At 73.3% G+C, this 105256-nt stretch carries 91 protein-coding genes, 2 tRNA genes and 1 riboswitch; of the genes, 37 read left to right on the top strand and 56 right to left on the bottom strand.

Features of this window, described 5'->3' with window-relative positions; genetic code table 11:
• Nucleotides 1-69: 69 nt before the first annotated feature.
• From ACFV4N_RS04435 to gltX, 4 genes are all read right to left on the bottom strand, one after another.
• Nucleotides 70-142 (bottom strand) — tRNA-Glu (locus tag ACFV4N_RS04435).
• A 105-nt stretch (nt 143-247) separates the two neighbouring features.
• Nucleotides 248-319 (bottom strand) — tRNA-Gln (locus tag ACFV4N_RS04430).
• Between the two features lie 117 nt (nt 320-436).
• Nucleotides 437-1120 (bottom strand): HAD family hydrolase, encoded by a 684-nt coding sequence (locus ACFV4N_RS04425; RefSeq protein ID WP_499671083.1) that lies wholly within the window; start codon nt 1118-1120, stop codon nt 437-439.
• Nucleotides 1121-1278: 158 nt separating this feature from the next.
• Complete coding sequence (gltX, locus tag ACFV4N_RS04420) at nt 1279-2784, bottom strand: glutamate--tRNA ligase (RefSeq protein WP_499671082.1); 1506 nt, start codon at nt 2782-2784, stop codon at nt 1279-1281.
• A gap of 83 nt (nt 2785-2867) precedes the next feature.
• On the opposite strand from gltX, the gene ACFV4N_RS04415 reads away from it, so the two are divergent.
• Entirely contained in the window at nt 2868-4121 is a 1254-nt protein-coding gene (locus tag ACFV4N_RS04415) for an FAD-dependent oxidoreductase (protein ID WP_499671081.1), read from the top strand.
• Between the two features lie 13 nt (nt 4122-4134).
• Here ACFV4N_RS04415 and ACFV4N_RS04410 read toward each other — a convergent pair whose 3' ends face one another.
• Nucleotides 4135-4905 (bottom strand): fumarylacetoacetate hydrolase family protein, encoded by a 771-nt coding sequence (locus ACFV4N_RS04410; protein WP_499671080.1) that lies wholly within the window; start codon nt 4903-4905, stop codon nt 4135-4137.
• Nucleotides 4906-4961: 56 nt separating this feature from the next.
• Between ACFV4N_RS04410 and ACFV4N_RS04405 the strand changes: the two genes are divergently transcribed.
• Nucleotides 4962-5582 carry a S1 family peptidase gene (locus tag ACFV4N_RS04405; protein ID WP_499671079.1) on the top strand — a complete coding sequence of 207 codons (621 nt, stop codon included), beginning with the start codon at nt 4962-4964 and terminating at the stop codon, nt 5580-5582.
• Here ACFV4N_RS04405 and cimA read toward each other — a convergent pair.
• From cimA to ACFV4N_RS04350, 11 genes are all read right to left on the bottom strand, one after another.
• On the bottom strand, nt 5563-7158 hold the full coding sequence (cimA, locus tag ACFV4N_RS04400; RefSeq protein WP_499671078.1) for a citramalate synthase: 1596 nt from the start codon (nt 7156-7158) through the stop codon (nt 5563-5565). The two genes, ACFV4N_RS04405 and cimA, sit on opposite strands and share 20 nt — an antisense overlap.
• Before the next feature lie 198 nt (nt 7159-7356).
• Nucleotides 7357-8337 (bottom strand): ABC transporter substrate-binding protein, encoded by a 981-nt coding sequence (locus ACFV4N_RS04395; RefSeq protein WP_499671077.1) that lies wholly within the window; start codon nt 8335-8337, stop codon nt 7357-7359.
• Nucleotides 8331-9083 carry an ABC transporter ATP-binding protein gene (locus ACFV4N_RS04390; protein ID WP_499671076.1) on the bottom strand — a complete coding sequence of 251 codons (753 nt, stop codon included), beginning with the start codon at nt 9081-9083 and terminating at the stop codon, nt 8331-8333. The genes ACFV4N_RS04395 and ACFV4N_RS04390 overlap by 7 nt, the downstream gene beginning before the upstream one ends.
• Nucleotides 9083-10150, bottom strand: a complete 1068-nt coding sequence (locus ACFV4N_RS04385) for a FecCD family ABC transporter permease (protein WP_499671075.1) — start codon at nt 10148-10150, stop codon at nt 9083-9085. The genes ACFV4N_RS04390 and ACFV4N_RS04385 overlap by 1 nt, the downstream gene beginning before the upstream one ends.
• Before the next feature lie 93 nt (nt 10151-10243).
• Nucleotides 10244-10359: riboswitch (cobalamin riboswitch) on the bottom strand.
• A gap of 76 nt (nt 10360-10435) precedes the next feature.
• A complete protein-coding gene (locus ACFV4N_RS04380; RefSeq protein ID WP_033431525.1) occupies nt 10436-11476 on the bottom strand; it encodes a 3-isopropylmalate dehydrogenase in 1041 nt (346 codons plus the stop codon).
• Between the two features lie 228 nt (nt 11477-11704).
• Nucleotides 11705-15031, bottom strand: coding sequence for a S8 family peptidase (locus ACFV4N_RS04375; RefSeq protein ID WP_499671074.1), 3327 nt, complete (start codon nt 15029-15031; stop codon nt 11705-11707).
• Nucleotides 15032-15310: 279 nt separating this feature from the next.
• Nucleotides 15311-16900: a phosphoglycerate dehydrogenase gene (gene serA, locus ACFV4N_RS04370; protein ID WP_499671073.1), complete on the bottom strand. Its 1590-nt coding sequence runs from the start codon at nt 16898-16900 to the stop codon at nt 15311-15313.
• Nucleotides 16901-17355: 455 nt separating this feature from the next.
• Nucleotides 17356-17631: a DUF397 domain-containing protein gene (locus ACFV4N_RS04365; RefSeq protein ID WP_499671072.1), complete on the bottom strand. Its 276-nt coding sequence runs from the start codon at nt 17629-17631 to the stop codon at nt 17356-17358.
• Nucleotides 17632-17694: 63 nt separating this feature from the next.
• On the bottom strand, nt 17695-18708 hold the full coding sequence (ilvC, locus tag ACFV4N_RS04360; protein WP_499671071.1) for a ketol-acid reductoisomerase: 1014 nt from the start codon (nt 18706-18708) through the stop codon (nt 17695-17697).
• A 30-nt stretch (nt 18709-18738) separates the two neighbouring features.
• Complete coding sequence (gene ilvN / locus ACFV4N_RS04355; protein ID WP_499671070.1) at nt 18739-19245, bottom strand: acetolactate synthase small subunit; 507 nt, start codon at nt 19243-19245, stop codon at nt 18739-18741.
• A 54-nt stretch (nt 19246-19299) separates the two neighbouring features.
• A complete protein-coding gene (locus tag ACFV4N_RS04350) occupies nt 19300-21141 on the bottom strand; it encodes an acetolactate synthase large subunit (RefSeq protein WP_499671069.1) in 1842 nt (613 codons plus the stop codon).
• 302 nt (nt 21142-21443) lie between these two features.
• Between ACFV4N_RS04350 and ACFV4N_RS04345 the strand changes: the two genes are divergently transcribed.
• The 3 genes from ACFV4N_RS04345 (at nt 21444) to ilvD (ending at nt 24288) form a co-directional block, all read left to right on the top strand.
• Nucleotides 21444-21923 carry a PH domain-containing protein gene (locus ACFV4N_RS04345; RefSeq protein ID WP_499671068.1) on the top strand — a complete coding sequence of 160 codons (480 nt, stop codon included), beginning with the start codon at nt 21444-21446 and terminating at the stop codon, nt 21921-21923.
• Complete coding sequence (locus ACFV4N_RS04340; RefSeq protein ID WP_499671067.1) at nt 21920-22366, top strand: vitamin K epoxide reductase family protein; 447 nt, start codon at nt 21920-21922, stop codon at nt 22364-22366. Before ACFV4N_RS04345 ends, ACFV4N_RS04340 begins: the two co-directional genes overlap by 4 nt.
• Nucleotides 22367-22443: 77 nt before the next feature.
• On the top strand, nt 22444-24288 hold the full coding sequence (ilvD, locus tag ACFV4N_RS04335) for a dihydroxy-acid dehydratase (protein ID WP_499671066.1): 1845 nt from the start codon (nt 22444-22446) through the stop codon (nt 24286-24288).
• A 102-nt stretch (nt 24289-24390) separates the two neighbouring features.
• Here the strand turns inward: ilvD and ACFV4N_RS04330 are convergent, their stop codons facing one another.
• The gene (locus ACFV4N_RS04330) at nt 24391-25167 is read right to left on the bottom strand and encodes a DoxX family protein (RefSeq protein WP_499671065.1); all 777 of its coding nucleotides are present in this window, start codon (nt 25165-25167) and stop codon (nt 24391-24393) included.
• Between the two features lie 72 nt (nt 25168-25239).
• Nucleotides 25240-26181, bottom strand: a complete 942-nt coding sequence (locus tag ACFV4N_RS04325; protein ID WP_499671064.1) for a 2-hydroxyacid dehydrogenase — start codon at nt 26179-26181, stop codon at nt 25240-25242.
• 197 nt (nt 26182-26378) lie between these two features.
• Between ACFV4N_RS04325 and ACFV4N_RS04320 the strand changes: the two genes are divergently transcribed.
• A complete protein-coding gene (locus ACFV4N_RS04320; RefSeq protein ID WP_499671063.1) occupies nt 26379-27563 on the top strand; it encodes a PQQ-dependent sugar dehydrogenase in 1185 nt (394 codons plus the stop codon).
• A 327-nt stretch (nt 27564-27890) separates the two neighbouring features.
• Here the strand turns inward: ACFV4N_RS04320 and ACFV4N_RS04315 are convergent, their stop codons facing one another.
• The 7 genes from ACFV4N_RS04315 to gatC form a co-directional block, all read right to left on the bottom strand.
• Nucleotides 27891-30365: a M14 family zinc carboxypeptidase gene (locus tag ACFV4N_RS04315; protein ID WP_499671062.1), complete on the bottom strand. Its 2475-nt coding sequence runs from the start codon at nt 30363-30365 to the stop codon at nt 27891-27893.
• Between the two features lie 217 nt (nt 30366-30582).
• Entirely contained in the window at nt 30583-33084 is a 2502-nt protein-coding gene (locus ACFV4N_RS04310; protein WP_499671061.1) for a CHAT domain-containing protein, read from the bottom strand.
• A 219-nt stretch (nt 33085-33303) separates the two neighbouring features.
• Nucleotides 33304-33675, bottom strand: a complete 372-nt coding sequence (locus ACFV4N_RS04305) for a hypothetical protein (RefSeq protein WP_499671060.1) — start codon at nt 33673-33675, stop codon at nt 33304-33306.
• Between the two features lie 383 nt (nt 33676-34058).
• Entirely contained in the window at nt 34059-35561 is a 1503-nt protein-coding gene (gatB, locus tag ACFV4N_RS04300) for an Asp-tRNA(Asn)/Glu-tRNA(Gln) amidotransferase subunit GatB (RefSeq protein WP_499671059.1), read from the bottom strand.
• A complete protein-coding gene (locus tag ACFV4N_RS04295) occupies nt 35558-35749 on the bottom strand; it encodes a hypothetical protein (RefSeq protein ID WP_499671058.1) in 192 nt (63 codons plus the stop codon). Before ACFV4N_RS04295 ends, gatB begins: the two co-directional genes overlap by 4 nt.
• The gene (gatA, locus tag ACFV4N_RS04290; protein ID WP_499671057.1) at nt 35746-37260 is read right to left on the bottom strand and encodes an Asp-tRNA(Asn)/Glu-tRNA(Gln) amidotransferase subunit GatA; all 1515 of its coding nucleotides are present in this window, start codon (nt 37258-37260) and stop codon (nt 35746-35748) included. The genes ACFV4N_RS04295 and gatA overlap by 4 nt, the downstream gene beginning before the upstream one ends.
• Nucleotides 37257-37556, bottom strand: coding sequence for an Asp-tRNA(Asn)/Glu-tRNA(Gln) amidotransferase subunit GatC (gatC, locus tag ACFV4N_RS04285; RefSeq protein WP_015804727.1), 300 nt, complete (start codon nt 37554-37556; stop codon nt 37257-37259). Before gatC ends, gatA begins: the two co-directional genes overlap by 4 nt.
• Before the next feature lie 210 nt (nt 37557-37766).
• Here gatC and ACFV4N_RS04280 point away from each other — a divergent pair, with 210 nt between their 5' ends.
• On the top strand, nt 37767-38420 hold the full coding sequence (locus ACFV4N_RS04280) for an ACT domain-containing protein (RefSeq protein WP_499671056.1): 654 nt from the start codon (nt 37767-37769) through the stop codon (nt 38418-38420).
• Nucleotides 38421-38534: 114 nt separating this feature from the next.
• Here ACFV4N_RS04280 and ACFV4N_RS04275 read toward each other — a convergent pair whose 3' ends face one another.
• The gene (locus ACFV4N_RS04275; protein WP_499671055.1) at nt 38535-39173 is read right to left on the bottom strand and encodes a LysE family translocator; all 639 of its coding nucleotides are present in this window, start codon (nt 39171-39173) and stop codon (nt 38535-38537) included.
• A 19-nt stretch (nt 39174-39192) separates the two neighbouring features.
• Nucleotides 39193-39924: a 3-keto-5-aminohexanoate cleavage protein gene (locus tag ACFV4N_RS04270; protein ID WP_499671054.1), complete on the bottom strand. Its 732-nt coding sequence runs from the start codon at nt 39922-39924 to the stop codon at nt 39193-39195.
• A 26-nt stretch (nt 39925-39950) separates the two neighbouring features.
• Here ACFV4N_RS04270 and ACFV4N_RS04265 point away from each other — a divergent pair, with 26 nt between their 5' ends.
• A complete protein-coding gene (locus ACFV4N_RS04265; protein WP_499671053.1) occupies nt 39951-40361 on the top strand; it encodes an SWIM zinc finger family protein in 411 nt (136 codons plus the stop codon).
• Here the strand turns inward: ACFV4N_RS04265 and ACFV4N_RS04260 are convergent.
• Nucleotides 40342-40848 carry a GNAT family N-acetyltransferase gene (locus tag ACFV4N_RS04260; protein WP_499671052.1) on the bottom strand — a complete coding sequence of 169 codons (507 nt, stop codon included), beginning with the start codon at nt 40846-40848 and terminating at the stop codon, nt 40342-40344. The genes ACFV4N_RS04265 and ACFV4N_RS04260 overlap by 20 nt on opposite strands.
• Before the next feature lie 272 nt (nt 40849-41120).
• On the opposite strand from ACFV4N_RS04260, the gene ACFV4N_RS04255 reads away from it, so the two are divergent.
• Nucleotides 41121-41543: a protein-tyrosine phosphatase family protein gene (locus ACFV4N_RS04255; protein ID WP_499671051.1), complete on the top strand. Its 423-nt coding sequence runs from the start codon at nt 41121-41123 to the stop codon at nt 41541-41543.
• A gap of 132 nt (nt 41544-41675) precedes the next feature.
• Nucleotides 41676-43766: a GTP-binding protein gene (locus tag ACFV4N_RS04250; protein ID WP_499671050.1), complete on the top strand. Its 2091-nt coding sequence runs from the start codon at nt 41676-41678 to the stop codon at nt 43764-43766.
• Between the two features lie 558 nt (nt 43767-44324).
• Here ACFV4N_RS04250 and ligA read toward each other — a convergent pair.
• The 5 genes from ligA to ACFV4N_RS04225 are packed head-to-tail and all read right to left on the bottom strand — an operon-like array spanning nt 44325 to nt 50466.
• A complete protein-coding gene (gene ligA / locus ACFV4N_RS04245) occupies nt 44325-46478 on the bottom strand; it encodes an NAD-dependent DNA ligase LigA (protein WP_499671049.1) in 2154 nt (717 codons plus the stop codon).
• A gap of 31 nt (nt 46479-46509) precedes the next feature.
• Nucleotides 46510-47160 carry a hypothetical protein gene (locus ACFV4N_RS04240; RefSeq protein WP_499671048.1) on the bottom strand — a complete coding sequence of 217 codons (651 nt, stop codon included), beginning with the start codon at nt 47158-47160 and terminating at the stop codon, nt 46510-46512.
• Nucleotides 47161-47172: 12 nt separating this feature from the next.
• On the bottom strand, nt 47173-47919 hold the full coding sequence (locus tag ACFV4N_RS04235; protein ID WP_499671047.1) for a succinate dehydrogenase/fumarate reductase iron-sulfur subunit: 747 nt from the start codon (nt 47917-47919) through the stop codon (nt 47173-47175).
• Nucleotides 47916-49835: a fumarate reductase/succinate dehydrogenase flavoprotein subunit gene (locus ACFV4N_RS04230; protein ID WP_499671046.1), complete on the bottom strand. Its 1920-nt coding sequence runs from the start codon at nt 49833-49835 to the stop codon at nt 47916-47918. The genes ACFV4N_RS04235 and ACFV4N_RS04230 overlap by 4 nt, the downstream gene beginning before the upstream one ends.
• A 1-nt stretch (nt 49836) precedes the next feature.
• Complete coding sequence (locus ACFV4N_RS04225; RefSeq protein ID WP_499671045.1) at nt 49837-50466, bottom strand: succinate dehydrogenase cytochrome b subunit; 630 nt, start codon at nt 50464-50466, stop codon at nt 49837-49839.
• 72 nt (nt 50467-50538) lie between these two features.
• Between ACFV4N_RS04225 and ACFV4N_RS04220 the strand changes: the two genes are divergently transcribed.
• Nucleotides 50539-51444, top strand: a complete 906-nt coding sequence (locus ACFV4N_RS04220; protein WP_499671044.1) for a LysR family transcriptional regulator — start codon at nt 50539-50541, stop codon at nt 51442-51444.
• A 103-nt stretch (nt 51445-51547) separates the two neighbouring features.
• A complete protein-coding gene (locus ACFV4N_RS04215; protein WP_499671043.1) occupies nt 51548-52051 on the top strand; it encodes a GNAT family N-acetyltransferase in 504 nt (167 codons plus the stop codon).
• A gap of 138 nt (nt 52052-52189) precedes the next feature.
• Here the strand turns inward: ACFV4N_RS04215 and ACFV4N_RS04210 are convergent, their stop codons facing one another.
• Nucleotides 52190-53200: a methionine synthase gene (locus ACFV4N_RS04210; protein ID WP_499671042.1), complete on the bottom strand. Its 1011-nt coding sequence runs from the start codon at nt 53198-53200 to the stop codon at nt 52190-52192.
• 205 nt (nt 53201-53405) lie between these two features.
• On the opposite strand from ACFV4N_RS04210, the gene ACFV4N_RS04205 reads away from it, so the two are divergent.
• Nucleotides 53406-54782: a cellulose binding domain-containing protein gene (locus tag ACFV4N_RS04205; protein ID WP_499671041.1), complete on the top strand. Its 1377-nt coding sequence runs from the start codon at nt 53406-53408 to the stop codon at nt 54780-54782.
• On the opposite strand, the gene ACFV4N_RS04200 is transcribed toward ACFV4N_RS04205, so the two are convergent.
• The 3 genes from ACFV4N_RS04200 to ACFV4N_RS04190 all read right to left on the bottom strand — a co-directional run bounded on the left by ACFV4N_RS04200 (nt 54779) and on the right by ACFV4N_RS04190 (nt 57056).
• A complete protein-coding gene (locus ACFV4N_RS04200; RefSeq protein ID WP_499671040.1) occupies nt 54779-55315 on the bottom strand; it encodes a cadmium resistance transporter in 537 nt (178 codons plus the stop codon). The two genes, ACFV4N_RS04205 and ACFV4N_RS04200, sit on opposite strands and share 4 nt — an antisense overlap.
• Before the next feature lie 124 nt (nt 55316-55439).
• Nucleotides 55440-55817, bottom strand: coding sequence for a hypothetical protein (locus tag ACFV4N_RS04195; RefSeq protein ID WP_499671039.1), 378 nt, complete (start codon nt 55815-55817; stop codon nt 55440-55442).
• A 66-nt stretch (nt 55818-55883) separates the two neighbouring features.
• Complete coding sequence (locus ACFV4N_RS04190) at nt 55884-57056, bottom strand: hypothetical protein (protein WP_499671038.1); 1173 nt, start codon at nt 57054-57056, stop codon at nt 55884-55886.
• 41 nt (nt 57057-57097) lie between these two features.
• Between ACFV4N_RS04190 and ACFV4N_RS04185 the strand changes: the two genes are divergently transcribed.
• Together ACFV4N_RS04185 and ACFV4N_RS04180 are read left to right on the top strand one after the other, a co-directional pair.
• Nucleotides 57098-57604 (top strand): DUF6584 family protein, encoded by a 507-nt coding sequence (locus ACFV4N_RS04185; RefSeq protein WP_499671037.1) that lies wholly within the window; start codon nt 57098-57100, stop codon nt 57602-57604.
• Nucleotides 57605-57619: 15 nt separating this feature from the next.
• Nucleotides 57620-58534, top strand: coding sequence for a serine/threonine dehydratase (locus ACFV4N_RS04180; protein ID WP_499671036.1), 915 nt, complete (start codon nt 57620-57622; stop codon nt 58532-58534).
• 31 nt (nt 58535-58565) lie between these two features.
• On the opposite strand, the gene ACFV4N_RS04175 is transcribed toward ACFV4N_RS04180, so the two are convergent.
• Genes ACFV4N_RS04175 through ACFV4N_RS04160 form a run of 4 tightly spaced genes read right to left on the bottom strand, consistent with a single transcriptional unit; the run spans nt 58566 to nt 62599 of the window.
• Nucleotides 58566-58925, bottom strand: coding sequence for a hypothetical protein (locus tag ACFV4N_RS04175; RefSeq protein ID WP_499671035.1), 360 nt, complete (start codon nt 58923-58925; stop codon nt 58566-58568).
• A gap of 37 nt (nt 58926-58962) precedes the next feature.
• A complete protein-coding gene (gene mnmA, locus ACFV4N_RS04170; protein ID WP_499671034.1) occupies nt 58963-60048 on the bottom strand; it encodes a tRNA 2-thiouridine(34) synthase MnmA in 1086 nt (361 codons plus the stop codon).
• Between the two features lie 5 nt (nt 60049-60053).
• Nucleotides 60054-61229, bottom strand: a complete 1176-nt coding sequence (locus tag ACFV4N_RS04165) for a cysteine desulfurase family protein (protein ID WP_499671033.1) — start codon at nt 61227-61229, stop codon at nt 60054-60056.
• Nucleotides 61229-62599 carry an MFS transporter gene (locus tag ACFV4N_RS04160; RefSeq protein WP_499671032.1) on the bottom strand — a complete coding sequence of 457 codons (1371 nt, stop codon included), beginning with the start codon at nt 62597-62599 and terminating at the stop codon, nt 61229-61231. The genes ACFV4N_RS04165 and ACFV4N_RS04160 overlap by 1 nt, the downstream gene beginning before the upstream one ends.
• Nucleotides 62600-62691: 92 nt before the next feature.
• On the opposite strand from ACFV4N_RS04160, the gene ACFV4N_RS04155 reads away from it, so the two are divergent.
• The 3 genes from ACFV4N_RS04155 to ACFV4N_RS04145 all read left to right on the top strand — a co-directional run bounded on the left by ACFV4N_RS04155 (nt 62692) and on the right by ACFV4N_RS04145 (nt 65311).
• The gene (locus ACFV4N_RS04155) at nt 62692-63423 is read left to right on the top strand and encodes a class I SAM-dependent methyltransferase (protein ID WP_499671031.1); all 732 of its coding nucleotides are present in this window, start codon (nt 62692-62694) and stop codon (nt 63421-63423) included.
• Entirely contained in the window at nt 63390-64055 is a 666-nt protein-coding gene (locus ACFV4N_RS04150; protein WP_499671030.1) for an N-acetyltransferase, read from the top strand. Before ACFV4N_RS04155 ends, ACFV4N_RS04150 begins: the two co-directional genes overlap by 34 nt.
• 125 nt (nt 64056-64180) lie before the next feature.
• A complete protein-coding gene (locus tag ACFV4N_RS04145; protein ID WP_499671029.1) occupies nt 64181-65311 on the top strand; it encodes a glycosyltransferase in 1131 nt (376 codons plus the stop codon).
• 22 nt (nt 65312-65333) lie between these two features.
• On the opposite strand, the gene ACFV4N_RS04140 is transcribed toward ACFV4N_RS04145, so the two are convergent.
• From ACFV4N_RS04140 to ACFV4N_RS04125, 4 genes are all read right to left on the bottom strand, one after another.
• Nucleotides 65334-66191, bottom strand: a complete 858-nt coding sequence (locus tag ACFV4N_RS04140; RefSeq protein ID WP_499671028.1) for a lysophospholipid acyltransferase family protein — start codon at nt 66189-66191, stop codon at nt 65334-65336.
• A complete protein-coding gene (locus ACFV4N_RS04135) occupies nt 66188-66958 on the bottom strand; it encodes a GNAT family N-acetyltransferase (RefSeq protein WP_499671027.1) in 771 nt (256 codons plus the stop codon). Before ACFV4N_RS04135 ends, ACFV4N_RS04140 begins: the two co-directional genes overlap by 4 nt.
• A gap of 150 nt (nt 66959-67108) precedes the next feature.
• Nucleotides 67109-68068 carry an electron transfer flavoprotein subunit alpha/FixB family protein gene (locus ACFV4N_RS04130; protein ID WP_499671026.1) on the bottom strand — a complete coding sequence of 320 codons (960 nt, stop codon included), beginning with the start codon at nt 68066-68068 and terminating at the stop codon, nt 67109-67111.
• Nucleotides 68069-68082: 14 nt separating this feature from the next.
• Nucleotides 68083-68865 carry an electron transfer flavoprotein subunit beta/FixA family protein gene (locus ACFV4N_RS04125; RefSeq protein WP_499671025.1) on the bottom strand — a complete coding sequence of 261 codons (783 nt, stop codon included), beginning with the start codon at nt 68863-68865 and terminating at the stop codon, nt 68083-68085.
• Nucleotides 68866-69151: 286 nt separating this feature from the next.
• Here ACFV4N_RS04125 and ACFV4N_RS04120 point away from each other — a divergent pair, with 286 nt between their 5' ends.
• Together ACFV4N_RS04120 and ACFV4N_RS04115 are read left to right on the top strand one after the other, a co-directional pair.
• Nucleotides 69152-69994 (top strand): DegV family protein, encoded by an 843-nt coding sequence (locus ACFV4N_RS04120; RefSeq protein WP_499671024.1) that lies wholly within the window; start codon nt 69152-69154, stop codon nt 69992-69994.
• Between the two features lie 89 nt (nt 69995-70083).
• Nucleotides 70084-70227 (top strand): hypothetical protein, encoded by a 144-nt coding sequence (locus ACFV4N_RS04115; protein ID WP_499671023.1) that lies wholly within the window; start codon nt 70084-70086, stop codon nt 70225-70227.
• A gap of 91 nt (nt 70228-70318) precedes the next feature.
• Here ACFV4N_RS04115 and ACFV4N_RS04110 read toward each other — a convergent pair whose 3' ends face one another.
• Nucleotides 70319-70906 carry a hypothetical protein gene (locus ACFV4N_RS04110; protein ID WP_499671022.1) on the bottom strand — a complete coding sequence of 196 codons (588 nt, stop codon included), beginning with the start codon at nt 70904-70906 and terminating at the stop codon, nt 70319-70321.
• Nucleotides 70907-71060: 154 nt separating this feature from the next.
• Nucleotides 71061-72161: a hypothetical protein gene (locus tag ACFV4N_RS04105; protein WP_499671021.1), complete on the bottom strand. Its 1101-nt coding sequence runs from the start codon at nt 72159-72161 to the stop codon at nt 71061-71063.
• Nucleotides 72162-72479: 318 nt separating this feature from the next.
• On the opposite strand from ACFV4N_RS04105, the gene ACFV4N_RS04100 reads away from it, so the two are divergent.
• Genes ACFV4N_RS04100 through ACFV4N_RS04090 form a run of 3 tightly spaced genes read left to right on the top strand, consistent with a single transcriptional unit; the run spans nt 72480 to nt 75963 of the window.
• Nucleotides 72480-73226, top strand: coding sequence for a class I SAM-dependent methyltransferase (locus ACFV4N_RS04100; RefSeq protein ID WP_499671020.1), 747 nt, complete (start codon nt 72480-72482; stop codon nt 73224-73226).
• A complete protein-coding gene (locus ACFV4N_RS04095; protein WP_499671019.1) occupies nt 73223-74722 on the top strand; it encodes a 1,4-alpha-glucan branching protein domain-containing protein in 1500 nt (499 codons plus the stop codon). Before ACFV4N_RS04100 ends, ACFV4N_RS04095 begins: the two co-directional genes overlap by 4 nt.
• Entirely contained in the window at nt 74710-75963 is a 1254-nt protein-coding gene (locus ACFV4N_RS04090; RefSeq protein ID WP_499671018.1) for a glycosyltransferase family 4 protein, read from the top strand. The genes ACFV4N_RS04095 and ACFV4N_RS04090 overlap by 13 nt, the downstream gene beginning before the upstream one ends.
• A gap of 96 nt (nt 75964-76059) precedes the next feature.
• Here ACFV4N_RS04090 and ACFV4N_RS04085 read toward each other — a convergent pair whose 3' ends face one another.
• A complete protein-coding gene (locus ACFV4N_RS04085) occupies nt 76060-76365 on the bottom strand; it encodes a hypothetical protein (protein WP_499671017.1) in 306 nt (101 codons plus the stop codon).
• Between the two features lie 55 nt (nt 76366-76420).
• Nucleotides 76421-77314 carry an SDR family NAD(P)-dependent oxidoreductase gene (locus ACFV4N_RS04080; RefSeq protein ID WP_499671016.1) on the bottom strand — a complete coding sequence of 298 codons (894 nt, stop codon included), beginning with the start codon at nt 77312-77314 and terminating at the stop codon, nt 76421-76423.
• Nucleotides 77315-77405: 91 nt separating this feature from the next.
• Between ACFV4N_RS04080 and ACFV4N_RS04075 the strand changes: the two genes are divergently transcribed.
• The 3 genes from ACFV4N_RS04075 to ACFV4N_RS04065 all read left to right on the top strand — a co-directional run bounded on the left by ACFV4N_RS04075 (nt 77406) and on the right by ACFV4N_RS04065 (nt 79813).
• Nucleotides 77406-77999 carry a TetR/AcrR family transcriptional regulator gene (locus ACFV4N_RS04075; protein ID WP_499671015.1) on the top strand — a complete coding sequence of 198 codons (594 nt, stop codon included), beginning with the start codon at nt 77406-77408 and terminating at the stop codon, nt 77997-77999.
• Nucleotides 78000-78182: 183 nt separating this feature from the next.
• Nucleotides 78183-78983, top strand: coding sequence for an IclR family transcriptional regulator (locus ACFV4N_RS04070; RefSeq protein ID WP_499671014.1), 801 nt, complete (start codon nt 78183-78185; stop codon nt 78981-78983).
• 2 nt (nt 78984-78985) lie between these two features.
• Nucleotides 78986-79813 (top strand): hypothetical protein, encoded by an 828-nt coding sequence (locus ACFV4N_RS04065; protein ID WP_499671013.1) that lies wholly within the window; start codon nt 78986-78988, stop codon nt 79811-79813.
• A gap of 15 nt (nt 79814-79828) precedes the next feature.
• Here ACFV4N_RS04065 and ACFV4N_RS04060 read toward each other — a convergent pair whose 3' ends face one another.
• Nucleotides 79829-80578: an acyltransferase gene (locus ACFV4N_RS04060; protein ID WP_499671012.1), complete on the bottom strand. Its 750-nt coding sequence runs from the start codon at nt 80576-80578 to the stop codon at nt 79829-79831.
• A 9-nt stretch (nt 80579-80587) separates the two neighbouring features.
• On the bottom strand, nt 80588-81043 hold the full coding sequence (locus ACFV4N_RS04055) for a GNAT family N-acetyltransferase (protein ID WP_499671011.1): 456 nt from the start codon (nt 81041-81043) through the stop codon (nt 80588-80590).
• On the opposite strand from ACFV4N_RS04055, the gene ACFV4N_RS04050 reads away from it, so the two are divergent.
• Nucleotides 81035-81988 (top strand): nucleoside hydrolase, encoded by a 954-nt coding sequence (locus ACFV4N_RS04050; RefSeq protein ID WP_499671010.1) that lies wholly within the window; start codon nt 81035-81037, stop codon nt 81986-81988. The two genes, ACFV4N_RS04055 and ACFV4N_RS04050, sit on opposite strands and share 9 nt — an antisense overlap.
• A 60-nt stretch (nt 81989-82048) precedes the next feature.
• Nucleotides 82049-85204 (top strand): NACHT domain-containing protein, encoded by a 3156-nt coding sequence (locus ACFV4N_RS04045; RefSeq protein ID WP_499671009.1) that lies wholly within the window; start codon nt 82049-82051, stop codon nt 85202-85204.
• On the opposite strand, the gene ACFV4N_RS04040 is transcribed toward ACFV4N_RS04045, so the two are convergent.
• From ACFV4N_RS04040 to ACFV4N_RS04025, 4 genes are all read right to left on the bottom strand, one after another.
• Nucleotides 85119-86270: a THUMP-like domain-containing protein gene (locus ACFV4N_RS04040; RefSeq protein ID WP_499671008.1), complete on the bottom strand. Its 1152-nt coding sequence runs from the start codon at nt 86268-86270 to the stop codon at nt 85119-85121. The two genes, ACFV4N_RS04045 and ACFV4N_RS04040, sit on opposite strands and share 86 nt — an antisense overlap.
• On the bottom strand, nt 86270-87232 hold the full coding sequence (locus ACFV4N_RS04035) for a class I SAM-dependent methyltransferase (RefSeq protein WP_499671007.1): 963 nt from the start codon (nt 87230-87232) through the stop codon (nt 86270-86272). Before ACFV4N_RS04035 ends, ACFV4N_RS04040 begins: the two co-directional genes overlap by 1 nt.
• Nucleotides 87222-88001 (bottom strand): enoyl-CoA hydratase/isomerase family protein, encoded by a 780-nt coding sequence (locus ACFV4N_RS04030; protein ID WP_499671006.1) that lies wholly within the window; start codon nt 87999-88001, stop codon nt 87222-87224. Before ACFV4N_RS04030 ends, ACFV4N_RS04035 begins: the two co-directional genes overlap by 11 nt.
• A gap of 72 nt (nt 88002-88073) precedes the next feature.
• Nucleotides 88074-88844: an ABC transporter ATP-binding protein gene (locus ACFV4N_RS04025; RefSeq protein WP_499671084.1), complete on the bottom strand. Its 771-nt coding sequence runs from the start codon at nt 88842-88844 to the stop codon at nt 88074-88076.
• A 175-nt stretch (nt 88845-89019) separates the two neighbouring features.
• Between ACFV4N_RS04025 and glgX the strand changes: the two genes are divergently transcribed.
• From glgX to ACFV4N_RS04005, 4 genes are all read left to right on the top strand, one after another.
• Nucleotides 89020-91128: a glycogen debranching protein GlgX gene (gene glgX, locus ACFV4N_RS04020; RefSeq protein WP_499671005.1), complete on the top strand. Its 2109-nt coding sequence runs from the start codon at nt 89020-89022 to the stop codon at nt 91126-91128.
• Nucleotides 91129-91444: 316 nt separating this feature from the next.
• The gene (locus ACFV4N_RS04015; protein WP_499671004.1) at nt 91445-92023 is read left to right on the top strand and encodes a cysteine dioxygenase; all 579 of its coding nucleotides are present in this window, start codon (nt 91445-91447) and stop codon (nt 92021-92023) included.
• Nucleotides 92020-92406: a rhodanese-like domain-containing protein gene (locus ACFV4N_RS04010; protein ID WP_499671003.1), complete on the top strand. Its 387-nt coding sequence runs from the start codon at nt 92020-92022 to the stop codon at nt 92404-92406. The genes ACFV4N_RS04015 and ACFV4N_RS04010 overlap by 4 nt, the downstream gene beginning before the upstream one ends.
• Before the next feature lie 379 nt (nt 92407-92785).
• Entirely contained in the window at nt 92786-93919 is a 1134-nt protein-coding gene (locus ACFV4N_RS04005) for a hypothetical protein (RefSeq protein ID WP_499671002.1), read from the top strand.
• Between the two features lie 72 nt (nt 93920-93991).
• On the opposite strand, the gene glgP is transcribed toward ACFV4N_RS04005, so the two are convergent.
• Nucleotides 93992-96547 carry an alpha-glucan family phosphorylase gene (gene glgP / locus ACFV4N_RS04000; protein WP_499671001.1) on the bottom strand — a complete coding sequence of 852 codons (2556 nt, stop codon included), beginning with the start codon at nt 96545-96547 and terminating at the stop codon, nt 93992-93994.
• A gap of 379 nt (nt 96548-96926) precedes the next feature.
• Here glgP and ACFV4N_RS03995 point away from each other — a divergent pair, with 379 nt between their 5' ends.
• The 5 genes from ACFV4N_RS03995 to ACFV4N_RS03975 all read left to right on the top strand — a co-directional run bounded on the left by ACFV4N_RS03995 (nt 96927) and on the right by ACFV4N_RS03975 (nt 105228).
• Complete coding sequence (locus ACFV4N_RS03995) at nt 96927-98909, top strand: alpha-1,4-glucan--maltose-1-phosphate maltosyltransferase (protein WP_499671000.1); 1983 nt, start codon at nt 96927-96929, stop codon at nt 98907-98909.
• Nucleotides 98910-99035: 126 nt separating this feature from the next.
• Complete coding sequence (treS, locus tag ACFV4N_RS03990) at nt 99036-100844, top strand: maltose alpha-D-glucosyltransferase (protein ID WP_499670999.1); 1809 nt, start codon at nt 99036-99038, stop codon at nt 100842-100844.
• Nucleotides 100845-100849: 5 nt separating this feature from the next.
• Nucleotides 100850-102190, top strand: coding sequence for a maltokinase N-terminal cap-like domain-containing protein (locus ACFV4N_RS03985; RefSeq protein ID WP_499670998.1), 1341 nt, complete (start codon nt 100850-100852; stop codon nt 102188-102190).
• A complete protein-coding gene (glgB, locus tag ACFV4N_RS03980; protein ID WP_499670997.1) occupies nt 102187-104361 on the top strand; it encodes a 1,4-alpha-glucan branching protein GlgB in 2175 nt (724 codons plus the stop codon). The genes ACFV4N_RS03985 and glgB overlap by 4 nt, the downstream gene beginning before the upstream one ends.
• Before the next feature lie 303 nt (nt 104362-104664).
• Nucleotides 104665-105228 carry a snapalysin family zinc-dependent metalloprotease gene (locus tag ACFV4N_RS03975; RefSeq protein ID WP_499670996.1) on the top strand — a complete coding sequence of 188 codons (564 nt, stop codon included), beginning with the start codon at nt 104665-104667 and terminating at the stop codon, nt 105226-105228.
• Nucleotides 105229-105256 lie beyond the last annotated feature (28 nt).

Below are 105256 nucleotides of genomic sequence, written 5' to 3'. Positions count from 1 at the left end.
TTGCACCCCCGGGTGTAAATGCGAAAGATCCCCGTTCTGCGTAAGCAGAACGGGGATCTCCCGGATCTGTAGCCCCGAAGGGATTCGAACCCTCGCTACCGCCTTGAGAGGGCGGCGTCCTAGGCCGCTAGACGACGGGGCCCTAGTGACTTGCCTTGTTCAGTTTAGCAGGTCTTCGGATTCTTGCAAAATCCGCTTTCCTGTCCTGCGCCGGTAGCCTAGCACGTCTTTCTTCCTACCGTTGCAGCTGGGGTACCAGGACTCGAACCTAGACTAACTGAACCAGAATCAGTCGTGCTGCCAATTACACCATACCCCATTGGTTTCCCGGCTAGCTTACCCGTCCTCCCGGGATCTTGTCCTCGGGGTTTCGGGGGCTCTCCGTTCCGCCGGGGAGAATACTAGACCACGCCCCCGGCGGAACGGAAATCGGGGGTCACGCGGAGGTGGCCGCCAGCTCGCAGACCAGGAGTTCGGGCAGCTCAGACAGGCTGCTGATGGCCGCGACGCCCGCCGGCAGCGCGCCTTCCCGCGGGCCCTGGCGGTTCAGCCACACGCCCTTCATGCCCGCGTCCCGGGCGCCGATCGCGTCGGCGTGCAGGCGGTCCCCGACGTGGACCGCGTCCTCGACGTCCACGCCCAGGTCGGCGCACGCGGTGTCGAAGATCACCCGGTCCGGTTTCGCGGCGCCGACCTCGCCCGCGATGAGGACCGTGTCGAAGTACTGCGCCAGGCCGAGCATGGAGATCTTCGCCCGCTGGTGGCGGCCTGAGGCGTTGCTCACAGCGGCCAGGGGCAGGCCGGCGGCCCGCAGCCACTCCAGGCACGGCACCACGTCGGGGAACAGCCGCCACCCCGAGGCCAGGACCTCCTGGCGCCGCAGTTCCCTGCGGGTCGCCTCCTCCTGGTCCAGGTCCTCCCCCAGCGCCGCGAAGAAGGCGCGCGTGCGGATGTTGCGCATGGTCTCGTACTCGAGCTCGCCGGCGAGGAGGCGGGCGCAGTGCTCGTCGGTGATGCGCTGCCACAGCGGCCAGGCGTCGGCGTTGCCGACCATCGCGGCCAGGGCGGCCCGGGACGAGGTGCTGTAGTCGACGAGGGTGTCGTCCACGTCGAGGCACACGGCCCGGATTTCGCCGGTTCTCCGAGGGGTAAAAGTCGGGGCTGCGGTTGTCACCCTGAGAGGCTAGGTGCGCCCACCCCTCGTCCGACTCAGCCAGAGAGGTGATATCTGGGGGTTCTTGCACGGTCAAGCACCGCAGAACCCCCCGATAGCACCACTCACATTGCCCCGAGCGCGCGACGCAATCGCCCGATCGAGCGACTCCGGCCCACGAGTTCCATGGATTCGTACAGAGGTGGCGAGACGGTACGGCCCGTCACGGCGACCCGCACCGGGGCGTACGCCTTGCGCGGCTTGAGGCCCATTCCGTCCACAAGCGACACCTTCAGGGCTTCCTCGATCGCGCCGGCCGTCCACTCCGGAAGCGACTCCAGGGCGTTGACGCTCGCCTCCAGCACCGGCCGCGCGTCCTCGCCCAGGGCCTTGGCCGCGGAGTCCTCCTCCGGGGCGAAGTCCTCTTCAGGCACGAACAGGAACCGGACCATCCCGGACGCTTCGGACAGCACGACCAGGCGCTCCTGCACCAGCGGCGCGACGCCCGACAGCAGCGCCAGCTGCTCCTCGGTCGGCTCGGGCGGCAGCACGCCGTCCTTGACCAGGTGGGGCAGCACGCGCCGGACGAACTCGTCCACCGGCAGCGCGCGCAGGTGCGTGGCGTTGATCGCCTCGGCCTTCTTCAGGTCGAAGCGGGCCGGGTTGGCGCTGACCCTGCTCAGCTCGAACGCCTCGAACATCTCGGCCATCGAGAAGATGTCGCGGTCGTCGGCGATGGACCAGCCCAGCAGCGCCAGGTAGTTCAGCAGGCCCTCGGGCAGGAAGCCGCGGTCGCGGTAGAGGAACAGGTTCGACTGCGGGTCGCGCTTGGAGAGCTTCTTGTTGCCCTCGCCCGTCACGTACGGCAGGTGGCCGAACTCCGGCGTGAAGCCGGCCACGCCGATGCGGGTCAGCGCCTGGTACAGGGCGATCTGGCGGGGCGTCGACGGGAGCAGGTCCTCGCCGCGCAGCACGTGCGTGATGCCCATGAGCGCGTCGTCGACCGGGTTCACGAACGGGTACAGCGGGTCGCCGTTGGCGCGCACCAGCACCGGGTCGGGCGTGCTGCCCGCCTTGAACGTGACCTCGCCGCGCACCAGGTCCACCCAGGAGATGTCCTCGTCGGGCATCCGCAGCCGCAGCACGGGGGCGCGGCCCTCGGCGCGGAAGGCGGCCTTCTGCTCGTCGGTGAGGTCGCGGTCGTAGCCGTCGTAGCCGAGCTTCGGGTCCTGCCCGGCGGCCTTGCGGCGGGCCTCGACCTCCTCCGGGGTGGAGAAGGACTCGTACAGCTCGCCCGCCTCGAACAGGCGCTTGGCCACGTCGTCGTAGAGGTCGCGCCGCAGGCTCTGCCGGTACGGCGCGTGCGGGCCGCCGACCTCGGGCCCCTCGTCCCAGTCGAGGCCGAGCCAGCGCATGGCCTCCAGCAGCGAGAGGTACGACTCCTCGGAGTCCCGGGCCGCGTCGGTGTCCTCGATGCGGAACACCACCTTGCCGCCCGCGTGGCGGGCGAACGCCCAGTTGAACAGGGCGGTGCGGATGAGCCCCACGTGGGGCGTGCCGGTCGGCGACGGGGAGAACCTGACGCGGACCCCGGTGCCGGCCGCTTCTGGAGTGGCTGCTGATGCGCTCATGACCCGATCAGCCTATCCGCCTTGACCAACGGGTTCCCCGGGAGCATCCTGAACTTATTCAACTCATGTTGAAAAGGGGAGGGATGACCGTGGAACGGACGAGCGTCGCCGTCGTCGGCGGCGGACCGGCGGGCATGGTGTGCGCGTTGCTGCTGGCCAGGGCCGGTGTCGAGGTGACGGTGCTGGAGAAGCACGGCGATTTCCTGCGGGACTTCCGCGGCGACACGGTGCACGCGTCCACGCTGACGCTGCTGGACGAGCTGGGCCTGGGGCCGTCGTTCGCCGAGGTGCCGCACCAGCTCGTCGACCGGGTGCAGGTGATGCTGGACAGCGGGCTGCAGACGATGGGCGACCTGTCGCGGCTCCCCGGTCCGCACAAGCACATCGCGTTCGTGCCCCAGTGGGACTTCCTGGACCTGCTGGCCGACGCGGGCAGGCGCGAGCCCTCGTTCACCCTGCGGATGGACACCGAGGTCGTCGGCCTGCTCCGGGAGGGCGGCAGGGTCACCGGCGTCCGCTACCGCACGGCGGGCGGCGACACCGGCGAGCTGGCGGCCGACCTCGTGGTCGCGGCCGACGGCCGGCACTCGCTGGTGCGCGCCCAGGCCGGGCTGCCGGTGCGCGCGTTCGGCGCGCCGATGGACGTGTGGTGGTTCCGCCTGCCGCGCAACCCGGACGAGCTGAACGGGGCGACCGGCCGGTTCAGCCGGGGCAACGCGCTGGTGCTGATCAACCGGGGCGACTACTTCCAGACCGCCTACCTGATCCGCAAGGGCACCGACCGGGAGCTGCGGCGGGAGGGCGTCGAGGCGTTCCGGGAGCGCGTCGTGGGGCTGGTGCCGTGGCTGGCGGACCGCGTCGACGCGATCGGGTCGCTGGACGAGGTGAAGCTGCTGGACGTCAAGCTCGACCGGCTGCGGCGCTGGCACGCCGACGGGCTGCTGTGCATCGGCGACGCGGCGCACGCCATGTCGCCCATCGGCGGGGTCGGCATCAACCTGGCCGTGCAGGACGCGGTGGCCGCCGCGCGCATCGTCGCGGCACCGCTGCGGCGCGGCGAGCTGACCCCGCGGGTGCTGGCGAGGGTGCGGCGCCGCCGGTGGCTGCCGACCGCGGTGACGCAGGCGGTCCAGCGGCGCATCCAGGACTCGTTCCTCGAGCCGACCCTGGTGGGCGCCCCGGGCGCGGACCCCGGGAAGCCGCCGCGGCCGGTCCGGCTGATGCGGCGCTTCCCGGTGCTCCAGGCGGTGCCCGCCTACCTGGTGGGGGTCGGGCTGCTGCCCGAGCACGCGCCGGCGTTCGCCCGCCGCGCGCCCGAGCGGATCGAGCGGAGCTGAGGGAGGTCCCCGGTCAGCGGTTGCCGACCGCGTTGGTGAGCGTGCCCAGGCCCTCCACGGTCACCGACACGGTCTGCCCGGCGGCCAGCGGGCCGACGCCGGCGGGCGTGCCGGTCAGGATCACGTCCAGCGGGCGCAGGGTCATCACCGAGGAGATGTGCTCGATCAGCTCGGGGATGCCGTGGATCAGCAGCGAGGTCCGCGAGTCCTGCTTCACCACCCCGTCCACCTCGGTGCGGATGGCCACGTCGGAGGGGTCGAACTCGGTCTCCACCCACGGGCCCAGCGGGCAGAACGTGTCGAAGCCCTTGGCCCGCGTCCACTGCCCGTCGGTCTTCTGGAGGTCCCGCGCGGTCACGTCGTTGGCGATCGTGTAGCCCAGGATCGACTGCCTCGCGCGGGACGCGGGGATGTCCCGGCCGCCGACGCCGACGACGACGGCCAGCTCGCCCTCGAAGTCGACCCGCTCGGACACCGCGGGCAGCTTGATCTCGGCGTTCGGGCCGATCACCGCCGTGTTCGGCTTGAGGAACATCAGCGGTTCGCCGGGGACCTCGTTGCCCAGCTCGGCGGCGTGCTCGGCGTAGTTGCGGCCGATCGCCACGATCTTGGGCGGCAGGAACGGTGCGAGCAGGCGGACGTCGGCCAGCGGCCAGCGCCTGCCGGTGAACGTCGGGTTCGCGAAGGGGTCGTCGGCGATCTCGACCGCGGTCAGGTCGTCGCCGTCGCCTTCGATGGCGGCGAAGGCGAGGCCGTCTGGCTGGGCGATACGGGCAATGCGCACGGAGTTCACCCTAACCGGCGGCTTGAAAGCGCACGTGGCGTGCCTAGCGTCGAAGGATGCGAACCCTGTTCTTCGCGCTCCTCCTGTTGCTGGGCGCGGCCGCCCCCGCCGCCGCCGCCCCGGTGCCCCTGGAAGCGGGCACCCTCCTGAGCACGCCCTCCGCGCCGTACCGGTGCGTCAACGGCTACAACGTCCGCGGGCACCTGCTGGTCGCGCCGAACTGCGGCGCCGTCGGCACGGTCGTGCGCGGCCCCGGCGGCGCCGACGTCGGCCCGATCGTGGCCGTCCGCCAGACCTACGCGGTGGTGCGGATCACCAACACCGCCGCGTGGGTCCAGCGGCCGACCATCGTCGGCCACCCCGGGGTCATCACCGGCTCCACCGAATCACCCGTTGGTGCGGCGGTGTGCACGGTCGGCCGCACCATCGGCCTGAGGTGCGGCACCCTGCAGGCCAAGAACGTGACCGTCAACTACCCCGAAGGAGTGGTGACGGGGTTGAGCCGGACGAACCTGTGCACCGAGCCCGGCGAGGTGTGGAGCCCGGTGTTCAGCGGCTCCCAGGCCCAGGGGCATCTCCTCGGCGGCAGCGGGAACTGCTCGTCCGGCGGCACGTCGTTCTTCCAGCCGATCAACCGGGTCCTGGCGGCGGAGCGCCTCACGCTCGTGACGGGCTGACCCGCGACGCCTTGTGCACGAGCGCGTCGCACAGGGCGAGCCAGGACGCCTCGACGATGTTGCCGTGCACGCCCACGGTGGTCCACTCGCGCTCGCCGTCGGTGGACTCCACGAGCACGCGGGTGACGGCGTCGGTGCCGTGCTGATCCGTGAGGATGCGGACCTTGTAGTCGTTCAGCTCCACCGCGTCCAGCCAGGACAGGTGGGGCAGCAGCGCCTTGCGCAGGGCCGCGTCCAGCGCGTGCACCGGCCCGTTGCCCTCGGCGGTGGCGATGACCCGCTCGCCCGCCACGTGCACCTTGACCGTGGCCTCGGACACGATGACGCCGTCCTGGCGGTGGTCGAGCACCACCCGGTAGGACTCCAGCTCGAACGGGGCCTCGTCCAGTTCGGACAGCTCCGCCTTGAGCAGCAGCTCCAGGGAGGCGTCGGCGGCCTCGAACGACCAGCCGCCCGCCTCCAGGTCCTTGACCTTGCGCACCGCGCTGGTCAGGGCGTCGGGCCGACGGGTCAGGTCGATCCCCAGCTCACGTCCCTTGAGCTCGAGACTGGCCCGACCCGCCATCTCGGTGACCAGCACCCGCATGTCGTTGCCGACGGTCCCCGGGTCGATGTGGTTGTACAGCTCCGGGTCGACCTTGATCGCGCTCGCGTGCAGGCCCGCCTTGTGGGCGAAGGCCGACGACCCGACGTATGCCTGGTGGGTGTCGGGTGCGATGTTGGCGATCTCGGCGAGGGCATGGGAGACGCGGGTGAGCTCGGCCAGCGACTCGTGCGGTAGCACCTGGAGGCCGAGCTTGGTCACGAGGTTGCCCACGACGGCGAACAGGTCCGCGTTGCCCGCTCGCTCGCCGTAGCCGTTGGCGGTGCACTGGACGTGGGTCGCCCCCGCCTGCACCGCGGCCACGGTGTTGGCCACCGCGCAGGACGTGTCGTCCTGGCAGTGGATGCCGACGCGGAAGCCCGTGCGGGCGATGACGTCGGCGACGGTCTCGGCCAGGCCCAGGGGCAGCTGCCCGCCGTTGGTGTCGCACAGCACGACCACGTCCGCGCCACCCTCCACAGCGGACTCCAGCACCCGCAGGGAGGTGTCCGGGTCGAAGGCGTGGCCGTCGAAGAAGTGCTCGGCGTCGAGGAAGACCCGGCGCCCCTCGTCGACCAGGAAGCGGACGGTGTCGCGGACCATGGCGCAGTTCTCCGCCACGTCGGTGCGCAGGGCCCGCTCGATGTGCCTGCGGTCGGACTTGGCGACCAGCGTCACCACCGGCGCCTGGCTGTCCAGCAGGGCCCTGACCTGCGGGTCCTCCGCCACCCGGACCCCGGCCTTGCGGGTGGAGCCGAAGGCGACGAGCTGCGCGTGCTTGAGCATGAGGTCGCCCGCCGCGGCGCGGGCGAAGAACTCGGTGTCCTTGGGCAGCGCGCCCGGCCACCCACCCTCGATGAAGCCCACGCCCAGCGAGTCGAGCAGCCGGGCCACGGCCAGCTTGTCGGTGACCGAGTACGAGATGCCCTCGCGCTGGGCACCGTCCCGCAGGGTCGTGTCATAGACGTGGAAACTGTCGCCGAGGGGGGTCACGTGGGGGCTCCTAGGGATCTGGGAAAACAAAAAGACCCCCCGCGGGATGCGAGAGGTCTGCGCGTCGGCTGCTCGGAGGGAGCACTTACCCGACGCGCTGGGAAATAATGATCACGGTGTGGAGAGCCACGTCGGCGATAGTGCCACAACCCGCCCGCGCTGACCAAGCCACGGACGGGTTGTCCCACATGGTGGGTGTCAGCCACCGGCCAGGAACCTGGCGAACGCCTCGATGGCGGCCGGGTTGCGCGGCGATTCCACCAGCGCCGCGTAAGGCAGGACGAAGAACCGCTTGTCCCTGATGGCGGGCACGTCCTTGAGCGGTTCGTACGATTCCAGGAACGCCCGCTTCTGCTCGGGCGTGCTCGCGTCGCCGTCGGCGTAGTCGTTGATCAGGATCACCTCGGGCGCGCGGGCGACCACGGCCTCCCAGCCGACCGTCGTCCAGCTGTCGTCGAGGTCGCCGAATACGTTCTCGCCGCCGGCCTTGCCGATGACGTCCTGCGGCGCGGCGTTGCGGCCGGCGGTGATCGGCGTGTCGCGGCCGCTGTCGTAGAGGAACACCCTCGGGCGCTCCCCCCGGACGAGCCGCCCGGCGGCGGCGACCTGCTCCCGGTAGCCCGCGACGAGCCGCTCGGCCCGGTCCTCGACGCCGAAGATCCGGCCGAGGTTGAGCAGGTCGGTGTAGAGGGCCTCCAGCGGGGGCATGATGCCGCGCTGCTTCCCGGTGCCGTTCCGGCACGCCTCGGTGAGCTGGTAGGTGGCGATGCCCAGCTCGGCGAGCGCGTCCGGGGTGAACCCGGTGCTCTCGGAGAAGCCGTAGTTCCAGCCCGCGAAGACCAGGTCCGCGCCCGCGCCCTGGACCAGCTCCTCGCCGATCTCCTCGCCCAGGTGCGGCACGCGCTCGAAGTCGGCCTTCCACGGCGAGGACGCCACGTCGCCGGCCTTGGCGGAGGCGGGGATGGTGTAGCCGACCACCCGGTCGGCCAGGCCGAGCGCGAACATCAGCTCGGTGATGCCGGTGTCGTTGGTGACCACGCGGGTGGGTCTCGCGTACGAGACCTCCCGGCCGCAGTTGGTGACGGTGACGGTCTCCTCCGACCGCGGCCCCTCGGCGACCCGAGCGCCGCACGCCGTCACGAGCAGGGCCGCGGCGAGCGCGGTGAGCTTCCTCAGCACGGGGTTGCCTCCTGGTGGTCGAACAGCAGCTGGGGCGCCCCGGTGGCGGGGTGCTCGACGACGTGGGCGCGGACGCGGAAGACCTCGGCCAGCAGCTCCGGGGTGAGCACCTCGGCGGGCGTGCCGCTGCGCACCACCCGGCCCCGGTCGAGCACGTGCAGGCGGTCGCAGTGGGCGGCGGCCAGGTTGAGGTCGTGCAGCACGGCCAGGACGGTGACGCCCAGGCTCCGGACCAGGGCGAGCACGGCGAGCTGGTGGCTGATGTCCAGGTGGTTGGTCGGCTCGTCGAGGACCAGCACCTTCGGCTCCTGGGCCAGGGCGCGGGCGATCAGCACGCGCTGCCGCTCGCCGCCCGACAGGGTGAGGAAGCCGCGGTGCGCCAGGTGGGCCGCGTCCACCCGGGACAGCGCCTCGCGCACGATGGCCCCGTCGCCGGGCCCCGTGCCGTGGGGCAGGCGGCCCAGGGCGACGACCTCGGTGACGGTGAAGTCGAACTCGACGTGGTTGTCCTGGGTGAGCGCGGCCAGCTCGCGGGCGGTGTCGCGGACCCGGGCGGCGGCGACGTCGCGGCCGTCGAGGCGGACCGCTCCCCCGTGCGGCTCGAGCGCCCGGTAGACGCAGCGCAGCAGGGTGGACTTGCCGCTGCCGTTGGGGCCGACGACGCCGTGCACCTCGCCCGTGCCGGCGGTCAGGTCGACGCCGCGCAGGATGCCGTCGACGGCCAGGTCCTCGATGCGCAGCTCCATCAGGCGCCCCCGAACACGTAGCCGCGCCGGCGCATCAGGAACACGAAGCACGGCACGCCCAGGGCCGCGGTGATGATGCCCAGCGGCAGCTCCTCGGGCGCGGCGAGCAGGCGGGCGGCGACGTCCACCCAGACCAGGAAGCAGGCGCCCGCGAGCGGCGCCACGGCGAGCACCCGGCGGTGGTCCGCGCCGACGACCAGGCGGACCAGGTGGGGCAGCATGAGGCCGACGAAGCCGACCGCGCCGCTGACCGCGACGAGCACGCCGGTCATGGCGGCGGTGACCAGGAACAGGGCGCGGCGGGTGCGCGCGACGTCGACGCCGAGGGTGGTGGCGGTCTCGTCGCCCATGGCCAGGGCGTTGAGGCGCCCGGCGCGGGCGGTGAGGTAGGCGGTGCCGGCGACGACCACGGCCGCCGCGACCGGCACCGACGCCCAGGTGACCCCGCCCAGGCTGCCCAGCAGCCAGAACACGGCGGCGCGGGCCGCCTCGCCGCGGGGCGACTGGAAGACCAGCAGCATCGCGATCGCGGAGAAGCCGTGGGCGAGGGCGGTGCCGGTGAGGACCAGGCGCAGCGGCGTCAGGCCGCCCTGGCGGGCCACCAGGTAGACCAGGGCGGTGGCGGCCAGGGCCGACAGGAACGCGGCCGCGGACAGGGCGTAGACGCCGAGCGAGGCGAACAGGCCGGTGGTGGCGACCGCCGTGGCGCCGACGCTCGCGCCCGAGGAGATGCCCAGCACGTACGGGTCGGCCAGGGCGTTGCGGACCACCGCCTGGACGGCCACGCCGACCGCGGCCAGCCCCGCGCCCACCACGGCGGCCAGCAGCACGCGCGGCAGCCGGATGTCCCACACGATCCGGTAGTGGCCCGCGTCCGCGGCCTCGACCACCCCGCCCGTGACGGCCGCGTGCAGGTAGCGCACCACGTCGTCGAACGGCACGGCGATCGGGCCGAGCGCCACGCCGCACACCACCGAGACCGCCAGCGCGACGGCCAGGGCCGCGCACGCGGCGGCGGTGGAGCGGGAGCTGGGCGGCCTCGCGGGCCTGGCGGTCGTCGCGGTCACCGGGCGCCTTCCGGGCGGGTGGCCTCGACCCGGTCACGCGCGGTCCGCGACGGGTCCGGCGCGCATCCGTCCCGCAGACCACGGCAGGAGTGGAGCTTCTTCCCACCGCCCGCGGGTGATCGGGCTCGCCGAAGGCGACTTCGGCTTACCGTTGCGGGTCAGCGCCGGACTCTCACCGGACTTCCCCCACGGGCGGCGAACGCGACCTTAACGCGGAGGGCCACCACGACCGGTGTCGTGGTGGCCCTCGTCACGTGCCCTTGCTTCGGCAGCCCCCCGGGTTCGTCAGGCCCCGGTGCGGACGTTCGACGACACCAGGGCGGCCAGGCGGTCGCCCACGGCGTAGGTGGCGCCCGGCGACGAGTGGTCGCGGGTGGCCAGGTCGAAGGCCACCGAGGCCTCGATCCGCCGCGCCGCCTCCGACTCGCCCAGGTGGTCGAGCATCAGCGCCACCGACAGCACGGCGGCCGTCGGGTCGGCGATGCCCTGGCCCGCGATGTCCGGCGCGCTGCCGTGCACCGGCTCGAACATGCTCGGGTTCCGCCTGGTCACGTCGAGGTTGCCCGACGCCGCCAGCCCGATGCCGCCGGTCACGGCCGCCGCCAGGTCGGTCAGGATGTCGCCGAACAGGTTGTCGGTGACGATCACGTCGTACCGGCCCGGGTCGGTCACCAGGTGGATGGTGGCCGCGTCCACGTGCTGGTACGCCACGGTCACGTCCGGGTGCTGGAGCGACACCTCCTCGACCACGCGCGACCACAGCGAGCCGGCGTGGGTGAGCACGTTGGTCTTGTGCACCAGGGTCAGGTGCTTGCGCGGCCGGTTGGCCGCCCTGGCGAACGCGTCGCGCACCACCCGCTCCACGCCGAACGAGGTGTTGATCGACACCTCGGTCGCGATCTCGTGCGGGGTGTCCTTGCGCAGGAGCCCGCCGTTGCCCGCGTACAGGCCCTCGGTGCCCTCCCGGACGACCACCATGTCGATCTCCGGCGGGTCCGCGATCGGGCTGCGGACACCCGGGTAGAGCCGGGCCGGGCGCAGGTTCACGTGGTGGTCGAGTTCGAACCGGAGCCGGAGCAGGAGGCCCCGTTCCAGGATGCCGCTGGGCACGGAGGGGTCGCCCACTGCGCCGAGCAGGATCGCGTCGTGCTGGCGGAGCTCACCGAGCACCGACTCCGGCAACAACTCACCTGTGGCGTGCCAGCGCGCCGCGCCGAGGTCGTAGCGGGTGATCTCAGCCGCTGGAACGACCTCACCGAGCACCTTCAGGGCCTCGGCGACGACCTCGGGCCCGATCCCGTCCCCTGGGATCACTGCGAGCCGCATCCACACACCTCCCAGGTATCAGTCCCATCTCGCGGGACTAGTTTTCAATGCGAAAGGCTACCGGGCGTGGAGCGTGAAAACGCACTCGGAACACCCCTACGGGGCGATGTCTCCCGGACTGCGGGACACCCGAACGGTTCAAGACCCCCGAACGGGCGTCACCCGATCCGTCTAAAAGGCTCTGGCCGGCCGGGGCAACCCCCGACCGGCCAGAGCGTGGTACGTCGATCAGTCCGCTGAGCGGTTGCCCGACTTGCCCTTCACCTTCACGACGTCGGCCTTGTCACCGGTCGCGTTGTGGTGGTGCAGGAGCAGGAGGCTGTCCGCGCCGTCGGCGGCGAGCGCCGCGGCGTCGCGGTTGACCACCAGCGCGGTGCCCGGGCGCGCCTGGTAGGACAGCGCGGCGTCGCCGCCGCCCTGCACCCACAGGCCCGGCTTGAGCGGGTCGAACGACAGCGGGCTCGGGATCGAGTCCACGAGGCCGTTGTTCGCGCCCGGCGCCAGGTAGAACCCGGCCACGCCGACCTGGTACGAGATCCGCGAGGTGTCCGCCGAGGCGTCGATGCCGAGCGCCGAGAGCAGCACCGGCAGGACCACCACGTTGGTGTCGAACACGTTGGTGTCGACGTCGCCGAACTGGCCGTTGACGCCCTGGATGTCGACCGTGGCGCCCGTGCTCAGGTCCACCGTGGTCGCGACCAGCAGGTCGGTGTCGGTCAGCTTGGTCGCGAAGACCTCGTAGTCGTGGACGCCGTCACCGTTGGTGTCGATGTCGACGAACGGCACCGTGTTGCTGCCCAGGTTGTACCAGTTGCCCCAGGTGGCGACGCCGAACGCGAGCAGCGCCTCCTCCGGGTTGCCCTGGAGCCTGGCCAGCGGCGCGGTGGACGCGACGCCGACGTAGCGCAGGTCGCCGCCCTTGGCCGTGTCGTTGAGCACGCAGTTGGTGGTGACGTTGCGGCGGCACTCCGGCAGCCTCGGCGAGGAGGCCTGGAGCTCCAGCGCGCTGACCAGCGACTGGTAGGCGCCCTGGTTGAGGCCCCGGCCGGTCAGGTTCAGCACCGCCTGGCCCTGGTTGTTCGCCTTCACGCTGCCGGGCGCGTTGATGTCGGCCACCGGCTTCGGCGCCGAGTACACCGGCACGCGCAGCGCGACCGAGGAGCCCGACTTCGGGGTGAGGACCACGCGGCCCGACGCGTCGGCCAGGAACTGGCGCGGCACGTCCAGGTGCAGCGGCTCGATCGTCGGGTCGACGGTCTTGCGCAGCGCCTTCGGGTCGTCGATCTTCAGCGTGACCTTGACCCGGGCGACGCCGCGCGGGGACACCCGCACGGTGTTCGCCGACAGCTCGTAGCGCACGCCGGGGATCTGGGTCAGGGCCTCGTAGCCGACGGTGTAGTCGACCCACTTGGTGGACTTGTTGACCACCTTGACGGTCTTGGTCAGCGACACCGGCTTGGCCACCTCGACCACGCCGAACGACGCGGAGACCGCGCCCGGGGCGTCCTCGACGAAGGCCAGGACCTGGTTCTCGACCGCGGCCTTGCCGTCGACGCGGCCGGAGCCGACGCGGTTCGGGGCGTAGGTCTCGCCACCGGCCTTCACGTCGGAGCCCGCGGAGTTCATCACCGCGGCCTTGACCTCGGCCGGCGTCCAGTCCGGGTGGACCTGGCGGACCAGCGCGGCGATGCCGGCCACGTGCGGGGCCGCCATCGAGGTGCCGGAGTTCACGAACGCCTTGCTGCCCGAGCCGACGAGCGCCGAGGCGATGGTGTCACCGGGGGCCGCCACGTCCGGCTTCACGACCGGGCCGCGCACGCCGCGCGAGGTGAACGAGCTGGGCGTGTCGGTGATCGACTGGTCGTAGGTCGGCAGCGAGGTCGCCAGGTCGCCGCCGAAGCGCACGACCAGCGTGCCCGCGTTCACGGCCGGGCGCAGCTGCGCGGTGGCCGAGCCGGTCAGCTGGAGCACCGGGATCACGGCGTTGCCCGCGATGCCGGCGTTGAAGTGCTCGAGCTGCGAGGTGAACAGCGCGCCGATCGCGCCCGCGTTGGAGGCGTTGTTGGCTCGGCCGGCCGAGCCGCACCGGCGGGTGGCGTCGTTGTCGTCCCACTCCAGCCACGCGACCTTGCCCGCCACGGCGGCCTTGTCGGCGGCCGAGAACGGCAGGCAGCCGTCGGCGTTGTTCGGGTCGCTCAGCTTCACGACCTGGCCGGTGGTGCTCACGCCCTCGAGGTTGAAGCTCTGGCTGTACTGGCCGGGCTTCGGGCCCGCCAGGTTCGCCGGGGCGGTCACCTCGACCGCGTCGCGCAGCACGTACGCGTCACGGGTGCTGGCCACGGTCAGCGCCTCGGGGGTGCTGCCCGGCGAGCCGCCGATGTCGTACAGGTCGCCGCCGTTGCCCGCCGAGAAGACGGTGAGCACGCCGGAGGCGTTGAGCTTGCGGACGAACAGGCTGTCGGGGTCGTCCGGGGCGCCGTAGTCGGAGCCCAGGGACAGGTTGACCACGTCGAGGTGGTCGGAGAAGTCGCCGTCGCCGTCGGGGTCGAGCGCCCAGTCCAGGGCCTGCGCGGTGACGTTGGTCGAACCGTCGCAGCCGAACACCTTCAGCGCGTACAGCAGGGCCTTGGGCGCGGTGCCGGGGCCGATGCGCATCGCGTCGAGCGCCTCGGGGGTGAGCTTGGTGTAGTCGCCCTCGAAGGTGCTGCCGTCGGCGTTGACGCCGAAGCCCGCCGCGGTGCCGGCGACGTGCGAGCCGTGGCCGTTGCAGTCGAGCGGGTTCGGGTCGGGCTTGGGGGTGTTGAGCGCGGGGTCGTCGCTGCCGCCGTCGTAGGCGTTGCCGACGAAGTCGTAGCCGCCGACGACCTTGGCGGTCGGGAAGTACGACGGGTCGACCTTCGTCTCGTCGATGGCCTCGAACGCCTCGATGGTGCCGGGGCCGTCGAAGTCGCTGTGGGTGTAGTCGATGCCCGTGTCGATGATGCCGATGCGGGTGTCGTCACCGAGCTTGCCGTACTGCTGCCACGCCTTGAGCGTGTTGGTCAGCTGCACGGCGCTGGAGTTCTGGCGGGTCTTCGGCACCACGGTGCGGATGGACTTCACGTCCGCGCGCTGCGCCAGCTCCCGGACCTTGGCCGCGTCGGCCTGGACGACCACGCCGGGCACGCCGTTGGCGGTCCGGTACAGCTCCTTGGTGGCGCGGTCCTTGCCCTTGAGGTCGCCGACCACGCGGTCCACGACCTTGCCGGTGTCGTTCTTCGTGGCCTTGGCGGCTTCCTTGGCCTGCTGCTTGCTCGCGCCCTGGTTGGTCTTCTCCGCGTAGGCGTCGACGGCCGGCTTGGCCTCCAGCTCGACGAACGCGGTGACGCGGCCCTGGGCGGCCGACAGCCGCTCGGAGACCTTCAACTGCAACTTGCCGGCGTCCAGCCCGCGCGCGGCGGCGACGGACGGCGCCAGCGGATCTTCCGCGGCCAGCGCCGTGCCGGTGGACGCCACGAGGAGGATCGTGGCGAACAGCGGTACGGCTGATCTGGCGAAAACGCGAGATCGGCTCACAACGTGCCCCAACCGAGGTCGGATACGACCGGGCGGGCAGCGTCGCGACGTTTTCAAGGGGGACAGCCGCCCGCGTGGTGCCGTGCCCTCTACGGCACCGGGTCAACCTCGTGGGAGGGAACCTAATCGCTCGTTCGTGTCGATCAATTAGACCGAACGAGTGACGACACCCACAGATTTGACAATCAACGGTCAACTGCAACGCCGCCGGGACCTGCGACGATATACGTCGACAAGTCCCGGCGGCGTTAGCCCGTTTCGGCGACCTCTTCCGGGTTATCAGTCGAAGTTGACCGCGCGCACCGTGCGGGCGCCGACGGCCGCGCCGATCGGGTCGAGCACGGCGGAGTCCACCGGGCGGTCCACGCGCAGCAGCATGAACGCGTCCTGGCCGTCCTTCGTCTGGCTGATCTGCGCGGCCTCGACGTTCACGCCCGCCTCGCCGAGCAGGGTGCCGACGGTGCCCATCACGCCCGGCCGGTCCGGGTACTCCAGCAGCAGCACGTTGCCCTCGGCGCGCAGGTCGAAGCTCCGGCCGTTGACGCCCACCAGCTTCTGCACCTGGTCGAGACCGGTGAGGGTGCCCGAGACGGTGATGACCGCGCCGTCCGCCTGCACCGCGCGCACGGTGAGCAGGCTGCGGTGGTTCGCGCTCTCCGCCTCCTTGACCAGGTCCACCTGCACGCCCAGCGAGTCGGCCAGCGCCGGCGCGTTGACGAAGGTGACCTGCTCCTCGACCACGCTGGAGAACACGCCGCGCAGCGCGGCCAGCGGCAGCACCGCGACGTCCTCGTTGGACAGCTCGCCGCGCACCTCGACGGTGACCGAGGTCGGGGCCTTCGCGGACAGGGCCGCCACGACCGTGCCCAGCTTCTGCGCCAGCGGCAGGTAGGGGCGGACCTCCTCGCCGACCACGCCGCCGCCCTGCACGTTCACCGCGTCCGGCACGAAGTCGCCCGCCAGGGCCAGCAGGACCGACTTGGCCACGTCCGTGCCCGCGCGGTCCTGCGCCTCGGTGGTGGACGCGCCCAGGTGCGGCGTGACGACCACGTTCGGGATGCCGAACAGCGGGCTCTCGGTGGTCGGCTCGGTGGAGAACACGTCGATGCCGGCGCCGCCGACCTGGCCCTCCTTGACCGCCTCGGCCAGCGCCTCCTCGTCGACCAGGCCGCCGCGGGCGGCGTTGACGATGATGACGCCGCGCTTGGCCTTGGCCAGCTGCTCGGCGCCGATCAGGCCCTTGGTCTCCGGGGTCTTCGGCAGGTGGATCGAGACGAAGTCGGAGCGCTCCAGCAGCTCCTCCAGCGTGACCAGCTCGATGCCGAGCTGGGCGGCGCGGGCGGCCGACACGTACGGGTCGTAGGCGATGACCGTGGTGCCGAAGGCGGCGATGCGGGCCGCGAACAGCTGGCCGATCTTGCCCAGGCCCACGACGCCGACGGTCTTGCCGTTGACCTCGACGCCGTTGAACTTGCTGCGCTTCCACTCGTGGTTCTGGAGGGTGGCGTGCGCGGCCGGGATCTGGCGGGCCGTGGCGAGCAGCAGGGCGACGGCGTGCTCGGCGGCGCTGACGATGTTGGAGGTCGGCGCGTTGACCACCAGCACGCCGCGCTCGGTCGCGGCGGGCACCTCGACGTTGTCCAGGCCCACGCCCGCGCGGGCGACGACCTTCAGCTTCGTGGTCGCCTTGAACACCTCGGCGTCGACCTTGGTGGCGGAGCGGACCAGGAGGGCGTCGGCGTCGGCGACGGCTTCGAGCAGCGCGGGACGGTCGGTGCCGTCGACGTGGCGCACCTCGATGCCTTCGCCGAAGACGTCGAGAACGGACGGTGCGAGCTTCTCGGCGATCAGGACAACGGGCTTGGTCACGGACGTCGCTCCCAGCGGTCTGGTCGGGTGGGGAGCGCGGGGCCGTCGTTGCCGGTCGTCACCCGCGCCGGCCGGCCACGGCAATGTGTCCGGGTTGTTAACGAGCATAGTCAGCCGAGCCGCCGGCGAGAACGGCGGGTCCCCCGTTTCACCTGCTGGAACGCGGTACGCACGTCCCGTTTAGACCGGTACCTCCCCCCGCGCCCGGACCAACCCGGGATGTCCGACCGGAGGACTCGCGGTGCCGGACCGGAGGACACGCGGTGTCCGACCGGAGGACACGCGGGCCCGAGCCCGAAAACCCGGCGTGTCCTCCACTCCGGCATCGCGTGTCGTCCACCGGGGCATCGCGAGTCGTACGTTCGGGACGGGTGAGTCGTACGTTCGGGACGGGTGAGTTGTGCGTTCCGGGCGCGTGAGTTGTGCGTTGGGGTCCGGGGTGGGGTGCGGTCGGGTCAGTCGGACCACGGTTCGTCGAACTCGCCGTCCTTGACGCCGAGGATGAAGGCTTCCCACTCGGCCGGGGTGAAGACCAGGACCGGGCCCTCGGGGTGGGCGGAGTTGCGCATCGCCGTGTAGGTCACGCCGTCGGTGTGCTCGACGAACGCGATCTCGACGTGCTCCTCCTCGTCCTCCGCGCCCTCGTCGCTGCGGATCCACTTGACGCCCGTGAGGTCGAGGTTGCCCCGGACGTGGGCCTTGTCGTCGTAGATCGGCGCACTGTCGGTCATGGGGCCTAGATATACCGGGGCCCGCGGTCGAAACCACGGGCCCCGGTGAAAAAACCGCTGGTATTACGCCGTTTCGGTGATGGGCCGATCGACCCACGACATGAGGCCGCGCAGCTTCTTGCCGACCTCCTCGATCGGGTGCTGCTCGCCCTCCTGCTGCAACTTCTTGTAGTTGCCGCGGCCGGCGTCGTCCTCGTTCACCCACTCGGTGGCGAAGGTGCCGTCCTGGATCTCGCCCAGGATCTTGCGCATCTCCTCCTTCACGCCGGGCGTGATCACGCGCGGGCCGCGGGTGAGGTCGCCGTACTCGGCGGTGTCGGAGATCGAGTAGCGCATCCGGGCGATGCCGCCCTCGTACATGAGGTCGACGATCAGCTTCAGCTCGTGGAGGCACTCGAAGTACGCCACCTCGGGCGCGTAGCCCGCCTCGGTCAGCACCTCGAAACCGGCCTGCACCAGCGCCGACGCGCCGCCGCAGAGCACCGCCTGCTCACCGAACAGGTCGGTCTCGGTCTCCTCCTTGAACGTCGTCTTGATGACGCCCGCCCGGGTGCCGCCGATGCCCTTGGCGTAGGCCAGCGCGAGCGCCTGGGCGTTGCCGGACGCGTCCTGCTCGACCGCGATCAGCGCGGGCACGCCCTTGCCGTCCACGAACTGCCGCCGCACCAGGTGGCCCGGCCCCTTCGGCGCGACCATGGCCACGTCCACGTTGGACGGCGCCTCGATCAGGCCGTAGCGGATGTTGAAGCCGTGGCCGAAGAACAGCGCGTCGCCGTCCTTGAGGTTCGGCGCGATGTCCTGCGCGTAGATGTGCCGCTGCGCGGTGTCCGGCGCCAGGATCATGATCACGTCGGCCTCGGCCGCCGCCTCGGCGTTGCTCAGGACCCGCAGGCCCTCCTCCTCGGCCTTGGCCGCGGACTTCGAGCCCTCGCGCAGGCCGATGCGCACGTCCACGCCCGAGTCGCGCAGGCTCAGCGCGTGCGCGTGACCCTGGCTGCCGTAGCCGATGACCGCGACCTTGCGCCCCTGGATGATGCTCAGGTCGGCATCGTCGTCGTAGAAGATCTCGACGCTCACTGGTTGGTACTCCCTTTCCTACAGCGGGTTTCAGCGCACCGCGGTCGCGGTGATGGAACGGGCGCCACGGCCGATGGCGACCATGCCGGACTGGACGATCTCGCGGAGCCCGTAGGGCTCCAGCATCCGCAACAGCGCGTCGAGCTTGTCAGACGTGCCGGTGGCCTCGACGGTGACCGCCTCCGGGGAGACGTCGACGACCTTCGCGCGGAACAGCTGCACCGTTTCGAGGACCTGGCTGCGCACCGTCGCGTCGGCGCGCACCTTGACGAGCAGGAGCTGCCGCTGCACCGAGGCGGTGGTCTCCAGCTCGACGATCTTGATGACGTTGATGAGCTTGTTGAGCTGCTTGGTGACCTGCTCCAGCGGCAGCTCGTCGACCGAGACGACGATGGTCATCCGGGAGATGTCGGGGTGCTCGGTGCGGCCGACGGCCAGCGACTCGATGTTGAAGCCGCGCCGCGAGAACAGGCCCGCCACGCGGGCGAGGACGCCCGGCTTGTCCTCGACCAGAACGCTCAGGGTGTGCTTCGTCATCATCAGTCCTAGACGTCGTCTTCGTCGTTGCGATCCCGGCCCGGCAGGCGGGCGCTACACATCGTCTTCGTCGAACAGCGGGCGGATGCCGCGGGCGGCCATGATCTCGCTGTTGCCGGTGCCGGCCGCGACCATGGGCCACACCTGGGCGTCCTTGCCGACCACGAAGTCGATCACGACCGGCCGGTCGTTGATGCCCATGGCCTGCTCGATGACCGCGTCGACCTCCTCCTTCGACTCGGCGCGGAGCCCGGCGCAGCCCATGGCCTCGGCCAGCATCTTGAAGTCGGGGATGCGGTGCTTGTGCGTGCCCAGGTCGGTGTTGGAGTACCGCTCGCCGTAGAACAGGGTCTGCCACTGGCGGACCATGCCCAGGTTGCCGTTGTTGATCACGGCGACCTTGATCGGGATGTTCTCGATGGCGCAGGTGGCCAGCTCCTGGTTGGTCATCTGGAAGCAGCCGTCGCCGTCGATGGCCCACACCTGCACGCCCGGCACGCCCGCCTTGGCGCCCATCGCGGCCGGCACCGCGAAGCCCATCGTGCCCAGGCCGCCGGAGTTGATCCAGGTGCGCGGCGACTCGTACTTCACGAACTGCGCGGCCCACATCTGGTGCTGGCCGACGCCCGCGGTGAACAGGGTGTCCGGCGGGGTCAGCGCGCCGATCCGCTCGATCACGTACTGCGGGGACAGCGTGCCGTCGTCCGGCCAGTCGTAGCCCAGCGGGAACGTCTCGCGCCACGCGTTGACCTGCTCCCACCACGGCGCCAGGTCGACCGCGCGGTTGGCGTTCTCCTTCTCCACCCGGACGGCCTCGACCAGGTCGCTGATGATCTCCTTGCAGTCGCCGACGATCGGCACGTCCGCGCGGCGGTTCTTGGAGATCTCGGCCGGGTCGATGTCGGCGTGCACGACCTGCGCGTCCGGCGCGAACGTGGACAGCTGGCCGGTGACCCGGTCGTCGAACCGCGCGCCCAGCGCGACCAGCAGGTCGGACTTCTGCATCGCGGCGACCGCGGCGACCGTGCCGTGCATGCCGGGCATGCCCAGGTGCTGCGGGTGCGAGTCGGGGAACGCGCCGCGCGCCATCAGCGTGGTCACCACCGGGATGCCGGTGGACTCGGCCAGCGCCATCAGCTCGTTCGACGCGTCGGCCTTGATGACGCCGCCGCCGACGTAGAGGACGGGCCTGCGGGCCGCGGCGATCAGCTTCGCGGCCTCGCGCACCTGCTTGCCGTGCGGCCGGGTCGTCGGCCGGTAGCCGGGCAGGCGCAGCTCCGGCGGCCAGGAGAACGCGGTCATCTCCTGGAGCACGTCCTTGGGGATGTCCACCAGGACGGGCCCGGGGCGGCCGGTGGACGCCAGGTGGAACGCCTCCGCGATCGCGCGCGGGATGTCGGCGGGGTCGGTGACCAGGAAGTTGTGCTTGGTGATCGGCATGGTGATGCCGCAGATGTCCGCTTCCTGGAACGCGTCGGTGCCGATCAGCGGGCGGCTCTGCTGGCCGGTGATGGCGACCACCGGGACGGAGTCCATGTTGGCGTCGGCGAGCGGCGTGACCAGGTTCGTCGCGCCGGGGCCCGAGGTGGCCATGCAGACGCCGACCTTGCCGGTGGCCTGGGCGTACCCGGTGGCGGCGTGGCCCGCGCCCTGCTCGTGGCGGACGAGCACGTGGCGCACCTTGGTGGAGTCCAGGAGCGGGTCGTAAGCAGGCAGGATCGTGCCGCCGGGGATGCCGAAGACCACCTCGCAGCCGACCGCTTCGAGGGAGCGGACGAGCGACTGGGCGCCGGTCACGCGGACCGGGGCGCCGCTCGGCGGGGCCGGTTTCGGCCGGGGTCCAGGGCGGGGCGACGGCGACTCGCCGGGAGCCGGTCGCGAGGTTGCGCTGGTCATCTTCTGCCTCGTGGTTAAGGGTGCACGGTCCGGGCACGAAAAAACCCTCGCCAACCCGGACGGGTAGGACGAGGGTCGCGCGTCGACGCAAGCTCGAACTGCCTAGGCGTCGACGCGCCTGGGAAGTACGAGGACGAGGTTGCGCTGCATGGCGCTGACGTTAACCGTCAAGCCCGGGGAGCGTCAACTGTGCGGGACGGCACTCCCGGATGGTGGAAACGCCGACCGGGTCGGGGCGACGGCGCGCGAGGGCCGCCGGGGCGGCGTGAAGGCGCCGAAAGGCGAGGTGGGACCATCGGGACGTGCAGAAAGTCGTGTTCCGCGTCCCCACCCCCGCCCTGCTCGCCGCGGGCCTGGCCCTCATCTGCGTGACGCCGGTGGCGTGGGCCGCGCCCGGTCTCCAGGCGCTCTACCTGCTGCCGCTGGGCTTCGCGCTGTGGGTGGTGCGCAACCGGACCGCGGTGGACGGCGAGCGGATCGTGGCGCGGAGCACGTTCGGCCGGCGCGAGGTGCCGTGGACGGACGTCAAGGCGATCAAAATTGACCCGAAGGGGTGGTTGTCGGCGGTGCTGGCGGACGACTCCCTCGTCCGGCTGCCCGCCGTGCGGGCCGGGCACCTGCCGGCGTTGTCGGCGGTCAGCGGTGGTCGGGTGGCCGACCCGACCGCGGCGCCGGCGACCTCCGGGGACGATCCCGACGCCGGACCGGAGGGGGCCGCGCCCGACCGGGAGACCGCGCCTGACCAAGAGGCAACGCCGCCGCCCGTAAAGTCCGAGGAGTGAGCCAGAACACCACCCGCGCGCTGGGCCGGGTGCCGGTGGCCAGCCTCCTGCTGTCCCTGGCCGGCCTGGCCGTCTCCACCTACCTCACGGTCGCCCACTTCCGGCAGGGCGCCCTGCTGTGCGCCGAGGGCGAGGTCATCGACTGCGGCACGGTCACCACCAGCGAGCAGTCCGAGCTGTTCGGCATCCCGGTCGCCGTGCTCGGCCTCGCGTTCTTCGCGTTCCTCACCGTCGCCACCCTGCCGTTCGCGTGGCGGGTGGGAGCGCTGCACTGGGCGCGGCTCGCGGCGGCCGGCGTGGGCGTGCTGTTCGTCGTCTACCTCGTGGCCGCCGAGTTCCTGCTGATCGGGAAGATCTGCCTGTGGTGCACCGCCGTGCACGTCATCACACTCGCGCTCGCCGCTGTGCTGGTCACGGGCGCGTTGCGACGGAGTAGCCTCTAAGGCACCGCTCCCACCCCCGGCGCCCCACCCCCGCGCCGTTCGCGAACAGCTTCCACGCAGACTTCCCTGGAGGAGCCGTGCCACCGCTCCGTTCCCGCACCACGACCCACGGCCGCAACGCCGCGGGCGCACGCGCGCTGTGGCGTGCGACCGGCATGACCGACTCGGACTTCGGCAAGCCCATCGTGGCCATCGCCAACTCCTACACGCAGTTCGTGCCCGGTCACGTGCACCTCCGCGACCTCGGGGACATCGTGGCGGAGGCGATCCGCGAGGCGGGCGGCGTGCCGCGCGAGTTCCACACCATCGCGGTCGACGACGGCATCGCCATGGGCCATAGCGGCATGCTCTACTCGCTGCCCTCGCGCGAGATCATCGCCGACTCCGTCGAGTACATGGTCAACGCGCACCAGGCCGACGCGATCGTGTGCATCTCCAACTGCGACAAGATCACCCCGGGCATGCTCAACGCCGCCATGCGGCTCAACATCCCGGTCGTGTTCGTCTCCGGCGGGCCGATGGAGGCCGGCAAGGCGGTCGTGGTGGACGGCGTCGCCGTCGCGCCGACCGACCTGATCACCGCGATCTCGGCGTCCGCCTCGCCGGACGTCGACGACGCCGGCCTGGCCGAGGTGGAGCGCTCGGCGTGCCCGACCTGCGGCTCGTGCTCGGGCATGTTCACCGCGAACTCCATGAACTGCCTCACCGAGGCGCTGGGCCTGGCGCTGCCCGGCAACGGCTCCACGCTGGCCACGCACGCCGCGCGCCGCGACCTGTTCGCGCGGGCCGGCCGCACCGTGGTCGAGCTGTGCCGGGCGTACTACGGCAACGACGACGAGTCGGTGCTGCCGCGCTCGATCGCCAACCGCCAGGCGTTCGAGAACGCCATGGCGCTGGACATGGCGATGGGCGGCTCCACCAACACCGTGCTGCACATCCTCGCCGCCGCGCAGGAGGGCGAGGTCGACTTCACGCTGGAGGACATCGACGCGCTGAGCAGGCGCGTGCCGTGCCTGTCGAAGGTGTCGCCGAACTCGGACTACCACATGGAGGACGTCCACCGGGCGGGCGGCATCCCGGCCCTGCTGGGCGAGCTGTGGCGGGCCGGCCTGCTCAACGAGGACGTGCGCACCGTGCACAGCCCCGACCTGGCGTCGTGGCTGTCGAAGTGGGACGTGCGCGCCGCGGACCCGTCGCCCGAGGCGGTCGAGCTGTTCCACGCCGCGCCCGGCGGCGTGCGCACCACGCAGGCGTTCTCCACCTCGAACCGCTGGTCGCGGCTCGACACGGACGCGGCCGGCGGCTGCATCCGCGACGTCGAGCACGCCTACACCAGGGACGGCGGCCTGGCCGTGCTGCGCGGCAACCTGGCCGAGCGCGGCGCGATCATCAAGGCGGCGGGCGTCGAGGAGGAGCTGTGGCGCTTCGAGGGGCCGGCCCGCGTGGTCGAGTCCCAGGAGGAAGCGGTCTCGGTGATCCTGAAGAAGGAGATCCAGCCCGGTGACGTGCTCGTGGTCCGCTACGAGGGCCCGGCGGGCGGGCCCGGCATGCAGGAGATGCTGCACCCGACCGCGTTCCTCAAGGGCGCGGGCCTGGGCAAGAAGTGCGCCCTGATCACCGACGGCCGGTTCTCCGGCGGCACGTCCGGCCTGTCCATCGGGCACGTCTCGCCGGAGGCGGCGGGCGGCGGCGTGATCGGCCTGGTCGAGGACGGCGACCGCATCCTGATCGACGTGCACGAGCGGCGGCTGGAGCTGCTGGTGGACGACGCGGTGCTGGCCGAGCGGCGGGCGAAGATGGACGCCTCCGAGCGGCCGTGGCAGCCGGTGGACCGGGTCCGCCCGGTCACGTCGGCGCTGCGCGCGTACGCCCGGATGGCCACCGACGCGTCCACCGGCGCGGTGCGGGACGTGAACAAGTAGGTCGTCGCCACGAGGACCGGCCGGCGGGCTCCCGTCGGCCGGTTCTCGCTGTTCAGGGCTCTTTCGCGGGACGCGTCAGACGCGCCTGGCACGTCTGATGCGTCAGCGGAACACGTAGAGGGTCGCCGTGGTGGCGCCGGCCGCGAGCAGCAGGCACAGGAAACCCGCCACCAACGGGTGACGGAACCAACCGCGGTTGTAGTCGAGCGCCGCCCGGCCCGGTCCGGCGAACAGCAGGCCGAACGCCATCGCCGCATACGCGACCTCCAGCTCCACGCCGTTGGGCGCGAAGAACCCGCCCCGGAACTTCAGCGCGACCACGTTCGCCATCACGCCCAGCACCCCGGCCGCCGCCAGCGGCGTGAACAGGCCCAGGACCAGCAGGCCGCCGCCCGCCAGCTCGGTGACGCCGGTGACCCACGCCAGGATCCGCGCCTCCCGGAACCCGGCCGCCTGGAGGTACCGCTCGAACCCGTCGATGCCCGGCCCGCCGAGCAGGCCGAACACCTTCTGGAGGCCGTGCGCGACGAACGCGCCGCCCAGCGCCAGGCGCAGCACGAGCAGGCCCAGGTCGGCGCTGCCGCTCCACCCGAACGGCTTGCGCTCGTCCTCGTCGTCGTAGTGCGCGGGCTCCCGGTCCAGGTCGGCGACCGGCGTGTACCCGGTCGTGTCGAAGCTCTGGGTGTCCCTGTCGAAGGCGTCCCGGGTGGAGGTGTCCTGGTAGGCGTCCTGGTGGGTGTCCTGGTAGGCGTCCGGGGTGAACGCGTCCCGACCGGACGACCGGGTGCCGTCGTCGAAGTGGTGCGCCCCTCCGGTCGGGTAGCCCCGTGAGCCGGAGTAGCCGCCCGAAGCACCGGAGCGGTCGTCGTGAGTAGCCACGCACCCGCACGTTAGGAGGTTCGGCCGACTACCGCGAGCGTCCGTTCCGCAGCTCGAATTAAGCCGAACGGGCTAATAATCTCCCCTGACCAGGTTGGCCGGCTCCTCACCGCGAGCGAACCGTGCCACCTCGGAGGCGACGACCGCGTAGGCGCGCTCGGCGTGACCCGTGCAGCTGCCCGCCACGTGGGGGGTGAGGAACAGGCCGGGCGCCGACCACAGCGGGTGGTCGGCCGGCAGCGGTTCCGGGTCGGTCACGTCCAGCGCCGCCCGCAGCCGGCCCGAGCCGAGTTCGGCCAGCAGCGCGTCGGTGTCGACCACGGGCCCGCGCGCGGCGTTGACCAGGATCGCGCCGTCCTTCATCCGGGACAGGAACCCGGCGTCGACCATCCCGGTGGTCTCCGCGGTCAGCGGCACCACGAGCAGCACCGCGTCGAACCCGCCCAGCAGGTCGGGCAGTTCGTCCACGCCGTGGACACCGGGCCGGGCCGAGCGGCCGACCATGGTCGCGGTCGCCCCGAACGGCTCCAGCCTGCGGCGGAACTGCTCACCGAGGTCGCCCGCGCCCACCACGAGCACCCGCTTGTCCTGCAACGTCTCCGTCCGGTGGTAGTCCCAGCGCCGCTCCTGCCGGGCCCGCTCGAACACCGGGAAGTCCCGGTAGACGGAGAGCAGCGCGCCGATCGCCCACTCCGCCGTGCTGCCGCCGTGCGCGCCGCGGCACGTGGACAGCAGGACCCCGTCGGGCACCACCCCGATGAACCGCTCCGCACCGGCCGACAGGAGTTGGACCAGCTTGAGCGCGGGCAGTCGGGCGAACACCTCGGTCGGGTCGGTGCCCTGGAGGAACTTCGGCACCAGCACCTCGGCACGCGCCGCCTCGTCCGGCAGCGGGTGGCCGGGCTCGTAGCGGACGGGCCGGACGCCCTCCACCTCGGACAGCACGCGAACACCCAGGTCGTCGGGCACCAGCACGGTCAGCTCGTTGTCGGTTCCACGGTGGAGCAGCGTCACACCAGGCACGTTACGGCACGCCGGCTCCCCCACCGCCCCGCAGACCCAGGCCCACGGACCCGCACCCACGAACCCTCGCCCACCCCACGGCCGCCCCTTTCTCCCTCCCCTGTCTCCCTCCCCTGTCTCTCTCCCTTGTCTCTCTTCCCTGGTGTCACTCACCTCGCGTTCACGACCGCGCACCTAGTCTGGGTGGCGTGTCGCGACTGCGTGGAGTGCTGATCGGTTCGGCTCTGGGCCTGCTGGCCGCGGGCTGCGCGAGCTTCCCCGAGCAGCCGGCGCCGGCGGAGTGGAGCCCGGCCCAACAGTTGACGCCGCAGGCGGGTCCGCGCCCCGAACTGCCCGGCGAGCTGCCGCGCAGCCCTCAGGACCAGCAACCGGGGCAGTCGCCGACGCCCATCCCGCCACCGGAGGGGTGCAAGGACTTCAGCCCGGCCGTGGTCGCGACGTGCCTGGACCCGCTGTCCGGCGTGGCGCTGGTCGACGTGAACCAGTCCACCGGTGCGGTGACCGCCCTCGCCACCGAACGTGCCAGCGGCAGGTTGCTGCGCGTGACCAAGGACGTGGACCCGGTCGAGCTGGCGAAGTTCGACGTGGACGCCACCACCGGCGGCGGCCTGACCGGCCTGACCCTGTCCCCGACCTACGCCGAGGACCAACTGGTCTACGTCTACGTGACGACGGCCACCGACAACCGGGTGATGCGGGTAGCACCGGGTGACGTGCCGAAACCGGTGCTGACCGGCATCCCCAAGGGTCCCTCGGGCAACCGGGGCGTCCTCACCTACGACCGCACCGGCGCGCTCCTGGTGGCGACCGGCGACGCGGGCAACCCGGCGCTCGCCGCCGACCCGAACTCGCTGGCCGGGAAGGTCCTCCGCATCGACGGCTCCGGCCAACCGGCACGCGGCAACCCGACGGCGGGCTCCCGGGTGCTGGCCGGCGGGCTGCGCTCACCGGGCGGCCTCTGCGTGTCGGGCGACGGCACGAAGACCTGGGTGACCGACGCCGGCACGTCCGCCGACCTGCTCTACCGCGTGGACCCGGGCAAGCCCCTGGGCGACCCGGCGTGGTCCTGGCCCGAACGCCCCGGCGTCGGCGGGTGCGCGGCGATGTCGGACGTGGTGTGGCTGGCGACGTCCGCGACACCCGGCACCCTCTCGCTACCGATGAGCCCGGACGGCAGCTTCACCGGCAAGCCGGAAGTGGCGATGGACGGCGAGGACGGCTTCGGGCGGCTCGGGCCGATGGTGGCGCTGGACGACCAGACCGCGCTGGTGGGCACCGTGAACAAGGCCCCCGGTGGTTCACCGGTGTCCAGCGACGACCGGGTGGCGATCCTCGTGCGCCAAACGGGCGGCGGCAACGGCGGTCGGGACTAGGTCGGCCGGGGACTAGGTCGGCCGGGGACTAGGTCGGCCGGGGACTAGGTCGGCCGGGGACCGGGTCGGCCGGGGACTGACCAAGTCGGCCGGGGACCGGGTCGGCGGGGATTGGGCCAGGATCCCGTACAGGTGGTGTCCGTGCTGTCCGGGGTCGTGGTGGGTGGTTGTGCGGGTGTGGGGTGTGGTCGGCGGCTCCATTTCATTTCCAACCGATGATCGGTGACGGTGTTTTCGTACATTCTCGGGCCATCTTCACCCGAAAGTGCGAGGTGGACGTGTGCCGGGACAACCGATGGCGGCCGGCCCGGGCAGCGAAATCCCCGATCATTGTGCCGTGCGGTAAATGGCGTCGGCTACCTGCCAGTACAACCCTTTCGGGTGGTCTCGGAACAGCGGTTCCGTGCCGAACAGCACCGCCCTCGCTCCGCGTGCCGACGTGCCGGCCACCACCGCCGCCCGTCCCGCCGCCTGCTCCTGCCCGCCCGAACCGTCCTCGCGGGACGTCCAGTGCCCGGCCACCAGGCCCCCGTAGCGCTGCACCACCTCCACCCCCGCGCCCAGGTCGGTGAACCAGTGCGGGGCGTACACGAACGTGTGAGTCCGGTGGCCGGTTGCGCCTTCGACCTCCACCACGCCGTTCGCGTCTTCCTTGCCCGCCACCGCGCGCACCGGGAGCACCCCGGTGTCGCCGTTGAACCGCGCGCCCGTCGCGCCCCTCGTCACCACGCCGCCCCGGGTCAGGAACGCGTCCACCCCCGCCCGCGCCTCCTCGTCCAACTGGTCGTACCTGAGGCCCGACGACACGAACAGCACGTCCACCCGCGACAGGTCGAAGCCGTCGTTGAGGACGGCGGTCGACACCGGGCGCACGTCGAAACCCATGTCGCGCAACGCTTTCAGCTCGTCGGACGCCACGGCGGCGGCCACCGCGACCGGGCGCAGCGGGGCACCTCCGGGCCTCCCCCGCGTGAACCGCACGCCGTGGCGGTCGGCTACCGCCTCGACGGTCGCGCGGGCCGCGGCGGGTGCCACGACCGTGCCGTCCTCGTGCCGCCGGAGGCGGACGCCGTGGCCCAGGAGGTCGTTCACGGCCGCGGCGTCCTTCCCGTCCGCGAGGGTGAGGGCGAAGCCGTCGGCGGACGTGGCGGGGACCGAGCCGGTGGGTGACGCGGCGACCACGTCGCGGCCCGGCACGTCCAGCCGGCCCGAGCGCACCACGTCCACGGACGCGCCCCACAGCAGGCGGTGGCTCCAGCCCGAGATGTCGTACATCACCGGCACGTCGGCGGACAGGTCCCGGCCCTGTTCCAGCATCACGTTGGCCAGCGCGCGCTTCGGCTGGCGCATGTCCACCACGTACGACCCGACCGGGTAACGCCGGCCACCGAGCGTGAAGGGGCGGTCGGCACGTTTCACCCGTACGTCGTGCGCCACCAGGTGATCCACCAGCCTCGCGGAGGCGGGGCCGGAGCGCTGGCGGTCCCCGACCGGGATCACGTACGCGCGCGGGAACTCCGTGGTGTACCTGTCCTCCGGCCCGAAGCCCGGCACGATCCCGTCCGGCACGTGCCGCTGCGGCTCGCCCGCCGCCCCGCGCCGGAACAGCTCGACCTGGTTGTCCACCATCGACGTCCGGTTGTCGCGCACGTACGCCAGCGCGCCCCGGATGGTCGCCTCCACGACGTCGGTGTTGATGCCCGAGCGCCGACGCAGCTCGGTCACCGGCTGTGTCTCGTAGTCGCCCCGGTTCACCCTCATGGGGATCTCGACCGTGTAGGACACGGCGCCGTGGTACATCGCGTACTGGGCCGTGTAGATCGGCGCCCAGCCGTCCCACACGCCCGGTTCGTAGTCGCGGAACGGGATCTCGGGACGCGCCGCCTCGGGGTGGCCGAGGGCCTTCACCGCCTGCTCGATGCGCAGCCCGCCGGCGTAACCGTGCCGGATGTAGAGGTCGAAGTCGTAGTTCTGGCCGTGCGGCGGCGTGGTCGGCTCGATCAGCGTGTTCGCCACGTACCCGTGCTGGTCGAGCACCAGCACGGGCTGGAGGCGCCGCGCGAGGTCGCGCATCACCCGCGACTCGGGCTGCGACGAGGTCACGAAGTCCCGGTTCAGGTCGAACCCGCTCGCGTTGGCGCGCGTCCCGGCCACGCGCCCGTCCGGGTTCGCGGTGAGGTTGACGTGCACGCGGTGGCGGTTGAGGAACTCCAGCGCCCCCCGGTCGCGGGTGAGGGCCAGGTCCTCGATCACGCGCAGGGCGCCGTCGGTGCCCTCCCACTCGTCGCCGTGGATGTTGGCGTTGATCCAGATCGGCGCTTTGTAGGCGTGGCGCAGCAGGACGTCGCGGCTCGCGGCCACCGGGTTGTTCTCGATCTTCTCGCGCCACGCGTCCTGGCGCCGGGCCTCGGCCGGGGTCTCGGGCGCGGTGAGGGTCACGAGGTAGAGGTCGCGGCCCGCGGCGGACTGGCCGATCACCTCGACGGAGACGCGGTCGCTGCGGCGCTGGAGGTCGTTGAGGCGCGGCGCGAGCGAGTGGTACGGCGCGAGGCCGAGCTTGATCGACTTGTCGGTGGGGTGCTCGGGGAACTCGCGGAGCAGCGTGCGGCGCGGGTGGCCCTGGACGGCCTCGGGCCGGTTCTCGCCGCGTGCGGCGGTGGTGGCCGGTGGCAGGTCGACGGCGGCGACCTGGTGGCGCTCCGGGCCGTTGCCCGGCTCGCCGCCCCGGCCGACCGGGGGCGCGGCGGTGGCGGGTGTGGTCATCGTGGCCAGCAGCACCACCGTCAGCAGCAGCGAGCGCACCGGGCCCTCCGATCGCCGGGGGAATTCACCTCTTCCCTGGGTAGTCGGTGGGTGCTTCGCGGGTCAACCGGTCGAAAGGCTGGTTGATCACGTCAGGGGGCGCGCGGTGCCCCACCGGACGACGCGCAACACCCCAGTGGACGACACGCGATGCCGGAGCGGACGACACGCGATGCCGGACCGGAGGACACGCGATGCCGGAGCGGAGGACACGCGGTCAGCCGGAGCCCAGGCAGACGAAGGGGCGGCGCAGCGGGTCGGCGGCCACCGCGTCGGCCAGGGCCACCGCCGGTGACGCGCCGGCCGAGAGGTTGCGGTGGAAGTCGGCCATCGCCGCCGCCGACGGCTGGTCGCCCACCTTGCTGGACGCGGCGATCACCGTGCGCGCGCCGCCGGCCAGCAGCGCGCCCGCGAACCCCAGGGGCTCGTCGCCGGGCCGCACGCGGTTGAGCGCCAGCTCGCACGCCGCCAGCACCACCTGGTGCGGCGGGCGGCGCACGCGGCCGACCTCGTGCGCGAACAGCGCCCCGTCGACCAGCTCCAGCCGCGAGAACAGCGCGTTCTCCGGTTCGTGCTCGCCGTGCGCGGCGATGTGCGCCAGCCGGATCCCGTCGAGCGCCTCCAGCACCGCGCCGACCTTCGCCTCGGTCACGCCGAGCAGCCTGGCGTCGCCGTGGTAGCTCGCGAGCACGTCGATCTCGCCCTGCGCGGCCTGGAGGCCGGGTCCGCGCACCAGCAGCACCCCGCCCGCCGGCTGCCGGTCCTCGCGCGCCGCCGACACCCAGGCGGTCGCCGACGGCACGGCCGCGGTGGGGCGGTTCGCGCACGTGGGCAGCACGCCCCACGGCACCACGTACAGCGCGCCGGTGGGCACGACGACCAGTTCGCGGTCGCCGATCATCGGGGCCAGGGGGTGCAGCAGGGCCCGGTCGAGCTTCTCCGCCTCGCGCCGCGCGGACGCCGAGATGACCCCGGCCAGCGGGGCGGGCAGGTGGTCGGGGGCGAGGGCGTTGAGGTCGGCGTGCAGGCGGCGCGCGCCCTCGGTGGCCGCGGCGGCGGAGCCGAGGCGCACCAGCCGCACCCGGTCGTCGACCAGCACGACGGCGGTCAGCTCGTCGCCGGTGGTGGCGTAGCTGACCATGGCCCGCCCGCCCAGCCGGGACAGCACCTCCTCGGCCGTGACGACCGGGCGGGGCGTGCCCCAGGGGTTGGCGCCCCAGCCGAGCTGGTTGGCGGCGCGCTGGCCCGCCTTGAGCAGCACCTCCAGCCGTTCGGTCGGCAGGCCGTCCAGCCGGGCCCGCAGCAGGGCCCGGCTCAGCCGCCGCACCTCGGCGATCCGCTCGCCCAGCTCCGAGTCCGCGGTGGACTCGACCGGGTCGTACCGGTAGAGCTGGGCGCGGGTGCGCTCCAGCCAGGTGAACAGCCGCTTGGCGTTGGCGGTGGAGTCGTCGCCGGCGAGCACCAGGCGCACGGCCAGCTCGCCCAGTTCGCGGCCGTGCACGGCGGTGCCGGACAGCAGTTCCAGCCCGCCCAGCCGGTCGCGCATCCGGCCCAGCTCCGCGAGCCCGGCCTTGGCCTGGGCCAGCGCCACCCGCCGGTTGCCGCGGGCGAGGGCCAGTTCGGCCCGGCACAGCCGCAGCAGCATCCGGTGGTCGATGGGCGTGATCCGGCGCGTCTTCGGCACGCCGCGCAGGAGTTCGCCCGCCCGGTCGGGCGCGCCGCGGCGGATCTCCACGCGGGCGGCCAGGACCAGCGCGAACGCGGCCTGGTCGGCCAGTTTCAGGGTGGCCAGCTCGGCGGACAGCGCGACCGCCCGCGCCACCACGGCGGCGGACGGCCGGCGCGACTCCAGCGCCCGCGACACGTCCACGCGCAGCGCGATCAGGCCCGCCACCGCCGCCCACGCCGGGCTGCCGCGCCGCAGCAGCTTGCGCTGCGCCGCGCCGGCCATCCGCTTGGCCAGCACGAGGTCGCCGTCCTGGAGGGCCGCCGCGGCGCGGAACAGCTCGGCCTCGGCGACGTCCTGCCCGATGCGCTGGCGGCGCAGCTCGGGCAGCACCTCGTCGAGCAGCCGACCCGCCTCGTCGGAGAGGCCGACGCTGATCATGGCCTCGGCCTGGTCGATGCGCAGGCGCAGCAGCAGGCCCGGTTCCAGCTCCTGGAAGGCGCGGCCCGCCTCCCGGTAGTGGCGCAGGGCGGCGGGGATGTCGCCGGCGCGCTGCACGACGTTGCCCAGCGCGTGCTTGGCGATGGCCGCGCGCACCGGCAGGTCGTGGGTGCGGGCGAGGGCCACGGCGCGGTCGAGGTCGCGGACCGCCCGGTCGACGCGGTGCACCTCGCCGTGCGCGTTGCCGCGGTTGGACAGCGCGAGCGCGAGCATGTCCACGGCCTCGGGGTCGGGGTCGGTGCTGCGCGCGAGGCGGCGTTCGCTGCGGTCGACCTCCAGGTCGAGTTGCGCGATGCCCTCGTCGACCCGGCCCACGCGGCACAGCAGGGCGGCGCGGTTGAGGTTGACCTTGGTGGACAGCTGCGCCCGCAGCTCCTCGTCCCGCAGGCCGGCCAGCTCCTGGTCCACGCCCGCGAGCTGGGTCAGGCCGTCGTCGACCTTGCCGGTCTCGGCCAGGCAGAACGCGAGGGTGTTCAGCAGCCGGATGCGGACCTCGAGGCGTTCCTGCGGGTCGATGCCGGGCACTTCCAGCAGGGCGAGGCCGCGGCGCATCGACCGGATGGCGGAGGGGTGGCGGTCCGCGGTCGCGGCGTCCAGCGCGTCGCGGTGCGCCAGGCGCGCGGATGCGACGGCTCTGTCGGGGTCGTCGGAGTCGCGCTTCCCGCGTCTTCCACTTGCGGATGAATGCGCAGGCACGTTCATATGAGATCACACACAGCAAGCGGGTGCCGCCGGCTGACCGGGGGCACCCGCCGCGCCTTCACCGAGGCGTCACTTGGTGGTGGTGGCCGCCGCCGGTTCGTCGGTGGTGGGCTTGTACGGGCCGCCGTTGGTCTCCACCGGGTCGCCGGTGGGCTTGTAGGGGCCGCCCATCGGGGTGACCACGGGGTCGCTGGTCGGCTTGTAGGGCCCGCCGGTCGGGGTGACCACGGGGTCCTCGACCGGCAGGCGCGGGTCGAGGCCGAGGTCGGTGTCGAGGCCGGCGCCGAGGTCGGGGTTCAGGCCGGCGCCGAGGTCGGGGTCGAGGTCGGCGACGGGGGCCGGCGGCAGGTCCTCCTCGACGACCGCTTCGATGATCTCGTCCTCGAGGGCGTCCCCGATGGAGTTGATCTCGGCGACGAGCTTGGGATCGGTTCCGGGCATGACGTTGTCCTCCCCTGCAACGGCCCCTCGGGACGGGGCACCGACGGCGGGCGTCCGGCGGTCCTCCCCGACCAGCCGAACGGGCCCAAGCCTGACACAGATGGACGCAGCCGGGAGGAGGGAATTCACCGAGAGCGACGAAGTAAGTGATCAAGCCCACGTCTGACCAGCACCGGAACCCAAGTCCCGCAAGCGTTACCACTCGAACGGTCTAATGCGTTAACAGAATGCAGCCACCCTGGGGCCGCAATACGGGTACTCCGACCGGTCCACCCGGACCGGAATGCCGCCGCTCCGGGCCCTGCCGCCACGCCCCGTGACCCGTCCGGGGGAACGCGAGGGGGCGGCACCCGATCGGGTGCCGCCCCCTTCCGGCGCACCGCTCAGGAGCAGCGCGCGATGACCAGTTCCCGCACGCGCTTGGCGTCCGCCTGGCCCTTCGTCGCCTTCATCACCGCGCCGACGATCGCGCCCGCCGCAGCGACCTTGCCGTCGCGGATCTTGGCGGCCACGTCCGGCTGCGCGGCCAGCGCCTCGTCCACCGCCTTCTCCAGCGCCGAGTCGTCCGAGACGACCTTGAGGCCGCGGGCCTCGACCACGGCCTCCGGCTCGCCCTCGCCGTCGAGCACCGCGTTGACGACCTCGCGGGCGAGCTTGTTGGTCAGCTCGCCGGAGTTCACCAGCGCCACCACCCGGGCCACCTGCGCCGGGGTGATCGCCAGCCCGGCCAGCTCCACGCCGCGGTTGTTGGCCTGCTGCGGCAGGTAGGACACCCACCACGACCGGGCCTCGGCCGGGGTCGCCCCCGCCGCGACCGTCGCCGCCACCAGGTCCAGCGCGCCGGTGTTGACCAGGTCGCGCAGCTCGGCGTCGGTCAGGCCCCACTCCCGCTGCACGCGCCGGCGCAGCTCCCACGGCAGCTCGGGCAGCGTGCCGCGCAGCTCCTCGACCCACTCCCGCGACGGCGCGATCGGCACCAGGTCGGGTTCCGGGAAGTACCGGTAGTCCTCGGCCGTCTCCTTGGTGCGCCCCGACGACGTGCTGCCGGTCGACTCGTCGAAGTGCCGGGTCTCCTGGGTGATCGTGCCGCCGGCCGCCAGCACCGCGGCCTGCCGCGTCATCTCGAACCGCACGGCCCGCTCGACGCTGCGCAGCGAGTTGACGTTCTTCGTCTCGGTGCGGGTGCCGAACTCGGACGCGCCCTTGGCCATCAGCGACACGTTCGCGTCGCACCGCAGCGAGCCCTGGTCCATCCGCACGTCCGACACGTCCAGCGCCTTGAGCAGGTCGCGCAGCGCGCTCACGTACGCCCGCGCCACCTCCGGCGCGCGCTCGCCCGTGCCCGTGATCGGCTTGGTGACGATCTCGATCAGCGGCACGCCCGCCCGGTTGTAGTCCAGCAGCGAGTGCTCGGCGCCGTGGATGCGGCCCGTCGCGCCGCCGACGTGCAGCGACTTGCCGGTGTCCTCCTCCATGTGCGCGCGCTCGATGTCGACCCGCACGACCTCGCCGTCGTCCAGCACCACGTCGAGCCAGCCGTTGAAGGCGATCGGCTCGTCGTACTGCGAGGTCTGGAAGTTCTTCGGCATGTCCGGGTAGAAGTAGTTCTTCCGGGCGAACCGGCACCACTCGGCGATCTCGCAGTTCAGCGCCAGGCCGATGCGGATCGCCGACTCCACCGCCTTGCCGTTGACCACCGGCAGCGAGCCCGGCAGGCCCAGGCACGTCGGGCACACGTGGGTGTTCGGCTCGCCGCCGAACAGGTTCGCGCACCCGCAGAACATCTTGGTGTTGGTGTGCAGCTCGACGTGCACCTCCAACCCCAGCACCGGGTCGAAGCGCTCGATGACCTCGGCGTAGTCCATCAGCTCGTCCACCGACGTCATGCCTTCCCGCCCTTCCGCAGATCCCGCACGGCCAGCGCCGCGCCCGTGATCGCCACCAGGATGCTCGCCGCCGCGTTGGCCAGGGCCAGCTTGTCGTTCTTGCCGCGGGCGGACTTCAACGTGGAGAACGCGCTGGTGGCCGCGCCCGCGGCGCCGACCAGCGACAGGAACGTCCGCGCCCGCTTCACCGCGCCACCGCCGGCTCCGGCGCGCCCAGGATCAGCGGCGAACCGGCCGCCGCGTCCCTGGCCACCTCGTAGGCCGCCGCCACCCGGTACATGCGGTGGTCCTGGAGCGCCGGGGCCATGACCTGGAGGCCCACCGGCAGGCCGTCCTCGTCGGACAGTCCACTCGGGACGCTCATGGCGGCGTTGCCGGCCAGGTTGGCGGGGATCGTGCACAGGTCCGCCTTGTACATGGCCATCGGGTCGCCGGTGCGCTCGCCGATCCGGAACGCCGTGGTCGGCGTGGTCGGCGAGACCAGCACGTCCACCGTGGCGAACGCCTGCTCGAACTCGCGCGAGATCAGCGTCCGGACCTTCTGCGCCGACCCGTAGTAGGCGTCGTAGTAGCCCGACGACAGCGCGTAGGTGCCGATCATGATGCGCCGCTTCACCTCGGGCCCGAAGCCCGCCTCGCGGGTCAGCGACATGACCTCCTCGGCGCTGCGGGTGCCGTCGTCGCCGACGCGCAGGCCGTAGCGCATGGCGTCGAAGCGGGCCAGGTTCGAGGACGCCTCGCTGGGCGCGATCAGGTAGTAGGCGGGCAGCGCGTAGTCGAAGCTCGGGCAGGAGACCTCGACGATCTCCGCGCCGAGCTGCTTGAGCTGCGCCACGGCCGCCTCGAAGCTGCGCAGCACGCCCGGCTGGTAGCCCTCGCCGCTGAACTGCGTGACCACGCCGACGCGCACGCCCGACAGGTCGCCGTTCGCGCCCTCGCGGGCCGCGGCGACGACCGGCGGCACGGGGGCGTCGACCGAGGTCGAGTCCAGCGGGTCGTGCCCGGCGATGACCTCGTGCAGCAGGGCCGCGTCCAGCACCGTCCGCGCGCACGGCCCCGCCTGGTCCAGCGAGGAGGAGAACGCGACCAGGCCGTACCGGGAGACGCCGCCGTAGGTGGGCTTCACGCCGACCGTGCCGGTGACCGCGCCGGGCTGGCGGATCGAGCCGCCGGTGTCCGTGCCGATCGCCAGCGGCGCCTCGAACGCGGCCAGCGAGGCCGCCGAGCCGCCGCCGGAGCCGCCCGGGATGCGGTCGGTGCCCCACGGGTTGCGGGTCGGGCCGTAGGCCGAGTTCTCGGTCGACGAACCCATGGCGAACTCGTCCATGTTCGTCTTGCCGAGGATCACGATGCCCGCCTCCTTGAGGCGGCGGGTGACCGTGGCGTCGTAGGGCGGGCGCCAGCCTTCGAGCATCTTCGAGCCGCACGTGGTGGGCACGCCCTCGGTGGCGAACACGTCCTTCAGGGCCAGCGGCACGCCGGCCAGCGGGCCGACCTCGGCGCCGGCGGCGACGTCGTCGTCCACCTTCTTCGCCGCGGCCAGCGCGCCCTCGGTGTCGACGTGCAGGAACGCGTGCACCGCGCCGTCGACCTCGGCGATCCGGTCGAGGTGGGCCCGCGTGACCTCCACCGCGGAGACCTCGCGGCGCGCGATCTTGGCCGCCAGCTCGGCGGCGGTGCTGCGGATCAAGTCGCTCATGCTTCCTCACCCAGGATGCGGGGGACGCGGAAGCGGCCTTCCTCGGCGGCGGGGGCGCCCGCCAGCGCCTGCTGCTGACCGAGGCTGGGACGCACCACGTCCTCGCGGAACACGTTGGTCAGCGGAACGGCGTGCGAAGTGGGCGGGATGTCCGCGGTGGCGATGTCGCCCACCGTGGCCACCGACTGGAGGATCACGTCCAACTGGCCGGCGAACAGGTCCAGCTCGTCGTCGGTGACGGCGAGCCTCGCCAGGCGGGCCAGGTGCGCGACCTCGTCGCGGGAGATGCTGGGCACCTCGTCAACCCCCGGGGGTCTGGTTTTCTCGGATTTTGGACCCACCGAGTCTATTGGCTGGTCAGGGCGGCCTCGTACCGGGTTACCCGCGCTCGCGCGCGTGGGGGCGCGATTTTACCGGTGCGCAACGCCCCTGGTGGGTCGGAAAGCGAAGCTGCGTCTGCGAGAATCAGCGGCCGGCAAGTCCGTTCCAGCCTGGAGGCGTGCACCGTGTCCTTCCTGATCCGGGTCCAGCTCCCGGACCGTCCCGGCACCCTGGGAGCCGTCGCCTCCGCGCTCGGCGAGATCGGGGCCGACATCCTCAGCGTGGACGTGGTGGAGCGCGGCGCCGGGCTGGCCATCGACGACCTGGTGGTCGAGCTGCCCTCCGGCAGGCTGCCGGACGTGCTCATCACGGCGGCCGAGTCCATCGAGGGCGTCGAGGTGGACGCGGTGCGGCCGTACGCGGGCGTGCTGGACACCCACCGCGAGCTGGAGCTGGTGGAGGAGGTCGCGGAGGAGCCCGCGCACGGGCTGGCGGTGTTCACCGAGGGCGTGCCGAAGATCATCCGGGCGGGGTGGGCCGTGGTGGTGTCGTGGGACGGCGCCGCGGTGCGCCTGCTGACCGCGTCGTCCGCCGCGCCGGAGGCGGGCCTGCCGTCGCCGCCGTGGCTGCCGCTGGCGCGGGCGACCGTGCTCGACGGCGACGACGACTGGGTGCCGGAGACCTGGCGCGAGCTGGGGACCGAGCTGGCCGCCACGCCGCTGGGCAAGCCGGACCGGGTGCTGCTGGTGGGGCGGCCCGGCGGGCCGATGTTCCGGGCGGCGGAGGTGGCGCGGCTGGCGCACCTGGCCGGGATCGTGTCGGTGGTGCTGCCCGACTAGGGGTTGCCGCCGGACCGGGGGTGCTGCCGAGTGGGGGTTGCCGGATGGGGGTTGCCGCCGGACTCGCGCCGCCGCCCGGGGAGCCGGCTCGGGACCGGTTCCCGCCCGCGCGGGTCAGTCCTCGCGGCCGGTCACCGCGACCGCCACGCCCAGGCCGATCATGGTGAACCCGCCGACGCCGCCGACCAGGGACATGCGGCGCGGCGAGCGCGCGAACCAGTCCCGCGCGGTGGCCGCGACCAGCCCCCACGCGCTGTCGCACAGCACCGCGATGACGTTGAACACCAGCCCCAGCAGCAACATCTGCGCCACCACGTGCCCCTGCGCCCGGTCGACGAACTGGGGCAGCACGGCGGCGAAGAACACGATCGTCTTCGGGTTGGCCACCCCGACCGCGAACCCCTCCCACAGCGTGCGCAGGCCGCCGTGCGCGGGTCCGCCGCCCTCGAACGCGGCCCGCAGCGAACCCCGCGTCCGCAGCGCCTTGACGCCCAGGTGGACCAGGTAGGCCGCGCCGACCAGCTTCAGCGCCGTGAACACGAGGGCCGACCGCTCCACCACCGACCCGACGCCCAGCGCCACGGCCACCACCAGCGCGTACGCGCCGAGCGTGTTGCCCAGGACCGTGATCAGCGCGGTGCGGCGGCCCTGCGCCAGCGCCCGGCCCACCACGAACAGCACGCTCGGGCCGGGCACGACGATCAGCAGCAGCGACATGGCCGCGAACGCCAGCAGCCGGTCCGTGGTCACCATGGCCGGAGCGTAATCCCGGTCACCGCCCGACCCCACCGGGTTTTCCGGCGGCCGACGCCACCAGCGCCGCGTTGTCCACCGCGGGCGCGCCCGCGCGGTCCACCAGGGTGTCCTCCAGGCCGACGCGGGTGTCGAACCCCCTCGCGACCGCGTGGTCGAACACGGGCCACGCGCTGTCGTCCTCGCCGTGCAGCAGGACCGGCGCGCCGAGCGGGACGAGCAGGTCCAGCAGCAGGTCCGCGTGCGCCACGCCCTCGCCCGGCTGCACCTCGGCCAGCACGCGGACCACGCCGGGCGGCAGGCCGTGGTCGAGCAGCGCGCGGGCCGCCCGCTCGTGGAACACCCCCAGCTCGACGCCGACGCCCGCCTCGCGCAGGGCCGCCGCGGTGTCGAGCCAGCCGTCCTCGTGCACGTTGACCGAGGCGAAGTCCGGCCGGCCCGCCGCCAGGACCGCCCAGCCGCGCACCAGGTCCGCCCGCCGCGCCGGGTCCGGCACGATCCAGGCGCCCGTGGTCACGCCGATCTCCGCGTGCGGCACGGCGGCCCGCACGACCGCCACCGAGGTGGCCACCTCGGGACCCGCCAGCACCTCCCGGCCCAGCACGTCGCGCGGGTGCAGGTGGAACGAGGCCACGCCCAGCTCGGCGCAGTCGGCGGCGGCCGCGGCCAGCTGGTCGGGCGTGATCGGCAGGTTCGGGTGGCTGCCCGGCTCGCGGGCGCCGTTCAGACAGGCCTGGAGCACGAAGCCCACCGAACCACACGGTGTTGGATACCGCCATGCAGACGCTCACCCAGGCCCTGCTCCGGCACTACGCGGGCGCCAAGTCGTACTGGCGCGGCCTGACGTACCGGGACGCCGTCGTGGAGCTGGTCGTGCGCTCCCGGCACGTGGACGGCGTCGTGGTCGGCGCGGACCCGTACCGGGTGTCGCTGGCGTGGCGGGACAACCACCTGGCGGGCAGCTGCTCGTGCCCGTACGGGGCGCAGGGCTTCTTCTGCAAGCACTGCGTGGCGGTCGGCCTGGTGCTGCTCGACCGGGGCCTGACCGTGCCGCCGCCGGACGCGGAGGACGAGGAGCTGCGCGAGCGCCTGGCGTCGCTGGACCACGCGACGCTGGTGGAGCTGCTCTACGACCGCGCGTGCGCCGACCGGTCGCTGTACGACGAGGTCATGCGAGTTCGAGGCTGAACGCGCGGGCGACGACGTCCACGCCCGGCACCGGCCGCCAGTCGCGCTCGGGCAGCCGGTGGAAGCCCAGCCGCCGGTAGAGGCGGTGCGCCGCGGCCATGTGCTCGGAGCTGCTCATCACCAGCCGCCGCGCGCCCAGCTCGCGCGCCCGCGCGATGACGGCGCGCACCAGGGCCTCGCCGACGCCGCGCCCGCGGGCCGGCGGGTCCACCGCGAGCATCCGGAACTCGATCTCGCCCGCCTCGCCGACCTCGGCGTACGGGGAGTCCGGCCGGGCGATCGTGACGGTGCCGAGCACCGCGCCCCCCTCGTCGACGGCCACCAGCAGCTCCGCCTGCCGCGCCCTGGTCCGCGCGTCGGCCAGCACGTCGGCGTAGCCGCCGGTGTGGCTGTCGATGTGCCGGTCGGCCCGGTAGGCGGCCACCGTGACGGCGCCGACCGCCGGCCACTCGTCCTCCCGCGCGGGTCTCACCACGACGTCGGCCATCGTCCCGGTCCTCCGATCGTCTGACGGTTGTCGCCCGGTGCAGTGTCCACGAGCGGTTCGGCGCGGGTCCATCCCCCGGCGCGACGGGGCGTCGAGCCGTGTGGTCGGTGGCGGGGGTCGTCGGTGGCGGGGCCGGCCGGGGGACGGTTCAGCGGTCGAGGTGCGCGTCGACCCGGGTCGCCTGCCGGTCTCCAACACCGGCCCGGTGGCGCCCACCGCGGTTCGGCTGCCCCGCGAGGAGGGGCCGGCGTCGACCTGGCGATGATGTCGGGATGACCTTGCCAGGAGCGATTCGACTGCCCGACGGCGCGATGGTGCGCGGACGGGGCTTACGGAACCCGACCCCTGAGGGGGAGCCGGACTACGGGCTCTACCTGGGATCGGCCCGGATGCGGCGGGCCCACTCGTTCACGTGGCCGCACGAGTGGGTCGAGTGGCCGGACTTCCGGCTGCCGCGCGACCACGAACGGGCCGTGTCGCTGATCAAGGACCTGCACGCGCGGGCGCTGGCCGGCGAACGGGTCGAGGTGGCGTGCGGCGGCGGGATCGGGCGCACCGGCACCACCGTGGCGTGCCTGGCCGTGCTGGCGGGCGTGCCGGCGGAGGAGGCGGTGGCGTGGACGCGCTCGCACTACCACCGGCGCGCGGTGGAAACGCCGTGGCAGAAGCGGTGGGTGGTGCGCTTCCCGCGGTAATCCGGTTGCGCCGCGCGCCCGGCGCGCTGTTGGGTGGTGCGGATCCGTGCTGTCGATCGAGGAGGTCGTTGGTCGTGCGAGCTGCTGTGCGCTTCCAGGGCATCGTCATCGCGCGCACGGAGGGCACGGCACTTGGCACGCACGCTCAACCTGGGGATCCTGGCGCACGTCGACGCCGGTAAGACCAGCCTGACCGAACGGCTGCTGCACGTCGCCGGCGCCGTCGACGAGGTCGGCAGCGTCGACGAGGGCAGCACCCGGACCGACACGCTCGCGCTGGAGCGGCAGCGCGGCATCACCATCAAGTCGGCCGTGGTGTCGTTCGTCGTCGGCGGCACCACCGTCAACCTGGTCGACACCCCCGGCCACCCCGACTTCATCGCCGAGGTGGAACGGGCGCTCGGCGTGCTCGACGGCGCGGTGCTGGTCGTCTCGGCGGTCGAGGGGGTGCAGCCCCAGACCCGCGTGCTGATGCGGGCCCTGCGGCGGCTGCGGATCCCGACGCTGGTGTTCGTGAACAAGGTGGACCGCGGCGGGGCGCGGCCCGAACGGGTGCTGCGGGAGGTCTCGACCCTGCTGACGCCCGCGGTCGTCGGCATGGGGGTCGTGCGGGACGCGGGGACGCGGGCCGCCGAGGTCGACTTCGGCGTGGCGGCCGACGCCCTGGAGGTGCTGGCCGAACGGGACGACGCGCTCCTGGCCGCTTACGCCGAGGGCGCGGCGGTGGACGTGTGGCCGGCGCTGGTGTCGCAGTCGCGGCGGGGGTGGGTGCACCCGGTGTACTTCGGGTCGGCGATCACGGGCGCCGGGGTGGGCGCGCTGGTCGACGGCCTGGTCGAGCTGCTGCCGGCGGCCGGTGGCGACCCGTCCGGGCCGGTGTCCGGGGTGGTGTTCAAGGTCGAGCGGGATGCGGCGGGCGAGCGGGTGGCGTTCGTGCGGTTGTTCTCGGGGACCGTGCGGGTGCGGGATCGCCTGGCGAGCGGGAAGGTCACGGCGATCGGGGTGTTCGCGCGCGGGGCCGAGGTGGTGCGGGCGGGGTCGATGGCGGCCGGGCAGGTGGCGAAGCTGTGGGGGCTGGGGGACGTCCGCGTCGGTGACCTGGTGGGGGTGGCGCCCGGCTCGGGGTCGCCTGGTTCGGGGTCGCTTGATTCGGGGTCGGTCGGTTCGGGGTCGGTCGATCGGGTGTCACCTGGTTCGGCGTACCGGTTCGCCCCACCGTCGCTGGAGGCGGTCGTGGTGCCCGCGCGGGAGGAGGACCGGGGCGCGCTGCACGCGGCGTTGGCGCAGCTGGCCGAGCAGGACCCGCTGATCGACGTGCGGCAGGACGACGTGCGGCGCGAGGTGTGGGTGTCGCTGTACGGGGAGGTGCAGAAGGAGGTCCTCGCCGCGACGCTGGCCGCGGAGCACGGTCTGGAGGTCGGCTTCCGGGAGACATCGGTCGTGTGCGTGGAGCGGCCGGTGGGGGTCGGGGAAGCGGTGGAGTTCATCAAGCAGGGTGACAACCCGTTCCTGGCGACGGTCGGTTTGCGGGTCGAGCCGGGCGAGGGGGTGTCGTTCCGGATCGGGGTGGAGCTGGGCTCGATGCCGTTCGCGTTCTTCCGCGCGGTGGAGGAGGCGGTGCGGGAGACGTTGGCGCAGGGGCTGTTCGGGTGGCCGGTGACGGGGTGCGCGGTGACGATGACGCGCGCGGGCTACTGGGCGCGGCAGTCGCACGCGCACGCGACGTTCGACAAGACCATGTCGTCCACGGCGGGGGATTTCCGGTTGCTGACCCCGTTGGTGCTGGTGGAGGCGTTGCGGGTCGCGGGGGTCGAGGTGCACGAGCCGGTGCACCGGTTCCGCTTGGAGGCGCCGGAGGAGGCGTTGGGGGCGGTCGGCCCGGTGATGGCGCGGCTCCGGGCGGTGCCCCTGTCCACCACGCCGTGGTTGGCCGAACCCCCGTCACGACCGCCCACCACGCAACCGCCCACCGCTCAGCCGGCCGCCGATCCACCTCGGTCACACGAACGAGTGATCGTCATCGAGGGCGAAATCCCGGCCGCGTCCGTTCACCCGCTCCAGCGCGAACTGCCCGCGCTGACTCGCGGCGAAGGCGTATTGGAGACCAGCTTCTCCCACTACTCCCCCGTGTCCGGCAGCCAGGTCCCGACGAGGTCGCGCACCGACCAGAACCCGCTCAACCGCAAGGAATACCTGCTGCGCACGACGCGGCGAACCGACTAGCGAAGGCTCCCACGCCCACCCTCCCGCCCCGCCGCCCTGTTCCCACCACCCCGAACCCGAACCGGCCCCGAACCCGGGCAGGAGCAACAGCCGGCTCCCGGCAGCGGAGGGCGGTTGCGGGGAGCGGCGGTGCAGGGACAGAGGGCAGCAGCGCGGGCGACCAGCCGGCGGGGGGGCGGCGCGGGGCCAGCCAGCGCGAGGGGCGGCCGGCGCGAGGGGCGGCCGGCGCGGGGACGGTGTGCGGGCGCCCGGGTGAGGGCGGTGGCAGGGGTGAGGCGACGTTGCGGTGGTGGTGTTGCGGTGATGGCGTGGGGGCTGCGGCGTAGCGATGCCGTGTGCGGGCGGCGGTGTGCCGTGCAGGTGGTCGGGTAGCGGTGCGACACGTGGGTGGGCGGGCGGAGCAGGGCGGGGTGGGGCGAGCGGAGCGGGGTGGTGGAGTGGGAGGGGGTGGTGGTGGGACGGGGCGGGGGTTGGTCGGGGCCTCATTCTTCAACCGATGGCCGTAACGGCGTTTTCGTACGTTGGGCGGCTGGTGCCACCCGATCGTGTGGGGGCGGCTCAGGGGTGTTCGGGTGGGGTGGGGGCCTCCTCTTCCACGATCGCCACCTTGGTCGCCGCCTCCGGGCCCTCCTCCAGCAGCACGCGGAACCCCGCTTCGTCCAGCACCGGCACCTTCAGCTGCACCGCCTTGTCGGCCTTCGACCCCGGCGCCTCCCCCACCACCACGAACGCCGTCTTCTTCGACACCGCCCCGGCGGCTTTCCCGCCCCTCCCGAGGATCGCCTCCTTGGCCTCGTCGCGCGAGAAGCCCTCCAGCGAACCCGTCACCACGATCGACAGCCCCTCCAGGTTCCTCGGCACCGAGGTGTCGCGCTCCTCCTCCACCCGCACCCCGGCGGCGCGCCACTTCTCGACCACCTCCTGCCGCCACGGGGTGTCGACCCACTCGCGCACGGCGGCGGCGATCGTGGGGCCCACGCCCTCCGCCGCCGCCAGCTCCTCCTCCGAGGCGGCCACGATGCGGTCGACCGAGCCGAACTCCCGGGCCAGCGCGCGGGCCGCCGTGGGGCCTACGTGGCGGACGGAGAGGGCCACCAGGATCCTCCACAGTGGACGTTCCTTGGCCGCCTCCAGGTTGTCCAGCAGCTTGGCGCCGTTCGCGGTGAGGGCGCCCTCCTTGGTGCGGAACAGGCCCACGGCCAGCAGGTCGTCGGCGGTCAGCGCGAACAGGTCGCCCTCGTCGCCGTACGCGTCCGAGTCGACCAGGGCCGCGGCCGCCTCGTAGCCCAGCACCTCGATGTCCAGCGCCGACCGCGACGCCAGGTAGGCGAGGCGTTCCCGCAGCTGGGCGGGGCACCCGGCCGCGTTGGGGCAGCGGATGTCGACGTCGCCCTCCTTCATGGGGCGCAGCACGTGGCCGCACTCCGGGCACGTCGTGGGCATCTCGAACTCGCGGGCGTCGGCGGGCCGCGCGTCGACCACCGGGCCGAGCACCTCGGGGATCACGTCGCCGGCCTTGCGGATCACGATGCGGTCGCCGATCAGCACGCCCTTGCGCTTGACCTCGCTCGCGTTGTGCAGGGTGGCCCGCGCGACCGTGGAGCCCGCCACCTTCACCGGCTCCATCACGGCGTAGGGGGTGACCCGGCCGGTGCGCCCGACCTGCACCTTGATGTCGAGCAGGGTGGTGGTCGCCTCCTCCGGCGGGTACTTGAACGCGATCGCCCAGCGCGGCGCGCGCGAGGTGCTGCCCAGCCTGCGCTGGAGCGCCACCTCGTCGACCTTGATCACCACGCCGTCGATCTCGTGGACGGCGTCGTGCCGGTGCTCGCCCCAGTACGCGACGTGCGCCTCGACGTCCTCGAACGCGGTGAGCACCTTCGTGTGCGGCGACGTGGGCAGGCCCCAGGCGCTGAGCGCCTCGTACGCCTCGGACTGCCTGGTCAGCTCGAAGCCCTCGCGCTTGCCGAAGCCGTGGCAGATCAGGCGCAGCCTGCGCGACGCGGTGACCTTGGGGTCCTTCTGCCGCAGCGAGCCGGCGGCGGTGTTGCGCGGGTTGGCGAACGGCGGTTTGCCCGCCTCGACCAGGCTGGCGTTGAGCTCCAGGAAGTCCTCCACGGCGAAGAACACCTCGCCGCGCACCTCGACCAAGTCGGGCACCGGGTACTCGTCGGTGCCGGTCAGGGTCTCGGGCACGTCCCGCAGCGTGCGGACGTTGAGCGTCACGTCCTCGCCGGTGCGCCCGTCGCCGCGGGTGAGCGCCCGGACCAGCCTGCCCCCCTCGTACAGCAGGTTGATCGCCAGGCCGTCGATCTTCAGCTCGCACAGCAGGTGGACGTCGTCACCGACCTCCCGGTGGACCCGCTCGAACCAGGCGCGCAGCTCGTCGGCCGAGAACGCGTTGTCCAGGCTGAGCATCCGCTCCAGGTGGTCGACCGCGGTGAACTCGGTGGAGAAGGTGCCGCCGACGCGCTGGGTGGGCGAGTCGGGCGTGACCAGGCCGGGGTGGGCCTCCTCCATGGCCTCCAGCCGGCGCAGCAGCGCGTCGAACTCGCCGTCACTGATCGTGGGCGCGTCCTTGACGTAGTAGCGGAACTGGTGGTCGCGCACCACCTCCGCGAGGGCGGCGTGCGCCTCCCGCGCGTCGGCGGGCACGTCCTCGACGCCCTCGGCGGGGAGCTCGGCCGGGTTCAACGGGTCGCTGCTGGTCACGCGGTCAGCCTAGCCAGGGGGTATGACAATTTCAGGAGGGGCGCTCACCTGTGCCGCGGATGAGGTCGCGGAATTCCAGCAGGCCGATCGCGCCCTCCGGTTCGGTCACCGCGGTCTCCACCCGGCCGAGGCGTTCACCGGCCAACCGCTCACCGAGCGTGACGTCCAGGGGGAGGAACGTCAGCCGTTCCCGGGACGCGTCGTCGAGGTCGGCGAAACCGGGGTGCCAGACGGCGACGTCGACCAGGCCGTCGGACACCTGCGCCGCCACCCGCACGTCCGCCAGCCGCAGCCGCCGCGGGCCGAGGTTGATCGTCACCTCCGTCGGGTCCGGCACGGGCGGCACCGAGTCGTGGTACTCCCAGATCATGTCCTCGGCGGGCGCGGCGGCGATCCAGGCGTCGGTCCACGGCCGCAGCCGCGGGTCCTCCTGGCCGGTGACCACGAGCGCGTAGATGGCCCGGTGCCCGCGTTCGAGGGAGAAGCGCAGGTCGGGGTGGACGTCGGCGACGAGTTCGGCGAGCCGGTCCTCGACCCGTTCGGGGGCGCGGTCGCCGAGCGCCGCGCTCACCGAGGGCAGCAGGTCGTGCCACGCGGCCCAGAACGCGGCCGCCGCCTCGTCCGGGTTGGGCAGGTGGACGGGCTCGGGGTCGGGCTCTCGGCGTCGGCGGAACCAGCTCATGGCCCCATTGAACTACGCGCCCCGGCGGGTGGTGTGGGCGCGCAGCAGGTCGGCGTTGAGGCGGGCGATGGTGGTGAGCGGGATGCCCTTGGGGCAGGCGACCGCGCACTCGCCGGTGTTGGTGCAGCCGCCGAACCCGGCCGCGTCGTGCTCGTCGACCATGTCGCGCGCCCGAGACCACCGCTCGGGCTGGCCCTGCGGCAGCACGCCCAGGTGGGTGGCCTTGGCGGCGGTGAACAGCATGGCCGACCCGTTGGGGCAGGCCGCCACGCACGCGCCGCAGCCGATGCAGGCCGCCGCCTCGAACGCGGTGTCCGCGTCGGGTTTGGGCACGGGCACCGCGTGGGCGTCCGGGGCGCTGCCGGTCGGCACGCCGACGTACCCGCCGGCGGCCACGACGCGGTCGAGCGCCGACCGGTCCACGACCAGGTCGCGCACCACCGGGAACGGCCCGGCGCGCCACGGTTCGACGGTGATCACGTCGCCGTCGCGGAAGTGGCGCAGGTGCAGCTGGCAGGCGGTGGTGGCGCGCTGCGGCCCGTGCGCCTCGCCGTTGATGACGACGCCGCACGCGCCGCAGATGCCCTCGCGGCAGTCGTGGTCGAACGCCACGGGCCGCTCGCCGGAGGTGATCAGCCGCTCGTTGAGCACGTCGAGCGCCTCCAGGAACGACATGTCCGGCGACAGGCCGTCCACGGCGTAGTCGACCAGCCGCCCGGTGGGGCCGTGCTGCCGCCAGATCCTCAGGATGAGTTTCACGCGTAGCTCCTGGTGGTGGGCGTGACGTGCTCGAAGACGAGTTCTTCCCGGTGCAGCACGGGCGGTCGGCCCACGCCGGTGTGCTCCCAGGCTGCGACGTAGGAGAAGCGGTCGTCGTCGCGCAGCGCGTCGCCGCCGGGGGTCTGGCTCTCGGTCCGGAAGTGGCCGCCGCAGGACTCGGCGCGGTGCAGGGCGTCCACGCACATCAGCTCGGCCAGCTCCAGGAAGTCGGCGACGCGGCCCGCCTTCTCCAGCTCCTGGTTGAGGTCGGCGCCCTCGGGCACCAGCACCCGCTGCCAGAACTCCTCGCGCAGCTGCGGGATGCGCTCCAGCGCCTTGCGCAGGCCGGCCTCGTCGCGCTCCATGCCGCACTCGTCCCACATGAGCCGCCCCAGCTCGCGGTGGAACGACTCGACCGTGCGGTCGCCCCGCACCGCCAGCAGCGCCTTGAGCCGACCGCGCACCTCGGACGCCGTGTCGGCCACGGCCGGGTGGTCGGCGGTCACGGGGTCGAACGGCGCGTCGGCCAGGTAGTCGCCGATCACGCCCGGCAGCACGAAGTAGCCGTCCGCGAGGCCCTGCATCAGCGCGCTGGCGCCGAGCCGGTTCGCGCCGTGGTCGGAGAAGTTCGCCTCGCCGATCACGTATAGGCCGGGGATGGTCGACCGCAGGTCGTAGTCCACCCACAGGCCGCCCATGGTGTAGTGCACGGCCGGGTAGATGCGCATCGGCTGCCGGTACGGGTCGTCGCCGGTGATGCGCTCGTACATCTCGAACAGGTTGCCGTAGCGCTGCTCCACCACGTCGCGGCCGAGGCGGGCGAGGGCGTCGGCGAAGTCCAGGTACACGCCGCGCTGCTCGTCGGAGGCGTTCTTCGCGGCGCGGGAGGCGATGTCGCGGGGCACGAGGTTGCCGAAGCTCGGGTACAGGCGCTCCAGGAAGTAGTCGCGCTCGGCCTCGGGGACGTCGCCGGGCGCGCGGCGGTCGTCCCGGTCGCGCGGCACCCACACGCGGCCGTCGTTGCGCAGCGACTCGCTCATCAGGGTGAGCTTGGACTGGTGGTCGCCGCTGACCGGGATGCACGTCGGGTGGATCTGGGTGAAGCACGGGTTGGCGAACAGCGCGCCGCGGCGGTGGGCCCGCCAGATCGCGGTGGCGTTGCTGCCCTTGGCGTTGGTGGACAGGTGGAACACGTTGCCGTAGCCGCCGGTGGCGAGCACGACGGCGTCCGCGAGGTGCGTGGACACCTCGCCGGTGACGAGGTCGCGCGCCACGATGCCGCGGGCCCGGCCGTCGACCACGACCAGGTCCAGCATCTCGGTGCGCGCGTGCACCTCGACGCGGCCGGCCGCGACCTGGCGGGACAGGGCCTGGTAGGCGCCCAGCAGGAGCTGCTGCCCGGTCTGGCCGCGGGCGTAGAAGGTGCGGGACACCTGGGCGCCGCCGAAGGACCTGGTGTCGAGCAGGCCGCCGTACTCGCGGGCGAACGGCACGCCCTGCGCCACGCACTGGTCGATGATCTCCACGCTGATCTGCGCGAGCCGGTGCACGTTCGACTCGCGGGAGCGGAAGTCGCCGCCCTTGACGGTGTCGTGGAACAGCCGCCACACGCTGTCGCCGTCGTTGCGGTAGTTCTTGGCGGCGTTGATGCCGCCCTGCGCGGCGATGCTGTGGGCGCGGCGCGGGCTGTCCTGGTAGCAGAACGACGTGACGCGGTAGCCCAGTTCGGCGAGCGTCGCCGCGGCCGAACCGCCGGCCAGGCCCGTGCCGACCACGATCACCGAGCGGTTGCGCCGGTTCGCGGGGTTGACCAGGCGCGCGGAGAAGCGGCGGCGGTCCCAGCGCTGCTCGACGGGGCCCCCGGGCACGCGCTGGTCGTGGAGGGGCGCGCCCTCGGTGTAGGGGTTTTCCGGCATGTCAGCTCACCAACCCGGTGAAGACGGCGAAGGGGACGGACAGGAAGCCCGCGGCGAGGGCGGTGGCGGTGACCAGGCCGATCGCGCGGGAGGTGGTGACGCCCAGGCTCCGGGTCGCGCTCCACACGCCGTGGCGGACGTGGAGGGCGAGGGCGAGGACCGCGACGGTGTAGGCCAGCACCACGTACCAGTGCCGGAAGTCCGCCACCACGTTCGCGTGGATCTCGCCGGGCACGCCGTGCGGGTTGAGCCACCCGGCGGTCAGGTCGAGCAGGTGGTAGACCACGAACAGGGCGATGACCACGCCGCCCCAGCGCATGGTGCGGGCCGCGTAGCCGCCCCGGACGGGCCGCCGGTGGGCGTAGCGGCCGCGGGCGCGGCGGGCCCGCGCGGTGAGCTGGTACGCGGCGGTGAAGTGCAGCGCGACGGCCACGAGCAGGGCGGCCCTGGTCGGCCAGACGGCGCCGACCTCGCGCAGCCACCGGCCGTAGCCGTCGATCGCACCCGGGCCGGAGAAGATCGTGAGGTTGCCGAGCATGTGCGCGACGACGTACAGCAGCAGCACCGCGCCGGTGACCGCCATGACGGCTTTCTTGCCGACGGTGGTGCGGTAGAGCCGGATCGTGTCCACGCGCCAGACGTTAGGAACGCGCTCCACGAGTCGTCCAATACATCGTGGGCTGCCTGTGGATAGCCTGGGGCTATGACGCTCCAGCAGCTCGCGTACTTCCTGGCAGTGGCCAGGACGCGGCACTTCACGCGCGCCGCGGCGGAGGTGCGTGTGGCGCAGCCCTCACTGTCCAAGCAGATCCACGCGCTGGAGAAGGAGCTGGGCGCGGCGCTGTTCAGCCGGGCCCGCGGCAACATCTCGCTGACGCCCGCGGGCGAGGCGCTGCTGCCGGTGGCGAGCCGCATCCTGTCCGATGTGGACACGGCGCGGCTGGAGGTGGCCGAGCTGGTGGGGCTGCGGCGCGGGCGCGTGCGGGTGGGCGCGACGCCGAGCCTGTGCGGCAGCCTGTTCGCGGACGTGATCAAGCGCTACCACGACGCCTACCCCGGCGTGCGCGTGTCGGTGACCGAGGGCGGGTCGCGGGACCTGGTGACCGCGCTGGAGGCGGGCGACCTGGACCTGGCGCTGGTGATCGTGTCGCCCGCCGACGCGGACCGGGCGCTGACCGTGGTGCCGGTGCTGCGGGAGGAGCTGGTGGTGGCCTCGGCGGAACCGCTGGGCGTGCCCCGGATGCGGTGGACCGACCTGCGCGGGCAGCCGCTGGTGATGTTCCGGCCCGGCTACGACCTGCGGGAGACCACGCTGGCCGAGTGCCGGCGGGCCGGGTTCGAGCCGGTGTTCGCGGTGGAGGGCGGCGAGATGGACGCGGTGCTGCGGTTCGTGGAGGTCGGGCTGGGCGTGGCGGTCGTGCCGTCGACGGTGCTGGCCGCGCGGTCGCTGCACGGCACGCCGCTGACGCCGGGCGCGGGGCGGACCGTCGCGCTGGCGCACCGCACCGACGCGGCGCCGACGTCGGCCGGGCGGGCGTTCCGGGAGGTGCTGCTGGGGTTCCTGCGCGGCGCGGAGCTGCCGGCCGGCGTGCGCGCGGTGGGGTCGTAGGCGGCGGGGCTGGGGGCCGGCGGGCGCGTGGACCGGCGGGCGCGTGGGCTGGAGGCTCGTGGGCTGGAGGCTCGTGGGCTGGGGTGGTCGTAGGCTGCGGGGCGTGTTGATCAGACGTGAGACGCCCGCCGACGTCGAGGCGATCCGGGCCGTGACCGAGGCCGCGTTCGCGGCGAACCCCGGCGGGGAGGCGCGGCTGGTCGGCGAGCTGCGGGCCGACCCGGGGTGGATCCCGGCGCTGTCCCTGGTGGCCGAGGCGGACGGCGAGGTCGTGGGGCACGTGGTGTGCACGCGGGGTTCGGTGGGCGGCGCGCCGGCGCTGGGGCTGGGGCCGTTGAGCGTGCTGCCCGCGCGGCAGCGCGCCGGCGTGGGCAAGGCGCTGGTGCACACCGCGCTGGGCGTGGCGGACGGCCTGGGCGAGCCGCTGGTCGCCCTGCTCGGCGACCCCGACTACTACTCCCGCTTCGGCTTCCGCCCCGCCGCGGACCTGGGCATCACGCCCCCGGTCCCCGAGTGGACCCCGTACTTCCAGGTGCGCCCGCTGACCACCTACCACTCCGGCCTGCGCGGCGAGTTCCACTACGCCACCCCGTTCACCCGCCTCTGACCCCGCGCGAGTCGTACGTCCCGGACCGTCGTGTCGTACGTCCAAGACCCCCGAGTTCAGCGTTCGCGACGTCCTGAACGTTGAACTCGGGGGTCGCGAACGTACGACTCGCGGGGTCTGGGCGTACGACTCGCGGGGTTACCAGGTTTCCGGGGGTTCGGTGAAGGACTTGGCCAGGTCGCGGGTCAGGGCCAGGGAGCGGCGCAGCCACGAGGCGCTCGCGCCGGCCAGGCCGCAGGTCGGGGTCGCGACGGCGTGCGTGCCTAGGATGTCGCGCGGGAAGCCCAGGCGGTCCACCAGGGTCAGGGCGGGGTCCGCGAGGGACTTCAGGGTCGGCGGCCGGGTCGGGTCGGTGCCGGGGGTCAGCCCCAGGAACAGCCGGGTCTTCTCCTCCCAGGCCTCGCCGACCTCGTCCCAGCTCGTCTCGTCCAGCGCGGTCACGTCGAACGAGACGGCGCGCGCGCCCGCCCGGCGCATCAGGGTGATGGGCGGGCGCGGCGCGCAGCAGTGCACGACCACGTCGGCCTCCACCGCCTCGACGACGGCCTGGAGGGTGGCCTGGGCCTCGGGCTCGGGGACGGCGGGGACCGTGCCGAGCTTGGACGGCGTGGGCAGCAGGCCGCGCAGCACGGCGGGCAGCGCCGGTTCGTCCAGCTGCACCACGACCCGCGCGCCGGTGCGCCTGGCGACCTCGGCGACGTGCCGGTTGAGCCCCTCGGCGAGCGACGCGGTGAACTCGCGCAGCGCGCCCCGGTCGGTGAGCACGCGGTGGCCGCGCGGCAGCTCGACGCTCGCGGTGAGCGTCCACGGCCCGGCGGCCTGGACCTTGACCACCTCCGGCGGCGCGGGGTCGGCCGCCTCCTCGAACGCGTCGAGGTCGCGGCGCATCAGGTCCACGGCCCGCCGGTGGTCCCGGCCGGGGTGGGCGGCCGTCCGGTAGCCGGAGGGGACCACCTCGACCGGCAGGTCGACCAGCAGGCCGGCCGTGCGGCCGATCATGTCCGCGCCGACGCCCCGCGCGGGCAGCTCGGGCAGGTGCGGCAGGTCGGGCAGCTCGCCGAGCACCACTCGGGCGGCTTCCAGGGGGTCGGTGCCGGGCAGCGAACCGATGCCGGTCGCGGTGCCGGCGGGCCAGGGGGGTGCGTCCACCGGCCCAGTCTCCCATTCACGGGTTCCGGCGCGTGTACGACGAAAAGGTCTAGACCCATTGACGCGGTGGTCTAGGCCACCTACCGTCACCTTGTCGGTGCTGACAGTCGCGAGGGCACCGCCGAGAACGTGGTGTGGGGGCGTGCCGCGCCCCACGCTCCCGCACCACTCCCACCCCGTTCCCCCCTGCACGGGAGTAGGTGCGATGTCGTCTTCGATGCGCAAGGTCCTGTCCGCGTTGGCGGCGGGCGCCGCCGCGGTCGTGACCGCCGGACTGCTGCTGACCGCCCCCGCGGGCGCCGCCCCGACGCCCACCGCGGTGTTCGGGCAGGACTCCTCGTGGAGCTCCGGCTACCAGGGCAGGTTCACCGTCACCGCCGGCTCCGCGCCGATGACCGGGTGGAAGGTCGAGTTCGACCTGCCCCCGGGCACCACCCCGGGGTCGTACTGGGACGCGTCGCTGACCAGCAGCGGCACCCACCACGCGTTCACCAACCGCGAGTACAACGGGTCCCTGGCGGCCGGCGCGTCGGCGTCGTTCGGCTTCCTGGTCAACGGCTCGGGGCTGCCGCAGAACTGCAAGCTCAACGGCCAGCCCTGCACCGGTGGCACGACGACCACCAGCACGACCACGACGACGACCACCACCACGACGACCACGACGACGACGACGACGACCACGACTTCGAGTGACGGCCCGGCGCCGCCCGGCGGCCTGAAGTCCGCGCCGTACGTGGACATCACCATGCCCACGCCGTCGTTGGAGTCCGTGGCGCGGGCGACCGGCCAGAAGGTGTTCACGCTCGCGTTCGCGCTCGCCGACAGCACCGGCTGCAACCCGTCGTGGGGCGGCACCATCCCGATCAACGACAGCCGGATCGTCAACGACGTGCGCGCGCTGAAGGCCCTCGGCGGCGACGTCGTCGTGGCCACCGGCGGGGCCGCCGGCCCGTACCTGGAGTACTCCTGCGCCACCGCCGACGCCCTGCTCGCGGCGTACAAGAAGGTCCTGGACGCGGTCGGCAGCAACCACCTGGACGTGGACGTCGAGGCCACCATCCCGCACGACCTGGTCAACACCGCGCTGAAGAAGCTCCAGACCGAGCGCGGCACGGCGATCAGCTACACCATGCGCGTGCAGGGCGACGACTACGGCATGGACCCGTACTCGGTGCAGGTCCTCCAGAACGCGGCGGCGAAGGGCCTCACCGTCCTGGTGAACCCGATGACCATGGAGTTCGGCTCCTCCCGCGCGGACTGGGGCGACGCCGTCATCGCGGCCGCCGAGAGCAGCCTGCGGCAGATGAAGCAGATCTGGCCCGCCAAGTCGGACGCCGAGCTGAAGCGGCTGCTCGGGGTCACCCCCATGATCGGCCGCAACTTCAACGGCAAGGTGTTCACCCAGGCCCACGCGCGCAAGCTGGTGAGCTGGGCGAACACCAACAAGATCGGGCTGCTGGGGTTCTGGTCGGTCGGCCGCGACAACGGCGGCTGCCCGGGTGGCGGCATCTCGCCGACGTGCAGCAGCATCGCCCAGTCCCAGTACGAGTTCACCAACATCTTCAAGGGCTTCACGGGCTAGCCCAGCAGGATCAGGACGCCTATCGCGATCAGCACGACCGGCAGCACCACGTGGCCCCAACGGCTCAGGGCGCGGGCGATCACGGGACGCGTGGCGAACCAACGGCCGGCCGCGCACCAGACCGCCACCAGCACCAGGAAGACGACCACGTACGGGGTCACGCCCGTGGTGGCGAACACCGGCACGTAGACGCCGATGTTGTCGCCGCCGTTGGCCAGGGTCACCGCCGCGACGCCCAGCGCCCCGGTCGCGGCGGGCTCGTCGTCGTCGGCGCCGCCGCGCCACGCCCGCCACGCCGCCTTGAGACCCAGCGCCAGCGGCAGCAGGCCCAGCCACGGCAGCGCCGACGGCGGCAGCAGGGTCGCGCCCAGGGCCGCCGCCACGGCCACCGCCAGGATCGCCGCGAACCCCGCGTACTGGCCGAGCACCACCCGCCACGGCGGCACCCCGCGGGCGAAGAACAGCGCGAGCAGCACGATGTCGTCGACGTTGGTCACGGCGAACAACCCGACGGCGCGGAGGACGTCCAACACGAGCCGAACCCTAAGGTGCCGGGTCGGGGGAACGGCACGGCCGCCACGGTCCGGTGACCGTGGCGGCGCGGGCGGGGATCGACGTCCCGGCCCCGTGCGGGAGGGCGGCGGGCCGGCCGGGCGCTCAGGCCGAGCGCCGCAGGCCCAGCACCTGGAGCGTGACGAAACCGAGCACGGCGAGCGCCTGGGCGACGATCACGAAAACCCCCAGGCCGGTCACCGGGAACCAACCGGCGAACGCGGTGAGGAAGCTGTCCACCACCCACAGCGAATTGCCGATCACCACCACCGCGACCAGCGGCCGGATCGGGCGCACGCCCAGCAGGAAGACGCCGATCCCGTAAGCGACCAGGAATGCGCCGAGACCGAGGGTCAAACCCCGCGGCAGGCCCAGCGGGAGGTCGATCAGGAGCGCGAGCAGGCCCAGGCCGCCCGAGGCGACGCCGTCGAGCTTGAGCGCGAAGCGGAGGAGGTCGTCGTTGCGGACTTCAGTGGTCGTCATGGCACCGAGACTGGCCCCCGCGGCACTGCCGGCGGTACGGCGAACGCTGCCAACGACTGCCAATCCCTAGTCGCCGACCTGGGCGGACAGGTCCTCGGCCACCAACCTGGCCCCCGCGTTCTGCCAGTTGTGCAGGGTCCGCTCCGGCACCTGGTCGACGAACCACGCGAGCGCCCGCCGGGCCACCGGGTCGAGGTCCTCCCGCTTGGTCCGCCTGCTGTAGGGGCGGATGCCGGCCACGTAGTAGAAGTACAGCGCGTTGTAATGCCGCCATTCGTCGCTGGTGCCGAAATCGCCGTCACGCGGTTTGAGGCGCGAAATGCTCTCCAGCAACAGCGCCTTCAACTCGGCGGCGCGTTCCAGCGGTTGGTCGGGCGCGCCGCGCGCGGCCAGTCTCGCGTCGATCACCGGCAATTGCGTCAACGGGCTGGCGACGAGTTTCCCGAGGTCGCCGTAATTGCTCAACGCGCGCCTGGTGAGCTTGGCGAACTCGGCCGGGTCGAGCGGCGCGCGGCGGGGCAGCGCCTCGGCGGCCTCGCGCAGCTCCGCCCGCGAGTCGGCCACGTCGGGCACCGCGACCCGGTCGACCAGCAGCGCCAGCGGGTTCGCCAGCACCTGCACCGCGATCGCGGCGGCCACCGTGCCGTGGAGCAGGGGCACCAGCCGGTCGTCGAGGAACAGCGCCACCTGACCGCCGAACACCAGCGCCAACCCGGCCGCGCCGAGCAGCGACCGGACCATGTCGGCCCGCACCGCCTCGCCCTCGTCGAACGCGTCCGCCACCGCCACGACCACGCCGAACAGCAGCAGGTCGACGCCCGCCGAGGCGAGCACCACGACCTCCGGCAGCACGTCGAGCAGCAGCACCGCGCAGCTGAGCCCGAACATGATCGTCGCCACGACCAGCAGCCCCCGTCGCAGCCTGACGCACAGCGCCACCGCGACGGCCAGCGGCGCCAGCACCACCCAGGGCGCGAACCACGCCGCCACCAGCAGCGGCGCCGCGCTCCAGCGCCACCAGCGGTCGTGGCGCGCGGGCAGCCAGCACACCACCGCGCCCGTCCACGCCACCGCGGGCACGGCCAGCGCCGCCGGGGGCACCGGCAGGACGATCACCAGCGCGTAAGCGAGTAGCCCGAACGAGGCTCGCTGGATCAGGGGCTTCCGCGGGTTCCTCGTCACCAGATAGAGCCCGAGCCACCAGGCCAACCCGAACGCCACCACCGCCACCGCGATCACCAAGGGATCCTACGGTTGCCCTTGCTGGGACCATGTGCGTCATGCCCGTCGAGCTGACGCTGCACAAGGCCGCCGCGGAGGTGGCGCGCGGTGACCTCGCCAGCGTGCTGCGCGCGCGGCAGCGGCTGATCGGGCTGGTCACCAGCTACCCGGACCGGCTGGACCTGCGGGACCGCCTGGCGGAGGTGTACCGGGTGCTCGGCGACGCCGCCCAGGCCGGCCGGTGGAGCTACCTGTCCGAGGACCGGGACGAGGCCGAGGTGGCCGCGTTCGAGCGCGCCTACCGCACCCCGATGGCCCGATTAACGGCCCTGAACTGGACCGGCGGCGAGCGGGCCGCCGGCACCCGGACCGCCCGGGAGCGGCTGGTGGCGCTGCACAGCGCCGCGAACGTGCAGCTGCGCGAGGAGCTGCTGGTCGCCGACGACCGCGACTCCTCCTGGGCGGCCAACGCGCTGGTGCTGCTCGGCCTGGTGGTCGCGCTGCTGTGCTTCGTGGTCGGCGCGGTGACCATCGTCATGTCGGCCTACAGGTGGCTCGCCGGGTGAGCGCATCCTGGGTGCATGAACCCCGACGCAGCCGCCCCCGACCCAGCCGCCCCCGCCCCAGCCGACGTCGCCGCCGCCGCGGACCGCATCCGCCCCTACGCCCGCCGCACGCCGCTGTGGCGCACCGAGGTCGACGGCCGACCGCTCGTGCTCAAGCTGGAGCACCTCCAGCTCACCGGCTCGTTCAAGCTGCGCGGCGCGCTGAACGCCCTGCTCACCGCCGAATCACCTGATCGTGTGGTCACGGCCTCCGGCGGCAACCACGGCCTGGGCGTGGCCGAGGCCGCCCGGCAGCTCGGCCTGCCCGCCACGGTGTTCGTGCCGGTGGGCGCGCCGGAGGGCAAGGTGCGGCGGATCGAGGCCGCGGGCGCGAAGCTGATCCGGCACGGCGAGACCTACGCGGAGGCCGTGCTGGCGGCGCGGGAGGCGCCGGGGCACTACGTCGAGGCCTACGACTCCCCCGCCGTCGTCGCGGGTCAGGGCACCGTGGCGGCGGAGGTCGTGGCGGACGCGCCGGACGTGGACGCCATCGCGGTGGCCGTCGGCGGCGGCGGGTTGGCGGCGGGCACGGCCCTCGGCGCGGCCGGGCGGCCGGTCGTCGCGGTGGAGCCCGAGCGGTGCCGCGCCCTGAACCGCGCGTTCGAGGCGGGCCGGCCGGTGGACACCGAGGTCGTCTCGGTCGCCGCGTCCGCGCTCGGCGCCACGCGCGTGGGCGAGGTCCCGTTCCGGGTGCTGAGGGCGCACGACGTGCGGTCGGCGCTCGTGTCCGACGCCGAGCTGCTGGCCGCCCGCGACCGCCTGTGGGAGGACTTCCGGCTGGCCGTCGAACCGGCGGCGGCCGTGCCGTTCGCCGCGTGGCTGGCCGGGCGCGTGCCCGGCGAGACGGCGTGCGTCGTGCTGTGCGGCGCGAACACGGACTGGACGCCGTGAGGCCGCGGAGGGCCCCACGGCGCCCCGTTCCCTAGCGGCCCCGGTGCGGGGACGGGCAGGACACGACCGGTGGGGCGTCGCCCAGGCGGCGGCGCGCCACCCGGTCGTCCGACCCCCGGGACTGGACCGGCACGTCGACCTCGGCCACCGGTTCCAGCTGCTCCACCCGTTCCACCAGCACCTCGACCCGGGCCAGCAGGTCCGCCCACTCGGCCCGGTGCCGGCGCTCCCGGACCACCCACTGCAACGTCCGCGCCTCGGCCCGCAGCCGCTCGTGCTGCTCGGCCGTCAGGCGTTGCGCGGACGGGTGGTCGACCTTGCTCCCCAGCACACCCACCCGGATTTCGACGTCCGCCAGCGAGCGTCGTCGTCGTTCGTTGTCATGCGGCACACCCAGCAGTGTCTCAGGCCGCACCGACAAAAATCCGTCAACCCGTCGAGCTGATGGTCGCGCTCGCCAGGACCAGGTCGCCCGCCACCGGGTCCGGCCGGTACACCGCGACCGCCTGACCAGGCGCGACGCCGCTCAGCGGCTCGCGCAGGCGCACCAGCAGCTCCTCGCCGACGAGTTCGGCGACGGCGGGCGCGAGGCCGCCGTGCGCGCGCACCTGCGCCACGCACTCCACCGGGCCGTCGAACTCGACCCGGGTCACCGGCCGCCGCGCCACGATCTCGGTGACCTTCAGCCTTTCGGCCGAACCGACCCGGACCGTCCCGGTCACCGGCTCCAGCGACAGCACGTAGCGGGGCCGCCCGTCGGGCGCGGGCGCGTCGATGCCCAGGCCCTTGCGCTGGCCGACGGTGAACTCGTGCACGCCCGCGTGCCGCCCGAGCACCGCGCCGGTGGTGTCGTCCACGAGCAGGCCGGGCTGCTCGCCCAGCCGCCTGGTCAGGAAGCCGCGGGTGTCGCCGTCGGGGATGAAGCAGATGTCGTGGCTGTCGGGCTTGCGGGCGACCTGGAGGCCGAGCCGGTCGGCCTCGGCCCGCACCTCGGCCTTGGTCGAGCCGCCCAGCGGGAACAGGGCGTGCGCGAGCTGCTCGCGGGTCAGCGACGCCAGCACGTAGGACTGGTCCTTGCCGTCGTCGGCGGACCGGCGCAGCTCCACCCGTCCGTCCACAGTGGACAGTCGGGCGTAGTGGCCGGTGCACACCGCGTCGAAGCCCAGCGCGACCGCCTTGTCCAGCAGCGCCTCGAACTTGATCTTCTCGTTGCACCGCAGGCACGGGTTGGGCGTGCGGCCCGCCGCGTACTCGGCGACGAAGTCCTCCACCACGTCCTCGGTGAACCGCTCCGCGAAGTCCCACACGTAGAACGGGATGCCGAGCACGTCCGCCGCGCGCCGCGCGTCCCGGGCGTCCTCCAGCGTGCAGCAGCCCCGCGCGCCGGTGCGCAGCGTGCCGGGCTTGGCCGACAGCGCCAGGTGCACGCCGGTCACGTCGTGCCCGGCCGCCACCGCCCGCGCCGCCGCCACGGCGGAGTCCACCCCGCCGCTCATCGCCGCCAGCACCCGCATGCCCGTCACACCTCCGCCTTCGTCCGCTTGAGGCCCGCGATGCCCGCCGTGCGGGCCCGCTCGACCACCGGGCCGATCACCTCGACCAGCTCGTCCACCTCGGCGCGCGTCGAGGTGTGCCCGAGGGAGAACCGCAGCGAGCCGCGCGCCGCCACCGGGTCCACGCCCATGGCCAGCAGCACGTGGCTGGCCTGCGCCACGCCCGCCGTGCACGCCGAGCCGGTCGAGCACTCGACGCCCTTCGCGTCCAGCAGCATCAGCAGGCTGTCGCCCTCGCAGCCCGGGAAGGTCAGGTGCGCGTTGCCGGGCAGCCGGCGCACCGGGTCGCCGTTCACCACCGCGTCCGGCACCACCGCGCGCACCCGCTCGACCAGCTCGTCGCGCAGCGCGGCCAGCTCGACCGCCGCGCGCGGCTGCTCGTCCACCGCGTGGCGCACGGCCGCCGCCAGGCCCGCGATCGCCGGCACGTCCAGCGTGCCCGAGCGCACCTCGCGCTCCTGGCCGCCGCCGTGCAGCAGGGGCGTGGCGGCCACGTCGCGGCCCAGCAGCAGCGCGCCGACGCCGTAGGGCCCGCCGACCTTGTGGCCGGTCACGGTGAGCGCCGAGGCGCCCGACGCGGCGAAGTCCAGCGGCACGGCGCCCAGGGCCTGGACCGCGTCGGTGTGGAACGGCACGCCGCGCGCCGCCGCCAGTGCGGCCAGCTCGGGCACCGGGTTGATCGTGCCGACCTCGTTGTTCGCCCACATCACGGTGACCAGGGCGACGTCGTCGCCCAGCGCCTCGTCCAGCATCTCGGGGTGGATCCGGCCGAGGTGGTCCGGCTCCAGCCAGGTGACCTCGGCGCCCTCGTGGTCGACCAGCCACTGCACCGCGTCCAGCACGGCGTGGTGCTCGACCGACGAGGCCACGATCCGCTTGCGGCCGGTCGCGCGGCGGGACCAGTAGGCGCCCTTGACGGCGAGGTTGTCGCTCTCCGTGCCGCCGCTGGTGAAGATCACCTCGGAGGGGCGGGCGCCGAGCGCGTCGGCGATGTCCTCGCGGGCCTCCTCGACCGCGCGCCGCGCCCGCCGACCCGAGGTGTGCAGCGAGGAGGCGTTGCCCGTGGTGGACAACGCCCGCGTCATCGCCTCGATCGCCTGCGGGAGCACCGGGGTCGTGGCGGCGTGGTCGAAGTAGGCCATCAGTCTCCCAGGGTAGCCGGGCGCAGCCGTCCGGCGAGCACCGCACCGAGCACCGCCAGCCCCGCCATCAGCAGGTCGAACGGCAGCACGGCCGCCGTGGGCGCGTCGGCGGAGGCCACCGAGGCGATCAGCACCCCGCCCAGGCCGACCAGCAGCGCCGACCCGAGCATGTCGCTGATCTGGAGCGCCGCCGAGTTGAAACCCCGGTCGACGTCGGAGGACGCCGCCAGCGTGAGCACGCTCAGGCTCGACATCGCCAGGCCCATCCCGGCGCCCGCGACCGCCCACAGGACCGGTGTCGCCCACGCCGGGCCCCACTCCGGTGCGATGAGCGTCACCCCCGCGATGCCCGCGGCGCTGAGCGCGAAACCCCGGCGGACGAACGCCTCCCGCGGGTGGTCCGGCCGGCGGGACTGCCACCAGGCGGCCGTGGACCAGCCGAGCGCGCTCATGGTGAGCGGGATGCCCGCGGCGATCGCCGAGTAACCGTGCACGGAGGTCAGCGTCAGCGGGATGAACGCCTCGGCGGCGAAGAACGACCCGGCGAGCAGGCCGCGGGCCAGGATCGTCATGGGCAGGCCGGGGCGGGCGGTGAGCGTGCCCTTGGGCAGCAGGACCCGGAGGGAGGGCACCAGCGCGACCAGGCCGGCCAGCCCGACCAGCAGGTTCAGCCCGCGCGGGTGCTGCGCGGCCCAGCTCAGCGCCGCGACGCCCGCGCCCGCGCCGAGCGCCGCGAGCGGCAGGCCGCGCCGGGCGTTGCGGTCGGGGTTGTGCGGGGGCAGGTCCCGCAGCACGGGCACCAGCAGCAGCACGCCCAGCAGCACGAACGGCGCCAGGCCCAGGAACACCCAGCGCCAGCTCAGCACCTCGGTCAGCCACCCGGACAGCGCCGGGCCGACCAGCGAGGGCACCACCCACGCCGAGGCCAGCAGCCCGAACACGGCGGGCCGGTCGCGCTCCGGGTAGACCAGGGCGATCAGGACGTAGACGGCGACCACCTGCGCCCCGCCGCCCAGGCCCTGGAGCACGCGGCCGGCCAGCAGCAGGGTCATGTCCTGCGCGGCGCCCGCAACGAGCAGCCCGACCAGGAACAGGGCCGGGCCGACCAGCAGGGACGGGCGCGGGCCGCGCAGGTCGCTCAGCCGGCCGGACAGGACGGTCGCCACCACGCTGGCGGCGAGGAACGCCAGGAACGGCCAGGCGTACAGGTCCTTGCCGCCGAGGTCGGCGACCATGCGCGGCATGGCCGTGGAGACGCCCATGTTCTCGAACGCGAGCAGGGTGACGAGCAGCACTATGCCGACCGTCGGACCCCTCCGATCGGCCGTCCAGAGGTTGCTCTTGCCGGTCGAGGTCCCCGTCGTCGTCACGGGTCAATGGTTCAACCTCCACCTCGGTCGAGGTCAAGGCAATATGACGCAGATCGGCCGCCGCCGGCCGCGGCTCTGCCAGGATGGATCACATGTCCGCTGCTCCCGAGAACCCCGTCGACCTCGTGCCCAACGACTACGACGCGTTCGGCGAGGCGTACTCGACCGAGAACGAGACCAGCCTCATCAACGCGTACTACACGCTGCCCGCCATGATCGACCTCGCCGGCGACGTGGCCGGTCGGCGGGTCCTCGACGCGGGGTGCGGTTCCGGCCCGCTGTTCGCGGCGCTGCGCGACCGGGGCGCCACCGTGAGCGGTTTCGACGCCAGCACCACCATGGTGGGGGTGGCCCGGAGGCGGCTCGGCCCCGACGCGGACCTGCGGGTCGCCGACCTGGCCGCGCCGCTGCCCTACGACGACGGCGCGTTCGACGACGTCGTGTCGGCCCTCGTGCTGCACTACCTGGAGGACTGGACCGCGCCGCTGGCCGAGCTGCGGCGCGTGCTGCGGACCGGCGGCAGGCTGATCGTGGCGGTCAACCACCCGATCATCTACAAGATGATCGACCCGAAGGCCGACTACTTCGCGACCGTCCAGTGGTCCTCCGAGCACACCTTCGCCGGTCGGAAGGCCGTGCTGTCGAACTGGCACCGGCCGCTGCACGCGATGACCGACGCCTTCACCGCGGCCGGTTTCCGGATCTCGGTCGTCAGCGAGCCGCACCCCGCGCCGGAGGCCCGCGAGCTGTTCCCCGAGGAGCTGGCGGAGTTCCCCTCCGGCGCGTTCCTGTGCTTCCTGTTCTTCGTCCTGGAGGCGGCGTAACCGCCCACCCGCTGCTCGCCCGGTTCCTCGCCGCCGCCGACGGTCGCTTCCCGGCCGCCGACGGCGGTGTCACCGTCCTGCCCGGACTGCCCGGCGGGCTGGAGTGCTCGGTCGCCTTCACCGGCCACGCGGTCGTGGCCACCGCGCTGCCCGCCGCGCGGGTCCGCGCGCACCGGCCGGACGGGTTCGGGCGGTCGGTGGCGCCCGACTTCCTGCTCGCCCTCGCCGGACCCGCCGGCTGGATCGGCGACCTCGACGTCGTGCTCGTCGGCCGGGGCGTCGGCGGCCCACCGCGCCTGCGACCGCTGCCCGGCGCCGAGGACCACCCGAGGGTCCGGTACGCCCGGCGGCTGCGCACCGGTGTCCGGGTCTTCGGCGACGGCCGGGGGCTGGTCACCCTCGCGGCCGGGCTCGCCGGGCGCACCGAGCTGAGCGTCGAGCTGCGGGAGCCGCGCGGGGGCGGTCTCGGGCGGGAGCTGCTCGCCGACGCGCTCACCCTGGTGCCGGCGGGGGAACCGGTCTTCGCCGCGGTGTCGCCGGGCAACGCCCGGTCGCTGCGGGCCTTCCTCGCCACCGGGTTCACCCCGATCGGCTCCGAGGTGGTCCTGCGGCCGGGGCGGGTTCCGGAGTAGCGGGGGCAGGGGGCAGGTCGGGACCGGAGCCGGAGGTGGGGCCGGGGCGGGGGGCGGGGCCGGAGCGGGGCTGGGGCCGGAAAAGGGTTTGCCGGTCGTTGCCGGCCGGTCGATAGGTTGGCGCGATGCGCGTGCTGTTCACCTTCGCCGGCGGCCTGGGGCACTTCCAGCCGCTGGTGCCCCTCGCCACCGCCGTGGCCGCCGCCGGGCACACCGTCGCGTTCGCGGCCCACCCCACCGTCCTCCGGGCGATCGAGGCGGCCGGGTTCACCGCGTTCGCGGTGGGCGAGGGCAGCGCCGACGAGGTCCCGGAACGCCGCCCGCTGCTGGCGCCCGACCGGGAGCGGGAGGACCGCGACCTGCGCGATGGCTTCGTCCGGCGCGGCGCCGGGCGCAGCCTGCCGCGCTACCTGGAGCTGTTCGCGCGGTGGCGGCCGCACGTGGTGGTGTGCGAGGAGGTCGACTTCGGCAGCGTGCTCGCCGCCGAGGTGCTCGGCCTGCCCCACGCCAACGCCCAGGTCATCGCGTCCGGCGCGTTCGTGCGGCCCGCGGTGGTCGGGCAGGCCCTCGCCGAGCTGCGCGCCGAGTGGAACCTGCCGCCCGACCCCGACCTGGCCATGCTGCACCGCCGCCTGCTGATCTCGCCGTTCCCGCCGAGCTTCCGCGACCCGGCCTCGCCGCTGCCCGCCACCGCCTTCCCGATCCGCCCGCCGGTCGGCCCGGTGGCGCGGTCGGCCTCGCCCACCGTCTACTTCACCCTGGGCACGGTGTTCAACACCGAGTCCGGCGACCTGTTCTCCCGGGTCCTGGCCGGGCTGCGCGAGCTGCCGGTCGACGTGGTGGTCACGGTCGGCCGGCACGTGGACCCGGCCGAGCTGGGCGAGCAGCCGGCGAACGTGCGCGTCGCCCGCTACCTCCCGCAGGCCGAGGTGCTGCCGCACTGCGACCTGGTGGTCTCCCACGGCGGCTCGGGCAGCGTCATCGGCGCGCTGGCCCACGGCCTGCCCGTGGTGCTGCTGCCCCTGGGCGCCGACCAGCCGCACAACGCCGAGCAGTGCGTGCGGCTCGGCGTCGGGCGGGAGCTGGACCCGATCACCGCCACCCCGGGGGACGTCCGGACCGCGGTGGCGGAGGTGCTGGCCGACCCCGCCCACCGGCGGGCCGCCGAGCGGGTCCGGGAGGAGATGCTGGGGCTGCCCGAACCGGCCCGCGCGGTGCCGGAGCTGGAGCGGTTGGCCGGGCTCGCCCGGCGCTGAACGGCACCGGGGCCCGGCGCGCTCAGGGGGCCGCGAACTCCGACCCGCGGGGGTGGGCCGGCAGCGGGGTCGAGGTGAGGGTGACGCGCTCGGACTCGTGCTGGGTCAGGGCGGCCAGGGCGCGACGGGTCGCCGCGCGGCCCGGGGCGATCTCGGGCAGGACGTGCACCTCCACGACCAGGTCGCGGGCGCGCAGGACGCGCCGCACCGAGTCCACCAGCGTGTCGGAGCCGATGAACGCCGGCCGGGTGCTGGTGGCGCCGCCCTGGAGGTAGCGCAGCACCACCGGCCGCACGGGCACGCCCGCGTCCAGCGCCGCCTGGAACAGCGCCGGCCGGTACCGGCCCGACGCCACGCCGCACCACGTGGTGCCCTCGGCGTGGATGCCCACGGCCGCGCCGTCGCGCAGGGCGGCGGCCAGCTCGGCGACCGTGCCGGGCAGCAGCGACAGCCGCTCGCGGTCCAGGTACACGGTGCGGGCGGCGGTGATCAGGCGGCCGAGCACGGGCCAGTCGCGGATGTCCCGCTTGGCCACCAGCCGGATCGGCTGGACCGCGTCGATGGCCAGCTCGTCCAGCCACGACACGTGGTTGGACACCACCAGCACCCCGCGCCCCGGCGTCGCCTGGAACACCGGGCCGACCAGCCGCAGCCGCACCCCGAACGCGCCCAGCAGCACGCGGAACCACCGGCGCAGCAACGCCTCCCGCACGGCGCCCCGCGCCACCAGCGCAGCGACCGCGACGAACGCGCCGCACAGCAGGGCGGTCAGCGCCGCGCACGCCCGCCACGCCGCCCGCAACGGCCCCACCGCCGGCGTCGACCGGTCCAGGCACCCGTCACCGCACGGCGAGACGGGCATCCACGGGTGCGCGCTCACGCCGTCTCACCCAGGAAGAACCTCAGGTACCTCCGGTCCATCAGGTGCATGCCCAGCAGCACCGGCAGGTCGGCCACGCCGAAGTCGCGGTCCAGCGCGGGCCGCCCGCACACCCACGCGCCCAGCCGCAGGTAGCCCTTCAGCAGCGGCGGCAGCACCGTCCGGTCGGGCCGCGCGACGGCGTCCACGTCCCACGGCTCCAGCGGCTCCACCCGGTACTCGTCGGGCGCGTGATGCTTGGCGCGCACCACGTCCCAGACGCCCGCCGCGAACGAGCCGCCGTCGTGCAGCGGCACCGAGGCGCACCCGATCAGCCACGAGTGGCCCGTCAGCAGCATGTAGCGGGTGAGCCCGGCCCACACCAGCGACACCACGGCGCCGTTGCGGTGGTCGGGGTGCACGCACGACCGGCCGGTCTCCACCAGCGACGGCCGCAACGGGTCCAGGCGGGACAGGTCGAACTCGGTGTCGGTGTAGAGCTGACCGGCCTCCGCGGCCCCGGAGGGCGGCAGCATCCGGTAGGTGCCGACGATCTCGCCGGTGCGGTCGTCGCGCACCACGAGGTGGTCGCAGAACTCGTCGAAGCGGTCCACGTCGAGGCCCGGCACGGGCGTGCGCAGGGTGGCGCCCATCTCCTCGGCGAACACCCGGTGCCGCAGCCGCTGGGCGGCCACGACCTCGTCGCCCTCGCGCGCGACCAGCAGGGAGTAGCGCGGCGCGTCGGTAGCGGCGTCACCGGTGCTGACAAGCAGTTGCGGCTGCGTCATGAGCCCAGGGTGAACCGCGTCGCGCAACCGGGAGCAGGTCGTTTCGGTGACGCCTCGGTGAGTCCTCGGTTACGGCCCGGTGTGGTGCCCGAAATGACCGGAAGGGCCGCCCCGCGCGGTGCGGGACGGCCCTTCCGGGGACGCGGGGTGTCAGCCCTTGCGCTTGGTCACCTCGTCGGTGAGCTGCGGCGCGACGTTGAACAGGTCGCCGACGACGCCGAAGTCGGCGATCTCGAAGATCGGCGCCTCCGGGTCCTTGTTGACCGCGATGATCGTCTTCGACGTCTGCATGCCCGCGCGGTGCTGGATGGCGCCGGAGATGCCCAGCGCGATGTACAGCTGCGGGGACACCGTCTTGCCGGTCTGGCCCACCTGGAACTGGTGCGGGTAGTAGCCGGAGTCGACGGCGGCGCGGGACGCGCCCACCGCGGCGCCGAGGCTGTCGGCCAGCTTCTCGACGACCTCGAACTTCTCCGCGCTGCCCACGCCGCGACCGCCGGACACGACGACCGACGCCTCGGTCAGCTCCGGCCGGTCGCCGCCGACCACCGGCTCGCGGCCGGTGACGCGGGTGACCTTCGCCGGGTCGGCGGCGGGCAGCTCGACGACCTGCTCGACCGCCTCGGCCGGGGCCTCCTCGGCCTCGACGCCGCCGGGGCGCACCGCGATGACCGGCGTGCCGTTGCTGACCTTCGACTTCACCACGTAGGCGCCGCCGAAGACCGACTGGGTGGCGACGCCCTCGCCGTCGAGGTCGACGGCGTCGTAGAGCAGGCCGGAGCCCAGGCGCACGGCCAGCCGGCCCGCGACCTCCTTGCCCTCCAACGTCGCCGAGACCAGCACGGCGGCCGGGGAGGCGGTGCCCGCGATCGCGGCCAGCGCGTCCACCTTCGGGGTCACCAGGTAGTTGGCGGCGTCCTCGGACTCCAACGCATAGACCTTGGTCGCGCCGTAGCGGCCCAGGGACTCCCTCACCTTGCCCGCGGTGCCGGGCGATCCGACCACCACCGCGGCCGGGTCGCCGAGACGGCGCGCGGCGGATAGAAGCTCATAGGTGACCTTCTTGACCTCGCCGTCGACGTGGTCGACGAGGACCAGGACTTCAGACATGTGATTCCTCGCCTTCAGATGAGCTTCTGGCCGACCAGGTACTCGGCGATCTTCGAACCGCCGTCACCCGAGTCCTCGACGCGCTGACCCGCGCTGCGCGGCGGCTTCGGGGCCGCCTCCAGCACCTGCGACCACGACGCGCCCAGGCCGACCTCGCCCGCGTCCAGCCCCAGGTCGGCGACGGTGAGGGTGCTCACGGGCTTCTTCTTCGCCGCCATGATGCCCTTGAAGGAGGGGTAGCGCGGCTCGTTGATCTTCTCGTTCACGCTGACCACGGCGGGCAGGCTCGCCTCCAGGTGCGCCAGGCCCTCGTCGGTCTCGCGCTCGGCCTTGACCGTGCCGCCCTCGACGGTCAGCTTGCGGACCTGGGTCACCTGGGGCAGGCCCAGCAGCTCGGCCAGGATGGCGGGCACGGCGCCCGCGCGGCCGTCGGTGGCCTCGTTGCCCGCGATGACGAGGTCGAAGCCCTCGACCGTGCCGATGGCCTTGGCCAGCACCTTGGCGGTGGTGATCGCGTCGGAGCCGTGCAGCGCCGCGTCGGAGACGTGGATCGCCTTGTCCGCGCCCATGGACAGGGCCTTGCGGATGGCGTCGGTCGCGCGGTCGGGACCCATCGAGATGACGGTCACCTCGCCGCCGTGGGCTTCCTGGAGGAGCAGCGCCTCCTCGACGGCGCGCTCGTTGATCTCGTCCAGCACGGCGTCCGCCGAGTCGCGGTCGAGGGTGTGGTCGGTGTCGGTGAGCTTGCGCTCGGACCAGGTGTCGGGCACCTGCTTGACCAGGACGACGATGTTCATGGGTCCTCTTCGACCTCCTGCGGACGGGCGGCGACGTGCCGGGGCGACGGTTGGCGCCCGTCGCGGATTCTTCACTCGGTGTCCGTGACCCTGCCATGTCGTCGCCGCGTTGGCATGGTGGTGTCTGCCACCCGGATGTTACCCGCCAGTAGCAGGGGTGCAAACCACAGCAAGCACCACGCGCGCGTGATGATGCTCACTGGTCGGTTTCACGATATTCGCGGAATGTCGTCCGCCCTCGTCGCGGCGTTACAGCCGCTCCCCCTGTTGGGCTAGGTTCGGGCCCATGTACCGGCGCGTAGCGATTGTCACGGACTCCACCGCGTGCCTGCCGCCGCAGTTGACCGAGAAGCTCGGCATCACGGTGGCGCAGATCCAGGTGCGCATCGGGGACTGGGTCGACGAGGAGTACCGCGTCCCCGTGCCCAAGCTGGTGGGAGCCCTGCGCGAGCAGCTCGACGTGACCACCTCGCCACCCGACCCCGGCGCGTTCTTCTGGGCCTACGCCGACGCGGCCGCCTCGGGCGCGGAGGCGATCGTGTCCCTGCACGTGTCGACCGGGCTGTCGGAGACGGTGGAGGCGGCGCGGCAGGCCGCGACGCAGGTGCGGGTGCCCGTGCACGTGGTGGACACCAAGACGTGCGGGATGAGCCTCGGGTACGCGGTCGTGGCCGCCGCCACGGTGGCCGCCTCGGGCGGCGACGTGAACCGGGTGCTGTCCGCCGCGCGGCACACCGTCACCCGCAGCACCGAGCTGATCTACGTGGACACGCTGGAGTACCTGAAGCGGGGCGGCCGGATCGGCCGGGCGGCGGCGCTGCTCGGGTCGGCGCTGTCGATGAAGCCGCTGCTGACCGTGGAGGACGGGCGGATCGCGCCGCTGGAGAAGGTGCTCGGCGCCGAGCGGGCGGTGCGCAAGCTGGTCGACATCGCGGTGCGGCGGGCGGGAGGCGAGGCGGTGGACATCGCGGTCGAGCACTTCGACGCCGCCGAGCGGGCGCGCGAGGTGATGCAGGCGCTGCGCGACAAGCTGCCCAACGTGCGGCGGTTCATGCTGACCCAGGTCAGCTCGGCGATCGGCGCGCACGTCGGGCCGGGCGCGGTGGGGGTGACCGTTTCGCCGGTTTAGACCGGTTCGGAACTCCGCATCGGGTTTGGGCGTTGAGCGGACGGGGAAGCTTGGCTGGGAGACACCCGGGCAGGGCAAGGAGGTGGATCATGGCTTCGCTGTTCAGCAAGATCGCGGCATTCACCCGCAGCCCTCAGGGGCGGCGGCTGGTCGAACAGGCCAAGTTCGCGGCGCGCGACCCTCACAAGCGCGCGAAGGCGCAAGAGGTGCTGCGGAAGTTCCGCAAGCGCTGACGGGTCGCACGACCACGCGCGGACAGGTCGCACGCAGACAGACCGCACGCGGACGGATCGCACCGCGCGGCCGGTCCCGCCGGAGTCCGGGCTACTGGTCCGGCCCGCGGCGGGCGGCCTCGAAGGTGCGCAGGTAGCGCCGCCGGAACTCGGTCGCGTCCGGCAGCGGGAACGACGAGGGCGGTGGTTCCGCCAACGGAGGCTCGGCGGTGGGCGCCGGCGGCTCCGGCCCGGTGACGGGTCCGGGGTGCGCCGGCGCTCCCGCGTTCGCGGACCGGTCGGGCGCGTCGGGGTCGGGCTCCGCGAGCGCGAGGACCGGCGGCTCGGGCTCGGCCGGTGGTTCCGGCGGGTCCGGCACCACGCGCATCCGGCGCACCCTGGTCGGCTCGACCGGCTCCCCGGGTTCCAGGCCGGGCACCAGCACCAGGACGGGCCTGGTCGGCTCCGGCGCGGGCAGCGCGGTCGGGAAGCCCATCACCGGGTTGCGGTGGATCGGCTTGCTCGCGTAGTCCTCGGGCGGCCACCGCGCCTCGGCCGGCGGTTCCACCGCGACCGGCGACGGCGGGGACCCGACCTCGGGCGCGAGCGGCGGCGGCTCGCGGCGGAGCATGACCGCCGTCACCACGCACCCCGCCGCGAACGACAGGGCGCACAGCCCGAACGCGACCGCACCGGACATCAGCACACCCCTTACCCGACGAGCGCCTCGGCGCGTGGTCCCGGCTCCGGCACCGGCTCCGGCTCCGCACGCCGCGCGACGGGCGCCACCACCGGCCCGGCCACCAGGGGCGGGACCGGGGGCCGCCACGGGACCGGGAGCTTCCGCGGGACCGTCAAGCTCCCACCCGCCGGTCCGCCGAACCCGCGCCCGCGCGCCCGTCGAGCACCTGGCCGTCGCGCGCCTGCCCGTCACGAGGCTGCCCGTCGAGCACCTGGCCGTCGCGCGCCTGCCCGTCGCGGAGCGCCTGGCCCACCGCCGCGTCGGCCTGCTCGGCCGTCGCCTGCTCCGGGATCAGGTTCGGCACGCGGCACGCCGCCTCCTCCAGCGCCTCCCGGGACGCGGCGAACTGGTCGGCCACCACCCGGCGCAGCTCCTGGAGCTCGTCGGTCCGCCGCTGGACCTCGTCGATGCGCCGGCGCGCCTCCCGGGCGGCCAGCTTGATCAGGAACGCCGCCCGCGCCTTGGCCAGCTCCTCCTGCTCGGCGAAGTGCTGCTCGGCCTCGTGCCGGCGGCGGTTCATGGTCAGCTCGAAGAAGTTCTGCACCTTGGCGCGCTTGGCGTCCGACTCGGCCTCCAGCTCGCGGCACCGCTCGGCGGTCTCGCGCAGCAGCCGGTCGGCGGCCTCCCGCGCCCGCGCCGCGGCGGCGTCGCACTCGGCCTCGACCTCCTCGACGCGCGCCTTCAGGTGCGCCTCGACCTCCACGCGGTGGCGTTCCACGGAGATCTCGCGCTGGTCCACCTCGGCGGCACGCCGGTTGGAGATCTCGCGCTGCTCGCGGGCGTACGCGTCGGCCTCGGCGCACCTCTCGGCGATCCGCGCCTCCACCTCGCGCACCCGCTCGGCCAGCTCGACCTCGGTGCGCTGCCGCAGCGACTCGACGTCGCGCTCGGCGTTGAGCCGCAGCTCGTTGGCCTCGTCCTCGGCCATCACCAGCATCCGGTGCATCCGCTCGGTGGCGCCGGCCGTCGTGCCGGGCGACCGCTCCAGCCGCTCGACCCGCGCCCGCGCCTCCTCCAGGTCGTGCCTGGTCATCTCCAGCAGCTTGCGCAGGTCCGCCGCCTGGGCCAGCGCCTCGTCGCGATCGACGCACGCGTACTTGAGCTGCTCCTCCAGGTTCTCCAAGTGCTCGATCACCTGTTTGCGGTGGAAACCTCGGTAGACGACGTCGAAACCCGCGTGCAGCGGAACGATCTCCGGCTCTTTCGCACCCATGGCGGCCCCACTCGTTCGCGAAGATTGGCCGAGGGTACCGATCACCCGGCACCCCATCCAGCACATGACCAGCCCGGACTACCCGGCCGGCGCCGGGCCGATGCGCGCCGGGATCAGGACAAACACCATCGTGGGAGATCAACCCCGGAAGCCCCGAGGTCACCCGATGGTGTTGTTTTGCCCAGAGGCGCGCGCAGCGTGGGAAACCCGCGCATCACCAACAGAAAGTGACCAATACAAAAAACTTCGCCCGAATTAGTGACAACCCGATAGCCGGGCCGTGCCTACCCGCGAGTAACGGGCAACTAGTCTGGTCGGGTGACCGTCGAGCCGCTGCCCCTCACCGGTGAGCGCACCGTGCCCGGGATCGTCGAGGAGAACTACTGGTTCAGGCGCCACGAGGCGGCGTACCTGGACCTGGTGCGGCACTGCGCCGGCGCCGTGGTGCTGGAGGCGGGGTGCGGCGAGGGCTACGGCGCCGCGCTGATCGCCGGCCGGGCCGCGCGGGTGGTCGCGCTCGACTACGACGAGGCGACCGCCACGCACGTCGGCCGCGCCTACCCGGAACTGGCCGCGGTGCGCGGCAACCTGGCGGCGCTGCCGGTGCGGGACGCGGGCGTGGACGTGGTGGCCAACCTCCAGGTCATCGAGCACCTGTGGGACCAGGAGGGCTTCCTGGCCGAGTGCGCGCGGGTGCTGCGGCCCGGCGGCCGGCTGCTGGTCACCACGCCGAACCGGATCACCTTCTCCCCCGGCCGCGACACGCCGCTCAACCCGTTCCACACCCGCGAGCTGGCGCCGGCGGAGCTGCGCGACCTGCTGGTCGGCGCGGGGCTGGAGGTCGAGCTGCTGGCCGGGCTGCGGCACGGGCCCGCGCTGCGCGCGCTGGACGAGGCGTTCGGCGGGTCGATCATCGACGCGCAGGTCGAGGTGGTGCTGGGCGGCGGCGAGTGGCCGGCCGACCTGCTGGCGGCCGTGGCGTCGGTGCGCAGCGAGGACTTCGAGATCACCACCGACGACCTGGACGCCTCGCTCGACCTGGTGGCCGTGGCGGTGCGGCCGTGACCGCCGAGGGCACGTTCTGCCTGGTCCTGCACAGCCACCTGCCCTGGCTCGCGCACCACGGCGCGTGGCCGGTCGGCGAGGAGTGGCTGTACCAGGCGTGGGCGCACTCGTACCTGCCCGTGGTCGACCTGCTGGAGCGGTTCGCCGCCGAGGGGCGCGAGGACGTGCTGACGCTGGGCGTCACGCCGGTCCTGGCCGCGCAGCTCGACGACCCGTACTGCCTGCGCGGCCTGCACGACTGGCTGGGCAACTGGCAATTGCGGGCGCACGGCGCCGCCGACCGGCTGCCCGACCTGGCCGCGCGCGAGCACCGCGACTCGGCGTGGGCGCTGGAGCGGTTCGAGTCGCGGTGGCGGCACGGCTTCTCCCCCGTGCTGCGGTCCCTCGTGGACGCGCGGGCGGTCGAGCTGCTGGGCGGCCCGGCCGCGCACCCGTTCCAGCCGCTGCTGGACCCCCGGCTGCGGGCGTTCTCGCTGCGCACCGGGCTGGCCGACACCGCGCACCGGATCGGCTCGGCACCCGAGGGCATCTGGGCGCCGGAGTGCGCGTACGCGCCGGGCCTGGAGCGCGACTACGCGCGGGCGGGCGTGCGGCGGTTCCTGGTGGACGGCCCGGCGCTGCACGGCGACACCGCCGCGGGCCAGCCGGTGGGCGACTCGGGCGTGGTGTGCTTCGGGCGCGACCTGGAGGTGTCCTACCGGGTGTGGTCGCCGAAGGTCGGCTACCCGGGCGACCCGGCGTACCGGGACTTCCACACCTACGACCACCCCAGCGGGCTCAAGCCGTCCCGGGTGACCGGCAAGCACGTGGCGCCGGAGGACAAGCGGCCGTACGACCCGGAGCAGGCCGCGGAGGCGGTGCGGCGGCACGCGGCCGACTTCGTGGCCACCGTCGTGGCGCGGCTGCGGGCGCTGAGGGAGCGGCACGGCCGGCCGTCGCTGGTCGTCGCCGCGTACGACACCGAGCTGTACGGGCACTGGTGGCACGAGGGCCCGGCGTGGCTGGAGGCCGTGCTGCGGGCGCTGCCGGAGGCCGGGGTCCGGGTGACGACGCTGCGCGGCGCGGTCGAGGCGGGCCACGTGGGCGAGCCGGTGGAGCTGCCGCCGTCGTCGTGGGGCTCGGGCAAGGACTGGCGCGTGTGGAACGGGCCGCAGGTCGCCGACGTGGTGCAGGGCAACGAGCAGGTCCAGCGGGAGCTGCTGGCGCTGGACCTGTCCGGGCCGGTGCGCTCGCCGGTGGCCGACCAGGCGGTGCGGGAGGCGTTGCTGGCGCTGTCCAGCGACTGGGCGTTCATGGTCACCAAGGACTCGGCCGCGGACTACGCCCGGTACCGGGCCAAGGCGCACGCGGACCGGTTCGCCGAGCTGGCCGCGCTGCTGCGGGCCGGGCGCGGCGCGGACCGGGCCGCCGAGCTGCGGCGGGTGGACGGGCCGTTCGGGCACCTCGACGCCCGGGGGCTGGCCGGCGGTTGGGAGGATGGGCCATGCGCGTGCTGATGTTGTCGTGGGAGTACCCGCCGGTCGTCGTGGGCGGGTTGGGCAGGCACGTGCACGCGCTGGCCACGTGCCTGGCCGCGCAGGGGCACGAGGTGGTCGTGCTGTGCCGGCAGCCCACCGGGACCGACGCGGTGACGCACCCGACGTCCGACGAGGTGGTGGAGGGCGTGCGGCTGGTGCGCGTGGCCGAGGACCCGGCGCACCTGGCGTTCGAGCGGGACCTGGTGGCGTGGACGCTGGCCATGGGGCACGCGATGACGCGCGCGGGCCTGGCGCTGGCGCGCGACGGCTGGCGGCCGGACGTGGTGCACGCGCACGACTGGCTGGTGACGCACCCGGCGGTCGCGCTGGCCGAGGCGGCGGGCGTGCCGCTGGTGGCGACCGTGCACGCGACCGAGGCCGGCCGGCACGGCGGGTGGCTGTCGCAGCCGCTGAACCAGCAGGTGCACTCGGTGGAGTGGTGGCTCGCGAACCGGGCCGACTCGCTGATCACGTGCTCGGCGGCGATGCGCGCGGAGGTGGCGCACCTGTTCGAGGTGGACCCGGACGGGATCACCGTGCTGCACAACGGGATCGAGCCGCGGCGGTGGCGGGTTCGGGCGGCCGACGTGGCGGCGGCGCGGGCCGGGCACAGCCCGTCGGGCGAGCCGCTGCTGCTGTTCTTCGGGCGGTTGGAGTGGGAGAAGGGCGTGCAGGACCTGATCGCCGCCCTGCCCAGGGTCCGGCGGGCGCGGCCGGGGACGCGGCTGGTGGTGGCGGGGTCCGGGACGCACCGGGACTGGCTGGTGGAGCAGGCGCGCAAGCACCGGGTGCGGCGGGCGGTGACGTTCGCGGGGCACCTGCCGGACCGGTCGCTGGCGGCGCTGCTGGCGGCGGCGGACGCGGTGGTGCTGCCGTCGAAGTACGAGCCGTTCGGGATCGTGGCGCTGGAGGCGGCCGCGGCGGGCGCGCCCCTGGTCGCCTCGACCGCGGGCGGGCTGGGCGAGGTCGTGGTGGACGGGGTGACGGGGCTGTCGTTCGCGCCGGGCGACGTGGACGGGTTGGCGCGGGCGGTCCGCTCGGTGCTGGACGACCGGCCGGCGGCGGCGCGGCGGGCGCGGGCGGCGAAGGCCCGCCTGGCGACGGACTTCGACTGGGCGACGATCGCCCGGGACACGGCGGAGGTCTACCGGGCGGCGCGGGTGCGGCCCCGCGAGCCGCTGGGGCGGCCGAAGATCGCGACGGGCAACGCGTTCCTGTAGGCGGGGCGGCCCCTGGAAGTACGGCCCCGGAAGTACGGCCCCGGACGTGCGGCCCCGGACGTGCGGCTCCAGACGCGTGGCCCCGGGCGTGCGGGCTCAGACGTGCGGCACGGCCCCGTGCGCCGGGTCGTCCGCGACCGCCACCTCGCGGTGGCGCAGGCCGAACGTGCGGCAGGAGTCGACGGGCTCGTCGAGGTGGAGGGCCGGGAACGGCGCGGGCGCGGTCGGCGTCGTGTCCGGCTCGGGGCAGTGCCACGTCAGCCGCCGCACGCCCAGGCCGCCGGCGTTCTCCCGGGCGCTCCACCCGGGCCCGTCGGGCAGCAGCGCCAGGTCGGTCGACTCCACGACCCCGCAGTCGTAGGGGGCGCTCTCCCGGAACCCCACCAGTTCACCCGGCCGCACGGCCCCATCCTGCCGTGCGGCCGGGCCGTGCGGGCGGGCCGTGCGGGCGGCGGGGTCAGGAGGGCAGCTCCGGCAGCAGCATCCGCCGCCCGGCCGCGACGCCGCCGTCCACCGGGACCGCCGCCCCGGTCAGGTACCCCAGCTCGTCGGAGGCCAGGGCCAGCACGGCGCGGGCGATGTCGGCGGGCGACGCCACCCGCTTCAGGCCGTCCACGTTGAGCTGCCCCAGGGCCGCCTTCGCCCGCTCCCACGTGGCGTCGTCCAGGTCGGGCGGGCGGATCATGGGCGTGTCGGTGATGCCCGGCAGGATCGCGTTGACGCGGATGCCGTCACCGCCGTACTCCAGCGCCGCGGACCGCACGAGCGCCCGCACGGCCTGCTTGGTCGCCTGGTAGGTCGACAGGTCCGGCCTGCCCACGTCCGCGCCCACCGACGAGTTCACGATGATGTGCCCGCCGCCCGCCGCGAGCATGTGCGGCACCTGGTGCTTCATCGCCAGGAACACGCCGCGGGCGTTGGTGTCGACCACGTCGTCCCACTGCTCGACCGTCACCTCGTGCAGCCGGGAGCTGACCTGCACCCCCGCGTTGTTGAACGCGACGTCCACCCGGCCGTACCGCCGCACCGCGCCGTCCACGAAGCGCCGCACCGACGCCGGGTCGCGCACGTCCGCCTCGATGTAGGTGGCGTCGCCGCCGGCCGACCGGATGCCGCGCTCCACCTCGCGCCCCAGCGCGGTCCGCCGCCCGCAGAACGCCACCCTGGCGCCCTCCGCCGCGAACGCGCGCGCCGTCGCCTCGCCGATCCCGGACGTCCCGCCGGTGATCTGCACGACCTTGCCCGCGTACCGGCCGCGCCCGCCCGCCGCCGCGGCCCGGGGCGCGGCGACCGCGGCCACCCCCGCGCCGAGCGCCCCGCCCAGCACCGCGCGTCGACTGTGGTCCCCCATGACGAGCCTCCCAAAAGCAACTTGATGTTGCTTTTAGTCTCCGGGTGATCGCCGCTTCGCGCAACCACGAGTTGCGTTAAGGTTCTCCGGCGTGCCCGAACAGCCACGACGCCGCCCCGGTGGGCGCAGCGCGCTGGTGCGCGCCGCCGTCCTCGAAGCGGGGCTCGCCGAACTCGCGGAAACCGGCTACCACGGCCTGAGCCTGGAGGGCGTGGCCAGGCGCGCGGGCGTGAACAAGACGACCCTCTACCGCCGCTGGGGCACGCGCGAGGCGCTGCTCCTGGACGCCGTCCGGGCCCGTGCCGCCGCCCGGGTGCCGATCCCCGACACCGGCTCGCTGCGCGAGGACCTGCTGGCGCTGGCGCGCGACGCCATCGGCAACCTGGCCACGGCGGAGGTGCAGGCGGTCGTCCGGGCCGCCGTCGCGCTGTCGCCGCACGACGAGGCCCTCGCCGCCACCACCCGCGCGTTCTGGGCCGAGCGGCTCGACGTGGACGGCGCGGTCGTGCGGCGCGCCGTCGAGCGCGGCGAGATCGCGCCGGTGGACCCGGAGCGGGTGGTCGAGGCGGTGCTCGGGCCGCCCTACTTCCACCTGCTCGTCACCGGCCGGCCCGTCGCCGACGACTTCCTGGTCGCCACCGTCGACCTCGTGGTGCGCGGGCTCCCGCGCCCCGGCGCGCCGTGACACCGGTTCCGTTGAGCGGAACCGGGCCGCGCACCGGCCGCCGCCCCTTCTGTTCGATCATGCTTCGACCAGGGTCGCGCGGGGCCGTTTCCGCCGAACGGAACCGAGGTCTGTGCCTACTCGCGCGTCGCGAGGATCCTCCGGTGGTGACGGGGAACCACTGATCCGGAGGTACGGACGGGGATGGGGAACGGGGGCAACGGCCGCTCGGTCACCTCGCGCGCGCTGGACCTGCTCGGCGCGTTCGACGTCGAGCACCCGACGCTGACGCTGAGCGAGCTGGCCGCGCGGTGCGACATGCCGATGGCCACGGCGCACCGGCTCGTCGGCGAGCTGGAGGCGTGGCGGGCGCTGGAGCGCAACGCGGACAACCGCTACCAGGTGGGCCTCAGGCTGTGGGAGGTCGGCCTGCTGTCGCCGGTGCCGCGCCGGCTGCGGGAGATCGCGCTGCCGTTCATGCAGGACCTCTACGAGCGCAGCAAGGAGAACATCCACTTCGCGGTGCGCAAGGGCCACGACGCGCTCTACATCGCCAAGCTCACCGGCCACAAGGCCGTGCCGATCATCTCGCGCGAGGGCACCCGGCTGCCCATGCACCCGACCGGCGTGGGCAAGGCGCTGCTGGCGTTCGCGAGCGAGGAGTTCATCGAGACCTACTGCGCGCGGCCGCTGGCGCGCTGCACCCGGCACACCATCGTCGAACCGGGCAGGCTGCGCCGGGAGCTGGCGCTCACCCGCGCCCGCGGCTACGCGCTGACCAACGAGGAGATGACGCTCGGGTCGTGCTCGGTGGCCGTCCCGGTGTTCGACGCCGACGGCCGGGTCGAGGCGGCGCTGGGCGTGGTCGTGCACAGCGTGCGCGGCAACCTCACCCGCTACGTGCCCGACCTCAAGGCGGAGGCCGCCAAGATCGCCCAGACCATGAACGAGCACCGCGCGGACCCGTACCCGGGTTTCGTGCACGACCTGCCGGACGAGGTGTAGCCGTGCCCTGGGACCAACTGCTCGCGTCGATCACGGGCGGGTGCCTGGTGGCCGCGGCCGTCGCCGCCCGCCGGGCCGTCCGCCGGCGCGCGGTGCCGCGGGCGCTGTCCCGCTGGGTGCCGCGGCGGAGCTACCTCGACACCGTGCTGCGCCTCTCGCGGAGCGAGGACGTCGAGCGCCTGGACGCGTTCGTGCCCAACCTCCGGCCCGCCGGGCACGACGAGGCGCTGCGCGACCTCCAGGTCGAGTGGCAGCGCATCAACGGCGAGCGGGGTGTGCGCCTGGTGACCGGGCAGCACCACGCCTGCCTGAAGGCGGGCGCGGAACTCCTCGGCCGGGGCGTCGAGGTCCGCGTCGCGCCGGGGCTCGGCGGCGACGACCTGTCCTACCACGTGTTCACCGGCAAGGGGCACTGCACCGTGCTCAACCACCGCGACGGCGACCGCGACCGCCCCAACCGGCTCGACGGCACCCCGACCGCCAGGGTGTTCCAGGCCCACTTCGAGGACCTGTGGACCCGGGCGTCGCCGCTGGAGGCCGTGCTGGCGGACCACCTGCGGCGCTCGCTGCGCCGGGAGCACGACCTGGCGGAGGCCGCGGTCCGGCTGCGCGAGCTGAGGGCGAAGTACGGGCTGAACCCGGTGGTGGCGAAGGTCGTGGCGCGGCACTTCGCGGCGCGGCGGTCGGCGGCGGCCACGACCACCACGACCGCCACCACGACCGCGGCCGTCGCCGAGCCGCCGGGCGCGGGGGCGCTGCTGCGGCACCTGGTCTCGAAGCTGTTCCCGGCGCCGCCCGGAGCGCCGGACCGGCCGCCCACGACCCGCTGAGGGCCCCAGGGGGCGTCAGGAGGAGCCGTTGCGCGAGCGCTCCAGGGCCTCCTCGGCCTTGCGCGCCATGTCGGCGACGGCGGCGCGGCGCACCGCGTCGGCCTCGTAGTCCTCGCGCCGGTCCTTGACCACGCGGGCCGGGATGCCGACGGCGATCTTGAAGTCCGGCACGTCGCCGCGCACCACGGCGTGCGCGCCGACCACGCAGCCGCGCCCGATGCGCGTGCCGCGGGTGACCGTGACCTTCGTGCCCAGCCAGCAGTCCGGGCCGATGCGCACCGGCGACTTCACGATGCCCTGGTCCTTGATCGGCAGCGTGATGTCGGCCGTGACGTGGTCGAAATCGCAGATGTAGACCCAGTCCGCGACCAGGGTCGCCGCGCCGATCTCCACGTCCAGGTAGCAGTTGACCGTGTTGTCCTTGCCGAACACCGCCTTGTCGCCGATGCGCAGCGACCCCTCGTGGCAGCGGATGGCGTTGCCGTCGCCGATGTGCACCCAGCGGCCGATCTCCAGCCGGCCGTAGCCGGGGCGGCAGTGCAGCTCGACGCCCTTGCCCAGGAACACCATGCCGCGCAGCACCACGTGCGGGTTGGCCAGCCGGAACCGCAGCAGCCGCCAGTACCGCACCAGGTACCAGGGCGTGTAGGCGCGGTGCCGGAGGACCCAGCGCAGCGACGCCGCGGTGAGGAAGCGGGCCTGCGCGGGGTCACGGCGCGAACCGCGCCACCTGCGCCACACCGGGGCTCCCCACATGCTCGTCATGCGGGCACCCTAACCGGCGGCGCCCGCACCCGCCCGGACCAGGCGTCCCCCGCCCACCTCGACGAACCCGTGGCGCAGGTAGAGCGCCCGCGCGCGGTCGTTGCCCGCCGACACGGACAGCTCCACCGACCGGGGCGCGGCCCACGCCACCACCGCCTCCACCAGCGCGTCGCCCACACCGCGCCCGCGCGCCGCCGGCGCCACCCACAGCGAGGCCATCAGCACGGGGTCGCCGTCCTTGCCGCTGGCCATGCCCACGTGCCCGCCGTCCAGCACGGCCACCACGTTCAGCCACCCGGACAGCCGCTGCCGCCACCGCGCCTCCGACACCGACGCCCAGTCCTCGTAGCGGGAGGTGAACGCGTGGGGCGCCTCCCGCAGGGCGGCCAGCCGCAGCGACCGCCACAGCGCCCACTCGTCGCCCCCGAGCGGCCGGACCTCGACCGCCGGACCAGGATGGTGCACGTGACGACCCCCCTCATCATCGACACCGACCCGGGCGTGGACGACGCGTTCGCCCTCGCGCTCGCCGCCGCCAGCCCTGAGGTCGAACTGCTCGGCGTGACCACGGTGTTCGGCAACGTCCCCCTGGCCGACACTACGGCCAACGCCCTGCGCCTGCGCGCCCTCCTGCGCCGCGAGGACGTGCCGGTCGCGGCGGGCGCGGACCGCCCGCTGGTGCACCCGCAGCCGAGGCTGTCCAGCGCCCACGGCTCCGACGGGCTGTCCGGCGCGCGCGGCACCCTGCCCGAGCCGACCCGGGCCGCCGACCCGCGCGACGCCGTCACGCTGATGCGCGAGCTGCTGGAGGCGGCCGACCGGCCCGTCACGATCGTCCCGATCGGACCCCTGACCAACGTCGCGCTGCTGCTGGCCGCGCACCCCCGCCTCAAGGAGAAGATCGGCCGGCTGGTCGTCATGGGCGGCGGGGTGGACAGCGGCAACGTCACCCCCGGCGCCGAGTTCAACCTGTGGTGCGACCCCGAGGCCGCGCGCCGGGTGCTGGTCGAGGAGGACGTGCCCACCACGGTCGTGCCGGTCGACCTGACCCACCGGTGCGCGGTGGGCGCGGAGTGGCTGGCGGAGCTGGCGCGGACCTCCGCGACCGGCGCGGCGCTCGTCGGCCTCACCGGCGAGTACCTGGACACCTACCGCCGGATCCTGGGCCTGGACGGCATCGTGGTGCACGACGCCGTCGCGGTGGCCGAGGCGATCCGGCCGGGCATCCTCGCGGCCACCCCGTTCGCGGCGGACGTGGACTGCTCGTTCGGGCCGAACCGGGGCGCGCTGCTGGTGGACCGGCGGTGGGAGGTCCCGGGGCCGGCGAACCTGGACGTGGCCCTGGACACCGACCTGGACGGGCTGCGGTCGTTCCTGTTCGAGCGGCTGGCCTCGCTCGGCGGCGCGTAACGCCGTCCCGCCGCGCCCCGATCTCCTCCCCGACCGCGACCGCCAGCTCGGGAGGCACGCTTGGCCCGGCTCCCGTCGGCGACCACCGTCATGGTGGTCACCTTCGCCATCGCCCTGGTGGGGAACATGGCCACCAACACGGTCTCCGTCAACAAGCCCTGGTGGCCGTTCCTGACGTGGGGCACCGTCGTGGGGCTGATCGCCTGGGTGATCCGCGCGGAACGCGGAGGACGGCGCGACGCCGATCACGACGATCTGCCGGGAGTCGTCGATCGGCTGGCCGCGGTGGTGCGCAAGCAGTGGCTGGACGAGATCGCCCGGCAACCGGTCAACGACCCTCGCCCGCTCCGGGTGCGGTGGGACCCCGCACCGGCCGACCTGGTCGCGAGTTGGGCCGACATCACGCGATTAGCCGTGGACGGGGTCGGCGGACCGGGCGACGGGGACCGCGCCTCGTGGGCCGCCTCGGCCGGTGAGCTGGCAGGCTCCGACCTCCTCGCGGTGTGGCGGAAGGTCCCCACGAGGAGGCTGGTGGTGCTCGGCGGGCCCGGCACGGGCAAGACCGTGCTGCTCGCGGGGTTCGTGATCGGTCTGCTGAACCCGAAGACCCGCGTCAAGGGCTCCCCGGTGCCCGTGTTGGTCTCCGTCGCCTCGTGGAACCCCGACGACCAGGACCTGCCCACCTGGCTGGCCGAGCGGCTGGCCGTCGACCACCCCGCGCTCGCCCGGAGGACCGCGACCGGCACGTCGCTGCTGCGCCTGCTGCTGGACGAGAAGTTGATCATCATGGTCCTGGACGGCCTTGACGAGATCCCCGCACCGCTGCGCGCCCGGGCGGTCGTGGAGATGAACAAGGTGCTCGCCGGCGGCGTGCCGCTGGTGGTCAGCAGCCGCACCGACGCCTACCGGGACGCCACCCGCCCGCCGAACGGCGCGGAAGTCACCCTGACGGGCGCGGCGGGCATCCGGTTGCGGCCGCTGGACGTCGCCGACGTGATCTCCTACCTGCGCAGCAGCGCGGGCAGCCCCCGGCACGCACCCCGCTGGGACCGCGTCGCGGAGGCCCTGGCCCGCGGCGGCCCGTTGGCCCGGACCCTGGCGACCCCACTGATGACGACCCTGGCCGGGGAGGTCCACAACCCGCACCGGGACGCGACGCCGACCACTGACCTGCCGAACCCTGATCTGCTGGTCGACCTGCCCGACCGCGAGGCGATCGAGCGCCACCTGTTCGACGGTTTCATCTCGGCCGCGTACCGGCCACATCCGACCAGGCCCACGCGATGGCGCGCGGAGCAGGCCCGGCAGTGGCTCGGCTACCTGGCGTTCCACCTCGAACGCCACCGCGGGGGCCGGCCGGACCTGGCGTGGTGGCGGTTGCACCTGAGAACCGGGCCCAGGTCCCCGTCCTGGCTCGCCGGGTGGGCTGTCGGTGCCCTGGCGGCCCTGGCGGCAGGGGTCGCGGCGACATCCCTGTACTCGGCGGCCTATTCGAGCAACTCCTTCGGGTGGACCGGGCTCACGGTGTGCGTCACCGCGTACCTGGTCTTCGGATCGGTGTGGTGGCTCACCGGCCGGTTCGGCGCCGCGCTCACCGCGAGTGCCGTGACGGCCGTCGCGGGAGGTCTCGCCATCGACCTCGTCGGCGACCTCTCCTCCGGGCCGACGACGCCCGTGCTGATGATCGCGGCCGGGTTCGCCTCGGGGTTGGCGCACCCGTTGCGCGAGGCGGGGCGGTCGGCCGTACGGGCCGGAGCCCTGGTGGGGTTGACGACCCTGGTCGTCTACACGGCCCTGTACTCGACGCACACGTCGTTCCCGACCGCGCTGAACGCCGCGAGCGTGGACGCCGCCCTCACGGGGCTCCTCGTGCTGGTCTCCGCCTCCCTGGCGGGAGCCCGCGCGGGACGGCCCACCGGGCGGGCGCTCGCCGCCTTCGCCGTGGCGATCGGTGCGCTGCGCGGCACCACCGCGTGGTTCGCGGGGGAGGACTGGCTGGGGACGTCCTTCACGAACCACGAGGTGGTGGTCGCGATCTCGGTGGCCGTGGTGGACGCGGCGCTCGCGGCCGTGGTCCTCCTGGTCGCCCTCCTGCTGACCGGTCGGGGCAGCCGCCGGGACCAGGTGGTGGTCTGCCTGCTGGTCGTGCTGGTGGCGGGTGCGAACCACAGCGTCCACTTCGGTTTCCCCGCCGGGGTGACGACGGCGTCGCTGACAGCGGTCTGCTGCCTGTTCGTCCGGCCGCCGGTGGCCGCGGGCGGGCGGTCGCTCCGGCCCGCGGTCCTGGGCATCGGCGTCGTGGTGGTCGCCGTCGCCTGCGCGTTCGCGTACCTGCCGGACGCGGTGGTGTGGGAGGTGGCGGCGCCGGCCACGGCGGCGATCGTCGTCATCGCCCTGGGGGACCTCCTGGCGCGGCGGGACCACCAGCCGCGGGACTGGCTGCGGGTGCCCCTCCGGGCGGGGCTCGGCTACGGCGTCCTGCACGCCCTGTATTACGGCCCGGTGGACGGGCTCGCCGTCGGGGTGGTCGTCGGCTTGGCGGTGGAGCTGGTCGACCGCCGGTTGAGGGCCGACGTGCCCGCGGAGGGGTTGAGGTTGACGATTCGCGGGCTGCTGTCTGGTGTCCCCGTCGCGGTGGTGGTGAGCGCGTTGTTGATCTGGCGGTACGACGTGCTGACCTCCGGCCTGCTCGCCCTGGTCGTCGGTGCGGCCGTGGGACTCGCCTACGGGATGGAGGTGCCTCGCGGCCTCACCGCTGTCCGGACACCGGCCCAGGTGCTGGCACGCGACCGCGCGGTGTTCCTGGTGACCACGGCCGTCGTCGCGCTGGCGGTCGCCGTCGCGGTCGGGTTCGTCTCCGGCACCGGCGCCGGGTTCGACGTGGTCACCGGGCTCGTCGGCGGCCTGACCCACGGAGTGGTCACCGGTGTCCTGGTCGCGGCCGGTCGCACGCGGTGGCCGCGCTGGTTCGTGACCCGGTGCGCGCTCGCGCTGACCAAGCGCGTGCCGTGGCGGCTGATGACGTTCTTGGAGGACGCCCATGCCGTGCACGGCGTCCTGCGCCAGAACGGCGCCACCTACCAGTTCCGCCACCTGGAGGTGCAGCGCCGCCTCGCCGCCACCTGGGCGGCTAAGTCCGCTCCGCGTGGCACAGCAGGTACACCGGCCGCGACCCCACGCGGGTCAGCGCGACCGTCGCCTCGCCCGACCCGGTGAGCTTCAGCCGCCGCCGCAGGGTGTTCGGGTCCACGTCCAGGCCCCGCACCAGGATCTCCAGCCGCCCCACGTCGTGCGCGCGCAGCACCTGCCGCAGGGTCTTCTCGCCGTAGTGGCCGTGCTCGACGACGCGGAACGCGCGGACGCCCGGCGGCGGCGTCGGGCCGGTCAGGTAGGCGATCCGCTCGTCGAGCTGCGCCAGCCCGTGCCGGGCCGCGTAGTGCCGGACCAGGCCGGCCCGCACCACCGCGCCGTCCGGGTCGACCAGCCACTCGCCGGGCCCGGTGACCGGGCAGTCGTCCGGCTCGGCGGAGGTGATCGTCCAGGCCGGGCCGCCCGAGCGGAGCACCGTGGCGCGCCGCGAGACGCCCGGCGTGGCCAGGCCCCTGGTCCACAGGCACGCCTCGCGCACCTGGCCGTCCAGGGACACCAGCTCGACCTCGTCCGCCCACGGCGCCACCGCGAAGTCCACGCCCGGCGCGCACTTGACCGCCAGGTCGCGGGAGGCGTGGGCGGCGGCCAGCCCGTCCAGCGGCGGCGCGAAGTCCTCCGGCCGCCACGTCCGCCGCCCGGCCGAGTCCCGCCGCGCCGGGTCGGCGAGCACCGCCACCCCGCGGGACACCGGCCGCAGCGCGTCGGCGCGCACCAGCGGCACGCCGTCGCCCAGGTTGTGCCGCGCCATGGCCAGCCGCACGGGGTCCAGGTCCGAGCCGAGGGAACCGGGCGGCAGCGCCACCAGGTCCGCCCCGATCGAGCAGGTCACGTCGTGCACGGGTCCGGTGAACCGGCTCGCCCGGTGCACCGCCACCGGGTGCGCGGTGGCCTGCTGGAGGGCGTCGGAGGTGAACAGGCCGTCCGCGAACGGCACCTTGCCCGCGGCGCGGCGGCGCAGCAGCAGGGTCTCCAGCACGGCCGCGAAGTGGTCCGGCGACACCTCCTTGGCCAGCCGCACGTCGCGCAGCCGCGACGCGTCGGTCAGCGGCAGGTCCGCCAACGCCGACAACGCGGCGCGCCCGGCGTCCGACCGCAGGTGCGCCACGTCGTCGAGGCTGAACGCGTACCCCACTAGACCGGCTTGCGGCCCGTCACCGAGACGTTGTAGAAGACCTCGCGCGGCAGGACCTTCGCCAGCACGTTCTGGTCCACCCACGACAGCCGCTGCCAGGTGCGGTAGGCGAACATGGCCCACCCGAACCCGAGCTTCTCCCGCGGCACGGCCGCCTCGAACGTGCGCACCGGCCAGCCGAACAGCGCCGCCGACAGCTCGTCGGTCACCGCCCGCACGTCCACCGCGCCCGCGCCGCGCGCCACCCGCTCCAGCGAGCCGGGGTCGAAGGTGTGCAGGTCGACCACGGCCTCCAGGGCCGCCGCCCGCGACGACTCGTCCAGCTCCTCCTGGGGCCGCCGCCAGTCGTTGAGCGGCCCGAGCTTCGTCACGTTCGTGGTCAGCCACCAGGTGAGCTGGCCGAGCTTGCGCGCGTAGGCGTTGCCGATGTTCGTCGGGTCGCCCGCGAACACGAACTTCCCGCCCGGCTTGAGCACCCGCAGCACCTCGCGCATGGCCGCGGGGACGTCCGGGATGTGGTGCAGCACCGCGTGGCCGACGACCAGGTCGAACGTGTCGTCGTCGTACGGGATGCGCTCGGCGTCGGCGACCCGGCCGTCCACCGGCAGGCCCAGGTGCTCCGCGTTGCGCAGCGCCACCTCCACCATGCCCGGCGACAGGTCGGTCACCGAGCCCTTCTCGACCACGTCGCCCTGCATGAGGTTGAGCAGGAAGAACCCGGTGCCGCAGCCCAGTTCCAGCGCGTGCCCGTAGGGCCCGACGTCGCCCGCGGCCGCGCGGAACCGGTCGGTGGCGTAGGTGATGCAGCGCTCGTCGTAGGAGATGGACCACTTCTCGTCGTAGGTGCCCGCCTCCCAGTCGTGGTAGAGCACGTTGGCGAGCTTGGGGTCGCCGTAGGCCGCCTGGACCTCCTCGGCGGTGGCGTGCGGGTGCGGTTTCGGGTCGACTGGATCAACGGCCATCGAACTTCGCCTTCCCCGGCCCGTTCTCGATGAACGACGCCATGCCCGTCTTCTGGTCCTCGGTGGCGAACATCGCCGCGAACAGGTGGCTCTCCAGCTTCAGGCCGCCGGCCAGGTCGGTGTCCAGGCCGCCGTCGATCGCGGCCTTGGCGGCGGCGTACGCGCGCGCCGGGCCGTCGACGAACTGACCCGCCCACCGCCTGGCCGCCTCGTACACGTCGTCCGGCGCGACGACCTCGTCGACCATGCCGATGCGCAGGGCCTCCTCCGCGCCGACGAACCGGCCGGTGTAGATGAGGTCCTTGGCGCGCGACGGGCCGATCAGGCGGGGCAGGCGCTGGGTGCCGCCCATGCCGGGGATGACGCCGAGCAGGATCTCCGGCTGGCCGACCTTGGCGTTGTCGCCCGCGATGCGCCGGTCCGCGCACAGCGCCAGCTCGAAGCCGCCGCCCAGCGCGTAGCCGGTGATGGCGGCCACGGTCGGCTTGGGGATCTCCTCCACCGCGCGCAGCGCCGACGTCAGCGCGCCCGCGCGCGTCGCCATCTCGGCGTAGGACAGCTCGGCCATCTCCTTGATGTCCGCGCCCGCGGCGAACACCTTCGGACCGCCGTAGACGATCACCGACCGCACGTCGGCGCGGTCGGCGGCCTCCAGCGCGGCGGCCCGGATCTCCTCCTGGACCTGCCTGTTGAGCGCGTTCATCGGCGGGCGGTCCAGCCGGATGGTGCCGATACCGCCCTCGACTTCGAGCCCCACGAACTCAGCCACGCCGTCCTCCTCGACCCGTGTCGGTAGGCCCCGCAGGTTACTCCTGGGTAGCCAGAGCGCCCGTCGAACCCGCTACGCCTGCTTGCGGCGGGCGAAGTACCGGTCGCCCGCCCGCTGGAGCTCCAGCGGCTGGTCGAACGTCTTCGACAGGTTCTCCTCGGTCAGCACGTCGTCCAGCAGGCCCTGCGCCACGACACCGCCGTCACGCAGCAGCAGCGCGTGCGTGAAGCCCGGCGGGATCTCCTCCACGTGGTGCGTGACCAGCACCATCGCCGGCGCGTCCGGGTCGAGGGCCAGCTCCGACAACCGGGCCACCAGGTCCTCCCGGCCGCCCAGGTCCAGGCCCGCGGCCGGCTCGTCGAGCAGCAGCAGCTCCGGGTCCGTCATCAGGGCCCGGGCGATCAGCGTGCGCTTGCGCTCGCCCTCGGACAGGGTGCCGAACGTGCGGTCGGACAGGTGCTCGATGCCCAGCGCGCCCAGCAGCTCCCGCGCGCGGCCGGTGTCGAGCTTGTCGTACTCCTCGCGCCACCGGCCCAGCACCGCGTACCCGGCGCTGACCACCAGGTCGACGACCTTCTCCTCGTTCGGCACGCGGTTCGCCAGCGCCGCCGAGCACAGCCCGATGCGGGGCCGCAGCTCGAACACGTCCGTGCGCCCGACCCGCTCGCCGAGCAGGTGGAGCTTGCCCTTGGTCGGGTGCAGCTCGGCGCCCGCCAAACGCAGCAGCGTGGTCTTGCCCGCGCCGTTGGGTCCGAGCACCACCCACCGCTCGTCCAGCTCCACGCCCCAGTCGACGTCCCCGACCAGCGTGGTCCTGCCCCGTCGAACCGAAACACCCTGCATGTGGATGACCAGATCTTCGTTTTCCACGCTCGTCCTCGCCCCGATCGACACCTACCCCGCGCCATTGTTCTGCAAGGCCCGTGGCGGCGGGTGCGGTGGGGGCGGTTGGTGTGACGTTGTCGTAGCGCGGCGTGCTCGTTCCCGAACCGTCGGTGCGTGCTGGGAGGATCAGGACATGCCCGCCGACTCCATCCTGCTCGCCGGCCGACCGTTCCCCCTCGGCGCCCACCCCGAGGCCGGAGGGGTGCGCTTCGCCGTCTCCGCACCGCCCGCCGACGCCGTCGAGGTGTGCCTGATCAGCGAAGACGGCACCGAGGAGAGGGTGGAGCTGACCGAGCGGACGTTCGGCGTCTGGCACGGGCTGATCTCCGGCGTGACCCCCGGCCAGCGCTACGGCTACCGGGTGCACGGCCCCTACGACCCGTCGCGCGGCCTGCGCTGCAACCCGGCGAAGATCCTCGTGGACCCGTATGCGACGAGGATCACGGGCGGGTTGACCGACCTGCGGGCGGCGCTGGGCTACGTGGGCGACCCGATGCACGGCGGCCCGTCGCCGGTGGACTCGCTGGGCAGCGTGCCGCTGTCGGTGGTGACCTCGCCGGGCGGGCCGGACACCGGCGTGAAGCCCCAGGTGCCGTTCGAGGAGGCGGTGGTCTACGAGCTGCACGTGCGGGGGTTCACGAAGCGGCACCCCGGCGTGCCCGAGCACCTGCGCGGCACCTACCTGGGGCTGGCGCACCCGACCGTGGTGGAGCACCTGGTTCGGCTGGGCGTGACCACGGTCGAGCTGCTGCCCGTGCAGGCGTTCGTGGACGAGCCGTCGCTGGTCGAGGCCGGTCGGCACAACTACTGGGGCTACTCGCCGCTGAGCTGGTTCGCGCCGCACCCCGGGTACGCCAGCGAGCCGGGGCGCGAGGTCGAGGAGTTCCGGACCATGGTGTCCGCGCTGCACTCGGCGAACATCGAGGTCGTGATCGACGTGGTCTACAACCACACCTGCGAGGGCGGGCCGGACGGTCCGACGCTGTGCTACCGGGGGTTCGACGCGCCCGGCTACTACCTGCACATCGAGGGCGGCGGCACCCTGGACATCACCGGGTGCGGCAACACCACCGAGGCCGGGTCGCCGCAGTTCGTGAGGCTGGTCACGGACTCGCTGCGGTACTGGGCGACCGAGATGGGCGTGGACGGGTTCCGGTTCGACCTGGCGTCCACGCTGGGCCGGCCGGGCGGCCGGGGGTTCGACCGGGCGTCGGCGATGCTCACCGCGATCACCTCGGACCCGGTGCTGTCGCGGTGCAAGCTGATCGCGGAGCCGTGGGACGCGACCGGCGACGGGTACCGGGTGGGCGACTTCGGCGTGCAGTGGGCCGAGTGGAACGGCCGGTACCGGGACACCGTGCGCGACTTCTGGCGGGGCATGACGAACGTGCGCGACCTGGCCTACCGGCTGTCCGGGTCGTCCGACCTGTACGCCGACGACCTGCGGCGGCCGTGGCAGTCGATCAACTTCGTCACCGCGCACGACGGGTTCACGCTGCGCGACCTGGTGTCGTACAACGAGAAGCACAACCTGGCCAACGGCGAGGACAACCGCGACGGCACCAACGACAACCGGTCGTGGAACTGCGGCGTCGAGGGCGACACGGACGACGCCGCGGTGCTGGCGCTGCGGGCGCGGCAGGCGCGCAACCTCTTCGCCACCCTGCTGCTGTCCACCGGCACCCCGATGATCACCGCGGGTGACGAGCAGTGGCGCACGCAGCTGGGCAACAACAACGCGTACTGCCTGGACGACGAGACGTCGTGGGTGGACTGGGAGCTGTCGCCGGAGGGCGCGTCGATGCTGGCCTTCGCCCGGCGCGTGATCAACCTGCGGGCGGACAGCCCGGCGCTGCGGCAGCCGCAGTTCTTCGACGGCCGCACCACGCCGTCGGGCGCGCCGGACCTGGTGTGGTTCCGCCCGGACGGCGAGGAGATGGCCGAGACGGACTGGTTCGACGACGGCAGGCGGTTCCTGGGCATGTGGATCGACGGGTCCACGTCGCTGTCCCGCTCGCGCGACGGCGAACTGGTGTCGGACCACTCGTGGCTGCTGCTCGTGCACGCCGGGCCGGACGCGATCGAGGTCACCCTGCCGGGGCCGGAGTACGGCGGCCGCTACGAACCGGTGCTGGACACCACGACGGCCGACGGCTCGCCCGCGTCACCGGGCTCGCTGGCCGCCGGCACGAAGGTGACCCTGGCCGGCCGCTCGCTGGCGCTGTTCCGCGTGCCGGACTAATCCCCGCCCATTCCCCTTCCCCCGATTCCCACCGGAATTCACGGAAACCTCCACAATTCATCGCCTTCCCTCGGTTCCCGAGGTTTTCCCGGACACTGGGACGCACTGCGTCCCGGTGCTCCTCGTGGCACCATGCCGGAATGGGCCGACAGCTGCTGACCTGGTGCGATCGCACGGTTGACCTGCTGCTGGTCGCGTCGTGCGGCTGTAGTCGGACGCGGCGCGGCCGGTGAGCTGACTTTCAGCCCCGGAATACGCCGCGCCGCGTCCTGATCGCTACTCGCACTTCCCCGTAGCTATCGAGGAGCGGCTTGTCGTGACCACGACGATCCCTGGTGCCTACCTGCACCCGAAGCTGGACGTGCAACTGCTGCGCGACCTGATCCACCCGACCCGAGACCTGTGGACGCCGCGCGAGCTGCGCGACCTGACCTCCACCGTCACCTCCGAGCTGACCACCCCGCTGCTGGACGTGCTGGAGTACGACCCGGCGCGCCGCTGGTGGACGAGGCTGGGGCTGACGGAGGGCGTGGAGCTGTGGCTGCTGAGCTGGCTGCCCGGCCAGGGCACCGAACCCCACGACCACGGCGGGGCGGCCGGCTCGTTCACCGTGCTGACCGGTGAGCTGCACGAGGACTACCGCTACCCCGGCGGGCCGATCCGCAGCGCGGCGCGGCCGGTGGGCAGCGCGCTCGGGTTCGGCTCCGGGCGGGCACACCAAGTGGTGAACCGGGGTGCGGTGGGCGCGGCCAGCGTGCACGCTTACTCACCGCCGCTGGTGCCGACCCGCGAGTACCCCGGCCTGGCGGACATCCCGGACCGGATCCCGCCGCTGCCGGCCCAGCGGCTGCCGTTGGAGCAGTTGAGCGTGCTGACCGAGCAGGAGGGCCCGTGAGCGCGGAGCGTTTGCTGGAGGAGGCTCGCCGCGACCTCGTCCGCGTCGAGCCCCGCGAACTGGGCGACCTGCCGGACGCCCTGGTGGTCGACATCCGCCCCCACCACAACCGGGCCGCCGAGGGCGAGATCCCCGGCTCGATCCCGATCGAGCGCATCGTCCTGGAGTGGCGCCTGGACCCGACGGGCGACCACCGCATCCCCGGCTTCACCGCCGACACCACCGTGGTGGTCGTGTGCAACGAGGGCTACGCCTCCAGCCTGGCCGCCCGCGACCTCCAACGAGTGGGCCTCCCCCGCGCCACCGACCTGATCGGCGGTTTCCGCGCCTACGCCGCCGCCAACCTCCCCATAACCCCCACCCCCACCCCACCCATCACCTAACCCCTCCACCGCGCGTGTCCTCCACTCAGACACCGCGTGTCCTCCACTACAACACCGCGAGTCCTCCACTCAGCCCTCGCGTGTCATGCACTCAGCCCTCGCGAGTCATGCACTCAGCCCTCGCGTGTCATGCGCTCAAACCTCGCGAGTCGTACGTCCAGGACGCGCGAGTCGTACGTTCAGCACCCCCGAGTTGCACGTTCAGGAATCGCTGAACGTCGAACTCGGCAGGTCTGAGCGCATGACACGCGGGACCTGAACGCATGACTCGCGAGGTCTGGAGGTACGACTCGCGAGGTCTGGGCGTACGACTCGCGGTGTCGGAGTGGAGGACACGTGGTGTTGGAGTGGAGGACACGCGGAACCCCTGGGTTGGTGGGTGCGTCTGGGTGGCGTGTGGAAGGTGCTGGCCGGGGTTGTCCTGGTGGTGTTGGCGGTGTGGCGGCCCGGGGTGGCGTCGGTCGGCGGGGCCGCGGTCGGGTGGTGGGCCGTGCTGGCCGCGGTGCAGGTCGGGCTGCTGGTCGGGGCGCTGGTGGCCGGGGTGCGGGTGTCGCTGGTGGTGATCGGGGTCGGCGGTGAGGTGCGGACGTGGACGCGGCCCGGTCGGCGGGTGGTGCTGCGGAACGTGCCGTTGCTGATGTCGGTCGGGCTGACGTCGGTTCGCGAGCCGGTTCGGGTTCGGTTGTGGTGCACGGCGCTGGTGGCCGCGGTGGTGCTGGGCGCGGTGGTGGGTGCTGCCTGGGTCGCGGCCGCCGGGGAGGCGGGGAGCGGGTTCTGGCGCGGGTTCGCGGTGGCGGGGTCGGCGGTGGCCGTCAACGCGTTGTGGCCGCGGCGGCGGCCCGGGACCACCTCGGTCGGCTGGTTCCTGTTCTCGCTGCCCCGGCTCGAAGGGCGGCCGCTGGAGGAGTACGAGGCCACGCCGCTCCTCAACCGGGTGACCGACGCCATCGCGGTCGGTGACCTGGACCGGGCCGAGGCGCTGGCCGACGAACTGGTCGAGCGGTACCCGGCGCTGCTGGTGTCCACCGGGGCGCGCGTGGCGGTGCTGAGCCTGCGCACCCGGTACCTGGAGGCGCTCCAGGTGGTGAGCGGCCTCGCCGGGCGGCAGGACCTGGGGCCGCGCGACATGGCGTTCGTGATGGCGCAGATGGCCGGTTCCACGGTCAACGCGCTGGAGGGCGGGCTGGTGCCCCTGGAGGTCGGGGTGCCCGCGGTGCGCAACTCGCTGGACGGCGCGGTCAAGCTCGGCTACCCGCGCTACCGCTGCGCGGGCACGCTGGCCCGGCTGGCGCTGCTGGAGGACGACCACGCCACCGCGTTCACCCTCGCCAACCAGGCCCGGCAGACCAGCGAGGACGGCCTGGACCGGGCCGACGCGCTGGCCACCATGGCGCGGGCCCAGATGGCGTCCGGCGACAACGCGGCCGCCCGCGCCACGCTGGCCGAGGCCGAGCAGCTGGCCGGGTGGCTGCCGCGCGTGGCCGAGACCAGCGCCCGGCTCAACATCGCCTGAGGGCGAGGGGGCGAGCCGGGCGCCGGGGGCCGGCCGAGGACCAGCCGGGGACCGGCCGGGGGCCGGCCGGGATCAGCCGGCCAGGACGACCCGGCCCAGTTCGGCCGGCGACGCCAGCAGGTCGTGCCGGGGCAGCACGCGCACCGTGTAGCCCACCGCGCCCGCGTGCGGCAGCGGCACCTCGACCTCGTAGTTGCCGTTGCCCGCGTAGTCCATGGAGCGCGTGACCACGTCGTACAGCTCGTCCGAGTCGCCCACGCGGCCGAGCGCCACCTGCACGTCCACCTCGGACGGCTCCAGCCCGGCCAGCTCGACCCGTGCCCGCACGCCCACCGGCGAGCCGAGCAGCGGCGCCGCCGAGCCGTTCAGCGACACCTCCGAGTCGAGCACCCGCACCCGCGTCCACGACGCCCTCAGCCGCTGCCGGTACGCCGCCAGCTCCTTCGCGCCCCGGTAGCCCTCGCCGACCACGGAGGCCGCCGACGCCGCGGCGGGCGCATACAGCTTCTCCACGTACTCGCGCACCATCCGCGACGCCTGCACGGCCGGGCCGAGCGAGGCCAGCGTGTGCCGGACCATGGCCAGCCAGCGGGTCGGCACGCCGTCCTCGCCGCGGTCGTAGAACAGCGGCGCGACCTGGTTGCCCAGCAGGTCGTAGAGCGCGGCGGCCTCCAGGTCGTCGCGCCGGTTCGGGTCGGCGACGCCGTCCGCGGTGGGGATGGCCCAGCCGTTGCTGCCGTCGTACAGCTCGTCCCACCAGCCGTCCCGGATGGACAGGTTCAGGCCGCCGTTGAGCGCCGACTTCATGCCGGACGTGCCGCACGCCTCCAGCGGGCGCATCGGGTTGTTCAGCCACACGTCGCAGCCCCAGTACAGGTACCGGGCCATGGACATGTCGTAGTCGGGCAGGAACACGATCCGGTGGCGCACGCCCGCGTCGTCGGCGAACCGCACGATCTGCTGGATCAGCGCCTTGCCGCCGTCGTCGGCCGGGTGCGACTTGCCGGCCACGACGAGCTGCACGGGCCGCTCGGGGTGCAGCAGCAGGTGCCGCAGCCGTTCGGCGTCCCGCAGCATCAGGGTGAGCCGCTTGTACGTGGGCACGCGGCGGGCGAAGCCGACGGTCAGCACGTCCGGGTCGAACACCGAGTCGGTCCAGCCCAGCTCCAGCGCGCTCGCGCCGCGCTGGAGCCACGAGGCGCGCGTGCGGCGGCGGACCTCGCCCACCAGCTCGGCGCGCAGCTCGTTGCGCAGCTCCCACAGCCGCTGGTCGGTGACCGGCTCGAACCCGCGCAGGCCCACGCCGGGGTCGTCGGTCTCGCCGAGCAGCCTGCTCATCTCGGTGGCCGTCCACGTGGGGCCGTGCACGCCGTTGGTGATGGACCCGATGGGCACCTCGGCGGCGTCGAAGCCCGGCCACAGGCCCCGGAACATGTCGCGGCTGACCGAGCCGTGCAGCTTGGACACGCCGTTGGCGCGCTGCGCGAGCCGCAGGCCCATGTGCGCCATGTTGAACAGGCCGGGGTTGTCCTCCGCGCCGAGGGCGAGGACCCGCTGCGTGTTCACGCCGGGCAGCAGCTGCTCGGAGCCGAAGTAGTGCTGCACCAGGTCGACCGGGAAGCGGTCGATGCCGGCGGGCACGGGCGTGTGCGTGGTGAACACGGTGCCCGCGCGCACGGCGGCCAGCGCCTGGTCGAAGTCCAGGCCCTCGCCGGTGACCAGCTCGCGGATGCGCTCCAGGCCGAGGAAGCCCGCGTGGCCCTCGTTGGTGTGGAACACCTCGGGCGAGGGGTGCCCGGTCAGGTCGCAGTACGTGCGCACGGCCCGCACGCCGCCGACGCCCGCCAGGATCTCCTGCTTGATGCGGTGGTCCTGGTCGCCGCCGTAGAGGCGGTCGGTGACGCCGCGCAGGTCCTCGTCGTTCTCCTCGACGTCGGAGTCCAGCAGCAGCAGCGGCACGCGGCCGACCCGCGCCTTCCAGATCTTGGCGCGCAGCACGCGGTCGCCGGGCATCGCGACGTGCACCAGGACCGGCGCGCCGGACGGCTCGGTGAGCAGCTCCAGCGGCAGGCCGCGCGGGTCGAGGACGGGGTAGTGCTCGATCTGCCAGCCGTCCAGCGACAGGGCCTGGCGGAAGTAGCCGGACCGGTAGAGCAGGCCGACGGCGATCAGCGGCACGCCCAGGTCGGAGGCCGCCTTGAGGTGGTCGCCCGCCAGCACGCCGAGGCCGCCGGAGTAGTTCGGCAGGGCCTCGGTGACGCCGAACTCCATGGAGAAGTACGCGATGGCGCCCGGCAGCGCCGGCCCGTCGCCGCGTTGGCGCAGCTCGTCCTGGCGGCGCTGGAACCAGCGCGGGCCGGTGGTGTACTGGTGCAGGTCGTCGGCCAGCGCGCGGACGTGGGCGAGGAACCCCTCGTCGCGGGACAGCTCCTCCAGCCGCTCCGGCGCGACCTCGGACAGCAGTCGGAGGGGGTCGTTGCCGGCCTCCCACAGGCCGGCGTCCACGGAGGCGAACAGGTCCTGGGTGGGCTGGTGCCACGTCCAGCGCAGGTTCGTGGCGAGGGTGCCCAGGGCCGCCAGCGGCTCGGGCAGGCTGGCTCGGACGGTGAACCGGCGAAGTGCTCGCATGGCGTCGGACCTTATCCCCCATCCAGCGGTGTCGGGCAACGGTCACCCGAACCGATGCAGGGATCGATGCAGCCCGACCTGCGCGAACGTTTTTCCCGCAAGTTATTTCGCGGCGGGGGCGCGAGCGTTAACGGCAGCCGTCGACGGGGGCGCGACCGGGTGACGTCCTTCGCCCGAACGGTACCGGCGTGGCACCGTCGCGGCGGCTCACGACCTGAAACCTTGACTCAGCCATGTCGAGATGGACGGAGGTCACAAGTGTGCGATCCAATCAGACGGGGTAGGAAGACCAAGTAAGAGTCCCCGGTGAAGGCTCATCCCATCGCTGCGGGCAGACTTGACCGTGCACGCGTCGCACCAGGGAGAGGGGCGCTGCCGAATGAGCGGCCGACTCGGAATCGACGACGTCTCCCCGACCGTGAGCTGCGGCCGTTACCCGGCTAAGGCCGTGGTCGGCGAGCACCTGCCGGTCGAGGCGACGGTGTGGCGCGAGGGCCATGACGCCGTCGCCGCCACCGTCGTGTGGCGCGGGCCCAACGACCGGGTGGCCCGGCAGACGCGCATGGTCCCCCAGGGCGTGGGCCTCGACCGGTGGGCCGCCACGATCGTGCCGCAGGACGAGGGCGCGTGGACGTTCCGCGTGGACGCGTGGAGCGACCCGTGGGCCACGTGGGTGCACGCCGTCGAGGTGAAGGTCGCCGCCGGGCAGGGCCCGGACGAGCTGGCCAACGACCTGGAGGCGGGCGCCCGCCTCATCGACCGGGTGAGCCGCCGCCCCGACCGCCGCCGGGAGAAGCCGCTGCTGGCCAACGCCGCGGCGGCCCTGCGCGACGAGCACCGGCCGCTCGCGGAGCGCATCGCCCCCGCCCTGTCGGGTGACGTCCGCCAGGTGATGCACGACCACCCGGTGCGCGAGCTGATCACCAAGGGCAAGCCGCAGAAGATCTGGGTGGACCGGAAGCGGGCGGCGTACGGCTCCTGGTACGAGTTCTTCCCGCGCAGCACGGGCGGCGTGGACGAGTCCGGCGTGCCGGTGCACGGCACGTTCACGACCGCGGCCAAGGAGCTGGACCGGATCGCCGCGATGGGCTTCGACGTGGTGTACCTGCCGCCGATCCACCCGATCGGCCGGGTGAACCGCAAGGGCCCGAACAACACGCTCACCGCCACCGAGGACGACCCGGGCTCGCCGTGGGCGATCGGCGCGGACGAGGGCGGGCACGACGCGATCCACCCCGAGCTGGGCACCATCGAGGACTTCGACGCGTTCGTGGACCGCGCGGGCGAGCTGGACCTGGAGGTCGCGATCGACCTCGCCATCCAGTGCGCGCCCGACCACCCGTGGGTGCTGAAGAACCCCGAGTGGTTCACCACGCGCCCGGACGGCACGATCGCCTACGCGGAGAACCCGCCGAAGAAGTACCAGGACATCTACCCGGTCAACTTCGACAACGACCCGCAGGGCATCTACAACGAGATCCTGCGCGTCGTGCTGCACTGGGTGGACCACGGGGTGCGGATCTTCCGGGTCGACAACCCGCACACCAAGCCGCCGGACTTCTGGGCGTGGCTGATCTGGGCGGTCAAGGACCGCCACCCGGACGTGCTGTTCCTGTCCGAGGCGTTCACCCGGCCGGCGCGCCTGTACGGGCTGGCCAAGCTCGGCTTCACGCAGAGCTACACCTACTTCACCTGGCGCACGTCCAAGGAGGAGCTGACCGAGTTCGGCAACGAGCTGGTCGCGCACTGGGACGAGGCCAGGCCCAACCTGTTCGTCAACACCCCGGACATCCTGCACGAGTCGTTGCAGGTGGGCGGTCCGGGCATGTTCGCGCTGCGCGCGGCGCTGGCGGCGACGATGGCGCCGACCTGGGGCGTGTACTCGGGCTACGAGCTGTTCGAGCACGAGCCCGTCAAGCCGGGCAGCGAGGAGTACCTCAACTCGGAGAAGTACCAGCTCCGCCCCCGCGACTACGCGGCGGCGGTGGCCGAGGGCCGATCACTGGAACCGTGGTTGCGCAAGCTGAACGCGATCCGCCGGGCGCACCCGGCGTTGCAGCAGATGCGAACACTCCGGTTCCACCACGTGGAGAACCCGGCGCTGATCGCCTACTCGAAGCAGGACCCGGGTACCGGCGACACGGTGGTCGTGGTGGTCAACCTGGATCCGCACGACGCGCAGGACGGCACGCTCTGGCTGGACCTGCCGGCGCTCGGCTTCGACTGGCACGAGCGCCTGATCGCGCACGACGAGGTGTCCGGGGAGACCTGGGACTGGGGTCAGGCCAACTACGTCCGGATCGAACCCTGGCGCGCCCCGGCACACATCGTCGGCGTGCTGCGCCGATCCGGCCAGGGCTGATCCGGCCAGGGCCCCTACCAGGCAATACAACCCGGTCCCCTTTTCACCCACAGTCCCCGCGCCCGAAGACGGGCGCGCGGGGCTGTCGAACGTACCCCCGACGAGGTGGGGCGAGGTGGAGCACAGATGCAAGAAGAGGCCCGACCCGACGTCGCGCTGGTAGGTCTCGAGGACGTGCCGCACACCGGTGAGGCCGTCCGCGCGGACGGCCTGCTCGTGGAGCCCCAGGCCGAGGAGTTCCGGTCGGCCCGGCTCGTGCCGCGCGAGACCGACTGGTTCAAGGGCGCCGTGTTCTACGAGGTGCTGGTCCGCGCGTTCAGCGACTCCAACGGCGACGGCACGGGCGACCTGCGCGGCCTGGCGTCCCGGTTGGACTACCTGGAGTGGCTGGGGGTGGACTGCCTGTGGCTGCCGCCGTTCTACGCCTCGCCGCTGCGCGACGGCGGGTACGACATCTCCGACTTCCGGGCGGTGCTGCCCGAGTTCGGCACCGTCGAGGACTTCGTCTACCTGCTGGACGAGGCCCACAGCCGGGGCATCCGGGTGATCACCGACCTGGTCCTGAACCACACGAGTGACGCGCACCCCTGGTTCCAGGCCTCCCGGACCGACCCGGACGGGCCCTACGGCGACTTCTACGTCTGGAACGACGACGACCAGAAGTACGGCGAGGCCCGGATCATCTTCGTCGACACCGAGAGCTCGAACTGGACCTACGACCCGGTGCGCGGCCAGTTCTACTGGCACCGGTTCTTCAGCCACCAGCCGGACCTGAACTACGAGAACCCGGCCGTGCAGGAGGCGATGCTCGACGTCCTGCGGTTCTGGCTGGACCTGGGCATCGACGGCTTCCGCCTCGACGCCGTGCCCTACCTGTTCGAGCAGGAGGGCACCAACTGCGAGAACCTCCCCCGCACGCACGACTTCCTCAAGCGCTGCCGCAAGGTCGTCGACGACGAGTACCCCGGGCGGGTGCTGCTGGCCGAGGCGAACCAGTGGCCCTCGGACGTGGTCGAGTACTTCGGCAACCCCGAGGTCGGCGGCGACGAGTGCCACATGGCGTTCCACTTCCCGCTCATGCCGCGCATCTTCATGGCCGTGCGGCGCGAGTCGCGGTTCCCCATCTCGGAGATCCTGGCGCAGACGCCGCAGATCCCCGACGGCTGCCAGTGGGGCATCTTCCTCCGCAACCACGACGAGCTGACGCTCGAGATGGTCACCGACGAGGAACGCGACTACATGTACGCGGAGTACGCCAAGGACCCGCGCATGAAGGCCAACATCGGCATCCGCCGGCGCCTGGCCCCGCTGCTGGAGAACGACCGCAACCAGCAGGAGCTGTTCACCGCCATGCTGCTGTCCCTGCCGGGCTCGCCCGTCCTCTACTACGGTGACGAGATCGGCATGGGCGACAACATCTGGCTCGGCGACCGCGACGCGGTGCGGACGCCCATGCAGTGGACCCCGGACCGCAACGCGGGCTTCTCCAGCTGCGACCCCGGCCGGATCTACCTGCCCGTGATCATGGACCCGGTGTACGGCTACCAGGGGCTCAACGTCGAGGCGCAGCTGAACAACCAGTCGTCGCTGCTCAACTGGACGCGCCGGATGATCGAGGTGCGCAAGCAGCACCGCGCGTTCGCCGACGGTGACTTCACCGACCTCGGCGGGTCCAACCCCAGCGTGCTCGCCTACCGGCGGCGGTACTGCCGACCGGACGGGCGCGAGGACGTCGTGGTGTGCGTGAACAACCTGTCGCGGTTCCCGCAGCCGGTGGAGCTGGACCTGTCGGAGCACCGCGGCGCGCGGCCCGTCGAGCTGACCGGCGGTGTCCGCTTCCCGCGGATCGGCGACCTGTCGTACCTGCTCACGCTGCCCGGCCACGGCTTCTACTGGTTCCAGCTCGTGGACGACGAAGACAGCGAGACGAGGTGAGGGACGTGACCGATCCGCACGACCTGGTCGACAAGGTGGTCACCGAGCTGCCGGCGTGGCTGCCCGCGCAGCGGTGGTTCGGCGGCAAGGACCGCCCGATCACCTCGGTGCGCCCCCTGCGGACCACGGTGTTGCGGGGCGGGGAACCGCCGCTGGTGCACCTGGTGGTCGAGGTGGAGCAACCGGGGCGGCGCGAGCCGTACCAACTGCTGGTCACCGACCAGGTGGAGAACTACGACGCGACGACCGACCACGAGCTGACCGGTGTGCTGCTCGACCTCGTCGCCGAGGACCGCGAGGTCGACGGCCTGCGGTTCGCGCACGAGCCGGGCGTGGAGCTGCAGACCGGGCTGCGCGGGCGGCCCGTCGGCGCCGAGCAGTCCAACACCTCGATCGTGTTCGGCAGCCAGTACATCCTCAAGCTGTTCCGCAAGCTGACCGCGGGCGAGAACCCGGACCTGGTGCTCCAGCGCGCGCTGCACGAGGTCGGCTGCGAGCACATCGCCCAGCCGCTCGGGTCGATCACCGGCGAGCTGGACGGCCGGCCCACCACGGTCGGGATGCTCCAGCAGTTCCTGCCGGACGCGGTGGACGGCTGGGCCATGGCCACCACGAGCGTCCGGGACCTGATGACCGAGCGGGACCTGCACGCCGACGAGGTGGGCGGCGACTTCGCCGGCGAGGCCCAGCGGCTCGGCCAGGCCGTGGCCACCGTGCACGCGGACCTGGAACGGGCCCTGGGCACGCAGCACGCCGACGCCGACGACATCGAGCGCAGCGTCCAGGCCATGGTCACCCGGCTGGACGAGGTCGTGTCCCGGGTGCCGGACCTGGAGCCGTACGTGCCGGCGCTGCGCGAGGCGTTCGAGCAGGCCAGGGACACGCCGGGGGCGATCGCCATCCAGCACATCCACGGCGACCTGCACCTGGGCCAGGTGCTGCGCACCGTGCAGGGCTGGCTGCTGATCGACTTCGAGGGCGAGCCGGGCGCGCCGATCGCCGAGCGGACCGCGCTGCGGTCGCCGCTGCGGGACGTGGCCGGGATGCTGCGGTCGTTCGACTACGCGGCGCACCAGCTGCTCGTCGGCCGGCCGGAGGACCACCAGCTCGCCGTGCGGGCGCTGGAGTGGGCGCGGCGCAACCGGGCCGCCTTCACCGAGGGCTACGCCGAATCGGCCTCGCCTTCGGTGGGTGATCCGCGCAGGCGCGGGTACCTGTTGAGGGCGTTCGAGCTGGACAAGGCCGTGTACGAGGTCGCCTACGAGCACGCGAACCGGCCGGAGTGGTTGACGGTGCCGCTGTCGTCGATCGCCCGGATCACTGGAGAGGGAGCCCCGCAGTCATGATCTCGCCCCAGGACGTCGACCGGCTGCTGGCCGGGGCGCACCACGACCCGCACTCCGTGCTCGGCGTGCACCACACCCCCGGTGGTGTGGTGGCGCGGGCGCTGCGGCCGGGCGCGTCCGCGGTGTCGGTGATGGCCGGGGACAAGCGCTTCGAGCTGGACCGGGTGGTCGACGGGCTGTTCGAGGGCGAGCTGCCCGAGCACCCCGGCGACTACCGGCTGGAGGTCGACTACTCCGGCCACGTGGTCGAGGTGGACGACCCGTACCGGTGGCTGCCGACCGTCGGCGAGCTGGACCTGCACCTGATCGGCGAGGGCCGCCACGAGCGGCTGTGGGACGCGCTGGGCGCGCACGTGCGCTCCTACGACACGCCCAACGGCGCGGTCACCGGCGTCTCGTTCGCCGTGTGGGCGCCCACCGCGCGGGGCGTGCGGGTGTGCGGCGACTTCGACGGCTGGGACGGCCGGGCCAACCCGATGCGGTCGCTCGGCTCGTCGGGCGTGTGGGAGGTCTTCATCCCCGGCGTCGGGGTCGGCACCCGGTACAAGTTCCGCATCCTCGGCCAGGACGGCGGGTGGCACGAGAAGGCCGACCCGATGGCCTTCGCCACCGAGACGCCGCCCGCCACCGCGTCGGTCGTCACCACGAGCCGGCACGAGTGGGGCGACGCGGAGTGGGAGGCGCGCCGGGACGCCACCCGGTGGGTGAACGCGCCGATGTCGGTGTACGAGGTGCACCTCGGGTCGTGGAAACCGGGCCTGGGCTACCGCGAGCTGGCCGACGAGCTGGCCGACTACGTGAGCGAGCAGGGCTTCACGCACGTGGAGCTGATGCCCGTGGCCGAGCACCCGTTCGGCGGGTCGTGGGGCTACCAGGTCACCTCGTACTACGCCCCCACCTCCCGGTTCGGCTCACCGGACGACTTCCGGCACTTCGTCGACACCCTGCACCAGCGCGGCATCGGCGTGATCATGGACTGGGTGCCCGCCCACTTCCCCAAGGACTCGTGGGCGCTGGCCCGCTTCGACGGCACCCCGCTGTACGAGCACGGCGACCCGCGGCGCGGCGAGCACCCCGACTGGGGCACGCTGGTGTTCGACTTCGGGCGCAACGAGGTGCGCAACTTCCTCGTCGCCAACGCCCTGTACTGGATCGACGAGTTCCACATCGACGGCCTGCGGGTCGACGCGGTGGCCTCCATGCTCTACCTGGACTACTCCCGCCAGGAGGGGCAGTGGCTGCCCAACCAGTACGGCGGCCGGGAGAACCTGGACGCCGTCCGGTTCCTCCAGGAGCTGAACGCCACGGTCTACAAGCACCACCCGGGCGTGGTGATGGTGGCGGAGGAGTCCACGGCGTGGCCGGGCGTCACGCGGCCCACCCACCTGGGCGGCCTGGGGTTCGGGTTCAAGTGGAACATGGGCTGGATGCACGACACGCTGCACTACCTGTCGCGCGAGCCGATCCACCGGTCGTTCCACCACAACGAGATCACCTTCTCGCTGGTGTACGCGTGGAGCGAGAACTTCGTGCTGCCGCTGTCGCACGACGAGGTGGTGCACGGCAAGGGCTCGCTGTGGCAGCGGATGCCCGGCGACGACTGGAACAAGGCCGCGGGCCTGCGGACGCTGCTGGCGTACATGTGGGCGCACCCCGGCAAGCAGCTCCTGTTCATGGGCGGCGAGTTCGGGCAGCGGGGCGAGTGGTCGGAGTCCCGGTCGCTGGACTGGCACCTGCTGGACGAGCCGCTGCACCGGGGCGTGCGGTCGCTGATCGCGGACCTCAACGGGGTGTACCGCTCCTCGCCCGCCCTGTACTCGGCCGACGACCGGCCGGAGGGGTTCTCCTGGATCGACGCCAACGACTCGGGCGGCAACGTGCTGAGCTTCCTGCGCGTCGGCGAGGACGGGTCGCTGCTGGCCTGCGTCGCCAACTTCTCCGGGATGCCGCACCACGACTACCGGGTCGGGCTGCCGCTCGCGGGCCGGTGGCGCGAGGTGGTGAACACTGACTCGGAGGTCTACGGCGGGTCCGGGGTCGGGAACATGGGCGTCGTGGAGGCGGAGGAGGAGCCCTGGCACGGCCGGCCGGCGTCGGCGGTGCTCCAGCTCCCGCCGTCCGGGGTGCTGTGGCTGGCGCCGGAGGAGCAGCCGGTCACCGGGGTGCTGTGAGCCCGGGTGCCGCGAGCCGGGGTGCGCTGATCGGGGTGCGCTGATCGGGGTGCGCTGATCGGGTGCGCTGAGCCGGGTGCGCTGATCGGGTGGCGTTGTCGGGGCGTCCCGCCGCGAGGTGGGGCGCCCCCGGCTTTTCGCCCGGTGACCGGACGGTCGTCGGAAGTGTCCGGATCGCGGCGGCCGGCGCGGGGAACGACCCTACTTCCGGGGCTGGTGGCCCCCTGTCACGGCTGGTTGTTTGGGATCGGGAGCCTCCCCTGTCACCGGCTCCCGGCTCTTCCCTGCCAGAAGGAGACCACCATGTTCGTGCGCAAGGTCGCGCGCGCCGCAACGCTCGTGCTGAGCCTGGTCCTGCCGCTGGTCGCGGTCGCCGCGCCCAGCGCCGCCGCCGCGCCGGCGGACCCCGGCGCGCTGGTCCGCACCCTGTACTACGACACCAGCCAGGCCCAGGAGTTCGCCGCCGACTGGGACAAGGCGGCCGCCAACTGGAACGCCTCGGTCACCAACGTCCGGCTCGCCAAGCGCGCCTCCGGCACGCCGACCAACATCCGGATCTACGCCGACAACGGCTGGCCCCGCGCCTACGTGACGTCGCTCGGCAACGGGACCGTCTACATGGGACGCCAGGCCGTCCAGCAGGGCCACTACCGGCCCCGCATCACCACCCACGAGATCGGGCACATCCTGGGCCTGCCCGACCGGCGCACCGGGCTGTGCTCGGACCTGATGTCCGGGTCCAGCGCACCGGCGTCGTGCCGCAACGACCTCCCCAACTCGGCCGAGCGCGCCGAGGTCAACCGCCTGTTCGCGGGCCAGCTCGCGACGGCGGACGTGCGGTCCGCCGCGTACGCGGGCGTGTTCTGACAGGTCGGGACCGTGACCGCCTCCGGGC

The sequence above is a fragment of the Actinosynnema sp. NPDC059797 genome (genome assembly GCF_042732085.1).
GTDB lineage: Bacteria > Actinomycetota > Actinomycetes > Mycobacteriales > Pseudonocardiaceae > Actinosynnema.
This window is presented reverse-complemented; position numbering and strand designations above follow the sequence as displayed.

Bases quoted from the DNA above. Each gene is read 5' to 3' on its own strand.
- gltX (WP_499671082.1), bottom strand. From the start codon at position 2,784: ATGAGCGCATCAGCAGCCACTCCAGAAGCGGCCGGCACCGGGGTCCGC.
- ACFV4N_RS04415 (WP_499671081.1), top strand. From the start codon at position 2,868: ATGACCGTGGAACGGACGAGCGTCGCCGTCGTCGGCGGCGGACCGGCG.
- ACFV4N_RS04405 (WP_499671079.1), top strand. From the start codon at position 4,962: ATGCGAACCCTGTTCTTCGCGCTCCTCCTGTTGCTGGGCGCGGCCGCC.
- ACFV4N_RS04390 (WP_499671076.1), bottom strand. From the start codon at position 9,083: ATGGAGCTGCGCATCGAGGACCTGGCCGTCGACGGCATCCTGCGCGGC.
- ACFV4N_RS04380 (WP_033431525.1), bottom strand. From the start codon at position 11,476: ATGCGGCTCGCAGTGATCCCAGGGGACGGGATCGGGCCCGAGGTCGTC.
- ACFV4N_RS04365 (WP_499671072.1), bottom strand. From the start codon at position 17,631: ATGACCGACAGTGCGCCGATCTACGACGACAAGGCCCACGTCCGGGGC.
- ilvN (WP_499671070.1), bottom strand. From the start codon at position 19,245: ATGACGAAGCACACCCTGAGCGTTCTGGTCGAGGACAAGCCGGGCGTC.
- ACFV4N_RS04350 (WP_499671069.1), bottom strand. From the start codon at position 21,141: ATGACCAGCGCAACCTCGCGACCGGCTCCCGGCGAGTCGCCGTCGCCC.
- ACFV4N_RS04310 (WP_499671061.1), bottom strand. From the start codon at position 33,084: ATGCGCCGCGGCCTCGCCCTGCTGGAAGTGCCCGGCATCGACCCGCAG.
- ACFV4N_RS04305 (WP_499671060.1), bottom strand. From the start codon at position 33,675: ATGCCCGGAACCGATCCCAAGCTCGTCGCCGAGATCAACTCCATCGGG.
- gatB (WP_499671059.1), bottom strand. From the start codon at position 35,561: ATGACGTCGGTGGACGAGCTGATGGACTACGCCGAGGTCATCGAGCGC.
- gatA (WP_499671057.1), bottom strand. From the start codon at position 37,260: ATGAGCGACTTGATCCGCAGCACCGCCGCCGAGCTGGCGGCCAAGATC.
- ACFV4N_RS04275 (WP_499671055.1), bottom strand. From the start codon at position 39,173: ATGGTGACCACGGACCGGCTGCTGGCGTTCGCGGCCATGTCGCTGCTG.
- ACFV4N_RS04265 (WP_499671053.1), top strand. From the start codon at position 39,951: ATGCAGACGCTCACCCAGGCCCTGCTCCGGCACTACGCGGGCGCCAAG.
- ACFV4N_RS04260 (WP_499671052.1), bottom strand. From the start codon at position 40,848: ATGGCCGACGTCGTGGTGAGACCCGCGCGGGAGGACGAGTGGCCGGCG.
- ACFV4N_RS04255 (WP_499671051.1), top strand. From the start codon at position 41,121: ATGACCTTGCCAGGAGCGATTCGACTGCCCGACGGCGCGATGGTGCGC.
- ACFV4N_RS04240 (WP_499671048.1), bottom strand. From the start codon at position 47,160: ATGAGCTGGTTCCGCCGACGCCGAGAGCCCGACCCCGAGCCCGTCCAC.
- ACFV4N_RS04230 (WP_499671046.1), bottom strand. From the start codon at position 49,835: ATGCCGGAAAACCCCTACACCGAGGGCGCGCCCCTCCACGACCAGCGC.
- ACFV4N_RS04220 (WP_499671044.1), top strand. From the start codon at position 50,539: ATGACGCTCCAGCAGCTCGCGTACTTCCTGGCAGTGGCCAGGACGCGG.
- ACFV4N_RS04205 (WP_499671041.1), top strand. From the start codon at position 53,406: ATGTCGTCTTCGATGCGCAAGGTCCTGTCCGCGTTGGCGGCGGGCGCC.
- ACFV4N_RS04195 (WP_499671039.1), bottom strand. From the start codon at position 55,817: ATGACGACCACTGAAGTCCGCAACGACGACCTCCTCCGCTTCGCGCTC.
- ACFV4N_RS04185 (WP_499671037.1), top strand. From the start codon at position 57,098: ATGCCCGTCGAGCTGACGCTGCACAAGGCCGCCGCGGAGGTGGCGCGC.
- ACFV4N_RS04180 (WP_499671036.1), top strand. From the start codon at position 57,620: ATGAACCCCGACGCAGCCGCCCCCGACCCAGCCGCCCCCGCCCCAGCC.
- mnmA (WP_499671034.1), bottom strand. From the start codon at position 60,048: ATGCGGGTGCTGGCGGCGATGAGCGGCGGGGTGGACTCCGCCGTGGCG.
- ACFV4N_RS04165 (WP_499671033.1), bottom strand. From the start codon at position 61,229: ATGGCCTACTTCGACCACGCCGCCACGACCCCGGTGCTCCCGCAGGCG.
- ACFV4N_RS04155 (WP_499671031.1), top strand. From the start codon at position 62,692: ATGTCCGCTGCTCCCGAGAACCCCGTCGACCTCGTGCCCAACGACTAC.
- ACFV4N_RS04145 (WP_499671029.1), top strand. From the start codon at position 64,181: ATGCGCGTGCTGTTCACCTTCGCCGGCGGCCTGGGGCACTTCCAGCCG.
- ACFV4N_RS04135 (WP_499671027.1), bottom strand. From the start codon at position 66,958: ATGACGCAGCCGCAACTGCTTGTCAGCACCGGTGACGCCGCTACCGAC.
- ACFV4N_RS04130 (WP_499671026.1), bottom strand. From the start codon at position 68,068: ATGTCTGAAGTCCTGGTCCTCGTCGACCACGTCGACGGCGAGGTCAAG.
- ACFV4N_RS04125 (WP_499671025.1), bottom strand. From the start codon at position 68,865: ATGAACATCGTCGTCCTGGTCAAGCAGGTGCCCGACACCTGGTCCGAG.
- ACFV4N_RS04120 (WP_499671024.1), top strand. From the start codon at position 69,152: ATGTACCGGCGCGTAGCGATTGTCACGGACTCCACCGCGTGCCTGCCG.
- ACFV4N_RS04115 (WP_499671023.1), top strand. From the start codon at position 70,084: ATGGCTTCGCTGTTCAGCAAGATCGCGGCATTCACCCGCAGCCCTCAG.
- ACFV4N_RS04110 (WP_499671022.1), bottom strand. From the start codon at position 70,906: ATGTCCGGTGCGGTCGCGTTCGGGCTGTGCGCCCTGTCGTTCGCGGCG.
- ACFV4N_RS04105 (WP_499671021.1), bottom strand. From the start codon at position 72,161: ATGGGTGCGAAAGAGCCGGAGATCGTTCCGCTGCACGCGGGTTTCGAC.
- ACFV4N_RS04090 (WP_499671018.1), top strand. From the start codon at position 74,710: ATGCGCGTGCTGATGTTGTCGTGGGAGTACCCGCCGGTCGTCGTGGGC.
- ACFV4N_RS04080 (WP_499671016.1), bottom strand. From the start codon at position 77,314: ATGGGGGACCACAGTCGACGCGCGGTGCTGGGCGGGGCGCTCGGCGCG.
- ACFV4N_RS04070 (WP_499671014.1), top strand. From the start codon at position 78,183: ATGGGGAACGGGGGCAACGGCCGCTCGGTCACCTCGCGCGCGCTGGAC.
- ACFV4N_RS04060 (WP_499671012.1), bottom strand. From the start codon at position 80,578: ATGACGAGCATGTGGGGAGCCCCGGTGTGGCGCAGGTGGCGCGGTTCG.
- ACFV4N_RS04050 (WP_499671010.1), top strand. From the start codon at position 81,035: ATGGTGCACGTGACGACCCCCCTCATCATCGACACCGACCCGGGCGTG.
- ACFV4N_RS04035 (WP_499671007.1), bottom strand. From the start codon at position 87,232: ATGGCCGTTGATCCAGTCGACCCGAAACCGCACCCGCACGCCACCGCC.
- ACFV4N_RS04025 (WP_499671084.1), bottom strand. From the start codon at position 88,844: ATGCAGGGTGTTTCGGTTCGACGGGGCAGGACCACGCTGGTCGGGGAC.
- glgX (WP_499671005.1), top strand. From the start codon at position 89,020: ATGCCCGCCGACTCCATCCTGCTCGCCGGCCGACCGTTCCCCCTCGGC.
- glgP (WP_499671001.1), bottom strand. From the start codon at position 96,547: ATGCGAGCACTTCGCCGGTTCACCGTCCGAGCCAGCCTGCCCGAGCCG.
- ACFV4N_RS03995 (WP_499671000.1), top strand. From the start codon at position 96,927: ATGAGCGGCCGACTCGGAATCGACGACGTCTCCCCGACCGTGAGCTGC.
- treS (WP_499670999.1), top strand. From the start codon at position 99,036: ATGCAAGAAGAGGCCCGACCCGACGTCGCGCTGGTAGGTCTCGAGGAC.
- glgB (WP_499670997.1), top strand. From the start codon at position 102,187: ATGATCTCGCCCCAGGACGTCGACCGGCTGCTGGCCGGGGCGCACCAC.
- ACFV4N_RS03975 (WP_499670996.1), top strand. From the start codon at position 104,665: ATGTTCGTGCGCAAGGTCGCGCGCGCCGCAACGCTCGTGCTGAGCCTG.